Origin of the sequence: Steroidobacter sp. (assembly GCF_036406195.1) — a bacterium.
Lineage (GTDB): Bacteria > Pseudomonadota > Gammaproteobacteria > Steroidobacterales > Steroidobacteraceae > Steroidobacter.
In genome coordinates this window covers 1-111,892 of record NZ_DASWVW010000011.1, presented here as the reverse complement: position 1 = coordinate 111,892, position 111,892 = coordinate 1, and the positions used below count along the sequence as shown (strand labels likewise).

The 111,892-nt window shown below is 63.5% G+C and carries 108 protein-coding genes, 1 tRNA gene, 1 other RNA gene, 1 pseudogene and 2 riboswitches (1 of these 113 cut by a window edge); of the genes and pseudogenes, 62 read left to right on the top strand and 49 right to left on the bottom strand.

The annotated features are described in order from the left end of the window. A protein-coding gene (locus VGE08_RS04585; RefSeq protein ID WP_331066680.1) for a hypothetical protein crosses the window boundary here: on the bottom strand, window positions 1–101 show its beginning. 223 nt of this gene lie to the left of the window's left edge; the window shows 101 of its 324 coding nt (coding positions 1–101); it begins with the start codon at window positions 99–101; its stop codon lies beyond the left edge, outside the window. A 269-nt stretch (window positions 102–370) separates the two neighbouring features. Between VGE08_RS04585 and holA the strand changes: the two genes are divergently transcribed. The 4 genes from holA to rlmH are packed head-to-tail and all read left to right on the top strand — an operon-like array spanning window position 371 to window position 3,137. Beyond that, window positions 371–1,393 (top strand): DNA polymerase III subunit delta, encoded by a 1,023-nt coding sequence (gene holA / locus VGE08_RS04580; protein WP_331066679.1) that lies wholly within the window; start codon window positions 371–373, stop codon window positions 1,391–1,393. Window positions 1,394–1,423: 30 nt separating this feature from the next. Beyond that, window positions 1,424–2,080, top strand: a complete 657-nt coding sequence (gene nadD, locus VGE08_RS04575) for a nicotinate-nucleotide adenylyltransferase (protein WP_331066678.1) — start codon at window positions 1,424–1,426, stop codon at window positions 2,078–2,080. Window positions 2,081–2,082: 2 nt separating this feature from the next. Then, window positions 2,083–2,613, top strand: a complete 531-nt coding sequence (gene rsfS, locus VGE08_RS04570) for a ribosome silencing factor (RefSeq protein WP_331066677.1) — start codon at window positions 2,083–2,085, stop codon at window positions 2,611–2,613. Window positions 2,614–2,666: 53 nt separating this feature from the next. Further along, window positions 2,667–3,137, top strand: coding sequence for a 23S rRNA (pseudouridine(1915)-N(3))-methyltransferase RlmH (gene rlmH / locus VGE08_RS04565; protein ID WP_331066676.1), 471 nt, complete (start codon window positions 2,667–2,669; stop codon window positions 3,135–3,137). A gap of 21 nt (window positions 3,138–3,158) precedes the next feature. On the opposite strand, the gene VGE08_RS04560 is transcribed toward rlmH, so the two are convergent. Then, on the bottom strand, window positions 3,159–3,998 hold the full coding sequence (locus VGE08_RS04560) for a serine/threonine-protein kinase (protein WP_331066675.1): 840 nt from the start codon (window positions 3,996–3,998) through the stop codon (window positions 3,159–3,161). A gap of 263 nt (window positions 3,999–4,261) precedes the next feature. On the opposite strand from VGE08_RS04560, the gene VGE08_RS26510 reads away from it, so the two are divergent. The 7 genes from VGE08_RS26510 (at window position 4,262) to VGE08_RS04525 (ending at window position 14,347) form a co-directional block, all read left to right on the top strand. After that, a complete protein-coding gene (locus VGE08_RS26510) occupies window positions 4,262–5,206 on the top strand; it encodes an O-acetyl-ADP-ribose deacetylase (protein WP_331066674.1) in 945 nt (314 codons plus the stop codon). 159 nt (window positions 5,207–5,365) lie between these two features. Further along, window positions 5,366–6,004: a Maf family protein gene (locus tag VGE08_RS04550; RefSeq protein WP_331066673.1), complete on the top strand. Its 639-nt coding sequence runs from the start codon at window positions 5,366–5,368 to the stop codon at window positions 6,002–6,004. Beyond that, entirely contained in the window at window positions 6,001–7,485 is a 1,485-nt protein-coding gene (rng, locus tag VGE08_RS04545; protein WP_331066672.1) for a ribonuclease G, read from the top strand. Before VGE08_RS04550 ends, rng begins: the two co-directional genes overlap by 4 nt. 104 nt (window positions 7,486–7,589) lie before the next feature. Next, window positions 7,590–11,573: a YhdP family protein gene (locus VGE08_RS04540; protein WP_331066671.1), complete on the top strand. Its 3,984-nt coding sequence runs from the start codon at window positions 7,590–7,592 to the stop codon at window positions 11,571–11,573. Next, entirely contained in the window at window positions 11,566–12,480 is a 915-nt protein-coding gene (locus VGE08_RS04535) for a carbon-nitrogen hydrolase family protein (protein ID WP_331066670.1), read from the top strand. Before VGE08_RS04540 ends, VGE08_RS04535 begins: the two co-directional genes overlap by 8 nt. A gap of 67 nt (window positions 12,481–12,547) precedes the next feature. Continuing rightward, window positions 12,548–14,053 (top strand): metalloprotease TldD, encoded by a 1,506-nt coding sequence (gene tldD / locus VGE08_RS04530; protein ID WP_331066669.1) that lies wholly within the window; start codon window positions 12,548–12,550, stop codon window positions 14,051–14,053. 66 nt (window positions 14,054–14,119) lie between these two features. Beyond that, window positions 14,120–14,347, top strand: coding sequence for a hypothetical protein (locus tag VGE08_RS04525; RefSeq protein WP_331066668.1), 228 nt, complete (start codon window positions 14,120–14,122; stop codon window positions 14,345–14,347). 12 nt (window positions 14,348–14,359) lie between these two features. Here VGE08_RS04525 and VGE08_RS04520 read toward each other — a convergent pair whose 3' ends face one another. The 4 genes from VGE08_RS04520 to yjgA all read right to left on the bottom strand — a co-directional run bounded on the left by VGE08_RS04520 (window position 14,360) and on the right by yjgA (window position 18,094). After that, window positions 14,360–15,745 (bottom strand): AAA family ATPase, encoded by a 1,386-nt coding sequence (locus VGE08_RS04520; protein WP_331066667.1) that lies wholly within the window; start codon window positions 15,743–15,745, stop codon window positions 14,360–14,362. A gap of 182 nt (window positions 15,746–15,927) precedes the next feature. Then, entirely contained in the window at window positions 15,928–17,010 is a 1,083-nt protein-coding gene (locus VGE08_RS04515; RefSeq protein ID WP_331066666.1) for a 5-(carboxyamino)imidazole ribonucleotide synthase, read from the bottom strand. Continuing rightward, window positions 17,007–17,513, bottom strand: a complete 507-nt coding sequence (gene purE, locus VGE08_RS04510) for a 5-(carboxyamino)imidazole ribonucleotide mutase (protein ID WP_331066665.1) — start codon at window positions 17,511–17,513, stop codon at window positions 17,007–17,009. Before purE ends, VGE08_RS04515 begins: the two co-directional genes overlap by 4 nt. Window positions 17,514–17,533: 20 nt before the next feature. Beyond that, on the bottom strand, window positions 17,534–18,094 hold the full coding sequence (yjgA, locus tag VGE08_RS04505) for a ribosome biogenesis factor YjgA (RefSeq protein WP_331066664.1): 561 nt from the start codon (window positions 18,092–18,094) through the stop codon (window positions 17,534–17,536). A gap of 85 nt (window positions 18,095–18,179) precedes the next feature. Here yjgA and pmbA point away from each other — a divergent pair, with 85 nt between their 5' ends. Beyond that, on the top strand, window positions 18,180–19,538 hold the full coding sequence (gene pmbA / locus VGE08_RS04500) for a metalloprotease PmbA (RefSeq protein WP_331066663.1): 1,359 nt from the start codon (window positions 18,180–18,182) through the stop codon (window positions 19,536–19,538). Window positions 19,539–19,599: 61 nt separating this feature from the next. Here pmbA and VGE08_RS04495 read toward each other — a convergent pair whose 3' ends face one another. Then, the gene (locus VGE08_RS04495) at window positions 19,600–20,937 is read right to left on the bottom strand and encodes a YihY/virulence factor BrkB family protein (protein ID WP_331066662.1); all 1,338 of its coding nucleotides are present in this window, start codon (window positions 20,935–20,937) and stop codon (window positions 19,600–19,602) included. Between the two features lie 145 nt (window positions 20,938–21,082). Between VGE08_RS04495 and VGE08_RS04490 the strand changes: the two genes are divergently transcribed. Beyond that, the gene (locus VGE08_RS04490) at window positions 21,083–21,895 is read left to right on the top strand and encodes a cobalamin-binding protein (protein WP_331066661.1); all 813 of its coding nucleotides are present in this window, start codon (window positions 21,083–21,085) and stop codon (window positions 21,893–21,895) included. 4 nt (window positions 21,896–21,899) lie between these two features. Here VGE08_RS04490 and VGE08_RS04485 read toward each other — a convergent pair whose 3' ends face one another. Both VGE08_RS04485 and VGE08_RS04480 read right to left on the bottom strand, forming a co-directional pair. Beyond that, window positions 21,900–22,895 carry a sensor histidine kinase gene (locus tag VGE08_RS04485; RefSeq protein WP_331066660.1) on the bottom strand — a complete coding sequence of 332 codons (996 nt, stop codon included), beginning with the start codon at window positions 22,893–22,895 and terminating at the stop codon, window positions 21,900–21,902. 25 nt (window positions 22,896–22,920) lie between these two features. Next, window positions 22,921–23,793 (bottom strand): phosphoribosylaminoimidazolesuccinocarboxamide synthase, encoded by an 873-nt coding sequence (locus VGE08_RS04480; RefSeq protein ID WP_331066659.1) that lies wholly within the window; start codon window positions 23,791–23,793, stop codon window positions 22,921–22,923. A gap of 165 nt (window positions 23,794–23,958) precedes the next feature. Here VGE08_RS04480 and djlA point away from each other — a divergent pair, with 165 nt between their 5' ends. Further along, window positions 23,959–24,795, top strand: a complete 837-nt coding sequence (djlA, locus tag VGE08_RS04475) for a co-chaperone DjlA (protein WP_331066658.1) — start codon at window positions 23,959–23,961, stop codon at window positions 24,793–24,795. Between the two features lie 29 nt (window positions 24,796–24,824). Then, window positions 24,825–25,508 (top strand): ribulose-phosphate 3-epimerase, encoded by a 684-nt coding sequence (gene rpe, locus VGE08_RS04470; protein ID WP_331066657.1) that lies wholly within the window; start codon window positions 24,825–24,827, stop codon window positions 25,506–25,508. A 217-nt stretch (window positions 25,509–25,725) separates the two neighbouring features. Here the strand turns inward: rpe and crp are convergent. After that, a pseudogene (crp, locus tag VGE08_RS04465) lies at window positions 25,726–26,361 on the bottom strand (cAMP-activated global transcriptional regulator CRP); the annotation flags it as partial. Between the two features lie 195 nt (window positions 26,362–26,556). Beyond that, window positions 26,557–27,186 (bottom strand): 2-polyprenyl-3-methyl-6-methoxy-1,4-benzoquinone monooxygenase, encoded by a 630-nt coding sequence (gene coq7, locus VGE08_RS04460; protein WP_349258625.1) that lies wholly within the window; start codon window positions 27,184–27,186, stop codon window positions 26,557–26,559. A gap of 248 nt (window positions 27,187–27,434) precedes the next feature. On the opposite strand from coq7, the gene rplM reads away from it, so the two are divergent. The 5 genes from rplM to VGE08_RS04435 all read left to right on the top strand — a co-directional run bounded on the left by rplM (window position 27,435) and on the right by VGE08_RS04435 (window position 30,559). Next, window positions 27,435–27,863: a 50S ribosomal protein L13 gene (rplM, locus tag VGE08_RS04455; RefSeq protein ID WP_331066655.1), complete on the top strand. Its 429-nt coding sequence runs from the start codon at window positions 27,435–27,437 to the stop codon at window positions 27,861–27,863. Window positions 27,864–27,905: 42 nt separating this feature from the next. After that, window positions 27,906–28,298, top strand: a complete 393-nt coding sequence (gene rpsI / locus VGE08_RS04450) for a 30S ribosomal protein S9 (RefSeq protein ID WP_298725844.1) — start codon at window positions 27,906–27,908, stop codon at window positions 28,296–28,298. Window positions 28,299–28,309: 11 nt separating this feature from the next. Continuing rightward, window positions 28,310–28,383: transfer RNA gene (locus VGE08_RS04445), tRNA-Gln, on the top strand. A 78-nt stretch (window positions 28,384–28,461) separates the two neighbouring features. Next, window positions 28,462–29,454 carry a class I SAM-dependent methyltransferase gene (locus VGE08_RS04440; protein WP_331066654.1) on the top strand — a complete coding sequence of 331 codons (993 nt, stop codon included), beginning with the start codon at window positions 28,462–28,464 and terminating at the stop codon, window positions 29,452–29,454. 70 nt (window positions 29,455–29,524) lie between these two features. After that, window positions 29,525–30,559: a quinone-dependent dihydroorotate dehydrogenase gene (locus VGE08_RS04435; protein ID WP_331066653.1), complete on the top strand. Its 1,035-nt coding sequence runs from the start codon at window positions 29,525–29,527 to the stop codon at window positions 30,557–30,559. On the opposite strand, the gene rpiA is transcribed toward VGE08_RS04435, so the two are convergent. The 6 genes from rpiA to VGE08_RS04405 form a co-directional block, all read right to left on the bottom strand. After that, window positions 30,546–31,199 (bottom strand): ribose-5-phosphate isomerase RpiA, encoded by a 654-nt coding sequence (gene rpiA / locus VGE08_RS04430; RefSeq protein WP_331066652.1) that lies wholly within the window; start codon window positions 31,197–31,199, stop codon window positions 30,546–30,548. The two genes, VGE08_RS04435 and rpiA, sit on opposite strands and share 14 nt — an antisense overlap. 365 nt (window positions 31,200–31,564) lie before the next feature. After that, the gene (locus VGE08_RS04425) at window positions 31,565–32,026 is read right to left on the bottom strand and encodes an EVE domain-containing protein (protein ID WP_331066651.1); all 462 of its coding nucleotides are present in this window, start codon (window positions 32,024–32,026) and stop codon (window positions 31,565–31,567) included. Between the two features lie 71 nt (window positions 32,027–32,097). Further along, on the bottom strand, window positions 32,098–32,667 hold the full coding sequence (locus VGE08_RS04420) for a 5-formyltetrahydrofolate cyclo-ligase (RefSeq protein ID WP_331066691.1): 570 nt from the start codon (window positions 32,665–32,667) through the stop codon (window positions 32,098–32,100). A 46-nt stretch (window positions 32,668–32,713) separates the two neighbouring features. Beyond that, window positions 32,714–32,900: non-coding RNA, 6S RNA (gene ssrS / locus VGE08_RS04415), on the bottom strand. 203 nt (window positions 32,901–33,103) lie between these two features. Continuing rightward, the gene (locus VGE08_RS04410) at window positions 33,104–33,415 is read right to left on the bottom strand and encodes a cell division protein ZapA (protein WP_331066650.1); all 312 of its coding nucleotides are present in this window, start codon (window positions 33,413–33,415) and stop codon (window positions 33,104–33,106) included. After that, window positions 33,412–33,645, bottom strand: coding sequence for a TIGR02449 family protein (locus tag VGE08_RS04405; protein WP_331066649.1), 234 nt, complete (start codon window positions 33,643–33,645; stop codon window positions 33,412–33,414). Before VGE08_RS04405 ends, VGE08_RS04410 begins: the two co-directional genes overlap by 4 nt. 139 nt (window positions 33,646–33,784) lie before the next feature. Between VGE08_RS04405 and VGE08_RS04400 the strand changes: the two genes are divergently transcribed. Genes VGE08_RS04400 through VGE08_RS04370 form a run of 7 tightly spaced genes read left to right on the top strand, consistent with a single transcriptional unit; the run spans window position 33,785 to window position 42,499 of the window. Next, entirely contained in the window at window positions 33,785–34,429 is a 645-nt protein-coding gene (locus VGE08_RS04400; RefSeq protein ID WP_331066648.1) for a UPF0149 family protein, read from the top strand. Window positions 34,430–34,452: 23 nt separating this feature from the next. Further along, window positions 34,453–35,757 (top strand): Xaa-Pro aminopeptidase, encoded by a 1,305-nt coding sequence (gene pepP / locus VGE08_RS04395; protein ID WP_331066647.1) that lies wholly within the window; start codon window positions 34,453–34,455, stop codon window positions 35,755–35,757. A gap of 12 nt (window positions 35,758–35,769) precedes the next feature. Next, window positions 35,770–37,023 (top strand): 2-octaprenyl-6-methoxyphenyl hydroxylase, encoded by a 1,254-nt coding sequence (gene ubiH / locus VGE08_RS04390; protein ID WP_331066646.1) that lies wholly within the window; start codon window positions 35,770–35,772, stop codon window positions 37,021–37,023. 13 nt (window positions 37,024–37,036) lie between these two features. Next, a complete protein-coding gene (locus tag VGE08_RS04385; RefSeq protein WP_331066645.1) occupies window positions 37,037–38,290 on the top strand; it encodes a UbiH/UbiF/VisC/COQ6 family ubiquinone biosynthesis hydroxylase in 1,254 nt (417 codons plus the stop codon). Window positions 38,291–38,328: 38 nt separating this feature from the next. Then, window positions 38,329–39,996 carry an acyl-CoA dehydrogenase family protein gene (locus VGE08_RS04380; protein ID WP_331066644.1) on the top strand — a complete coding sequence of 556 codons (1,668 nt, stop codon included), beginning with the start codon at window positions 38,329–38,331 and terminating at the stop codon, window positions 39,994–39,996. Then, window positions 39,993–41,531 (top strand): inactive transglutaminase family protein, encoded by a 1,539-nt coding sequence (locus tag VGE08_RS04375; RefSeq protein ID WP_331066643.1) that lies wholly within the window; start codon window positions 39,993–39,995, stop codon window positions 41,529–41,531. The genes VGE08_RS04380 and VGE08_RS04375 overlap by 4 nt, the downstream gene beginning before the upstream one ends. Further along, the gene (locus VGE08_RS04370) at window positions 41,531–42,499 is read left to right on the top strand and encodes an alpha-L-glutamate ligase-like protein (protein ID WP_331066642.1); all 969 of its coding nucleotides are present in this window, start codon (window positions 41,531–41,533) and stop codon (window positions 42,497–42,499) included. The genes VGE08_RS04375 and VGE08_RS04370 overlap by 1 nt, the downstream gene beginning before the upstream one ends. 50 nt (window positions 42,500–42,549) lie before the next feature. Here VGE08_RS04370 and VGE08_RS04365 read toward each other — a convergent pair whose 3' ends face one another. The 3 genes from VGE08_RS04365 to ispG form a co-directional block, all read right to left on the bottom strand. Then, entirely contained in the window at window positions 42,550–43,008 is a 459-nt protein-coding gene (locus tag VGE08_RS04365; RefSeq protein WP_331066641.1) for a hypothetical protein, read from the bottom strand. A 73-nt stretch (window positions 43,009–43,081) separates the two neighbouring features. Beyond that, complete coding sequence (locus VGE08_RS04360; RefSeq protein WP_331066640.1) at window positions 43,082–43,423, bottom strand: 4a-hydroxytetrahydrobiopterin dehydratase; 342 nt, start codon at window positions 43,421–43,423, stop codon at window positions 43,082–43,084. 24 nt (window positions 43,424–43,447) lie between these two features. After that, window positions 43,448–44,674 (bottom strand): flavodoxin-dependent (E)-4-hydroxy-3-methylbut-2-enyl-diphosphate synthase, encoded by a 1,227-nt coding sequence (gene ispG / locus VGE08_RS04355; protein WP_331066639.1) that lies wholly within the window; start codon window positions 44,672–44,674, stop codon window positions 43,448–43,450. 97 nt (window positions 44,675–44,771) lie between these two features. After that, window positions 44,772–44,859: riboswitch (glycine riboswitch) on the top strand. A 28-nt stretch (window positions 44,860–44,887) separates the two neighbouring features. Next, window positions 44,888–45,026, top strand: a riboswitch (glycine riboswitch). 55 nt (window positions 45,027–45,081) lie between these two features. Between ispG and gcvT the strand changes: the two genes are divergently transcribed. The 7 genes from gcvT to VGE08_RS04320 all read left to right on the top strand — a co-directional run bounded on the left by gcvT (window position 45,082) and on the right by VGE08_RS04320 (window position 54,094). Then, complete coding sequence (gene gcvT / locus VGE08_RS04350) at window positions 45,082–46,164, top strand: glycine cleavage system aminomethyltransferase GcvT (protein WP_331066638.1); 1,083 nt, start codon at window positions 45,082–45,084, stop codon at window positions 46,162–46,164. A 77-nt stretch (window positions 46,165–46,241) separates the two neighbouring features. Continuing rightward, a complete protein-coding gene (gcvH, locus tag VGE08_RS04345; protein WP_331066637.1) occupies window positions 46,242–46,634 on the top strand; it encodes a glycine cleavage system protein GcvH in 393 nt (130 codons plus the stop codon). 134 nt (window positions 46,635–46,768) lie between these two features. Further along, complete coding sequence (gene gcvPA, locus VGE08_RS04340) at window positions 46,769–48,136, top strand: aminomethyl-transferring glycine dehydrogenase subunit GcvPA (protein WP_331066636.1); 1,368 nt, start codon at window positions 46,769–46,771, stop codon at window positions 48,134–48,136. A gap of 5 nt (window positions 48,137–48,141) precedes the next feature. Next, complete coding sequence (gene gcvPB / locus VGE08_RS04335; RefSeq protein ID WP_349258624.1) at window positions 48,142–49,602, top strand: aminomethyl-transferring glycine dehydrogenase subunit GcvPB; 1,461 nt, start codon at window positions 48,142–48,144, stop codon at window positions 49,600–49,602. Beyond that, entirely contained in the window at window positions 49,599–49,970 is a 372-nt protein-coding gene (locus VGE08_RS04330; protein WP_331066634.1) for a diacylglycerol kinase, read from the top strand. The genes gcvPB and VGE08_RS04330 overlap by 4 nt, the downstream gene beginning before the upstream one ends. Before the next feature lie 118 nt (window positions 49,971–50,088). Then, window positions 50,089–52,947, top strand: coding sequence for a trypsin-like peptidase domain-containing protein (locus VGE08_RS04325; protein WP_331066633.1), 2,859 nt, complete (start codon window positions 50,089–50,091; stop codon window positions 52,945–52,947). Window positions 52,948–53,047: 100 nt separating this feature from the next. Beyond that, entirely contained in the window at window positions 53,048–54,094 is a 1,047-nt protein-coding gene (locus tag VGE08_RS04320) for an L-threonylcarbamoyladenylate synthase (protein WP_331066632.1), read from the top strand. Between the two features lie 494 nt (window positions 54,095–54,588). Here the strand turns inward: VGE08_RS04320 and VGE08_RS04315 are convergent, their stop codons facing one another. Continuing rightward, complete coding sequence (locus VGE08_RS04315; RefSeq protein ID WP_331066631.1) at window positions 54,589–56,088, bottom strand: AAA family ATPase; 1,500 nt, start codon at window positions 56,086–56,088, stop codon at window positions 54,589–54,591. 293 nt (window positions 56,089–56,381) lie between these two features. On the opposite strand from VGE08_RS04315, the gene VGE08_RS04310 reads away from it, so the two are divergent. The 5 genes from VGE08_RS04310 (at window position 56,382) to VGE08_RS04290 (ending at window position 59,840) form a co-directional block, all read left to right on the top strand. Further along, a complete protein-coding gene (locus VGE08_RS04310) occupies window positions 56,382–57,620 on the top strand; it encodes a type III PLP-dependent enzyme (RefSeq protein WP_414717450.1) in 1,239 nt (412 codons plus the stop codon). A 51-nt stretch (window positions 57,621–57,671) separates the two neighbouring features. Beyond that, window positions 57,672–58,391, top strand: a complete 720-nt coding sequence (locus VGE08_RS04305; RefSeq protein WP_331066629.1) for a 2-phosphosulfolactate phosphatase — start codon at window positions 57,672–57,674, stop codon at window positions 58,389–58,391. Then, window positions 58,388–58,729, top strand: a complete 342-nt coding sequence (locus VGE08_RS04300; protein WP_331066628.1) for a DMT family protein — start codon at window positions 58,388–58,390, stop codon at window positions 58,727–58,729. The genes VGE08_RS04305 and VGE08_RS04300 overlap by 4 nt, the downstream gene beginning before the upstream one ends. Beyond that, window positions 58,726–59,175, top strand: a complete 450-nt coding sequence (locus VGE08_RS04295; RefSeq protein ID WP_331066627.1) for a hypothetical protein — start codon at window positions 58,726–58,728, stop codon at window positions 59,173–59,175. Before VGE08_RS04300 ends, VGE08_RS04295 begins: the two co-directional genes overlap by 4 nt. Before the next feature lie 260 nt (window positions 59,176–59,435). Continuing rightward, complete coding sequence (locus VGE08_RS04290; protein ID WP_331066626.1) at window positions 59,436–59,840, top strand: TfoX/Sxy family protein; 405 nt, start codon at window positions 59,436–59,438, stop codon at window positions 59,838–59,840. A gap of 84 nt (window positions 59,841–59,924) precedes the next feature. Here VGE08_RS04290 and VGE08_RS04285 read toward each other — a convergent pair whose 3' ends face one another. Beyond that, complete coding sequence (locus tag VGE08_RS04285; protein ID WP_331066625.1) at window positions 59,925–62,009, bottom strand: thioredoxin domain-containing protein; 2,085 nt, start codon at window positions 62,007–62,009, stop codon at window positions 59,925–59,927. 17 nt (window positions 62,010–62,026) lie between these two features. On the opposite strand from VGE08_RS04285, the gene VGE08_RS04280 reads away from it, so the two are divergent. The 8 genes from VGE08_RS04280 (at window position 62,027) to VGE08_RS04245 (ending at window position 68,520) form a co-directional block, all read left to right on the top strand. Next, a complete protein-coding gene (locus tag VGE08_RS04280) occupies window positions 62,027–63,256 on the top strand; it encodes a class I SAM-dependent rRNA methyltransferase (RefSeq protein WP_331066624.1) in 1,230 nt (409 codons plus the stop codon). A gap of 70 nt (window positions 63,257–63,326) precedes the next feature. Continuing rightward, window positions 63,327–64,214 carry a prolipoprotein diacylglyceryl transferase gene (gene lgt, locus VGE08_RS04275; protein WP_331066623.1) on the top strand — a complete coding sequence of 296 codons (888 nt, stop codon included), beginning with the start codon at window positions 63,327–63,329 and terminating at the stop codon, window positions 64,212–64,214. After that, window positions 64,211–65,005 carry a thymidylate synthase gene (locus VGE08_RS04270; RefSeq protein WP_331066622.1) on the top strand — a complete coding sequence of 265 codons (795 nt, stop codon included), beginning with the start codon at window positions 64,211–64,213 and terminating at the stop codon, window positions 65,003–65,005. The genes lgt and VGE08_RS04270 overlap by 4 nt, the downstream gene beginning before the upstream one ends. A 54-nt stretch (window positions 65,006–65,059) precedes the next feature. Beyond that, complete coding sequence (locus VGE08_RS04265; protein WP_331066621.1) at window positions 65,060–65,773, top strand: SET domain-containing protein; 714 nt, start codon at window positions 65,060–65,062, stop codon at window positions 65,771–65,773. A 20-nt stretch (window positions 65,774–65,793) separates the two neighbouring features. Beyond that, window positions 65,794–66,294 (top strand): dihydrofolate reductase, encoded by a 501-nt coding sequence (locus VGE08_RS04260; RefSeq protein WP_331066620.1) that lies wholly within the window; start codon window positions 65,794–65,796, stop codon window positions 66,292–66,294. Then, window positions 66,291–66,659 (top strand): YkgJ family cysteine cluster protein, encoded by a 369-nt coding sequence (locus VGE08_RS04255; protein WP_331066619.1) that lies wholly within the window; start codon window positions 66,291–66,293, stop codon window positions 66,657–66,659. Before VGE08_RS04260 ends, VGE08_RS04255 begins: the two co-directional genes overlap by 4 nt. Window positions 66,660–66,713: 54 nt before the next feature. Continuing rightward, window positions 66,714–67,415 carry a 23S rRNA pseudouridine(2604) synthase RluF gene (gene rluF, locus VGE08_RS04250; RefSeq protein WP_331066618.1) on the top strand — a complete coding sequence of 234 codons (702 nt, stop codon included), beginning with the start codon at window positions 66,714–66,716 and terminating at the stop codon, window positions 67,413–67,415. 211 nt (window positions 67,416–67,626) lie between these two features. Beyond that, window positions 67,627–68,520 carry a GGDEF domain-containing protein gene (locus VGE08_RS04245; protein ID WP_331066617.1) on the top strand — a complete coding sequence of 298 codons (894 nt, stop codon included), beginning with the start codon at window positions 67,627–67,629 and terminating at the stop codon, window positions 68,518–68,520. 15 nt (window positions 68,521–68,535) lie between these two features. Here the strand turns inward: VGE08_RS04245 and glmS are convergent, their stop codons facing one another. The 8 genes from glmS to VGE08_RS04205 all read right to left on the bottom strand — a co-directional run bounded on the left by glmS (window position 68,536) and on the right by VGE08_RS04205 (window position 76,561). Next, window positions 68,536–70,356: a glutamine--fructose-6-phosphate transaminase (isomerizing) gene (gene glmS / locus VGE08_RS04240; protein WP_331066616.1), complete on the bottom strand. Its 1,821-nt coding sequence runs from the start codon at window positions 70,354–70,356 to the stop codon at window positions 68,536–68,538. A 16-nt stretch (window positions 70,357–70,372) separates the two neighbouring features. Next, the gene (locus VGE08_RS04235; RefSeq protein WP_331066615.1) at window positions 70,373–70,750 is read right to left on the bottom strand and encodes a hypothetical protein; all 378 of its coding nucleotides are present in this window, start codon (window positions 70,748–70,750) and stop codon (window positions 70,373–70,375) included. A 41-nt stretch (window positions 70,751–70,791) separates the two neighbouring features. Continuing rightward, window positions 70,792–71,181, bottom strand: a complete 390-nt coding sequence (locus VGE08_RS04230) for a hypothetical protein (RefSeq protein ID WP_331066614.1) — start codon at window positions 71,179–71,181, stop codon at window positions 70,792–70,794. A 421-nt stretch (window positions 71,182–71,602) separates the two neighbouring features. After that, on the bottom strand, window positions 71,603–72,448 hold the full coding sequence (locus tag VGE08_RS04225) for a PhzF family phenazine biosynthesis protein (RefSeq protein WP_331066613.1): 846 nt from the start codon (window positions 72,446–72,448) through the stop codon (window positions 71,603–71,605). 115 nt (window positions 72,449–72,563) lie between these two features. Further along, complete coding sequence (locus tag VGE08_RS04220; RefSeq protein WP_331066612.1) at window positions 72,564–73,943, bottom strand: NAD(P)/FAD-dependent oxidoreductase; 1,380 nt, start codon at window positions 73,941–73,943, stop codon at window positions 72,564–72,566. Then, window positions 73,940–75,211 (bottom strand): kynureninase, encoded by a 1,272-nt coding sequence (gene kynU, locus VGE08_RS04215; RefSeq protein WP_331066611.1) that lies wholly within the window; start codon window positions 75,209–75,211, stop codon window positions 73,940–73,942. Before kynU ends, VGE08_RS04220 begins: the two co-directional genes overlap by 4 nt. Beyond that, window positions 75,208–76,035 (bottom strand): cyclase family protein, encoded by an 828-nt coding sequence (locus VGE08_RS04210; protein ID WP_331066610.1) that lies wholly within the window; start codon window positions 76,033–76,035, stop codon window positions 75,208–75,210. The genes kynU and VGE08_RS04210 overlap by 4 nt, the downstream gene beginning before the upstream one ends. 13 nt (window positions 76,036–76,048) lie before the next feature. Further along, entirely contained in the window at window positions 76,049–76,561 is a 513-nt protein-coding gene (locus tag VGE08_RS04205) for a 3-hydroxyanthranilate 3,4-dioxygenase (protein WP_331066609.1), read from the bottom strand. Between the two features lie 153 nt (window positions 76,562–76,714). Between VGE08_RS04205 and VGE08_RS04200 the strand changes: the two genes are divergently transcribed. Continuing rightward, complete coding sequence (locus VGE08_RS04200; RefSeq protein WP_331066608.1) at window positions 76,715–77,404, top strand: hypothetical protein; 690 nt, start codon at window positions 76,715–76,717, stop codon at window positions 77,402–77,404. Between the two features lie 16 nt (window positions 77,405–77,420). Here VGE08_RS04200 and VGE08_RS04195 read toward each other — a convergent pair whose 3' ends face one another. The 7 genes from VGE08_RS04195 to VGE08_RS04165 form a co-directional block, all read right to left on the bottom strand. Further along, window positions 77,421–78,266 (bottom strand): symmetrical bis(5'-nucleosyl)-tetraphosphatase, encoded by an 846-nt coding sequence (locus tag VGE08_RS04195; protein WP_331066607.1) that lies wholly within the window; start codon window positions 78,264–78,266, stop codon window positions 77,421–77,423. 21 nt (window positions 78,267–78,287) lie between these two features. After that, window positions 78,288–78,737: a Co2+/Mg2+ efflux protein ApaG gene (apaG, locus tag VGE08_RS04190; protein WP_331066606.1), complete on the bottom strand. Its 450-nt coding sequence runs from the start codon at window positions 78,735–78,737 to the stop codon at window positions 78,288–78,290. Between the two features lie 180 nt (window positions 78,738–78,917). Beyond that, window positions 78,918–79,349, bottom strand: a complete 432-nt coding sequence (locus VGE08_RS04185) for a universal stress protein (protein ID WP_331066605.1) — start codon at window positions 79,347–79,349, stop codon at window positions 78,918–78,920. A gap of 98 nt (window positions 79,350–79,447) precedes the next feature. Further along, window positions 79,448–80,230, bottom strand: a complete 783-nt coding sequence (gene rsmA / locus VGE08_RS04180) for a 16S rRNA (adenine(1518)-N(6)/adenine(1519)-N(6))-dimethyltransferase RsmA (RefSeq protein WP_331066604.1) — start codon at window positions 80,228–80,230, stop codon at window positions 79,448–79,450. Further along, window positions 80,187–81,254, bottom strand: a complete 1,068-nt coding sequence (gene pdxA, locus VGE08_RS04175; RefSeq protein ID WP_331066603.1) for a 4-hydroxythreonine-4-phosphate dehydrogenase PdxA — start codon at window positions 81,252–81,254, stop codon at window positions 80,187–80,189. The genes rsmA and pdxA overlap by 44 nt, the downstream gene beginning before the upstream one ends. Next, window positions 81,251–82,582, bottom strand: coding sequence for a peptidylprolyl isomerase (locus VGE08_RS04170; RefSeq protein ID WP_331066602.1), 1,332 nt, complete (start codon window positions 82,580–82,582; stop codon window positions 81,251–81,253). The genes pdxA and VGE08_RS04170 overlap by 4 nt, the downstream gene beginning before the upstream one ends. Before the next feature lie 87 nt (window positions 82,583–82,669). Beyond that, entirely contained in the window at window positions 82,670–85,063 is a 2,394-nt protein-coding gene (locus VGE08_RS04165) for an LPS-assembly protein LptD (RefSeq protein ID WP_331066601.1), read from the bottom strand. A 93-nt stretch (window positions 85,064–85,156) separates the two neighbouring features. On the opposite strand from VGE08_RS04165, the gene VGE08_RS04160 reads away from it, so the two are divergent. Continuing rightward, window positions 85,157–86,215 (top strand): aminoglycoside phosphotransferase family protein, encoded by a 1,059-nt coding sequence (locus VGE08_RS04160; RefSeq protein WP_331066600.1) that lies wholly within the window; start codon window positions 85,157–85,159, stop codon window positions 86,213–86,215. Between the two features lie 9 nt (window positions 86,216–86,224). Beyond that, the gene (murU, locus tag VGE08_RS04155) at window positions 86,225–86,920 is read left to right on the top strand and encodes an N-acetylmuramate alpha-1-phosphate uridylyltransferase MurU (RefSeq protein WP_331066599.1); all 696 of its coding nucleotides are present in this window, start codon (window positions 86,225–86,227) and stop codon (window positions 86,918–86,920) included. Here murU and VGE08_RS04150 read toward each other — a convergent pair. Both VGE08_RS04150 and VGE08_RS04145 read right to left on the bottom strand, forming a co-directional pair. Further along, window positions 86,884–87,582 (bottom strand): Fe2+-dependent dioxygenase, encoded by a 699-nt coding sequence (locus VGE08_RS04150; protein WP_331066598.1) that lies wholly within the window; start codon window positions 87,580–87,582, stop codon window positions 86,884–86,886. The two genes, murU and VGE08_RS04150, sit on opposite strands and share 37 nt — an antisense overlap. Window positions 87,583–87,665: 83 nt before the next feature. Then, complete coding sequence (locus tag VGE08_RS04145; RefSeq protein WP_331066597.1) at window positions 87,666–89,849, bottom strand: TonB-dependent siderophore receptor; 2,184 nt, start codon at window positions 89,847–89,849, stop codon at window positions 87,666–87,668. A 251-nt stretch (window positions 89,850–90,100) separates the two neighbouring features. Between VGE08_RS04145 and VGE08_RS04140 the strand changes: the two genes are divergently transcribed. The 9 genes from VGE08_RS04140 (at window position 90,101) to VGE08_RS04100 (ending at window position 98,206) form a co-directional block, all read left to right on the top strand. Further along, window positions 90,101–90,721 (top strand): TonB family protein, encoded by a 621-nt coding sequence (locus VGE08_RS04140; RefSeq protein ID WP_331066596.1) that lies wholly within the window; start codon window positions 90,101–90,103, stop codon window positions 90,719–90,721. Window positions 90,722–91,237: 516 nt separating this feature from the next. Further along, the gene (locus VGE08_RS04135; RefSeq protein WP_331066595.1) at window positions 91,238–91,876 is read left to right on the top strand and encodes an energy transducer TonB; all 639 of its coding nucleotides are present in this window, start codon (window positions 91,238–91,240) and stop codon (window positions 91,874–91,876) included. Window positions 91,877–91,987: 111 nt separating this feature from the next. Then, on the top strand, window positions 91,988–92,734 hold the full coding sequence (locus tag VGE08_RS04130; RefSeq protein ID WP_331066594.1) for a MotA/TolQ/ExbB proton channel family protein: 747 nt from the start codon (window positions 91,988–91,990) through the stop codon (window positions 92,732–92,734). 57 nt (window positions 92,735–92,791) lie between these two features. Continuing rightward, window positions 92,792–93,244, top strand: a complete 453-nt coding sequence (locus tag VGE08_RS04125; RefSeq protein WP_331066593.1) for a biopolymer transporter ExbD — start codon at window positions 92,792–92,794, stop codon at window positions 93,242–93,244. A 30-nt stretch (window positions 93,245–93,274) separates the two neighbouring features. Next, window positions 93,275–93,703 (top strand): biopolymer transporter ExbD, encoded by a 429-nt coding sequence (locus tag VGE08_RS04120; RefSeq protein ID WP_331066592.1) that lies wholly within the window; start codon window positions 93,275–93,277, stop codon window positions 93,701–93,703. A gap of 340 nt (window positions 93,704–94,043) precedes the next feature. Then, a complete protein-coding gene (locus tag VGE08_RS04115; protein WP_331066591.1) occupies window positions 94,044–95,297 on the top strand; it encodes a tetratricopeptide repeat protein in 1,254 nt (417 codons plus the stop codon). A 152-nt stretch (window positions 95,298–95,449) separates the two neighbouring features. Continuing rightward, window positions 95,450–96,454, top strand: coding sequence for a lipoyl synthase (gene lipA, locus VGE08_RS04110; RefSeq protein WP_331066590.1), 1,005 nt, complete (start codon window positions 95,450–95,452; stop codon window positions 96,452–96,454). Window positions 96,455–96,548: 94 nt separating this feature from the next. Further along, window positions 96,549–97,160 carry a lipoyl(octanoyl) transferase LipB gene (gene lipB, locus VGE08_RS04105; RefSeq protein WP_331066589.1) on the top strand — a complete coding sequence of 204 codons (612 nt, stop codon included), beginning with the start codon at window positions 96,549–96,551 and terminating at the stop codon, window positions 97,158–97,160. A 59-nt stretch (window positions 97,161–97,219) separates the two neighbouring features. Further along, window positions 97,220–98,206: an NADPH:quinone oxidoreductase family protein gene (locus VGE08_RS04100; RefSeq protein ID WP_331066588.1), complete on the top strand. Its 987-nt coding sequence runs from the start codon at window positions 97,220–97,222 to the stop codon at window positions 98,204–98,206. A gap of 412 nt (window positions 98,207–98,618) precedes the next feature. Here the strand turns inward: VGE08_RS04100 and VGE08_RS04095 are convergent, their stop codons facing one another. The 10 genes from VGE08_RS04095 to VGE08_RS04050 form a co-directional block, all read right to left on the bottom strand. After that, complete coding sequence (locus tag VGE08_RS04095; protein WP_331066587.1) at window positions 98,619–98,888, bottom strand: DUF493 domain-containing protein; 270 nt, start codon at window positions 98,886–98,888, stop codon at window positions 98,619–98,621. Window positions 98,889–98,919: 31 nt separating this feature from the next. Then, window positions 98,920–99,801 carry a D-amino acid aminotransferase gene (locus tag VGE08_RS04090; RefSeq protein WP_331066586.1) on the bottom strand — a complete coding sequence of 294 codons (882 nt, stop codon included), beginning with the start codon at window positions 99,799–99,801 and terminating at the stop codon, window positions 98,920–98,922. A gap of 45 nt (window positions 99,802–99,846) precedes the next feature. Next, window positions 99,847–101,079: a D-alanyl-D-alanine carboxypeptidase family protein gene (locus tag VGE08_RS04085; RefSeq protein ID WP_331066585.1), complete on the bottom strand. Its 1,233-nt coding sequence runs from the start codon at window positions 101,077–101,079 to the stop codon at window positions 99,847–99,849. Window positions 101,080–101,229: 150 nt separating this feature from the next. Further along, on the bottom strand, window positions 101,230–102,069 hold the full coding sequence (locus VGE08_RS04080) for a septal ring lytic transglycosylase RlpA family protein (RefSeq protein ID WP_331066584.1): 840 nt from the start codon (window positions 102,067–102,069) through the stop codon (window positions 101,230–101,232). A gap of 2 nt (window positions 102,070–102,071) precedes the next feature. Further along, window positions 102,072–103,064, bottom strand: a complete 993-nt coding sequence (gene mltB, locus VGE08_RS04075) for a lytic murein transglycosylase B (RefSeq protein ID WP_331066583.1) — start codon at window positions 103,062–103,064, stop codon at window positions 102,072–102,074. A 58-nt stretch (window positions 103,065–103,122) separates the two neighbouring features. Continuing rightward, window positions 103,123–104,262: a rod shape-determining protein RodA gene (gene rodA, locus VGE08_RS04070; RefSeq protein ID WP_331066582.1), complete on the bottom strand. Its 1,140-nt coding sequence runs from the start codon at window positions 104,260–104,262 to the stop codon at window positions 103,123–103,125. After that, window positions 104,259–106,217: a penicillin-binding protein 2 gene (mrdA, locus tag VGE08_RS04065; protein WP_331066581.1), complete on the bottom strand. Its 1,959-nt coding sequence runs from the start codon at window positions 106,215–106,217 to the stop codon at window positions 104,259–104,261. The genes rodA and mrdA overlap by 4 nt, the downstream gene beginning before the upstream one ends. A gap of 18 nt (window positions 106,218–106,235) precedes the next feature. Beyond that, window positions 106,236–106,715 (bottom strand): rod shape-determining protein MreD, encoded by a 480-nt coding sequence (mreD, locus tag VGE08_RS04060; RefSeq protein ID WP_331066580.1) that lies wholly within the window; start codon window positions 106,713–106,715, stop codon window positions 106,236–106,238. A 15-nt stretch (window positions 106,716–106,730) separates the two neighbouring features. After that, window positions 106,731–107,717, bottom strand: coding sequence for a rod shape-determining protein MreC (gene mreC / locus VGE08_RS04055; protein ID WP_331066579.1), 987 nt, complete (start codon window positions 107,715–107,717; stop codon window positions 106,731–106,733). 99 nt (window positions 107,718–107,816) lie between these two features. Continuing rightward, entirely contained in the window at window positions 107,817–108,860 is a 1,044-nt protein-coding gene (locus VGE08_RS04050) for a rod shape-determining protein (RefSeq protein ID WP_116812772.1), read from the bottom strand. A 240-nt stretch (window positions 108,861–109,100) separates the two neighbouring features. On the opposite strand from VGE08_RS04050, the gene gatC reads away from it, so the two are divergent. From gatC to gatB, 3 genes are all read left to right on the top strand, one after another. Beyond that, a complete protein-coding gene (gatC, locus tag VGE08_RS04045) occupies window positions 109,101–109,391 on the top strand; it encodes an Asp-tRNA(Asn)/Glu-tRNA(Gln) amidotransferase subunit GatC (RefSeq protein ID WP_331066578.1) in 291 nt (96 codons plus the stop codon). Window positions 109,392–109,539: 148 nt separating this feature from the next. Further along, window positions 109,540–111,006, top strand: a complete 1,467-nt coding sequence (gene gatA / locus VGE08_RS04040; protein ID WP_349258621.1) for an Asp-tRNA(Asn)/Glu-tRNA(Gln) amidotransferase subunit GatA — start codon at window positions 109,540–109,542, stop codon at window positions 111,004–111,006. Continuing rightward, a partial coding sequence (gene gatB / locus VGE08_RS04035) for an Asp-tRNA(Asn)/Glu-tRNA(Gln) amidotransferase subunit GatB (protein ID WP_331066576.1) occupies window positions 111,006–111,892 on the top strand: 887 nt, incomplete at its 3' end. The genes gatA and gatB, both read left to right, overlap by 1 nt.

Sequence of the window (111,892 nt, the reverse complement as noted above, 5' to 3'; positions counted from 1 at the left end):
ACCGAATCCACCGCGAACGCCAGCAGCAGGCCGACGAGCGCGATCCGGAGCCAGGCCGGGGGCCGGGCAATGGATTTGCGCGCCAGGTGGAGAATAGACATATCGCCGGATCGTATGACGAGGACCGCAGGCCTGCCGTAAGCTAACGGAGGACGGGGCCCATTGCAAAGCAGCCTAGCTGGCCCTGCTGACGGAGTCCTGGCCCGGCGGGATTTCGGCCCCGCGGCTGCCTCGGTGGCGGAATCCCTCGCTGGCGCCCGTCGACCGGCTTGGGCCATAATCCGCCCATCCTTTTCAGGCAGCGTCCTGTCACGCAAGTCAATTTGGCGCGAGTGCTCTCGACCTTTCTCCCCCCGAACGGCCCGTCGCTGTGAAACTCTCCGGCGACAACCTCGCGGCCAGCCTGTCCCGTCAACTGGCGCCGATCTATCTGATCTCGGGCGACGAGCCGCTGCTGGTCAATGAAGCGGCCGACGCAGTGCGTGCGCGTGCCCGCAGCCAGGGGTTCACCGAGCGTGAGTTGAACGTGGTGGAGCGCGGCTTCGACTGGCAGGCCCTGCTTTCCAACAGCAAGGCCATGTCGCTGTTCGCCGAGCGCAAGATCATCGAGATCCGGATGACCAATCCGACGCCGGGCGAGCAGGGCGCCGACGCCATCATCGAGCTGGCCACCGAGCCGTCGGCCGACAACCTGGTGCTGATCATCACCGGCAAGATGGACGGCCGCGTGCAGGGCTCGCGCTGGGTGAGCGCCATCGAGAAGCATGGCGTGGTGGTGCAGATCTGGCCGGTCGAGCTGGCGCGCCTGCCGGCGTGGATTCGCGATCGCCTGGCCCGACAGAATCTCAAAGCGGATGCCGAAGCGGCATCGCTGCTCGCCGAGCGCGTCGAAGGCAATTTGTTGGCGGCTCATCAGGAAGTGGAAAAGCTGGCGTTGCTGCTGCCACCCGGTCCGGTCACCGCGGACACGATCGTCGATGCAGTCGCCGACAGCGCGCGCTTCGACGTCTTGCAGCTGGGTGATGCGGCCATGAAAGGCAACGTCTCGCGGGCCTTGCGCGTTTTGGAAGGGTTGCGCGGTGAGGACGTCGAGCCACCCATCGTGCTGTGGGCATTGAACAAGGATTTGCAGTGGATCGCGCGCTGCCAGCATTTGATGCGTCGTGGCCAGAGCGCCGACAGCGCCATGAACGCGCTGTACGTGTGGCGCAATCGTCAGCCTGCGATGAAACAAGCGTTGACACGTCTGAAGCCTCGCGCGGTGCGCGAGTTGCTGCTCAGCGCCGAGCGCGCCGACCGCATGATCAAGGGCGTGATCCGCAGCGATCCCTGGCTGGAATTCGAGCGATTGGTGGCGGGACTCGCCGGCGTCAGGCTCGCCAGCGCCGCGTGACATGCCGACCTCCAGCATGACGCTTGCAGCATGACGACCATGACCACGATCGGCATTTTCGGCGGCACGTTCGATCCGATTCATTTCGGACATCTGCGCACCGCTTTCGAGCTGCTGCAGGAACTGCGCCTCAACGAGCTGCGCTTCATGCCTGCCGGCAATCCGCCGCATCGTGACACCACGGTGGCTGATGCGGAGCAGCGCCTGGCCATGGTCAGGGCCGCCACCGAGGGCCAGCCCGGCTTCACCGTCGACGATCGCGAGATCCGCCGCGAAGGCTTGTCTTATTCGGTCGATACCATGCGGACCTTGCGAGCGGACTTTCCCGACCACTCGCTGTGCCTGATCGTCGGCATGGACGCATTTTTGGGCTTGCCGAAATGGCATCAGTGGCGTGAACTGCTGGAGCTGGCGCACCTGGTGGTGGCGCATCGGCCGGGCTGGCGTGCGCCGAGCATGGGGCCGCTGGGCGAGTTGCTGGTCGATCGCGGCACGGGCCGCATCAACGACCTGCACGAGCAGCGCGCCGGGTGCATCTACATCCATGCGGTGACGCAGTTGGAAATCTCGTCCACGGAACTGCGCAAGCTGATCGCAATGGGTCGCGACCCGCGTTATCTGATGCCCGATTCGGTCCGGGCCATCATCGAGCAGACCGGCTGTTACAAATCGCAAGCCAAGAGGTGAGCATGGCCGTCAAGCGAGCAAAGACTTCACGACAATCCGGCGCCGGCAAGAGCCCGGCCAAACAGGCTGCCAAAGCCAAGGTCACCAGGCTGAGCAGCGCCCGCAAGAAGCTGGCGAGCAAGGGGCCGGCCACTGCCGCCAAGAAGAAGGCGGCGAAGAGTGCGGCCAAGGCCGTGCCCGCCAGGCAGCCGGTGGTCGGCGTCGTGGAGAACGCGCTCGATGAGATGAAGGCGGTCAACGTGAGAGTGCTGCCGGTGAACAAGCTCACCGACATCACGGACACGATGATCATTGCCAGCGGCAATTCCGATCGTCACGTGCGTTCGATCGCGGATCGCGTGGTCGAGCATGCGAAGAAGGCGGGCTTCCGGCCCATGGGCGTGGAAGGCGAGCGCGACGGCGAGTGGGTGCTGGTTGATCTGCAGGACGTGATCGTGCACATCATGTTGCCCAAGGTACGTGAGTTCTATCGGCTCGAAAGCCTGTGGGACGTGAGTGCTGCGCGCCGCGAAGCGGCTGAGCAGAGCGCCTGATCCCGGTTGCCGTGTCCGACGATGTTGCTTGCCCTTGACGATGCCGGCCGGCGATGCGACTGATCGTCGTCGCAGCGGGCACGCGATTGCCGGACTGGGTCAACGCCGGTTTTCAGGAGTACGCCGGGCGATTCACGCGCGACTACAAGCTCGAATTGAAGGAGATCGCGCTCGGTCAACGCGCCGCCTCCAGTTCCCCCGCTCAGGCGATCGCCAAGGAGGGCGAGAAGATGCTCGCCGCCATTCCTCAAGGTGCCTATGTCGTGGCCATGCAGGTCGGTGGCCGTTCCCTCTCCAGCGAACAACTCGCGCAGTTCTTACAAGCTCGAGCGAGGGATGGTCGAGACGTCGTGTTTTGTATCGGCGGGCCGGAGGGCCTGGCGCCCGAAGTCGATGCTCGCGCCGAATTCAAATGGTCGCTGTCGGCTCTGACGTTACCTCACGCGCTCGCGCGTGTCGTTCTGGCCGAAGCTTTGTATCGCGCGCTGATGATCATCAAAGGCCATCCTTACCACCGCGCCTGATTGGCTGCTGAACCGGAAAGTTCAGACTTTCAGCCGGGCCAACTCCGCCACCGCGGACGCAATCGTAGGAAACCGTTCGCCCGGCTCCTTCGCGAGCAATCCGTCGATCAGGCGCTGGAAGCGCGCGAGCGAAGCAGGCAGCACGGGAATCGGGTCGTTGCGGTGTGATTGTATGATCGCGATTACCGAGGGCCCCCGGAACGGCCGCTGGCCGGTGAGCATTTCGTAGAACATGATCCCGAGGCTGTAGATGTCGCTGCGCTGATCGACTTCCGCGCCTTCGGCCTGTTCAGGACTGATGTAGTAGGGCGAGCCGCGAACCTCACCGGCGTTGGTGTGGGCCGTGTCCAGGTGCTTGGCCAGCCCGAAGTCGATGAGCACGATGCGCCCGTCCGGCCGCATCATCACATTGGCGGGCTTGAGGTCCCGATGACACATGTTCGCGGCATGCAATGCCTGCAGCGCCGCGGCGATCTGCAGGAAGATGTCCACACTGTCTTTCGCTGTCATCAAGTTACGGATGCGCAGCTCCAGGCTGCCGCTCGGGAAATATTCCGTGACGATGTAGCGGAAGTCCTTGCCATGGCCCCAGTCGTAAACGTCGACGATGGCCGGATGTTTGATGCGCATCAATAGCTCGCGCTCGCGCTCAAAGCGCTCTTCCTCGCCCGCTTCCAGGCTGGAGAGCGGGCCGGTGCGCAGCACCTTGACTGCCACGTTGTGACCCAACTCCTCCGACAGAGCGACGTGCACCTCCGATTTCGGCGAGCGTGCGATGGCTTGCAGGAAGCGGTAGCCGGGAATGGACGGAAAGGCCGCGCGCGGCCGGCTGCCAGGGAATCGCTTGTCGTCGGGGCTCATCCGTGACCTTACTTTGCGCTCGTCGGCACGAACGGTTGACTGTGCATCGGTTGCATCGAAAGTGGCCGTACCGGCATCGACTCATTCCAGATCGGCCCATTGCAGATCGAGCGATTCGAGTGCGTGAAGAGCGACTGCGTCAATGTATGGAACATCCTAAGTTGATTCCCTGAGTGGCTGCCCGCCACCGTAGAGGTGCAAAGGCGCGCCACGAGGTTATGATAGGAACCGGCCACGGCCTTGGCCAGGACGGGATCGAAGCAATGGCGACAGTCATGGAGTCCAGCTACTCAATCGACGGCTGCGCGAACCTGATTTGGTTCAAAGTCTGGGGCGAGTTGACCGCCGAATCGTTGATCGAGTTGCTGAATCGCGCACGCTCCGATCCGCTTTACGTCCCCGGCATGCATGCCATCGCCGATTACCGTGAAGCGTTCGGCAATTGGGACTACAGCGAGATCCAGCGGTTTCGCGACTATATTTTGCATATTGCCGTGCCCTGCGAGGTGCGCTGGGCGGCCTTGTTCAAGCCCGGCAACCTGGCCGCCGCCACCCACGTATTGATCGTCATCAGCGAGGCGGTGGGTGCCGACATCAAGCTGCGGATGTTCGAAGAGCCGGCCGCGGCCTTGCGCTGGGTGCATGGCGAGGATCGTCCGGGGGCGAGCATGAGTCATGAATTCCTGAACGGCCGGGTGGAAGTGCGCACCGGCGACATCACCGGGCTGTCCGTGGACGCCGTGGTGAACGCCGCCAATTCCTCCCTGCTGGGCGGCGGCGGCGTCGATGGCGCCATTCATCGCCGGGGCGGCCAGGAAATCCTCGAAGCTTGCAAGGAACTGCGCGAATCCTGCTATCCGCGGGGCTTGCCGGCGGGCGAGGCGGTGCTGACCACGGCCGGCAAATTGCCGGCCCGCTATGTCATTCATACGGTCGGGCCGGTGTGGGGCCGCGATCAGCAGCCGGATGCGTTGCTGGCGTCCTGCTACAAGAAATCGATCGCGCTGGCGACCAATCATTCGCTCGGCTCGGTGGCGTTCCCGGCCATTTCGACCGGGGCCTATGGCTATCCGAAGGACGAAGCGGCGGCGGTGGCCTCCAGCGCCATCAGCGAGGCCCTGGCCAATAACGAAGCCATCGAGCGAGTGTCGCTGGTGTTCTTCTGCGACGCCGACCTGGACGTCTTCCTGGCCAACCAACAGTTCTGATTGACGCCCGAGGGCGGCGGACTACATCCCGGTACCCGGATGGCCCGGTCCCCTTGCAGTGGGATCCGGGCCGGTCGCTCGTCAATTTGAGATTCAGTTGGGGTTAATTCAGGACCTTAACAATGTTCCTGACACGCTCCGGCCTGTATCCTTCGGCGCATGTCAGTACTTCCAACTTCTTCCGCCAAGCCGTTGATCTACCTGGCCTCGGCGTCCCCGCGGCGCAGCGCGTTGCTGGCCCAGATCGGGGTGGCGCACCGGGTCGCGCCGGTCTGCGTCGACGAGGCGGTGGCAGAGGCCGAGGCGCCGGAAGACTACGTCACCCGGCTGGCCGCGCTGAAAGCCGACACCCTCTGGCAAAGCCTGCCCGAAGCGCAGCGGCTGCCGGTGCTCGGCTCGGATACCACTGTCGTGGTCGATCGGAGCATCCTCGGCAAACCCGCTGATGAGAGCGACTGCGTGCGCATGCTGGAACTGCTCTCCGGGCGCACTCACCAGGTTCACACTGCCGTCGCGATTCGCAGCGCCGCTGGCAGCGAAGTGCGGTTGAACGTGAGCGAGGTGAGTTTCCGGCCTTTGAGTCACGCCGAAATGCGCGCCTACTGGCGAACCGGTGAACCGGCGGACAAGGCCGGCGGCTACGCCATCCAGGGCCGCGGCGCCATCTTCATCAAGCACATCGCCGGCAGTTACTCAGGCATCATGGGGCTGCCGTTGTTCGAGACCGCGGAGCTGCTGGCCGCGCACCACATCAGCAATGAAATCAGCGCTGGCATCAGCACTGGGGTTCAAGGATGACGGCCGAGATCCTCATCAACATCAGCCCGCGCGAAGCGCGCGCCGCCCTGGTCGAAAACGGCGTACTGCAGGAGATCTTCCTCGAGCGGGCCAATAAACGAGGTCTCATCAGCAACATTTACAAGGGGCGAGTGTCGCGCGTGCTGCCGGGCATGCAGGCCGCCTTCGTAGACATCGGGCTCGAGCGCACCGCCTTCCTGCACGCCTCCGACATCGTGCATCCGGCGGTGGGCGAGAACGGCAAGCCCGACCAGCCGGTGGACGAGGGGCGCACGCCGGATATTCAGACTCTGGTCAGCGAAGGTAGCGAAATATTGGTGCAGGTGTTGAAAGACCCGCTCGGCACCAAGGGCGCGCGGCTGACGACGTTCATCACGATTCCATCGCGGTATCTGGTCTACATGCCGAAAGGCCGTGGCATCGGAATCTCCGCGCGCATCGAAGATGAAGCAGAACGGCAGCGCCTGCGCGAAGCCGCCAGCCTGTTCGTCCGGCCCGATGAACCCGGCGGTTATATCGTGCGTACTGCTGCTGAGGGCGCGACGCCGGACGCGTTGCGCGCCGACATGATGTTCCTGCAGAAATTATGGACGGTGATCGGTGAGAAAGCGGCCGGCACCCGTCCGGGGAATCTGGTGCACGAAGACCTGCCGCTGCCGGTGCGCGTGATGCGCGATGTGGTGTCGAGCGGCATCGAGCACGTCAGCGTCGATCAGCCGGAGACGCATCAGCGCATGATCGAGTTCGCCCGCACCTTCATGCCGGAGATGACCGAGCGCATCGAGCTGTATCGCGGCGACCGGCCGATCTTCGATCTGTACGGCGTCGAGGATGAAATCCAGAAATCGCTGGAGCGCAAGGTGCCGTTGAAATCCGGCGGTCACCTGATCTTCGATCAGACCGAATCGATGACCACCATCGACGTGAACACCGGCGCCTATGTCGGCCAGCGCTCGCTGGAGGAGACGATTTTTCGCACCAATCTGGAAGCGGCGGTGGCGATCGCGCGCCAGCTGCGCCTGCGCAACCTGGGCGGCATCATCATCATCGACTTCATCGACATGGAAGAAGAGGAGCACCGCAAGCAGGTGCTGCAGGCATTGGAGAAGGCATTGTCCGCCGATCACGCCAAGAATCACATCTCCTCGGTGTCGCCGCTCGGGCTGGTGGAGATGACGCGCAAGCGCACGCGCGAAAGTCTTGAACACATGTTGTGCTCGCCGTGTCCAACGTGCGAGGGACGCGGCTTCGTCAAGACCACCGAAACAGTTTGTTACGAGATCTTTCGCGAGATTCTGCGACAGTCGCGCCAGTTCCAGTTCCAGGAGCTGATGGTGCTGGCGCATCAGGACGTGATCGAGCGGCTGCTGGACGAGGAATCGGCAGCGCTGGCGGAGCTGGAAGTGCACACCGGCAAGCCCATCCGCCTTCAGACCGAGGCGCTGTATCAGCAGGACCAGTACGATGTGGTGCTGATGTGATGAAGAAGCGGTTGGCGGTTGGCGGCTGGTGGTTAGTCGGAGTGGCTGGATCATCCACCGCGCCTCTTGTCCAACCACTAACCGCCAACCACTAACCGCTAGTAATGCCTGTCGCCCCACGAAAACTCTTTAAATGGCTGTTCGGCGCCCTGGTGGCGCTCGCCATTGTCGTGGGCCTGCTGTTCGCCACCTTCGGCTTCATCGTCGGACGCGTGCCGGAGTATCGAGTACAGCTGCAGGATTGGATCGGCGAACGCAGCGGCCTCATCGTCGAATTCCGGACACTGAGCGCGCGGCTGCGCTTGTACGGACCGGAGCTGGTGTTCGATGACGCGGTGGTGCGAACGCCGGATCGCACTCGCACGCTGTTCGTGGCCAGGCGCGGCAGCGTCGGTTTCGATCTCTGGAACTCCATCGCCAACGGCCGCCTGACAGCGGGACGCTTCGCGCTCGATGCGCCGGAGATCGCGCTGATCCGCACACGCGAGGGAAAGATTCAACTGCTCGGGCAGAGCGCGCTGCCCGAGCGCGACATCAAGCCGATTGCATTGGAGCAGCTGCCCACCGGCCGCTTCGTCGTGCACGACGCGCTGGTGAGCTTTCGCGATGAAATCACCGGCCGCGGTCCCTGGTCGCTCTCCGGGGTGAGTTTCGATCTCACGCGCAGCAGCGATTCTTTGCAACTGCAAGGGGCGGCCTCGCTGCCGCCATCGCTGGGACACGAGCTGAAATTTGCGGCGACCGCCGAGGGCCGGATCGAAGAATCGGGCTCGCTGTTGTCCACGTTCAAGGTCGAGGGAGAAAAACTCGACCTGGCCGGCTGGGCCGATCTGCTGCCGGACGCGTGGCCCGCGCCTGAAAGCGGTCACGGCGCGGTGCAAGTCAGCGGCGCGTTCAAGGGCGCAGAGTTGCTGCAAGTCTCGGCCAAGATCGACGTGGGACAGCTCACCACAGAATTGCCGGCGTGGACCATTCCGTTGCCCACCGCAGCGCCGCTGGTGCCGCCCGCCTCGCCCGAGGATCCGCCGAAGCGCCGGCCCAAGTACCCCATCGAGCCCTATCCCGAGCCGGAGCCGGTCGCGGAGCAAGAGCCCGCTGCAATCGCGCCGCAAGCGCTCAGCTACTCGCGTCTCGCATTCACACTGAACGCGCAGAAGACCAATGACCAGTGGCAGCTGACGCTGTCGGATCTGGATGCGACTCGGTCGGATTCCTCGTGGCAAGCGCAACAAGTTTCGGCCAGCTGGTCGCGCAACCCGCAGGGTGCCCTCGAGGTCGACGCGAAAATGGATCGCCTGGCATTGGCAAATATCTGGCCGTTACTTGCGTACTTGCCCGAAAGCGAAGCGCTCGCCCGCGTGCGCGCCATGGAGGCGAAAGGCGAGCTGACCGAAGTGAAATTCTCGCTGTCCCGGCCGGCGGCGGCTGTCCCGGTCGCTTATTCCGTCGAGGCGAATCTCGATGCAGTGTCGTTCGCACCGGTGGAGCGCACACCCGGGCTCAGCGGCATCAGCGGCACGCTGGACGCCAACCAAGAGGCAGGGCAGCTGCAACTGTCATCGCAGCAGATCGAATTCAATCTGCCGCGCATGTTTCGTGACGTGCTGATCGCGTCCTCCGCCGATGGTGTCGTGTCGTGGCAGCGGACCGACGCGGGCCTGATCGTGAGCACAGATCAGCTTCGGGTGCACGGCGATGACGGCCGCGCCGTCGCTCGCATGCACTTGACGTTGCCCAACGACGGCAGCTCGCCGGTGCTGGACCTGTTCGCACAAGGCGAGGATCTGAAGGTCAGCTCGACCTACAAGTATCTGCCGGCCGACAAGATCGGTCCGAAAACGCTGGAATGGTTCGATCGCGCGCTGCTCGACGGCCGTATCGCCACCGCGGAGTTCCAATACAAGGGGCCGATGCGCTCGTTCCCGTTCCGTAACAACGAGGGAATCTTCCTGGCGCGTGCTCAAGTGGAGAACGCGCTGTTCGACTATCAGCCCGGTTGGCAGCCGGCACGCGAGCTGGCCGCGGAGGTCGAATTTCGGAATGAAGGCATGACAGTGCGCGCCACGGGCGGCACGATCGGCAATGTTCGCGTCGATCGCGCCACTGCGCGGATTCCGGACTTGAAGAAAAGCGAGCTGGCGATCGAGGCCGCGGCGGCCGGCGATCTCGGTGCCGGACTCGCATTTCTGCGTGAAAGTCCGATTGGCCCGAAGCTGGGAGAAACATTCGCGCGCCTCGGTGGCCGCGGCCCGATGATCGCGGATGTGAAGCTCGCGCTGCCGTTGAAGCACATCGACGATCGCGAGATCGACGTTACCGCGCGTTTCGCCAATGCGAGCGTGACGATGCGAGATGTCGCTGTCCCGGTGCAGTCGCTGACCGGCGAGCTGACGGTGAAGAACACGCTCATCGCCGGAGCCAACCTGCAAGGCGCCTGGCTCGGCGGCCCGTTGACAGTGAAGATCGACCAACAGAGCGCGACTGCCGCGCAGCTCGATGCGCACGGCCGCGCCGGCTCGGCCGAATTGCACAGACTGTTCTCTTTGCCGGCGGCGTTGCAGCTGGAGGGAGCGACCGACTATCACGTCAGCATGCCCATCGCGAGCGCCGATACCGAGGCGGCCCGCCGCCGCAATATCAAGATCGAGTCCGATCTGCGCGGCCTGGGCATCGCATTGCCGGAGCCATTGGGCAAGGGCACTGCCGAGCGGCGAGCGTTACAAGTAGCACTGGAAATCGATGATGAGCAGATGCTGAGTCGTACCTCGTATGGCGACGTGCGCGCATTGATTCGCATGCGGCAGGCACGGGGCGGATGGACGCTCGATCGCGGCGGCGTGCGTGCGGATGCCGTGGCACCGGCGTTGCCGGGCCACCGTGGCTTGCGGATCGAGGGCAGCCTGCAACGTTTCGTATTGGATGATTGGCTGGCGTTGCACGCCAATGCGAATGCGGGCCCGGCCCAAGCCGACGGCGGCAAGAAACTCTCGGACTATCTGGAGGCGGCCAACGTGCGTGTCGCCGACTTCCAGTTGTTCGGTTACCGATTCCCCGACGTGCGCGGCGTGTTGCAGGCGACGCAGAGCGGCTGGCGCGTCGACGTGAGCGGCGAGAGCGCGACGGGACAGGTGCTGATTCCAGAAACATTCACCGGCTCGCAGCCCTTGCGCGCGACCATGGAACAGTTGGTCATCAACAAGGCGCCGCGAGCGACAGGTGCTCCGAGACGAGAAGACGAAGACCTGGATCCTCGCAAACTGCCGAACATGCAGGTGTACGTGAGCAACATGCGGGTGGGCTCGCGGGTTATCGGCGCCGTGGAGCTGAAGGCAACGCGAGTGCCACAGGGTATTCGCTTCGACCAAGCGACCGTTCTCGCCGAGTCGGCCCGTATGGATGCGCAGGGAGAATGGCTCGACACGGCGGAGGGTCCGCACTCCACGTTGAATGCGACCATCGAGAGCAAAGATGTCGCAGCCACTTTGCGATCCTTGAACTACACGCCGTTCATCGAAGCGAAGCGGGGCGCCATCAAAGCGAACCTGGCCTGGCCTGGCGGCTACGACGACAACATTCTCGTGCATGCGTCGGGCGCCATTCGCGTCGAAGCGGAGACCGGCCAGATCGTGAATTTGCAGCCAGGCGCCGGACGCGTGCTTGGGTTGTTCAGCGTCGGCGCATTGCCACGCCGCCTGGCGCTCGATTTCAGCGATCTCACCGAGAAGGGTCTCGCATTCGATACGGTGCACGGCGACTTCGAGCTGCGCGATGGCAATGCTTACACCAGCAATCTGCTGTTGCGAGGACCGGCGGCGGAGATCGGTATTGCGGGCCGCACCGGGCTGGGCACGCGTGACTACGATCAGACCGCGGTTGTTACAGGCAATCTCGGCGCGTCGCTGCCAGTGGCGGGCGCGCTGGCGGGCGGTCCGGTCGTGGGAGCGGCGGTGTTGCTCTTCTCGCAAGTGTTCAAGGAGCCCCTCAAAGGCATCACCCGCGGCTACTATCGAATCACGGGACCCTGGGATGACCCAGTGGTGGAGCGGGTGGACGCGGCGGACGCCAAGGCAGAAGCATCGGGTGGCTGAAAATACGATCAAGAGCGGCGCTGTCGCGGCCGACGGGCGCGAGCTGCGCCCGACTCGAGCGGCTGTACTGCAAATGACCTCGGTGCCAGAGGTCGAAGCAAATCTAGCGTCGGCGCGAGTATTGTTGGAACGCGCTCGCGCGGAGGGCGCCAGTCTGGCGGCGCTGCCTGAAAACTTTGCCATCATGGGACGCAAGGAGGCCGACAAGATCGCCGTGGCCGAGATGCCAGGCGAGGGGCCGATCCAGGCGTTCCTGGGGCGCTGCGCGCGCGAGCTGGGCATGTGGATCATCGGCGGCACCATTGCCTTGCGCGTCGAGGGCGAGCCGAATCGTGTGGCGGCGGCATCGTTGGTATTCGACGAGCGCGGCCGCTGCGTGGCTCGCTACGACAAGATCCACCTGTTCGATGTCGACATTCCCCATCGAGGCGGGTCCCACAAGAACGAGAGCTATCGGGAATCTGCCACTGTCGCTCCTGGCAGTCGGCCGTGCGTAGTGCCCACGCCGCTTGGGCATATCGGCATGGCGGTCTGCTACGACGTGCGCTTTCCCGAGTTGTTCCGCACGCTGCAGGAGCAGGGGGCGGAAATCCTCAGTCTGCCTTCGGCGTTTACCGCCCCAACGGGCAAGGCGCATTGGGAGTTGTTGACGCGCGCCAGGGCGGTCGAGAATCTGTGCTACGTCCTGGCCCCGGCTCAGAGCGGTATTCACCCGAATGGACGGGAGACCTGGGGAGACTCGCTGATCGTGGATCCGTGGGGCCAGGTCGTTGCCCGCGTCACCGAGGCTGGGCCCGGGGTTGCAGTGGCGGAAATCGACCGCACTGTACAACACGAGCTGCGCGAGCGATTTCCGGCCCTGTCGCATCGGCGTTTTTCGATCGCGCCACCCGTACCAAGACCGTGACAGCAGCGGCGTCTACAATCGCGTTGCGCGCCGCGCCTGCCAGGATTCCAGGACTGCAAGACCCATCATGAGCATCACTTCGACCTCCGTTCGCGACCGTCTGCATATCGAGTTGCCCCAGGCGTTCAGCGCCTCGCAACCGCTGGATGTGGCGCGTCAGGCCATCCTCGCGCCCTCGGGGCTCGACGAGGATCGCATCGCCAGCGTGCTCGGCACCGTCATGGGCTACAGCGTCGATTACGCCGATTTGTATTTTCAGCTGAGCCGCGAGGAGTCGTGGTCGATCGAGGATGGCATCGTCAAAGACGGCTCGCACAGCATCGAGCAGGGCGTAGGCGTGCGTGCGCTGGCGGGAGAGAAGACCGGCTTCGCTTATTCGGATGAAATCCTGCTGCCCGCGCTGACCGAGGCATCACTGGCAGCTCGCGCGATTGCACGCAGTGGCGCCAACCAATCGGTGCAGGCATGGCATTCGGCCGCCGGCCATCAGTTGTATCTGCCCATGGACCCGCTCGAGGGCTTGAGTGACACGGATAAAGTGCAATTACTGGAGCGCATCGACAGGGAAGCACGTCGTATCGATCCACGAGTGAAACAGGTGATGGCGAGCTTGTCGGGCTCGCACGAGGTCGTGCTCGTGATGGCCAGCGATGGCACCTTCGCTGCCGACGTTCGGCCGCTGGTGCGAATGAACGTTTCCGTGATCGTCGAAAAAGATGGCCGGCGCGAGCAGGGCTATGCCGGCACGGGCGGGCGCTATGGCTTCGGCAAATTCCTGGAGAACGATCGCTGGAAGGAGCTGGTGCACGAGGCGGTGCGCAGTGGACTGGTCAATCTCGATGCCGTGCCGGCGCCTGCGGGCACGATGACTGTCGTGCTCGGCCCGGGTTGGCCCGGTGTGTTGTTGCACGAGGCCGTGGGTCACGGCCTGGAAGGTGATTTCAATCGCAAGGGAACGTCCGCGTTCTCCGGCCGCATCGGCGAGAAAGTAGCTTCCGAGTTGTGCACCATCGTCGATGACGGCACGCTGGGCTCGCGTCGCGGCTCGTTGAACATCGACGACGAGGGTGTGCCGACTCAGTGCACGACGCTCATCGAGAACGGCATCCTGCGCGGCTACATGCAAGACAAGCTCAATGCGCGGCTCATGGGAGTTGCGCCGACGGGCAATGGCCGCCGCGAATCGTTCGCGCACATGACCATGCCGCGCATGACGAATACATACATGCTCGCGGGCAAACACGATCCGCAGGAAATCATCGGCTCGGTGCAGAAGGGGCTGTACTGCCGCAATTTCGGCGGCGGCCAGGTGGATATCACTTCCGGCAAGTTCGTGTTCTCGGCCAGCGAGGCTTATCTGATCGAGAACGGCAAGCTCGGCGCGCCGGTGCGCGGCGCCACGCTCATCGGCAATGGCCCGGAGGTCATGCGCCGCGTGTCCATGGTCGGCAACGACCTGAAGCTGGACGAGGGTGTGGGCACTTGCGGCAAGGAAGGGCAGGACGTGCCGGTGGGTGTCGGCCAACCGACGCTGCGTGTCGACGGCCTGACCGTCGGCGGCACGGCGGCCTAGTCCGACGGCGGTTCTTTCGGCCATAACGTAGTAGGATTGGGGCGTCCCGGGCCGTGATTGTTCGCTATGTGGATTTCCCGTCCGATCTACGAATTGCTGCCATACCTGTACATGCTGGCCGGGGCGGCATTGCTGGCCGCGGCCTGGCTGGTCCAGGCCGAGCGCTGGCCGAGCGTGTTTTTCACCGTCGGAGCGCTGAGCCTGATGGGCGGCCTGGTGCTGTGGCTGCGGCGCAAGGACTACCGAACCAAACAAGCCGAATACGACAGCCGCTCGCTCGACGATAAGGTCTGATCGTCGGGGGCTTCAGCGGCTGGAGCCGAATTCGTTGGCCCGCTGCTCTTCTTCTTCGTCTTGCTCGTCCCGCTCGTCGAGCGGTTCGCTGTCGTCCTGGGCGAGGGTGGCGGCGTGGCCGCGATCCGGACCTTCATGCAGCAACTGCGCATCGTCGTCCAGTTCATGGAAGGCGGTACGGCTGCGATTGGTGCGCTCGTCGAAATACATGATCTCGTGCTGGCCGATCTGCACCACGTCGCCGTCGTTGAGCATGCGGCGGCGGACGCGCTTGGAGCGCACGTAGATGCCGTTGGTGCTGTTGAGATCCTCCAGCACCGAGGTATGGATCGAGGTGATTATCTGCGCGTGATGACGGCTGATGTATTTGCTGTCGATCTGCAGATCGTTGTCCGGCGTGCGGCCGATGATGAAGCGGCCCGGCGTGAGCTCGCGTTCGGCGATGGTCTGGCCGTTGAAGCCGACCAGGATGCGACCGAGCACGATGCGGCGCTCGTTGGGCTCGCTGCCGTTCGCGCTGCCCGGAGAGCCGACATGCGAGCCGATGTTCATGCCGTGCAGCGCCTGCAGCTTCACCGACCGTTCGGCATATTCGACCCACTGCAGCTCTTCGATCGCGGCTTTTACATCCTCGACCGTGACGTTGGCGCGATCCTGCGCGAACGCCGACATCATCGACGTGTCGGCCAGCGTATTCACCAGGCGCGGAATGCCGCCCGTATAGCGATAGATCAGCGGGAATGTTTCCGGATCGAAAATCTCGCGGCCCTGCGAGCCGGCCACTTCCAGGCGATGCTGGATGTAGGCCGCCATATCGGTCTTGGACAGCGGCGTGAGATGGAAGCGCAGGCGGATGCGCTGTGCCAGCTGCACCAGGCCCGGAGAGTTGAGCTTGTCGTTCAGCTCCGGCTGGCCCGCCAGGATGATACGCAGCACCTTCTCCTTGGTGGTCTCCACGCCCGAGAGCATGCGGATCTCTTCCAGCACCTTGTTTGACAGATTCTGGGCTTCATCGACGATCAGCAGCACGCGCCGGCCGTTGGCGTATTGCTCGACCAGGAATTCGTTCAGGGTCGACAGCAGCTCGGCCTTTTTCATCCGGAACGGCGAAAAACCGAACTGCACCAGCACGCTCTGCAGGAATTCGACGGCGGTGACCTGGGTCTGGTTGATCTGCGCCACCACCACGTCCTTCTCCAGTTCCTTCAGGAAGGTCTCGATCAGGGTGGTCTTGCCCGAGCCGATCTCGCCGGTGATCACCACGAAGCCGTCGGTGAACCAGATGGTGGACTCCATGTACGCCTTGGCGCGCGCATGGTGCTTGGACAGATACAGGAACTGCGGGTCCGGGGTCAGCCGGAACGGCAATTCGTGCAGCTTGAACAGTTCGAGATACATGCGGGGTGTGATCTGTTCCGACTGATCTGTGTGAAGCAGGTCTCTGGCGGTGTGTTCGGGGTACGGCCGGTCTCGGCCGCTCGTCTGGGGCCGTCAGTTTACGCAAGAACCGTAGCCGGACACAAAAACCCCTCGATTCACCAGAATCTGTCGCCACAGTCCGGTGCTGGGGGCGGCTCGAGTTACATCTTCATCCGGAGCAACTGCTGCAATGCCCGGTCCCGGGCCGCCGCCGACGGTGCATTGATGGTGCAATGTCCAAGCTTGCGGTTGGGCCGAGGTTCTTTACCGTAGCTGTGAAAGTGTACGCCGGACACCCGCAGAATGTTCCCGAGCTCGGGGATGCTGCCGATGAAGTTCATCATCGCCGAGTGGCCATTGGGGCGCGTGCTCCCCAGCGGCAGGCCGAGAATGGCGCGCACGTGATTTTCGAACTGGCTGGTCTGCGCGCCTTCGATGGTCCAGTGACCCGAGTTGTGCACGCGGGGCGCCATTTCGTTGGCGATCAACTTGCCACCGCGCACGAAGAACTCGATGGTGAGCACGCCGGCGTAGTCCAGATGTTTCAACAGGCGGCGCATGTATGTTTCCGCCTGCTTCTGTAACGAGGCGTGGCGATATGGCGCGATTGAGTAGCGCAAAATACCTTGCGAATGTGTGTTCGCCGACAGCGGATAAAACGCCGTTTCGCCGCGTGTGCTGCGCACGCCGATGATGGATACCTCGCGCGAGAAATCGACGAATCCCTCGTAGATCAGCGGCACGGTGCCGAGCGTCTGCCAGGCAGTCTCGATGTCCGAGGGCTTGCGCAGATAGAACTGGCCGCGGCCGTCATAACCGAGCCGGCGCGTCTTGAGCACGCCAGGCAAGCCGATCTTCTCCACGGCGGCCTGCAGATCCTCGAGCGAGTCGACCGCCGCGAACGGCGGCGTCGGAATCTTCAGCTGTCGGAACAAAGTTTTTTCGTGCAACCGGTCCTGCGAGGCGCCGAGCGCCTTGACCGGCGGCAGGAACGGTTTCTGCCTGGCGACCGGCTCGACCGCCGTCACCGGCACGTTTTCGACGTCGAAGGTCACGACATCGACTTCATTCGCCAGCTCGAGCAGCTTGGCCGTGTCGTCGAACGCGCCGGTAATGATGCGACCCACCTGCGCGCCGGGGGCATCGCTGCTCTGATCCAGGAACACGAAACGCAAACCGAGCGGATAACCCGCCAGGGCCAGCATGCGTCCCAGCTGGCCCGCACCGATGATGCCTATCTTCATGGACGGGGAACGGCGCTGACGGAGGGGTCGGGATTGGCGAGCACGGTGGCGGTCTGCTCGGCCCGGAATTTATCCAGGGCAGCACGCACCGGCTCGTATTTGTTGGCCAGGATCGAGGCGGCGAACAGCGCCGCGTTGGTGGCACCGGCCTGGCCGATGGCCAGCGTGCCCACCGGAATGCCGGCCGGCATCTGCACGATGGACAGCAAGGAGTCGATGCCGCTCAGCATCTTCGACTGCACCGGCACGCCCAGCACCGGCAGGCTGGTTTTCGCGGCCGTCATGCCGGGCAGATGGGCGGCACCCCCGGCGCCCGCGATGATCACCTCCAGGCCGCGCTCTCGCGCCTTTTCGGCGTACTCGAACAGCAGGTCCGGCGTGCGATGCGCCGAGACCACCCGCGTCTCGAACGCGATACCGAGGCGCTGCAGAGTGTCCGCAGCGGGCTGCAAAGTCTCCCAATCGGACTTCGAGCCCATGATGATGCCAACTAACGGTTTCATAAGGGGGAGGAGTGTAGCAATTATGTCGGGGGCGCTTCGCCTGACTGTTCTTGCTGTGCCCGGTCTTCCTGGGTCAGCGCCGCACGCAACATGCGGAACAGCTCACGGCCGGCGGCTGTAATTTTTTGCCCGGACTGCCGCTGTTCCTTGCGGGCGCGCTCGGTCAGCTTGCCCAGCGCGGCGCCATCGATTCCTGGCACTTCAGCCAGCAGCTGGGCGAGCGCTGCGGCGCCTTCGCTCAGCAAGCGGTCGCGCCACTGCTCGACGCGGTGAAAACGCAGGGCTTCGACCCGTTCACGATCGCGTTTGGCATCCAGCGCGGCGCGGATCGGCTCGGCGTCGATCTTGCGCATCAGCTTGCCGATGTACTGCTTCTGCCGGTACAGGCCGCCATGCGCGGTGATCCGGCGCGCCAGATCGACGGCGTCGCGCAGCTGCTCGGGCAACGGCAGGGCGTCCAGCTCGCTGTCCGACAGCTCGATCAGCGCCTCGCCCAGGGCCTGCAGGTCGTCGCTGCGGCGCTTGCGCTCGCTCTTGCTGGGGCGCTCGTCTTGATAGCCGTCGTCGGCGTCGTCGGTCATGTCAGGACAGGAACGATACGGGGGCGCAAGGATGCGGGCCCCGGCCTTCGCATGCAAGTCGCGCCAATGCAATACAATCGGCGCCATGGCACAAGTCTCTACCAACGCTTCCAACCAGCTCGGCCACTCGCAACAGGACCTGCAGGACCTGGTTACCCTTGCCATCGAGGAGGCGCGCCGGCTGGGCGCCACCGAATCGGAGGTGGGCGTCAGCGTCGATACCGGCCTGTCGGTGACGGCGCGGTTGGGGGAGGTCGAAACGCTCGAATATCAGCGCGATCGCGGCATGGGCATTACGGTCTATCGCGGCAAGCGCAAGGGCACGGCCAGCACCGCCGACCTGCGGCCGCAGGCGATCCGCGAGACTGTGGCCAAGGCTTTCAGCATCGCTGGATTCACTGCCGAGGACGAGTGCGCAGGTCTGCCCGATCCGGAAGATCTGGCGCGCGAGATTCCGGACCTGCAGTTGTCACATCCATGGAACATCCAGCCGGATGAGGCCCGCGAGCTGGCGGTGGCATGCGAAGCGGCCGCGCTCCGGGCCGACAAGCGCATCGGCAACTCCGAAGGCGCCACGCTGTCGAGTCATCAGGGCTTGCGCGTGTTCGGCAATTCACTCGGCTTTCTCGGCGGGTATCCGAGCAGCATGCACAGCCTGAGCTGCGTGGTCGTCGCTCAGGAAAACGGCGAGATGCAGCGGGACTATTGGTACAGCTCGGTGCGCGACTGGCGCGAAATGGAGGATGGCGAGTCCATCGGCAGGACCGCGGCAGCACGCGCACTGCGGCGTCTGAATGCAAGGAAACTCGCGACCGTGACTGCGCCGGTGCTGTTCGTTCCAGAGCTGGCGCGCGGGCTGATCGGACATTTCCTCGGTGCGATTCGCGGCGGCAGCCAGTATCGACGCGCGTCGTTCCTGCTCGATGCCGCCGGCCAGCAGATCTTTCCCTCGTGGTTGCAGATTTCCGAACGGCCGCATATTCCCAAGGCGCTGGCCAGCGCGCCGTTCGACGCCGAAGGCGTGGCCACGCGCGATCGCGAGTTGGTCAAGGATGGCGTGCTGACCGGCTACGTGTTGAGCACTTATTCGGCGCGCAAGCTCGGCCTGCGCACCACGGGCAACGCCGGTGGTGTTCACAATCTCATCGTTTCCCCGGGACCGGACGATTTCGCCGGGATGCTGAAGAGAATGCATCGTGGCCTGCTGGTCACCGAGCTCATGGGCCAGGGCATCAACGGAGTTACCGGCGATTACTCGCGCGGTGCCGCCGGCTTCTGGGTGGAGAACGGCGAGATTCAGTATCCGGTGAACGAGATCACCATCGCCGGCAACTTGAAGGACATGTATCGCGAGATCGTCGCCGTCGGCAACGACGTCGATGCGCGCGGCGCCATTCGAACCGGATCGGTGCTGCTGGAGAAGATGACCATCGCCGGCGAGTAGTGATTAGCGGTTAGTGGTTAGTGGTTGGTCGGAGAAGAGAAATGAGCCTCTTCAGTAACCACTAGCCACCAACCGCCAACCGCTGTTCGCGGCGATGTTCTTCGACCAGCGCGGCTATCGTCTTGCCTCGCAGACTGTTCAAGAGTGCTTGCTCCGCAACCCGAGCCGCTTCGACTGCAGGCGCGATATCCCTGACTTTGCCGAGCCGCGGGCCGGCGGTGTCGTGGCGCACGGCATCCAGCACATCATTCAGCTCGATCGCATGAGGATCGCGCGCCGGTACCCAGCTGTCGTCTTCGGCGAGCAGCAGTAATTTGCGATGCTCCAGCGCATCCAAGATGGGCGTGAGCGCGGCGCCTGGCAGATCCAGATGCTCGGCCAGGCGATTCGCGGTCCAGCGATGCTGTGCGGTGCTGTAGTCGTTCACGATGAGATACATGATGGAGAGCGCGACGCGCTCGCGCAGGCTGGAGTTCAAAGCGATCACGCCACGCCCGGGACGCAGGTATTGGGGGTTCTGCACATAGAACGCGAGCTGCGCGCCGAGCAACAGGATGAGCCAGGAGATATACAGCCAGATCAATGTCACCACGACGATGGCAAAGCCGGCATAGATGACCGTAGTCGTGGTGGCGCCCGAAACAAAGCGCGCCATCACCATGCCGCTGAAGGCCCAGGCCGCGCCGGCCGCGACACCACCGATCAGCGCCGCGCTCAGCCGCACCTTCGTGTTCGGCACGAAGCCGTACATGAACGTGAACACGCTCGAGACCAGCACGTATGGCGTGATCTTGCCCAGCACCAGCAGCACGGTATCGAACGGCCGATAATGCGACAGCGTTTGCATGAAAGTCGTGCTCGCCAGCGCACCGATCAAGCCCAACGCCGCGACGATGACGGCGGGCCCGACCACCATCACGCTCAAGTATTCGCTGAAGCGGCGGCCGATGCTGCGCGGCTGCTCGACGCGCCAGACGAAATTGAAGCTCTCTTCGACCTTCTGCACGGTCGAGATCAACGTGTAGAGCAGGAAGATCAAACCGAGCGAACCGAGCACGCCGCCGCGTACGTTGTCGACGAAGCCCATGATCTGTGCGGTGATTTCATAAGCACGGTCGCCGAGCGGCTCCAGGAAGCTGAACAGGACCGGCTCGAGCTCGCGGTGATAGCCCAGGCCTTTGAGCACCGAGAAGGACAGGGCGATGATGGGCACGACGGACAGCAAGGTCGTGTACACCAGGCTCATGGCGCGCAAGGTGAGCTCGCCGCGAGTGATGTCCCGAATCAGCGCATACGGATAGCGCAGGATGCGCGTCAGCTTCCACAACGGCCGGCCGATGATGGATTCCGGCGGCTCGAACAGCCAGTGTTCCAGGCGCGCTAGCAGAGGTGCGATCATGCGGCATTCTAATGCGCGTGGTCGGGCTCCTGTCACGAAGCGCGCGGTGGCGGGCGAAAATTGCGCCGGGACCGAGCTCGGTCCGTCGCAGGGCCGCATGCGGCAAGGCACATCCGTGCCTGGCGCCGTACCGATTGGGTGAGTCATGAGCTATACGTCCGGCATTTTCCCCTCCCGCATCGTCTGCCTCACCGAGGAGACGACTGAAACGCTCTACTTGTTGGAAGAGGACTGGCGCATCGTCGGCATCTCGGGGTTCACGGTGCGGCCGCCGCGGGCGCGGCGGGAGAAACCGAGGGTATCCGCGTTCACCAGCGCCAAGGTCGACCGCATCCGCGAGCTCGAGCCCGACCTGGTGCTCGGCTTCTCGGACCTGCAGGCCGATATCGCCGCCGATCTGGTGAAGCACGGGCTGAACGTTCACATCTTCAACCACCGCGACATCGCCGGGATCTTCGGCATGATCAGCATGCTCGGCGGCATGATCGGCTGTGAGGCCAAGGCAGCGCAGCTTTGTGCCAGGCTGGCGGAGAATCTCGAAGGCATTCGCGCGGCCGCGGCGCAGTTCAGCAAGCGGCCGCGCGTTTATTTCGAGGAATGGGACGAGCCGATGATCTCGGGCATCCGCTGGGTGTCGGAACTGGTCGGTGTTGCGGGCGGGGACGATTGTTTCGACGACAACTCGCGTCAGTCGCTGGCGAAGCATCGGATCATCGCCGATCCGCAGGAGGTCGTGCGCCGCGCGCCCGATATCGTGCTGGGCTCCTGGTGCGGCAAGAAGTTCCGGCCGGCGAGTGTCGCGGCTCGACCGGGTTGGAGCGCCGTGCCTGCGGTCGCGAATGGGCAGCTGCACGAAATCAAATCATCCATCATCCTGCAGCCGGGTCCGGCGGCGCTCACCGAGGGTGTGAGCGAAATTCACAGAATCTTCAACGCCTGGCAGGCGCAGCAGCGATGAGTTGTCAGCGAGGCTCGACGGTGGCGCCGAGCGGCCGGCCGATCGTGAAATAGAACGTCGCGCCTTGGTCGACCTGCCCCTCGGCCCAGATGCGGCCGCTGTGACGCGCGATCACGCGCTGCGCCGTGACCAGGCCAATGCCGCTGCCCTGGAACTCCGCGTCCGCATGCAGGCGCTGAAACGGCACGAACAGTTTGTTCGCATAGGCCATGTCGAAGCCCACGCCGTTGTCGCGCACGAAATAGATGTGGCCGCCGGTGACACCGGTTTGCACACCGACGGTCACAGTGGGCTGTGCGGCGCGGATGGTGAACTTCCAGGCGTTGCCGAGCAAACAATCCATCGCCATGCGCAGCAGCCGCGCATCGCCTTCGACATGCATGTTGGGAGCAATGTCGACTTGCACCGTGTGCCCGGGATATTTCTCACGCAGAGCGGCCACCGCGTCCATGCAGATCTGCGTGAGATTCACGGGCCGAATGGTGAGCTCGGCCGTGCTGATGCGCGACAGGCTCAGCAGCGCCTCGATGAGTCCCGACATGCGCTGACTGGCGTCGTGAATCCGACGCAAATAATGCAGCGACTTTTCATCCAGCTGATCGCTGGCCGTTTCCTGCAGGATCTGGCTGAACCCGGACAAGCTGCGCAGCGGCGCGCGCAGGTCGTGAGAAACCGCATAAGCGAAGGCTTCCAGCTCGCGGTTCGCCGCCTGCAACTGGCGCGTTCGTTCCGTGACGCGTTTTTCCAGCTCGGCGTTCATCAGCTGGACCTCACGCTGCGATTCCAGCAGCGCCGACACGGCTGCGTCGTCACGCCGCTTGTGCCGCTTCAAGAGGATGTACAGCAGGATGGCCGAGCCGAGAATCGCCAGCCAGCCCTTGCTGGTTTGCAGCAGCTGCAGGGTGCGTGGATCGAGATCCAGCCATTCCAGCCAGCGATCGGTGATGAAGATCCAGAGCGCCCCGGCCGCCAGATAGATCAATGCGATCGTTTGTGGCATGCGTTTGACCGGGAGGGTGGCCGGCTCAGCTGGTGAGACGGCGTTCGGCCTCGGCGTACTTTTCCGCCGTTTTCTGGATCACTTCGGCGGGCAGCTTCGGTCCGGGCGCGCGCTTGTCCCACGTCAATGTTTCCAGGTAGTCGCGCACGAACTGCTTGTCGAAGCTCGGTGGACTGGTGCCGGGTTGATAGGTGTCTGTCGGCCAGAAGCGTGAGGAGTCGGGCGTCAATGCTTCGTCGATCAACGTCAGATGACCGGCGTCGTCGAGGCCGAACTCGAACTTGGTGTCGGCGATGATGATGCCGCGCGTGAGTGCGTAGTCGGCCGCAAAGCGATACAACGCGAGCGCAGTAGCGCGCACCTGTTCGGCCAGGCCGCGGCCGATCAGTGCAACCGTGCGGTCGTAGTCGATGTTCTCATCGTGCTCGCCCAGTTCCGCTTTCGTAGCAGGCGTGAACAGCGGCTCGCTCAGGCGATCCGCCTGGCGCAACCCTTTCGGCAAGTCGATGCCGCATACCTTGCCGGTCTGCTGGTAATCCTTCCATCCCGAGCCGATCAGGTAACCGCGCACCACCGCTTCGATGGGCAACGCCTTCAGGCGCTTCACGATCATGCTGCGATCGGCGATCGCCGCGCGCTCTGTCGGATCGCTGACCACGCTCTCCAGCGGCGTATCGAGGATGTGATTGGGCACGATGTGCTTGGTACGGTCGAACCAGAAACGCGAAATCCGGGTCAGCACCGCGCCTTTGCCGGGAATCGGGTCGGGCAGCACCACGTCGAACGCGCTGAGCCGGTCGGTGGTGACGATCAGCATCTGCCGCTCGTCGATGGCGTAGACGTCGCGAACTTTGCCCTGGTGAATGCGCTGCAGGCCGCTCAGGCGCGACTCGAGCATGGGAGGTGAGGGCTGAGCCACGGCGTATCTCGGTGATGACTGTGAGGAATTGCAGTTAACGCGACCCGACAAATGGTGCCAGCGCCGGAGCCTGCTACCATTGGGCCGTGTATCAATTTGATAAACCGCGATTGTCGCAGCGGGTGACGAGGGCTTCAAGGGTCGATGGTCTGGCAGGGTAAAGCACTGGGGGCGCTGATCGGCGGGGTGACAGCGGGTCCCGTGGGCGCGCTGTTCGGCACCTTCATCGGCCATCTGTTCGACGTGCAGGCCGAGAGCGGGCTGGCTGGCCGCCTGGGCCAGCAATGGGGCGATGACACCGACACCGAGGACGATGCCGCCGCGTCGATGGGTGTCCAGGAGGCGTTCTTTCGCGCCACCTTCGAGGTGATGGGGCACGTTGCCAAGTCGGACGGGCGCGTTTCGGAAAATGAGATTCGTGCCGCCCGCGCCATCATGACGGAATTCCGTCTCGGCGAGCGCGAGGTCCAGCTCGCCATCCAGTTGTTCACGCAGGGCAAGGAACTGGACTATCCGCTCGAAGCGACGCTGCGCCGGCTGCGCAGGAAGCTGGCGGGGCGCCCGGATGTGCTCCGCATGTTCATTCAGATCCAATTGCAGGCTGCTCTATTGAGCGGCAGCTTCACGCACGCGGCTCGCCAGGTGATGGCGCGCGTGGCGGCATCGTTGGGCGTGTCTGCCTACGAAGTCGTGCAGATGGAGGCGCTATTGCGCATGCAGCAGTCGACCCGGCAACCACCGCCCGGGCAGCAGGCGCCCAGGGTCGACAAGGTCGCTCAGGCGTATGAAGTGCTCGGCGTCACCAGCACGGCGTCCGATGCGGAAGTCACCAAGGCATATCGGCGCCTGATGAATCAGAATCACCCCGACAAGCTGGTCGCGCGCGGCTTGCCCGAGTCCATGATGAAAGTCGCCGAGGAAAAAACCCGGCAGGTCCGCGCGGCATATGAAGTGCTGCGCGAAGCGCGCGCGATGCGATAGCCACCCGAGGTTTGCCCCAGAGGTTTGCCATGTCAGCTCGAAATGAATCCTGGATCGCGCCATCCATTCTCTCCGCCGACTTCGCCCGGCTCGGCGAGGAAGTGAAGGCGGTGCTCGACGCAGGCGCCGACACCATTCACTTCGACGTGATGGACAATCACTACGTGCCCAATCTCACCATCGGACCGCTGGTGTGCGAGGCATTGCGCAAGCACGGCATCACCGCACCCATCGATGTGCATCTGATGGTGAAACCGGTGGATCGCATCGTGCCGGATTTCGCGGCCGCGGGCGCGACGTGGATCAGCTTTCATCCCGAAGCGAGCGAGCATGTCGATCGCACCATCGGTTTGATTCGCGAGCATGGCTGTCATCCGGGCATCGTGCTCAACCCGGCGACGCCGCTGAACGTGCTCGACTATGTGCTCGACAAGGTCGACATGATCCTGTTGATGTCGGTCAACCCCGGTTTCGGTGGCCAGAAGTTCATTCCGTCCGCGTTGGCCAAGCTGAACAAGACGCGCGAGATGATCGCCGCGAGCGGCCGTAACATTCGCTTGCAGATCGACGGTGGAGTGAAGGTCGACAACATCGGCGAGATTGCCGCTGCGGGTGCCGATACGTTTGTGGCGGGCTCGGCAATCTTCGGTTCGAAGGACTATCGAAAGACCATCGCGGATATGCGGGCGGAAATCGCCAAGGCGACCAAGTAACGGTCGCTGGAAACAGCGAAGGCCGCTTGCGCGGCCTTCTTGTCGAGAGTCTGTCTGACTCGGAGGACGATGTTTATTCTTCGTCCTCGTCGTCGAAATCATCATCATCGTCGTCGTCGTCATCGTCGGCGCGACGATTTGCCGGAGACGCGGCGGTAGTAGCGGCACCAGCACGGCCGGTGGCGGCAGCCAGCGGCGGCTTGGTCTTCATCTTCGGGCGCGCGCCGAACACGACAATGGTCTTGCCGGTGGCGCGCAACAGGCCCTGATCTTCCAGCACCTTCAGCACGCGGCCCGCCATTTCACGCGAGCAACCGACCAGGCGCGACAGCTCCTGACGGCTCACTTTGATCTGCATGCCTTCCGGATGCGTCATCGCATCGGGCTCGCTGCACAGGTCCATGATGGCGTGCGCGACGCGACCGGTGACGTCGACGAACGCGAGATCGCCGAGCTTGCGATTGGTGCGATCCAGGCGTGTGGCCAGCTGCGTGGCCAGCTCGAACACCAGGCCAGGGCTTTCAGCCGCGAGCTGCCGGAAGCGGGGATAGGTCATTTCAGCGAGCTCGCACTGCTGGCGAGTGCGCACCCACGCGCTGCGGGTGGGTTGTTCGTAGAACAGGCCCATCTCGCCGAAGAACTGACCTTTGTTGAGGTAGGCGAGCACCATCTCGTTGCCTTCCTCGTCCTCGATCATCACCTCGACCGAGCCGCTCACGATGTAATAGAGCACGTCGGGCAGGTCGCCGGCATGAATGACGACGGTCTTGGAAGGCACCGTGCGAATGCGGCAGTAACTCAGAAACCGGTTGATCGCCGGAATGTCGCTCAATGGCCTTGCGCCCTCTTCCATACCCGCCCCTATGCGCCTTGTGCTTGTAACTAAATGACTTTAGTGGGATGAACTTGACGACAATATGTCTTGCCGCGCCTTTTAATACACTATGACCCAAGAGGGCAAGCTTTTCCTTGCCCGGCAAAACTTTACGTCGACTATTTGACGGCCCGTCCCAGCGTCATTCATGCTCGCCGCGGCGGCGCGCATCACTCAAATCCAATAGGCGGTCCGCGTCATCACCTTGGCAGTGAGCTGCATCAACGCTCGCACCGGCCCCGGCAAATCGGCACCACCCGCCAGTTTGGCGTTGTGACCATGACGTTCTTCGTCGGCGCGCATCTGCTGGATGATCGCGCGGGTGCGCGCGTCTTCTTCCGGCACGCGCTGTAGATGGCCGTCGAGGTGCTCCACCACCTGCCGCTCGGTTTCGGCTACGAAGCCGAGGCTGATGCGGTCGCCCGCGAGCCCCGCCAGCGCGCCGATGGTGAAAGAGCCGGCGTACCACAGCGGGTCGAGCATGCTGGTGCGGCCGCCCAGCTCCTTGATGCGCTCGGCACACCAGGCGAGATGGTCGGTTTCTTCGCGGGCCGCCTCCATCAGCGAAGCCCTGGTTGCATCGGCTCGCGACACGAACGCCTGTCCCTGATACAGCGCCTGAGCAGCCACTTCGCCGGCATGGTTGACCCGCATCAGCGCGGCGATATGCCGGCGGGCGTCGGGTTTGTCGGCGATCTGGGGCGATTCCGGCCGGTTTTCGGCCGGATTCGGGCGGCCGGCGACATGCGCGGCGAACAGTGTCCGCAGGGTCTGGTCGGCTGGCGTCAGCAGCCGGTCGAGCAGGGTATAGCGGCGGCCGGACGCGGCTTGGGTCGGGGCAGCCGGGGCGAGAGTGGGGGTGGTCATGGCGGATTCATTATATATGTCGCGGCCGGCTGCCGGCCGGGCAACGGGCCGCACGGCCGGCCGGCGGCCAAGTCCTCCAGAATCCGATGCTTACTGCGTTTGCAATGACCTGCCTGCTCCATTAGACTTGCCGGCCTTTTCGCCCCCTGGCTGGCAGGGGCGCGCTAGTTTTCCCGGAGAATTCAATGAGTACCGTCTTCGCCAATGCGCAAACGGTCCGTCGTGACTGGTACGTGATCGATGCCACGGGCAAGACCCTGGGCCGTCTGGCTTCGACCGTGGCGTCGCGTCTGCGCGGCAAGCACAAGGCGGCTTATACGCCCAACTGCGACACCGGCGACCACATCGTCATCGTCAACGCGGGCAAGATTCGCGTCACCGGCCGCAAGCTGACCGACAAGTTCTATCACCACCACACCGGCTACATGGGTAACTTGAAGAGCACCAGCCTGGAAAAGCTGCTCGACAAGCACCCCGAGCGCGCCATCGAGTTCGCGGTCAAGGGCATGCTGCCGAAGAACACGCTCGGTCGGAAGATGTTCAAGAAGCTGCACGTGTTCGCGGGCGACAAGCACCCGCACACCGCGCAGCAGCCCCGAGTTCTGGATATCTAAGCCGACGCTCGAGATTCAATTTTTAAGGTACGCATTCCGAACATGGCCACCTCGACCAACTACGGCACCGGCCGCCGCAAGACCTCCACCGCCCGTGTGTTCCTGCGCAAGGGCAGCGGCATCATCAACGTGAACTCGCGCTCGCTCGATGAGTTCTTCGGCCGCAAGACCGCGCGCATGATCGTGCGCCAGCCGCTGGAAGCCGTGAACCTGGACAAGAACTTCGATGTCGAAGTCACGGTCAAGGGCGGTGGCATCACTGGCCAGGCCGGCGCCATCCGCCACGGCCTGACCCGGGCGTTGATCGAGTACGACGAGACCCTGCGCAAGCCGCTGCGCGATGCCGGTTACGTGACCCGCGATGCCCGCGAGGTCGAGCGTAAGAAGGTCGGCTTCCGCAAGGCGCGTCGCGGCACCCAGTTCTCGAAGCGCTAATCCCTGGTTCTTGGGGGATCGTCTAGCGGTAGGACTACGGACTCTGACTCCGTCAACCTAGGTTCGAATCCTAGTCCCCCAACCAATCTCGGACAGCCACTTGGCAAACGCGCCAAGTGGCTGTTTGCTTTTTTGGACTCATCGAATTCACGGAGAGAATTGGATGTCGAAGACGCGAATTCCCGCGCACCTGTCAAAGCGATTCACCCGGCTTTCGCCAGCGGCTGCCGAATCCATCGTTCGAGCGCTTCATCAGCACTACTTTCCGCGGCAGATCTGGGGTGAAGTGGCGTATTCGACAGAGCAATGGCTTGCGACTGCCGAAGGGCGCGAGGACCTGCAGGATCATCTCGATCGACGGCTGAATTCCTTTCGCAGCAAAGTCATTCCCTGGCTCGATTCGGCCAGGCCGCTGCTGGGTGCCCGGGTTCTCGAGATTGGCTGCGGCACCGGCGCCTCGACGGTGGCGCTTGCCGAGCAGGGCGCGAAGGTCACCGCGATCGACATCGACGAACCGAGCATGCGCGTGGCCGAGCAGCGCTGCGCGGCTCACAATGTCGAGTGCGAGTTGGTGCTGGCCAATGGCGCCGGCGCCAGACAGTTCCTGGATCGCGAGCCTTACGACTTCGTGATCTTCTTCGCCTGCCTCGAGCATATGACGCATGCCGAGCGCATCGAGGCCATGCGCGACACCTGGCAGGCGTTGCCGGAAGGCGCGTTGTGGTGTGTGATCGAAACGCCCAACCGGCTGTGGTACTTCGACGATCACACCTCGCGTCTGCCGTTCTTCAACTGGCTGCCCGACGAGCTGGCGTTTGCTTATTCACGCTTCAGCCCACGCGAGCCATTTCGCAGCTCTTACCGTGGGCTCTCGGCGGACCAGATGGAGAGCTTTCTGCGCCATGGTCGAGGAGTGAGTTTTCACGAGTTCGATCTGGCGATGGCGCAGACGTCGACGCTCGATGTGGTCAGCAGCTTGCCCCTTTGGTCGAGGCGGCGCGGGGTGTTGGGTCTGCGGGAATTGGCGCGACGGTATAAACGCAGGTCGCGCCTCGAACGCACCCTGGCTTGCCATCGGCCGGACATTCATCCCGGCTTTTTCCAACCCTACCTGGATTTGATCATTCGCAAGCGGACGATGCCGGCGCCCGCTTGAAGCTGGATTCGCGGGCGGCGTCGAGAAGCATGATAATTACGCCCCACATCTACGCCGCCGCGACGCCTCCATGATCGACTCCCTTTACCCGCTGCTTCGCCCGCTGCTGTTCTCGATGGAGGCCGAGCGGGCGCATGAGGTCACGTTCCAGATGCTGGACATGGCCTATGCACTGGGTCTGCTCGGCAAGCGTGAGTCGCGGCCGGAAGATGCGGTGACTCTCATGGGGCTGCACTTTCCCAACCGGGTCGGGCTCGCGGCGGGGCTCGACAAGAATGCGCGGCACATCGACGCGCTCGGTGCATTGGGTTTTGGTTTTATCGAGGCGGGTACCGTGACTGCGCAGCCGCAGCCAGGCAATCCCAAGCCGCGGCTGTTTCGCTTGCCCGAGGCGCGCGCATTGATCAATCGCATGGGGTTCCCCAACGAAGGCGCCGAAGTGATCGCTCGGCGTCTCGCAGAGCGTAAGTTCCGGGGTGTGTGCGGCATCAACATCGGCAAGAACGCGACGACTCCATTGGAAGATGCCGCGCGAAATTACGTCGAATGTTTTCGCGTGGTCGCGCCCCATGCGGACTATGTGGCGGTGAACGTGTCGTCCCCGAACACCGCCAACCTGCGTCAGCTGCAGCAGGTCGATCAGCTGCGCCCCATCCTCGATGCGCTGCTCGAAGCTCGTGCGCAGCTCGTCTCGGGCTCGCGCAAGCATCTGCCGATACTGGTGAAGGTGTCCCCCGATCTGGCGAGTGAAGATCTGGCCGCCATCGCGCGGCTGGTTCGCGAGTTGCGCATCGACGGAGTGATCGCCACCAACACCACCATCACCCGCGAAGTGGTGAAGGGCGTGCGCAACAGCGAACAGCAGGGTGGGTTGAGCGGCGCGCCCATGCGGCCGCTGGCGCTCCAGAGCATCCCCATCCTGCGCGAGCATCTGGGGCGCGATATACCGCTCATCGCGGTGGGGGGTATCGATTCAGGTGCAGCGGCGGTTGCTGCCTTGCAGGCAGGTGCAGACCTGATTCAGATCTACACCGGCCTGATCTATCGCGGTCCCAAGCTGGTTACCGAGATTCGCGCGGCGGTAGCGGCATTCACAAAGTCTTGACGCCCGATGGCGAGCCCAGGATCAGCAGATCGGCGGGCCGCCGCGCGAACAAGCCAACGGTGACCACGCCGGCGAGTTGATTGATCTCGCTCTCCAGCTGCACCGGATCGACGATGCTCAGCCCATGCACGTCGAGGATCTGATTGCCGTTGTCGGTAACGAAGCCTTCGCGATAGACCGGTTGTCCCCCCAAAGCAACCAGTTGTCGGGCGACATACGAGCGCGCCATGGGAATCACCTCCACCGGCAGCGGGAATTTGCCGAGCACGTCGACCAGCTTGGATTCATCGGCGATGCAGATGAAGCGCCGCGATGCGGCGGCGACGATCTTTTCGCGCGTCAACGCGCCGCCACCACCCTTGATCAGGCGTCGGTGACGATCCGACTCGTCGGCGCCGTCGATGTACAGGTCCAGGTTGCCGGTGGTGTTGAGGTCGAGTACGTCGATTCCGTAGCGGCGCAAACGCTCGGTGGAGCGCTCCGAACTGGAGATTGCGCCTCGTATGCGCACCTTTTGCGCAGCCAGTGCGTCGATGAAGTGATCGACCGTGGACCCGGTTCCGATGCCGAGGATGGTGTCCTCCTCGACGTGGGCGAGGGCGGCGAGGGCGGCTTGCTGCTTGAGCTGATCGGCGTTCATGGTGCTCGGTACTCGAGGGGAGAAGGAGAAAATGCCTATTTTCCTAGGGCCGGAAACGACTGTGCCCGCTTTCGCGGGCACAGTCTTCATCATCATCTACTCAGAAGAACTTACTTCTTCTTGGCAGCCTTCTTCTTGCCGCCTTTCTTCTTCGCAGACTTCTTTGCTTTAGTTGCCATGATACTAGATCTCCATGTCGAGTTAGTCCGGGCGCAGTATATACATAAATTAAAAATGGCAAGCAAGAGGTGCGTGCGATTTTGTTGTGCCCGTTCTCATCGCAACCCCACATCGCAACCCTCATTCGCGTCTCGCAGGTGTCCTCGATCCCACCCATCGACCCCATCGAGATGGATGAGCAGCGCTCATTCGAGCGACTCGATGAAGCTCCACTCGCTCTTGGTCACCGGTGTGATCGACAGTCGATTGCCGCGCTTGAGCAAGATCATGTCCTTGAGCTTGCCCGCGGCGTGCTTACGCAACTCGTCCAGCGAGATGACCCGGTCGAGCTTTCTGACGAGCTTCACATCCACCATGTACCAGCGCGGGTTCTCCGGATCGCTTTTCTCATCGTAGTGATCGCTCTTGCTGTCGAACTGCGTGGGGTCGGGGTAGGCCTCGCGTTGTACGGCGGCAACGCCGGCGATGCCAGGGACATCGCAACTGGAGTGATAGAAGAACACCAGGTCGCCCTTCTTCATGGCGCGCAGGTAGTTGCGCGCCTGGAAATTGCGCACGCCATCCCAGCCCGTGGTGCTGTTCTTGGCCTTCGCCAGCTGTTCGATGCCGAACACGGACGGCTCGGACTTCATCAACCAGTAGTTCATGACGGCTCCGCAAATGACAGTGAATGGTCGTTGTTCTTGATGACGGTGGGTGACAGAGCGTGACGCCGTCGCTAGCGAGCAAAGCGCTGCAGGCCGCGTTCAGTCACGACGCCGTCCAACGGCACGTCCCAGCGATTCGGCTGCAGACGCGCGACGCGCTGGCACTCATAAGCGACGCCGATGAGCTTGGGCCGCCGCCAGCGGCGGCCTTCGCGCAAGTGCTGCAGGCTGCGATCGTAGAAACCGGCGCCGCTGCCCAGTCGCCAACCCTGCGTATCGAATGCGACCAGCGGCAACAACACCAGGTCGAGCCGGCGCACGGCAGCGACTTCGGCATGATGCGGATCGGGTTCGGCGATGCCGTACCGGTTTACGCGCATCGCGCTATCGGGGTGGTAGCGCACGAAGCGCATGCGGCCATGACGAAAGCTGGTGATCACGGGTAAGTAGAGCAGGCAACCACGGCGGCGTGCGACTTCGATCACATGTCGCAGGTCGGCCTCGTGACCGTAAGCGAAGTACACCGCCACGCGGCGGCCTGGTACCAGCAAGCGTGCGAGCGCACGTGCGAACTGCCGATGAGCTTCGGCACGCGCATGGGGGGAGAGCAGGCGGCGTTGACGCCGCATGTGCCGGCGCAGCTGCTGGACATCCAGCAGTGTCGCCGACGCGGGAGAAGGAGAGGAGGCGCTACCCGCCTGTGCCGTCATGAGCCATTGCTCTCGACACGGAGCAATAGGTGGGACGCAGCCGTGGCAGCTAAGGCTTCCCGTTCGAGACGGACATGCACACCGCTACCACGTAACCGAATCCCTGGGGTATTAACGTTAGGGTCGAGAGGTAACCCGACACACGTCGAACACCGCAGGCAGCGCCATAACAAAATCGATTCTGAGTCTGCGTCCGTAACGCGCATCCGCAGTCCCAAGTTCATTCGCATCACCGGCCCCAATGGATGACCTCAGGGATGACCGTGTGCGACTCACTGCTGGCCGATATCTGGCCGGTTCGTCCCGCTTCAATGGCTCGCCTCGATATCCTCACTGGATATCGGGGTCGATATCGAGGCGAGGTGGCTCAAAGCGGCAGCTGCTGGCCTCGGCTCAATGCCGACTCCACGCGCTCGCGCATCTGGCGCACGCGTTCGCTGACTTCGCTCTCGATGGCGTCGCTGCGATTGCGCTTCAGCAGCTCGTGCGCAAGGTTCAGCGCCGCCATTACCGCGATCCGGTCCAGGCCGACGATATTGCCGGCATCGCGGATGTCTCGCATCTTGCCGTTGAGATATTCCGCCGAGTCGAGCAGCTCGGAGCGCTCCTCGGGCAGACAGGCGACCTGGTACTCTTTTTCCAGGATGCGCACACTGACGCGGACCATGCGGTCGCTCATGCGTTGTGCTCCATCGCCTTCAGGCGGCCAATCATCGCTTCGACCCGCGCGCGCACCTGCTCGTTCTTCTGCAGCAGCGTGGCACGCTCCGTCATCATCGAATCCTGTCGCTGGCGTAATGCACGGTTCTCTTCCTGCAATTGCGCCACCAGCGCGACCAGCTCTTCCAGCCGCCGTTCGAGCTGTCGCAGCTCCTGATCGACTTCGGTTCGAGAGGGCGTGGGATTCATGCGGCGATTATGCGTCCGGCCCCCCACACGGTCAAACCAGCGCCGGCCCAACCCTGGGTCTTTCCGAGGGATCTTCGCCGGACGGGCCGCGAATCGATTGCAAATCAATAGCCGGGGTCACAGTGCTAAGATACGCGGGATGCTGCAAGTCACATTCGCGGAAATGGTGCGCGTCCTGGAGGGGCTGGGCTCGTCGGTGCCGGCCGCGGAAGCGCACGGTTGTCTGGTCGGAGCGCTGTGCACTTCGCCGGACTATCCGATGGAGCGCTGGCTGGAAGAAATCATTCCCGACCAGGATCGCCGCGGCGATGACGATGGCCAGCAGACACTGCATCTGCTGTATTCGGACACGCTGAATGCGCTGCGCGGCGAGGACATGGAATTCGAGGCCCTGTTGCCCGATGACGATGTGTCGCTCGCGGCGCGTGCCGGCGGCCTGTCGCAGTGGTGCCAGGGATTCCTGTATGGGTTCGGCACCGGCTCGGGCGCCAACGCCATCAAGCCCGAAGAGCTGCCCGGCAACGTCAATGAAATCCTCAATGATCTCACCCACATCGGGCGCGCCAGCGTCGAGCTCGAAGGTGACGGCGACGAGAGCGAAGAAGAAGCCTACGCGGAAGTGGTCGAATACGTGCGCGTCGGCGTGCAGCTCATCCACGATGAACTGATTCCAGCCACGGCGCAACGGATCGACATGGGTTCCGGCCAGGACGGCGATGTGGACGATGAGACAGGCGCCGACGGTCTCGACGACGCTCCGGATCACGATCCCACCCTTCACTGACGCCCGACGATCAGCATTACCCAATGCGCAAAGACGAATTTGCCCGCCGCCGCAGGCAGCTCATGAAAATGATGGGCCGCGGCGGCATCGCCATCCTGCCTGCCGTTCCGGAAAAGACCCGCAATAGCGACGTCAGCTATTACTACCGGCCCGATAGCGATTTTTTCTATTTGACTGGTTTTGCCGAGCCGGAGGCGGTGGCGGTGCTGATTCCCGGACGCGCGGCCGCCGAATACGTGCTATTCACTCGCGAACGCGATCCGACCCGCGAGACGTGGGATGGCAAGCGTGCCGGACCGGAAGGCGCGGTGCGCGATTACGGCGCCGACGATGCGTTTCCCATCAACGACATCGACGACATCCTTCCGGGATTGATGGAACACTGCTCGCGGGTCTACTACACGATGGGCCTGCATCAGGAGTTCGATCAACGCGTGATCGGCTGGGTGAATTCGCTCAAGTCTCAGGCGCGCACCGGCGTGCATCCGCCGCAGGAGTTCGTGGCCCTCGATCACCTGTTGCACGACATGCGGCTGTTCAAGACGCGTCCCGAGCTCGAAGCCATGCGTGAATCGGCGCGTATCGCCGTTTCGGCTCATCAGCGAGCGATGCAGTTTGCCCAGCCGGGCCGCAAGGAATACCAGGTGATGGCGGAGCTGCTGCACGAGTTCCGCATGAACGATGCGGACATCTCATACCATCCCATCGTCGGCGGTGGTGCCAACTCATGCATCCTGCACTACCACGAGAATTCCGATGAGCTGCGCGATGGCGATCTGCTGCTGATCGACGCCGGCTGCGAATACGAGCTGTATGCCTCGGACATTACGCGCACCTTCCCCGTGAATGGCCGGTTCACGCCCGAACAACGGGCGGTATATGAAGTCGTGTTGGAGGCCCAGCACGCGGCCATCGAGAAGATCAAGCCGGGCAATCACTGGAACGACCCGCACGAGGCGGCGGTGAAGGTCATCACTCAGGGCCTGGTGAAGCTCGGACTGCTCAAGGGCAAGGTCGCCAATCTGATCAAGGACGGCGAATATCGCCGTTTCTACATGCACCGCACCGGCCACTGGCTGGGGCTGGATGTCCACGACGTGGGCGATTACAAGATCGGCGACCAATGGCGCGTGCTCGAACCCGGCATGGCGATGACGGTGGAACCGGGCATCTACATTCCCGCCGGCAGCAAAAGTGTCCCCAAGCGCTGGTGGAACATCGGCGTGCGCATCGAGGACGACGTGGTCGTCACCAAGGATGGCCACGAAGTGCTCACCGCGGCGCTGGTCAAGGATGCCGACGGCATCGAACGGTTGATGAATGCATGAGAGCGACAAGTCATGAGCGGCGGCGATAACAGACTGGTTGTCGATGTCGCGATCGCCGGCGGCGGGCTGGTGGGCGCGAGCCTGGCGCTCGCGCTGGCGCAATTGAGCTTGCGCGTAGCGTTGCTGGAGGCGGTGCCATTCGGCGCCGCCGACCAGCCGAGTTTCGATGATCGCAGCACCGCCTTATCCAACGGCAGCCGGCGTATTTTCGAAGCGCTGGGAGTGTGGCCGCTGATCGAGCGCGAGGCTACCGCCATTCGACGCATTCACGTCTCGGATCAAGGCCGCTTCGGCTTCACGCGCATCGATGCCAAGGAGCAGGGCCTGAATGCGCTGGGCTACGTGGTGATCAATCGCGTCATGGGTGCGGCGCTGTGGCACAGGCTCAATGCCGAGCCGGCCATCACCATCCTGGCACCCGCCAAGGTGCAGTCGATGCAACTGCAACAGCAGGTGCAGAACATCGAATGCGAGCTGAGCGATGGCACCAAGCGCGTGGTCGAGGCGAAGCTTGCGATCGCGGCGGACGGCGCTCGTTCCACCTTGCGGCAAGCTGCGGGTATCGGCTCGAGCAGCTGGGACTATGAGCAGGTCGCGCTGGTCAGCAACGTCCTGTCCCAGCACTTTCACAATCACGTCGCCTATGAGCGCTTCACGCCGGCTGGACCGCTGGCGTTGTTGCCGATCACGGAAGGCCGCCTGGGCGTGGTCTGGACCTTCCGGCCCGAGACCGCCAAAGAAGTGACGGCGCTGAGCGATGCCGAGTTCCTGGCCCGGTTGCAGGAAACTTTCGGGTTTCGTCTGGGCCGGTTCACCCGCGTCGGCGCCCGCCAGCTGTATCCGCTGTCGTTGACTCGTTCCGACGAATACGTCGCCGAGCGGCTCGCGATCGTCGGCAACGCGGCGCAGACTCTGCATCCGATCGCGGGGCAGGGGTTCAATCTCGGCTTGCGTGACGCCGTGAGCCTGGCCGAGGTACTCGCCGATGGCCGCGCTCAGGCCGGTGCCGGCTTCGATGCGGGCGACGGCATGTGGCTGCAGCGCTATCGCGAATGGCGTGCCGCTGACCGGAGCAACATCGTGCGATTCACCGATGGCCTGGTGCGGTTGTTCTCGCAGCCGTTGGGTCCGATCAAGCTGCTGCGTGACGCCGGCATGCTGGCGTTGGATCTCCTGCCGGCGGCCAAGGATGGATTGTCGCAGTTGTCGCTGGGAGCGGCTGGCCGAGTGCCCCGGCTCGCACGCGGCGCTCCCTTGCAACAGTGAAGAGAGCTGGGCGATGAAGACGGGCTTTCACATTCTGGTCATTGGCGGCGGCATGGTGGGCGCATGTGTGGCCGCGCTGGCGGCCAGCAACCGTCACTTTGCCGATCTGCGTATCGCCGTACTGGAAGCCAATCCGCCGACGCTGCCGCCACCTGCGGCCGCCAGCGACGTCGATCTGCGTGTCTCGGCTTTCTCGCGTGCATCGGAGCGCGTGCTTAGGGAGATTGGCGCTTGGCAATTGCTATCGCCCCAGCATGTTTGCGCCTACGACGACATGATCGTTTGGGACGCGGAAGGCAAGCCGCGGGGTTCCGGATCCATACATTTCTCCGGCAGCGAATCGGGGGAGCCCAACCTCGGCTACATCGTCGAGAACCGGCGTGTGTTGTGGTCGATCTATGACAGCCCCTCGTTTCGTAATCGCGTAACGCTGTTGCGCGGCGAGCTGACGGGACTGGAGTTCGAGGACGATCACGCAGCGGCCATCTTGAGCGACGGCCGCCGTATCGAAGCGGCTTTGATCGTGGGCTCGGATGGCTCCGGTTCCGCCAGCCGCAAGCTGGCTGGCATCGAGACCCGCGGTTGGGAGTACGAGCAGCGCGCCTTCGTGACGCATGTTCGCACCGAACACCCTCATGGCCGGACCGCGTGGCAGCGCTTCCTGCCGGACGGACCGATCGCCTATCTCCCGCTCGCCGATGGCCGCAGCTCGATCGTATGGACCACGACGCCGTCGCACGCCGACCGGCTGGTGGTGGAGACTCCCGAGCAAGTCGCGAAAGAGTTGATGCTGGCGATCGACGGCGCGCTGGGCCGAGTCGAAGTGGACGGTCCGCGTGGACAGTTTCCTTTGCGGCTCACCCATGCGAAGGACTATTGCCGCGAACGTTTCGTGCTGGTCGGCGACGCGGCTCATGCCATCCATCCACTGGCGGGGCAGGGTGTGAATCTCGGTTTCCTGGACAGCGCGGCGTTGATCGAAGTGCTGGCCGAGGAACTGGAGCGCGGTATAGCGCCCGCAGCGCTCGGTGAGCGGCGAATCCTGCGGCGTTATGAGCGCTGGCGGAAGAGCGAGAACGCGGTGGCGCTGGGGCTGGTCGATGGCTTGAACAAGCTGTTCGGCAATCGCACCAGCACGCTCGGCTGGGCGCGGCGCACGGGCCTGAGCATGCTCGATGGCAGTATGCTGGCCAAACGTTTCCTGATGGGGCGCGCGCTAGGCACCGGCGGCGCGGCGCCGGCATTGGTTCGCGCACATCGTCCGTAAGCTGACGGACGACTATCACACAGGGGGCAGGGGTCGGGATGCACAGCACGCTCTTCATCCAGTCCCCGCCAGTGCTGGGCAACCAGTATGGCGATGACACGTTCTTGCGCAGCTATCTGCAGCGGCGGTTGCCGGCGGATGTGCTTGCCGACATCGAGCCGTCGCTGACCGAGCTGGGCGCGCTGGCCGGCGGCGAGCTGTATCGACTGCAGTTGCAGGACCGGCTCAACGAGCCAACGCTCACCCAATGGGATGCCTGGGGCAATCGCATCGACCGTATCGAAGTCTCGCCCTTGTGGCGTCGTGCGGCGGATCTCGCGGCCATTCACGGGCTCGTTGCCATTCCGTACGAGCGACGGCACGGCCGCTACAGCCGAATCCATCAGTTCGCGGCGGTGTACCTGTTTCATCCCTCGACCGATGTCTATACCTGTCCGCTCGCGATGAGCGATGGGGCCGCACGCACGCTGACTGTCTCCGGCAATCAGGCTCTCATCAATCGGGCCGTCGCGCGCTTGACGAGCCGCGATCCGGCGCAGGCATGGACCAGCGGCCAATGGATGACCGAGTCGACCGGTGGATCGGACGTTGGCGCTTCGCTCACGCGCGCGGCACGCGACGAATCGGGCGGTTGGCGCCTGTTTGGCAAGAAGTGGTTTACCTCGGCCATTACGTCACAAATGGCGTTGACTCTCGCGCGCCCCGACGGCAATGGGCCGGGCGGCAGCGGACTCGCGATGTTCTACGTCGAGACGCACGACGCCGATGGCAGCTTGAACGGCATCCGCGTCGAACGCCTCAAAGACAAGCTGGGCACGCGCAAGGTCCCGACCGCCGAGCTGACATTGGAAGGCACGCGTGCCGAACTGGTGGGCGACACCCGGCACGGCACCCGAAGCATCGAGCCGATGCTGACCGTCACGCGCGCCTGGAACAGCGTGACTTCCGTGAGCTTCATGCGCCGGGCATTGATGTTGGCGCGGTCGTATGCGCGCGAGCGTCGTGCGTTCGGCGCGAAGCTCGAAGACTTGCCGCTGCACGTCGATACGCTCGCGGCCCTGGAGGTGGAGACGCGGGGGGCCTTCCTGTTGGCATTCGAGCTGGTCGAGCTGATGGGTCGCCAGGAAGCGGGCGAGATCACCGCCGAGCAGCAGGCGCTGTTGCGACTGGTCACGCCCATCGCCAAACTTTTGACTGCCCGGCAGGCGGTCGCGGTTGTGAGCGAATGCATGGAAGCCTTCGGCGGGGCAGGTTATGTCGAAGACACCGGTCTGCCGCTGCTGTTACGTGATACGCAGGTATTGCCGATCTGGGAAGGAACCACCAATGTGCTGGCACTGGATGCAGTCTTGCGCGGTGAGCTGAGCGTCGGATTGCCTGCATTGCGGACGCGGATCGAACGAGCGATCGCGGGCGACGCTGTGGGCGGCGATGCACGTTTGAGCGCGGCGGGTCGCCAGGCTGTGCAAGCCATCGAACACGTGACACGCTGGCTGAGTCAAAATAACGATCCGCGGCGGCTGCAAGCCAATGCCCGCAGAGTGGCGATGACCCTGGGACGCGCGTTGCAGCTGGCACTGCTGATCGAGCACGCCGGAGCGACTGCGACAACGGGCGACATGGCCGCCGCTTGCCGGTTCGCCGCCGCGCCCTTGGATTTGCTGGTCGATATCAATAGCGAAGAGTCCGCCCGCCTGATCGAATGAACAATCGTCACATCTATGTGCTATCAGCGGTGCTGGCGCTGATCGGCCTGGCGCTGTTCGCGTACAAGGCGCAGGTGCTGGGCTTTCCCTTGCAGCCGCAGGAACAGACGCGGGTCTGGACCATCGAGGCGGCGGTGCGATTCGATCCGGGGCCGGCGGCGGTGAAGGCGACCTTGCGCGTTCCCAGTCTCACGCCCGGCTATTCCATCCTCGACGAGAACTTCATCTCGCGCGGCTTCGGTCATGCGATTCGCAACGTGCCGGCGGGCCGCGAGTCGCAATGGACCCTGCGGCAGGCGTCGGGGCCGCAGACGCTCTACTACCGCGCGCAGGTCTATCGAGATCCGACCCGCATCGCCGAGGACACCACGCCGCCGTTCCCTGAGCAGCCAGTGCTCGATGAGCCGTCGCGCATCGCCATGGAAGGGTTGATTGCGGAAGTGCGGCGTCAGTCGGCCGACGTGGCGAGCTTCACCACCGAGCTGCTTCGTCACATCAATTACGCCGAGCGCGATCCTTACGTCAGTTTGTTCATGAGCCGCGGCAACGCGCCTTCGGATCAGGCCAAGGCCAAGCTCGCGACCATCTTCCTTGCCGGCGCGCAGATTCCGGCGCGCATCGCGCATGGCATCCCGCTCCGGAATGCTCCTGGACCGGTGCAGGCCCAGCAGCTGCTGGAAGTGCACGACGGCGTGCAATGGCTGTACTTCGATCCCATGACCCTGGAGCAGGGCCTGCCGCCGGATTTCCTGATCTGGTGGCGCGGCGACGATCCGATCGCGAGCATCGAAGGCGGCGGCAATCTGGAAGTGACCCTGGCGGTTCAGCAGAACCTGCTGGATTCGTTGGTGGTCGCCGAGCGCCGCGCCGAGCTGACCGGCTCGCACGCGATGGACTTCTCGCTGTTCGCCCTGCCGATCGCGACTCAGGCCGTGTATGCGGTGCTGATGATGATTCCGGTGGGCGCGCTGGTGATCATGCTGCTGCGTAACTTCATCGGCGTGAAAACTTTCGGTACCTTCATGCCGGTGCTGGTCGCGCTGGCATTTCGCGAGACGCGGCTGCTGTGGGGCATCGTGCTGTTCGCCGTGATCGTCTCGCTGGGCCTGTTGATCCGGTTTTATCTGGAGAAGCTGCGCTTGCTGCTGGTGCCGCGTCTGACCACTGTGTTGACGGTAGTGGTGATCCTGATGGCTGGCATCAGCGTGCTGAGCCAGAAGCTGGAGCTGCAGCCGGGGTTGTCCATCGCCTTGTTCCCCATGGTCATCCTGGCGATGACCATCGAGCGCATGTCCATCGTGTGGGAGGAGCGTGGCGCGTCCGAGGCGTTGCAGGAGGGCATCGGCAGTCTCATCGTCGCGGCGCTGGCCTACGTGGTCATGGGCCAGGCCTGGCTGGAGCATCTCATCTTCGTGTTCCCCGAGTTGTTGTTGCTGGTGATCGCGATGTCGCTGCTGGCGGGTCGCTACACCGGCTATCGCTTGCTGGAGTTGCGACGCTTCAAGGCGCTGCTGCCATCGCGGAGCGCGTCGTAATGTTGGGGCGCTATCGCATGTTGCGCGATGAAGGTGTGCTCGGGCTGAACAAGCGCAATGGCGATTACATCCTGCGATTCAATCCTCGCCGGCTGTATCCGCTGGTCGACGACAAGCTCAGGACCAAGCGGCTGGCGCTGGCAGCGGGCATCGCCGTGCCGGAGCTGTATGGCGTGATCGAGACGCAGCACGACATCCGGCGCCTGCCGGAGATCGTGCGCGATCATCCCGAGTTCGTCTTGAAGCCGGCGCACGGCAGTGCCGGCGACGGCATCGTGGTCATCTCCGGCCGCAGCTCCTCGCGTTACCGCACCATCAGCGGCACGCTGCTGGATGACGATTTCCTGTCACACCATCTTTCCAACGCCATCAACGGGCAGTTCAGCCTGGGCGGCGTGCAGGATGTGGTGATCGTCGAGTACATGGTGCGCTTCTCGCCGCTGTTCGAACGCATCAGTTACCAGGGCGTGCCGGACATCCGGGTCATCGTGTATCGGGGCTATCCCATCATGGCCATGGTGCGGCTGCCGACGCGCGCGTCGCATGGCAAGGCGAATCTGCATCAGGGCGCGGTGGGCGCGGGGATCGATCTGGCCAGCGGTGTGACATTGGATGGTGTCGTGGGGACGCAGGTCGTCACGCATCATCCCGATACGACGCATGCGATCTCCGGGCTGAAGATCCCGGATTGGGATGTCATCCTGGATATTTCGGCGCGTTGTTACGAGCTGACGGGCATGGGTTACATCGGGGTCGATATCGTGCTCGACCGGGACCGCGGGCCGCTGGTGCTCGAGTTGAATGCGAGGCCGGGACTGGCGATTCAGATCGCGAACCGGCAAGGTCTGCTGCGCCGGTTGAAGATCTGCGACCAGAAGGCGGACTTTGCAGCGGCCGCGCCAGAGCGCATCGCGTTTGCCAAGCAGGAGTTTCGGCATCCGGTCGGGCCGGTGACATGCGGCCCATAGCACGGCCATGCGCCGCATGATCCAGGCAGGCTGCCAGAGCGCCTGAGGGATCAGGGCGCGTTGCGGGCTTCGGCGCTGGGCGAGTCCGGCGTGCCATCGCCGGGTGGTGCGGGGACGTCGACCGACATGAAGAAGCCGGCGGATGTTCGGATGGTCACTTTCGCGGGGCGGCAGGGGAAATCGCGCAGGTCGATCTTCAACGACGTGGTGAAGTTCTGTCGGGCGAGGTCGTCGGGCTGGCTGTCGAGCAGCAGGCCCAGGATCTGCGAGCGCTCGTCGTCGAGGCGTTTGCACTCGTCCCATTGCACCGAGAATTTGTGGTCCGGGTTCGTGCCTCGATAGGCGATGGTCATGACCAGTTGATCCTTCGCCGCGTCATAGCGCAGCGCGGTGACGCTGATGGCCGAGGCGGCCGTGCTGTAGCAGAGCGCCAGCAGTGAGCAGCAAACCCAGAGACTGACCCGGGTTCGCGACCGTTGCAGCAATCGACCCGATGTAGCGCGGCGCATGGAGAATCTCCGGCGAGGTACGATTCTTTAACGCAATGTTCGACCTGCTGGGTTCCGTCTGCTGCGCTCGATTTCAAGGGCGGGGCAAGGCGTCCACCTTGGCGGCGCAGATGAAATCGTTCTGCGACAGCCCGCCGATGGCGTGAGTGCGGTACGTCATGCGGCAATAGCCCCAGCCGACTTCCAGGTCGGGATGGTGATCTTCGGTGTTGGCGATGTGGGCCACCGCGTTGGCGAAGCTCATGGCTTGATAGAAGTTGCGGAACTGCCATTCGCCGCGAATGCTCAGGCCGTCCGCGGCCAACTGCCAGGTATCGCTCAGTTGTTTCATGAGCGCCCGGGCTTCGTCCAGCGACAAAGGCGCGACGCCGCCTTCGCAGGGCTTGCAGCGTTGTTCGGTGAGAGATGCGCTCATGCTGGGTGCCTCGTGCGGGCTACTTCATGCCGATTGGCGCCGTGCATAGGTCCTGGAAATATATTCCTCCACCAGGGCCTGAAACTCTTCGGCAATGCGCTCGCCCTTGAGTGTGGGACCTTTCTCGCCGTCGACATACACCGGGGCGACCGGCCGCTCGCCCGTGCCCGGCAGGCTGATGCCGATGTTGGCATGTTTGCTTTCGCCGGGGCCGTTGACCACGCAGCCCATGACCGCCACGGTCATGTCCTCGACACCGACGTATTGCTGGCGCCACTCCGGCATCTGGTGACGGATGTGAGATTGAATCTTTTGCGCCAGCTCCTGGAAATACGTGGAGGTGGTGCGGCCGCAGCCGGGGCAGGCGACCACCATGGGCATGAACGAACGCAACCCCATGGTCTGCAGCATCTCCTGCGCCACGATGACCTCCTGCGTGCGATCGCCGCCGGGCTCGGGTGTCAGAGACACACGAATGGTGTCGCCGATGCCTTCCTGCAGCAGCACGGCCATGCCGGCCGTGGAGGCGACGATGCCTTTGGATCCCATGCCGGCCTCGGTGAGACCGAGGTGCAGCGCGTAATCGCAGCGCCTGGCAAGATTGCGATACACGGCGATCAGGTCCTGCACGCCGCTGACCTTGCACGAGATCACGATCTTGTTGGACGCCAGCCCGAGCTCCTCGGCACGCCTGGCGGATTCCAATGCGGAGACGACCAGCGCCTCGCGGGTCACATCGCGGGCATCCATTGGTTCGGCGGACTTGGAATTCTCATCCATGAGCCGCGTCAGCAGGTCCTGATCCAGGCTGCCCCAGTTCACGCCGATGCGCACTGGCTTGTCGTTGCGAAGCGCCACTTCGATCATTTCCGCGAACTGCGGATCACGTTTGCTGCCGCGGCCGACATTGCCAGGATTGATACGGTATTTGGCCAGCGCCTCGGCGCACGCCGGGTGTGCCTTGAGCAGCTTGTGTCCATTGAAATGGAAGTCGCCGACGATGGGCACATGAACGTCCATCTGCGCGAGCCGGTCCCGGATGTGCGGGACGGCAGCGGCGGCTTCGTCGGTGTTGACGGTCACGCGCACCAATTCCGAGCCGGCCCGTGCCAGCGCTTTGACCTGGGCCACGGTGGACTCGATGTCGGCGGTGTCGGTGTTGGTCATCGATTGCACGACGACCGGCGCGGGGCCGCCGACAGTGACCGAGCCGATGCGGACTGGAATTGAATGTCGTCGGATGGGGCGCATAGAGGCGCCATTGTAACCTCTCCGCCTCTGTCCAACCGCTAACCGCTAACCGCTAACCGCTGGCCACTGGCTTCGGCTAACATACGCGGACCCATCGCAAGGCACGGCCGGAGAGAGCGGGACCCACCCCGCCGCCGAAGGCGCAACCGCCCGGAAACGCTCAGGCAAATGAACGGCGTGCACTGTGGATCGGGCGGTTCATCCGCCCACCACACGGCGGGCTCTGGAGAGTAGTTGCCGTCGTGTGCCTGATCGGTTCACGTCGGCGGTTCACCGAAGGGGAGAGGCTGCGACCCGATGCCAGACGGGGGTCGCCACCGGATCTCTCAGGTCGCAGGACAGAGGGGCGTTGAACGTAACCGCGTTCGGCGCATTGCTTTTGACCCGACCAATCTACGGAGCATTCGATGGGCCTCAAGACTCCTCTATACGACACCCACGTCGCCGCGGGCGCGCGCATGGTCGATTTCGGCGGCTGGGACATGCCGGTCAACTATGGCTCGCAGATCGAAGAACATCATGCGGTACGTCGCGACGCCGGCATGTTCGACGTTTCCCACATGCTGGCCGTCGATGTCACGGGCGCCCGCGTTCGTGATTACCTGCGTTACCTGCTCGCCAACGATGTCGCCAAGCTGAAGGAGCCGGGCAAGGCTCTGTACAGCTGCCTGCTGAACGAGCAGGGCGGCGTGGTCGACGATCTCATCACCTATTTCATCAATGACAGCTGGTTCCGCGTGGTCGTCAATGCCGGCACGCGCGACAAGGACATTGCATGGATGAAGCGCTTTGCCGATCAGTTCCAGGTCGAGATCGAGCCGCGCACTGATCTTGCAATGATCGCCGTGCAAGGCCCGAACGCGCGCGCCAAGGCTGCGACACTCATCGGCCAATACGCGGACGAAGCTCTGCAGCTGAAGCCTTTCGTCGGTCGCGAATTCGGCAAATATTTTATTTCTCGTACTGGCTACACCGGCGAGGACGGCTGGGAGATCGCGCTGCCGGTCGCGGACGCACCGAAATTCTGGAGCGATTTGCAAGCAGCGGGCGTTGCGCAATGTGGCCTCGGTGCGCGCGACACGCTACGGCTGGAAGCGGGCATGAATCTCTACGGCAACGACATGGATGAGAATCTCTCGCCACTCGAATCCGGCCTGACCTGGACCGTGGCGTTCGATCCGCCGGAACGCGATTTCGTCGGCCGTAAAGCGCTCGAAGCGCAACGTGCCGCGGGCGTGAAGCGCAAGCTCGTCGGTCTCATTCTGGATGAGCGCGGCGTGCTGCGTGGGCATCAGCGTGTTGTCACTTCGGCCGGCGACGGCGAGCTGACCAGCGGCACCTTCTCTCCCACGATGGAAAAGTCCATCGGCTTCGCACGCGTGCCGGCAGCCGCCGGCGACCGGGTCGAGGTGGATATTCGCGGCAAGTTGCTGCCGGCGCACGTCGTCAAATATCCGTTCGTGCGCAACGGCAAGCCGCTGGTCTCCTGAGCGCCTGTCGCAGCTTTCGCGAGTTCGCGTTTTCCTGATCTATTTCTGTTTTTGCAATCAATAACGAGGGCTTCGTCATGTCCAACATTCCCGCCGACCTGAAATATCTCGAATCCCACGAATGGGCCCGCGTCGAAAGCGACGGCACGGTCACCGTCGGCATTTCCGATCACGCGCAGGGCGCGCTTGGCGACCTGGTGTTCGTGGAAGTGCCGGAGGTGGGCAAGTCGCTGAGCAAAGGCGGCGCGGCCGCGGTGGTCGAGTCGGTCAAGGCCGCCTCCGATGTCTACAGCCCGGTGTCGGGTGAAGTCGTGGCCGCCAACGAGGCGTTGAGCGGCTCGCCGGAGCTGGTGAATTCCGATCCATACGGCGAGGGCTGGCTGTTCAAGATCAAGCCCAGCAACAGCGCCGAGCTGCAGCAGCTGCTCGATGCCAAGGCCTATGAAAAGGTCGTCGCGGACGCCCACTGAGCTGTCGGACCTACATGACACACCTGTACCGATACGAGGCAGCCGGCAAGAGTCACGCCTTTTGCCGGCGGCAACAAAGCTGCTGTCTGAAAAAGCGCCGCAGGCGACTTCTTCCAATTTACTAGAGTGCCACCATGCCGTTCATTCCTCATACCGAAACCGACATCGGCGACATGCTGGCCGCCATCGGCGCGCCGAGCATCGATGCGTTGTTCGACGAAATCCCGGCGGCGTTGCGTACCAAAGCGCTCGACGCGATTCCCGATGCACTGAGCGAGATGGAAGTCGGGCGCCTCATGCAGGAGCGCGCCCAACAGGACGGACGTCCGTTGAACTTCCTGGGCGCCGGCGCCTACGAACATCACATTCCCGCCGCGGTCTGGGCGATCGTGACGCGTGGCGAGTTTTATAGCGCGTACACGCCGTATCAGGCCGAAGCGAGCCAGGGCACGCTGCAGCTGCTGTACGAGTACCAGACGATGATGAGCAGCCTGACGGGCATGCAAGTCTCGAACGCCTCGCTCTACGACGGAGCTTCGGCACTCGCGGAAGCATGTTTGATGGCGGTTCGTGCGCATCGCAAATCGAAGTCGGCGCGCATCGTGGTGCCAGCCACGCTCAATCCAACGTATCTGTCCGTGTCGCGCGCGATCACGGAAGGTCAGAACCTCAGCTTCGACGTGCTGCCCTACGAGTCCGGCAAGGGCACGCTGCAGTTCTCGAAGCTCGAAGCGCTGCAGGGCGAGGACATCACCGCCGTAGTCATCCAGCAGCCGAATTTCTTCGGCCTGATGGAAGACGTCGATGCGATCACCGACTGGGCGCACGCCAACAATGCGCTGGTGATCGCGGTAGTGAATCCGCTGTCGCTGGCGCTGTTCAAGCCACCGGGCGAGTGGGGCACCAAAGGCGTCGATATCGTCGTCGGCGACGGTCAGCCGCTGGGCGTGCCGCTGTCTTCGGGCGGTCCGTACTTCGGCTTCATGACCGCGCGCATGGAGCATGTGCGCCAGATGCCGGGCCGCATCATCGGCCGCACCATCGATCTCGATGGCAAGCAGGGCTTCACGCTCACGCTACAGGCGCGCGAACAGCACATCCGCCGCAGCAAGGCGACCTCGAACATCTGCACCAACCAGGGGTTGCTGGTGACGGCCGCGACCATCCATATGTCGCTGCTCGGCGCCGCGGGCCTGGAAGCGGTGGCCGCGACTTCTCAACGGCAAACCACCAAGCTGGTCGAGAAGCTCGCCGCCATCGCCGGCGTGAAAGTCGTGTTCGACGGGTACCGTTTTCATGAAGCTGTGTTACAGCTGCCGGTCAAGGTGAGCGACGTGCTCGACGCCCTGACCAAACGCAACATCGTCGGTGGATTGGACCTGTCGAAATTCTATCCCGAGCTGGGCAACGCGCTGCTGGTGTGCGCGACGGAGATGCGCACCGATGCGGATCTGGATGCCTATGCCCGGGCTTTGGCCGAGGTTCTGGAGCGCAAGCCGTGAGCAATATCACTGAACCGTTGATCTTCAAACATTCGCGCACGGGGCGCAGTGCCGTCGGCCAGTATCCGCAAGGCGCATCGGCGGCAGTGCCGGAGAAATTCCGTCGCCGTCAGCGCGCGGCGTTGCCCGAAGTGTCGGAGCTGCAAGCGGTCCGTCATTTCACGCGGCTGTCGCAGTTGAACTTCTCGATCGACACCCATTTCTATCCGCTGGGTTCGTGCACGATGAAGTACAACCCGCGCGCGTGCAATACGTTCGCGATGCTGCCCGAGTTTCTCGGCCGTCATCCGCTGGCGCCGGCGTCGGTGAGCCAGGGCTTCCTTGCCTGTCTCTACGAGCTGCAGGAAATGTTCAAGGCCGTGACCGGCATGAAAGGCGTGTCCTTGACGCCGATGGCTGGTGCGCAGGGCGAATTCGCGGGTGTGGCGATGATTCGTGCTTATCACCGCGCTCGTAATGATTTGCAGCGGACTGAAATCATCGTGCCGGATGCCGCGCATGGTACCAATCCGGCGACGGCCACCATGTGTGGTTGCACGGTGGTGGAGATTCCTTCGCTCGCCAACGGTGACATCGATATCGAGGCACTGAAAGCGGCGCTCGGTCCCAAGACGGCCGGCATCATGCTCACCAATCCGTCCACCCTGGGCGTGTTCGAGCGACGCATTCAAGAAGTCGCGAAGCTGGTGCACGACGCCGGCGGGCTGCTCTATTACGACGGCGCCAACCTCAATGCCATTCTCGGCAAGGTGCGCCCGGGCGACATGGGCTTCGATGTGATCCACATGAACCTGCACAAGACCTTCTCGACGCCGCACGGCGGCGGCGGGCCCGGTTCAGGTGCGGTCGGCGTGGGCCAGCGGCTGCTGCCGTTCATGCCCATTCCGACGGTCGGCAAGGAAGGCGATGCCTATCGCTGGCTGGAGGAGAAAGATCTGCCGCAGACCATCGGCCGCCTGTCCGCGTTCATGGGCAACGCCGGCGTGCTGCTGCGTGCGTATGTTTATATGCGCATGCTCGGCCGCGAAGGCATGCATCGGGTTGCGGAGTTCTCGGCGCTCAACGCCAATTATCTGCTGGCTCGGTTGAAGAAGGCGGGTTTCGAGCCGGCGTATCCGGAGCGGCGCGCCAGCCACGAGTTCATCATCACCATCAAGCGCCAGGCGCGCGAGCTGGGCGTGAATGCCATGGACTTCGCCAAGCGGCTGCTCGACTACGGCTTCCATGCACCGACCACCTATTTCCCGCTGCTGGTGCCGGAGTGCCTGTTGATCGAGCCCACCGAGACCGAAGCCAAGGAGGAGCTGGATGCGTTCGTGGACGCCATGATCACCATTCAGGCCGAGGCCGAGCAGGATGCAGCCAAGGTCAAGGGCGCTCCTTATACTTTGCCGGTCCGGCGTCTGGATGACGTGCGCGCCGCCAAGCAACTCGATCTGACCTATGGAATGAGAAGTACGGAATGACCACAACAGAGCGCCCCAAGCTCGCCGGCCTGCGCCGGCTGGTACTGGCTTTTGTCAACTCATGGAAGGGGTTCAGGGGCGCGTTCCGCAGCGAAGCGGCGTTCAGGCAGGAAGTGGCCCTGGCGGTGGTGTTACTGCCGCTGGGCGCCTGGTTGGGGCGGACCCCCGTCGAAAAAGCCTTACTGGTCAGCTCGGTATTGCTGGTGCTGATCGTGGAGCTGCTGAATACGGGCATCGAGACCGTGGTCGACCGCATCGGCCTGGAGCGGCATGAGCTGTCGGGGCTGGCCAAGGACGTCGGCTCGACCGCGGTGCTGTTATCCTTCGGCGTCCTGGTCGTGATCTGGGGGTTCCTGTTGCTGGGCTGAACGGCCCGACGTTGGAACCTCGATGCTCCGCGCGCCACTAACACGAGATGGCTGCGGGGCGTTGGCATGAGTTGGCCCAGACCTGCGGCTCCTTACAGCTTGGTCATACGGTTCCCTCATGCATAGAACTTTCGCCGTTGCCGGACTACTGCTGCTCGCCTGCCTGCCTTCGCATTCTCAGGAGCCTTCCGGTTCCGCTCCCGCCGCCACTGCCATGCCGCCGACCACCGTGCCGGTGGCAGACGTGGAAGACTCACGCTGGACTCGCACCCTGGAGCGCGTCGCCAGCGGCGTCGTCACCATTCAGGTGGACCTGGCGCGTGCCTTCGATACGGAGTGGAACATGTCGAGTCAGGCCACGGGTTTCGTGGTCGACGCGCAGCGCGGCCTGATTCTCACCAATCGTCACGTGGTCACACCCGGGCCGGTGACTGCCACCGCGGTGTTTCTGAATCGCGAGGAAGTCACGTTGTATCCGGTGTATCGCGATCCGGTGCACGACTTCGGTTTCTATCGCTACGATCCTTCCAAGCTGCGTTTCATCAAGCCCACCGAGCTGAAGCTGCATCCGCAAGGGGCGCAGGTCGGACGCGAGATTCGCGTCATCGGCAACGACGCCGGCGAGCAGCTCTCCATCCTTGCCGGCACGCTGGCGCGCCTGGATCGCGAGGCACCCAATTACGGGCTGGGCAAGTACAACGACTTCAATACGTTCTATTACCAAGCGGCTTCGAGCACGTCGGGCGGCTCGTCCGGCTCGCCGGTGATCGACATCGATGGCCGCGTGCTGGCGCTCAACGCTGGCGGCAGCTCCGCGGCGGCGTCCAGCTTCTATCTGCCGCTGGATCGCGTCACGCGCGCTCTGGATGCCATCCAGAAGGGCAAGCCAGTTGATCGCGGCACCTTGCAGACAGTATTCGTCTACACGCCGTTCGATGAGCTGCGCCGCCTGGGTTTGCGCAACGAATCCGAGATCGAAGTGCGCAAGAAATTCCCGAACACCACGGGCATGCTGGTCGTGTCGGAAGTGCAGCGCGGCTCGGCGGCGGAGGGTGTGCTGGAGCCCGGTGACGTCCTGGTCAGGATCAACGGCCAGCTCACCGTCGACTTTTCGTTGCTGGCGAGCACGCTCGACGATGGCGTCGGCAAGACCGTGAAGCTGTCGATCGAGCGCGGCGGGGAAGCGCTGGAACGCGAGCTTCCCATCCAGGACATGTATCAAGTCATGCCCGACGAGTTCCTGGAGTTCGGCGACGCGATCGTGCACAACCTGTCGTGGCAGCAGGCGCGTCACATCAATGTTCCTATCCGCGGTGTGTACGTGGCCAACCCCGGTTATGTGCTCGGCGCGGCCGGCATCCCGCGCGGCGCTGTGATCAGCGAAGCGGGCGGCCAGGACATCAAGGGATTGGGCGATCTGGAGGAAGCGTTGTCGAAACTCGGCGACGGCGAGCGCATCACGCTGCGTTATTTCACGATCGACGATCCAAAGACCGCGCAGTGGCGTAGCGTGCGTATGGATCGCCGCTGGTTCCCGGCGCGCGTCTGCAAACGCGACGATAAGGCCGGCACGTGGCCGTGCACGCCGTGGGGCGAGGATGGCGTGGCGAAGCCGCCGGAGCCGGCTACGACCACATTCGCGAAAACCTCCGATCCGCTGATCAACAAGCTGGCGCCGTCGTTGGTACTGGTGAACTTCGACATGCCGTATTCGGTGTCGGGTATCACAGAGCGCAGCTATTACGGCACGGGCTTGATCGTCGATGCCGCGCGCGGCCTGGTGATCGTCGATCGCAATACCGTGCCGGTGCCGCTGGGCGATGTGCGGCTGACATTCGCGGGCTCGATCGAGGTGCCGGGGCGGGTCGAATACATCCATCCGCTGCACAACCTCGCGGCCGTTTCCTACGACCCGAAGCTGATCGGCGCGACGCCCGCCAGGGCGGCGACCTTGAAGACCGTCGATGTGCGGCCGGGGCAGGAGCTGTGGGCAGTCGGCATGCGCCCGGATGGCAAGGTGCAGTCGCGCTCGGCGAGGGTTGCGTCGGTGGACCCTGTGGGATTCCCGTTGTCGCGCACGCTGCAATTCCGCGACTCCAATCTCGAAACCATTTCTCTCGTGAACGGCCCCGCCGATTACGACGGTGTTCTGGTCGACAAGAGCGGCGCTGTGGTCGCGACGTGGGCGAGCTTCGCTTATGAATCTGGCCGCCAGGTCGTGCAGGAGAATCGTGGCGTCTCCGCGGAGCTGATCCAGGAAATGCTGCCGTTGGTGCGCGAGGGGCGGCCGCTGCATTCGCTCGAAGCGGAGTTGCAGCCCTTGCCCCTGGCGGTTGCGCGCAAGCAGAGCTTGCCGGACGAATGGATCCGCCGTCTGGAACAACACAGCCCGGAGCGCCGTGAGGTGCTCAGCGTGGTGCGCACGGTTGGCGGCTCGCCGGCGGACGGGCTGCTGCGTTCCGGCGATCTGATCCTCGATATCGATGGCGCCATCGTGAATCGCTTCCGCGAGGTCGAGCGAAGCGTGCAGAAGCCGTCGGTGCGAGTCACCGTCTGGCGTGACAAACACGAGCTGGTCATCGAGGTGCCCACTGTGGAGCTCGATGGCCGCGATCTGGAGCGCATCGTCGTGTGGGCGGGCGCGGTGTTGCAGAAGCCACACCGTGCGCTGGCGGCTCAGCGCGGCATCGAGCCGAGTGGTGTGTTCGTCGCGTATTTCTCTTACGGCTCGCCGGCCACACGCTATCAGTTGTGGGCGGGGCGCCGGATCGTCGAGGTGGACGGCAAGCCGGTGGCTGACCTGGATGCCTTCATCCAGGCGGTCAGCGGCCGCGAGGATCGCAGCTCGCTCAGATTGCGGACTGTGACCTGGAACGGCTCGGTCGAAGTCATAACACTGAAGCTGGACAAGCGATATTGGCCCACCTATGAGCTGCGCCGCGCAGCAAACGGCTGGGTGCGGACGGCCCTCGAATGAGGGCCCGGAAATGACGGGCTGGAAACGACGGTCTGAATGATTTGGCAATAACGGCCTGCGCTCGCGGGCGGGCCGCGGCGGTCTTGTTATCATTGCTCCCATGGCTATAGGACGAGTTCTACAACAGGAAATCCAGGAGGCCGTCGAAGCGCTGCGCGCCGGCGAGCTGGTGGCGTTTCCTACCGAGACGGTGTACGGCCTGGGCGCCAACGCCAACAATCCGGACGCGGTGCGTAAGATTTTCCGCGCCAAGGGCCGGCCGTCCACTCATCCGGTGATCGTCCACATCGACCATCCGCGTTATCTGCAGCGCTGGGTCCGCGAGATGACGCCGGAAGCGAAGAAGCTCGCCGATGCGTTCTGGCCTGGCCCGTTGACGCTGGTGGCGAAGCGAGCGCCTGCCGTCAACGATGTGATTACCGGCGGGCAGGACACGGTGGCCATTCGTGTGCCGAACCATCCGGTCGCGCAGCAGTTGCTCAACGCTTTCGGTGGCGGCATCGCTGCTCCTTCAGCCAACAGGTTCGGTCATGTGAGCCCGACGCGGGCGGAGCACGTGCGCGAGGAATTCGGCGACGAGGTGAAGTTCGTGCTCGATGGCGGGGACTGCAAGGTCGGTCTCGAGTCCACCATCATCAGCTGTCTCGCCGATGGTCCGCGCGTGTTGCGGCCGGGGAGCATCAGCTTTTCGCAGCTCAAGGCCGTGGTGCCGACGATTCAGATGGGGCCGAATCCCTCTGCGCCGCGCGTGCCGGGCTCGACGTCGCGTCACTACTCGCCGACCACGCCGGTCAACGTGGTGCCGAGCCGGCGCCTCGAAACCGTCATGAATGAGTTCACCGCCAACCACGAGAAAGTGGCGGTGCTCGCGCAACGTCCGCCGGGCACGGCGAATCCTTTCATGACATGGATCAACGCAGGCATTCGGCCTGACATCTACGCGCGCAATCTGTACGCGAATCTGCGTACGCTCGATAAGGCAGGCGCGAAGATCATCCTCGTCGAAGAGGTTCCCGAAGGCGAGAAGTGGGATGCCGTGCGCGACCGCCTGCGCCGCGCGGCCACCGCCGAGAACATCGTTACCTACGATCAGGACATCGCCGCCTGGGTTGCCGACTTCGGCGAAGAGGGCGGCCCGCCGGGCTGATTTTCCGACCGGAAGAACCCACCCCCTTGCCCCCTCCCGTGCCCGGGAGGGGGAACCAAAATTTGTTTTTCTCTTGCCGGAGTGTCGGCGGGCCAGGAAATGTCAGCGCCTGCCGAAACGGCGGCGCGTTTCCGTGGATACGTGCAGTGATGACTCGCCCGGTTTGATTTTCCGACCGGAAGAACCCACCCCCTTGCCCCCTCCCGTGCCGGGAGGGGGAAGCAAAATTTTTCTCTTGCCGGAGCATCGGCGGGCCACGGAATGTCATCGCCTAGCGGAAGGCGGCGAGCTGCCGTGAATGCCAGGCGTCAAGGTGTGAGCGGGAGTCTGAGTCGCCTTGGTTGCGGCGCTATGTTCTGTGGCGAAAGCAGATGGAGCACAGCGATGGCGCGCTCCATTCCGGAAAGAAAAAAAATAAAAACCCAATTCCCCCTCCCGGGCACGGGAGGGGGCAAGGGGGTGGGTTCCCCGGCTAATAGATCAACCGAGGGCGCTCAGTCAGCCGACACGGTACGTTCCGCCGCCCACAACCGGAGTTCCGAGATCTTCTCCTCCATCGTGACCGACAGCGGCCGGGTCGAGCGGATCTCCTGGAGGATGTGCTGCGCGCCTGCGGGCGTGCCTGATGCGTGGGCGGCGTAGACGGCGGAGACGACAGCTTGCTCGATCTCGGCGCCGGAGAAACCCTCGCAGGCGACGGCAAGTTGTCGGATGTGGTTGTCGGCAAGCGGAACGTTGCGCTTCTTGGCGTGGATGCGCAGAACGTCTTCGCGAACCGCTGAGTTGGGCAGGTCGACGAAGAAAATCTCGTCCAGCCGCCCCTTGCGCACCAGTTCCGGAGGCAGCGTGGCAATATCGTTCGAGGTGGCGACCACGAACACGCGCGATTTCTTTTCGGCCAGCCAGGTGAGGAAGGTGCCGAGCAGGCGCCGGGAAGTGCCGTTGTCGCCGTCGCCGACCGACACGCCTTTTTCGATCTCGTCGATCCACAGCACGCACGGCGACATCGTTTCCGCCGTCGCCAGCGACTCTCGCAGGTTGCGCTCCGACTCACCGATGTACTTGTTGTGGATGGTCGCGAAGTCGAGCCGGAGCAGCGGCACTCCGTAGATTCCGGCAGCGGCTTTCGCGGCAACGCTTTTGCCACAGCCCTGCACGCCCAGCAGCAGTACGCCCTTGGGAGCATCGAGGTGAGGGGCGCTGCCGTCGAATGCGGGCTTCCGCAATCGCAGCCAATCCTTCAGCCGGGTCATGCCGCCGAGATCGGCAAATTGCGCGGTGTCGTACTCGAACGCGAGCACGCCGCCGCGGTTCAGCAGTTCATATTTCGCCTGCATCACCGCCGGCAAGTCCGTCGGCAGCAGCGCGCCGTCGTCGAAGATCACCTTCCGCGCCAGTCGCTCGGTGTCGCTGGTGGACAGTCCGCCGAGATTTTCTACGAGCAACTCCAGAGACTTGCGATCTGTTTTTACACGTTTGCCGTAAGCACGCGCCCAGTCGGCGGCGACGCGCTCGACGATGGCGTGCCGCTCGGCGCGATCCGGGAACGCCAGGTTCAGTCGCGCACAGAAGTGTTCGAGCTCACGCGGCAGCTGAATCTCATGACTGATGAGCACGACGTGGCGCGCGACGCGGTCGTAGTCCTGACATATATCCTTGAGCAACCGCACGTTCACCGGATCGGCGAGGAACGGATGGAAGTCGAGCAGCACGTAGACGCCGGCAGTCGGCGTCGCACGCATCGACTTCAGCACCGCCGCCGGGTCCGCATTGTGTTGCTGAGCGCCGCCCAAGTTGATGTCGATCCGACGCAATCCTTCCGTGACAGTCCACTGAAATATCGGCGTATGCGCGTTCGACGCGGCCAGCCTGGGCGCCAGCGAGGCGAGCAGGGCGAGCGCGCGCGGCTCGTCTCGCGTCTCGATGACGATCAGCGGCACGCGGCTCTTCAGCAGCGCTTCCAGCTCTCGGCGCGTGTCGATCGTGGCGGTCATGTGGTGAATCTGATTCTGTCCTTGGTACGTAAGAGGCCAGCATCGCGCGCTCATGCTCGAGCCGTGGTTCGCGCGTCCCGGATTTTTTTCCTCCGAGGGAGCAAATTCTGTGACGCGCTTCTTGCATCGCCGGACATTTTTGCTACATTTCGCGCCGGCCTGTGTAAGAGAGCACCACGCGTAAGCTGCAGTGCCGCTCGACCAGAACTTGTGAGAGCTTCAGACGTTTACGATATCTGTCGCTCTTGTTGGTTGGTTAAGTGTTCGCAGCTTTGAGAGGTGCCCAACAGGTGTTGCCCCGCGCAGCCAAGCAATCCCTCGCCGTTTCTCCGGCCCACGCCTTCGATTCCACCACGCTGACGGAAACCGAGATCCGTGCGCTCGTCGCCCGGTTCGGCTCGCCCTTGCTGGTGGTCGATTGCGAGCAGGTGCGCCGCCAGTACCGCTCGCTCAAGGCCGCGCTGCCGGGCGTCGACCTGCATTATGCGCTCAAGCCGCTGCCGCACGCCGCGGTCGTATCGTGCTTGCGCGACGAAGGTGCTTATTTCGACCTCGCCACCACCGGCGAAGTGGAGCTGGTGAAGCAGCAGGGCATCGCTCCGAGCCGCTGCATTCACACGCATCCGATCAAGCGCGATAGCGACATCCGCGACGCGCTCCGTTATGGCGTCACCACGTTCGTGGCGGACAACCCGGACGAGCTGAAGAAATTCGTGCGCTATCGCAAGCGTGCCGAAGTGCTGCTGCGTGTGTCGTTCCGCAGCCCGACCGCGGTCTGCGACCTGTCGAAGAAGTTCGGCTGCGCTCCCGGGGACGTGCTCGGTCTGATCGAGCAGGCGCGCCGCCTCGGCGTGCGCGTGCAGGGTCTGTCTTTCCACGTCGGCTCGCAAGCCACCGATCCGGCCAAGTACGTCGAAGCGATTCAGGCGTGCACCAACGTCATGGCGGAAGCCGTGCTGGCGGGCCTGCCGTCGCTCGATGTGCTCGATATCGGCGGCGGTTACCCGGTGGCTTACAACGACAGCGTCATGCCGATCGAGGAGTTCTGCCACCCGATCCGTGTCGCGCTCGCCAAGTTGCCGCCGCACGTGCGCGTGATCGCCGAGCCGGGCCGCTTCATCGCGGCGCCGGCGGCCATCGCCGTCTCGTCGGTGATGGGCAAGGCCAAGCGTGACGACCGCTGGTGGTACTACCTGGACGACGGCGTGTACGGTTCGTACAGCGGTCAGATGTTCGACCACGCCAAGTATCCGGTGTCGGTGCTGCGCGAAGGCGGCGAGCTGCACGAGAGCGTGCTGGCCGGCCCGACCTGCGACTCCATCGACGTGATCGACGAAAACATCATGCTGCCGGAGCTGGAAGTGGGCGACCTGGTGGTGGGCCGTATGATGGGCGCCTACACCTGGGCCAGTGCCACCGACTTCAACTTCTTCAAGCGCGCCAAGGTGGTCGTGATGAACGAGACGGCCGACGCGCGGCGTGTGGTTCGCCTGCAGCGCAAGGCTGCCGGTGGGAGAGGCCGGGCCGCCTGATCGAGGCGGCCTGCATGAAGTCGTCTGTGATGTCGACAAGTGCAGGCCAACATGAAGGCCAACATCAAGGTTAGCGTCGTCGATCACGTCGCTGGCGCTCGGGCCGCGCAAGGCGTCGCGGTCGTCATCGATGTGTTCCGTGCTTTTTCGGTCGCCGCCTACGCCTTCTCGCGCGGGGCGGCGACCGTCATTCCCGTCGCTGCCGTCGACGATGCCCGCGAGCTGAAGCGCCTGCACCCGGACTGGCTGTTGATCGGCGAGCGCCACGCTCGGCCGCTGCCGGGATTCGATTGCGGCAATTCGCCCACCGACCTGGAAAAGCTCGACGTGGCCGGCCGCACGATCATTCACACCACGCACGCGGGCACTCAGGGACTCACCGCCGTGCCGGCTTCAGTTGAAACGCTCACCGGTGCACTCGTGAACGCCGGCGCCATCGTGCGCTATCTGCAAGCGCTGCAGCCGGAGATCGTGACGCTGGTACGCATGGGGCATGAGGCTCGCGAGAACTGCGACGAGGACGATCTGTGCGCCGAGCTGTTGCGCTCGCGCCTGGTGGGCGAGCCAATGCCCGTCGCGGGCATTCGCGAACGATTGCGCCAGGCGTCCAGCGCGCAGAAGTTCTTCGATCCGGCCTGCGACTGGGCACCGGAGGGCGATTTCGAACGGTGCACTCGCGTGGACGAATTCGATTTTGTCCTGCAGGTGCAGCCGCCCACCGGGCACTTGCCGAAGCGGCTGAAGAGAATCGACGTCCCCCTCTCGTCATGAACCCGCTGGTCCGTACGATCTCCTTGCTGACCTTGTCGAACGTGTTCATGACGTTTGCCTGGTACGCGCACCTGAAACATCTCAATCAGAGGCCCTGGATCGTGGCGGCGCTGATCAGCTGGGGCATCGCGCTGTTCGAGTATCTGCTGCAGGTGCCAGCCAACCGCGTCGGCTACACGGTGCTGACCTTGCCGCAGTTGAAGATCCTGCAGGAAGTCATCACGCTCACCGTGTTTGTGCCGTTCCTGCTGGTGTACATGCGCCAGCCGCTCAAGCTCGACTACCTATGGGCCGCGTTGTGCATGCTCGGCGCGGTGTATTTTGTGTTTCGCAAATGAGCACAGCCATTCATCGACTGGTGGAACACTGCCGCCAGGGGAACGATCCCACCGTCATTGCGCGGCTGCGCTCGGGCTGGGCGGTGATGGGGCAGCGGCAGGTGCTGGCGGGCTATTGCCTGTTATTGCCCGATCCTGTCGTGCCGCACTTGAACGCACTGGCGCGCGCCGATCGTGACGTTTTCATGTCGGAGCTGGGCCTGCTGGGGGATGCCGTGCTGGCGGCGACCGGTGCGCTGCGAATCAACTACGCGATCTTCGGTAACGTCGAGCCGGCGCTGCATGCTCACGTGCATCCGCGTTACGCCGACGAGCCCGAAGCCATGCGCACCAACAATCCCTGGGGCTATGACTGGCAGCAGGCGCCGCTGTTCGATGCCCGCTTGCATGCGCCACTGCGTGACTTAATCCGCCGGCAGCTGGCGCAGTCCGGCGCCGCCCCATAATTTTTTCCGTCGCACGCCGCGAGCGGTTTCCCCTGGAAATTTACGTGCCGGGAGCCTGTCGACTGGCGCACAGTGTCGCCACCCGGTGACGGCCGCGGGTTTACAGGGTGGGGTTGCGAGGTAAACTCCAGTCCCGGGGAGGAATCGCAACGACGCGCCGCTCTCGTGCGCGTGCGTCCTCGCGCCAGTTTCAGTGACACTCGCCCTCCCATGAACGGGTGCGCTGCTTGGAAACATTCAGGAAGAGTGAGTAGCTCGATATGCGGGTCAAGTCGAGCCTGGCCAGTTACGTCGCGGAACAACTAGCGCCGCTTGGGCGCATTTCCAGTCGCGCGATTTTCGGCGGCGTCGGTGTCTTCATCGACGAGCGCCTGCTCGCCATCGTGATGGGCGAGAAGCTGTATCTGCATACGGACAAGAGCAATCTCGACGATTATGTCGGGCGCGGCATGCAGCAGTTCAAGCCGTATCCGAACGCGTTCGATCTCACCACCGATCACCACGAGGTGCCGCCGGAGATCGTCAACGATGCCGAGCAGCTGAGGATCTGGGGGCAGCGCGCCCTGACCGCGGCCATCGAGTCGGCGCGCGCCAAACAGATGGCCGGCATCGAGCGCTCGCGCCACATGAAGCAGGCGAAGAAGCGCGAGCGGGAAAAGAAATAGTGGTTGGCGGTTAGCGGTTGGCGGTTGGCGCCGGAGCTTCAGTTCTCTGACTAACCACTAACCACTAACCGCCAACCGCTAACACTAGCTGCGCGTCAACGCCACCAGCGACGATAAAGAACGCACCGGCTCCGAACACGTCATGCCGCGACACACGTAAGCTGCGGTCTCCTGCAGGGGTTTCTTGTCCGAGATCGCGGCGGGCAGATCCGTAGCGTCGGCGGGAATCGCGAACACCAGCCGGCGCGGCGCGTACACCTTTGCGAGCTCATCGCGCCACTCGGCGGTCTCGTTCGCGTCGCCTCGCACGATGACGATTTCGGGCGGCTCCAGATGTTCTTCCAACGCAACCAGCAGCGCGCAGTGAGCGTGCGGGTAGTGCTGCAGGGCCGGCCAGGCGGCTCGTAACGTTTTCGCCGCGGCATCCAGATACCGAGTCTCGCCCAGCAACAGCCCCAGTCTAGTGAGAGCCTGCGCGGCGATGCCGTTGCCGGCCGGCACCGCCTCGTCGCTGAACGAGCGCGGCCGATGCATGAGCTGCTCGTGATCGTCGGCGGTGAAATAGAAGCCACCGGACTGACGATCCTCGAAGTGCGCCAGCAGTGCTTCCGCCAGGCCGATCGCGAATTGCAGGTCGGCGCTGCGCCAGCGGGTTTGCAGCAGCTCCAGCAGGCCGTCGAGCAGGAAGGCGTAGTCGTCGAGGTAAGCGGGGAACCGCGCTCGTCCGTCTTTATATGCAGCCAGCAGCCGGCCATCGCGCCAACACTGTTGGCGGAGGAAGTCGACGGCGCGGCAGGCAGCATCCGCCAGGTCGGACCGCCGCAAGGCTCGGGCAGCTACCGCCAGTCCGCTGATCGCAAGTCCGTTCCACGAAGTGAGCACTTTGTCATCGCGGCCCGGCCACACGCGGCGATTGCGCTGCTCCAGTAGCACGCGTCGTGCGCGAGCGAGCCGTTCTTCGAGCTCCGCCGGCTCGAGATGCAATTCGCCGGCGATGTCTTCCTCGTCACGAAACACATGCAGATGCCAGGCTTCGTTTTCGAAGTTGGGCGAGCGGTCGAGCCCGAAACGGCGCGAGAACACCGCGTAATCGTCGTCCGTGAGCAGGCGTGACACTTCCTCGGGCTGCCATACATAGAACTTGCCTTCGTGGCCTTCGGAGTCGGCGTCGAGTGCCGACCAATAGCCGCCCTCGGCCGCTTGCATGTCTCGAATCAGCCAGTCGGCGGTTTCGCCGGCGATGCGGCTGAACAGGGACTCGCCGGTGGCCAGCGCGGCGTTCGCATAGCTGCGCAGCAGCTGGCCGTTGTCATAGAGCATCTTTTCGAAGTGCGGAATCATCCAATACTGATCGACGCTGTAGCGGGCGAAGCCGCCGCCCAGTTGATCGTAGATGCCGCCATCCGCCATGCGCTTCAGGGTCAGCGTGGCCATGTATAGCGAATGCAGATCCGGCTCCTCGGCGCCCGCCGTCGCTCGCCACTGTCGCAGCAGAAACTCGATGTTGGCCGGGTGCGGAAATTTCGGCGCGCCCCCGAAACCGCCGAACTCCGCATCGAAAGCAGCCGCCAATTGCTCGCGCGCCGCGCGTGCGGGCGCGAGCGTCAGTGGCGTGTCGTCCGATGCCGGTGGCGAATTCAGTTGCTCGAATGCCTGTTGCAAGGCTTGGCTCTGCTGCGCGATGTCCTCGCCACGCTCGTGATAGAACGCCGCCACTCGCCGCAATAGATCGGTGAACGCGGGCAGGCCGTGGCGCGACTCCTTGGGAAAGTAGGTGCCGCCGAAGAACGGACGCTGGTCCTTGGGCGATAGAAACATCGTCAGTGGCCAGCCGCCGCCGCGCTGGGTGAGCATCTGCTGGGCGATCTGGTAGATGCGGTCCAGGTCGGGCCGCTCCTCGCGATCCACCTTGATGTTGACGAACAGCTCGTTCATCACCGCCGCGGTGGCGGGGTCCTCGAAGGATTCGTGCGCCATGACGTGGCACCAGTGACAAGCCGAATAGCCGATCGACAGCAGGATGGGCTTGTTTTCGCGCCGCGCGCGCTCCAGGGCTGCTTCGCCCCACGGGTACCAGTCGACCGGATTGGCCGCGTGCTGCAGCAGGTAGGGGCTGGTCTCGGCCGCCAGGCGATTGCCCGGGCGGTTGCTCTGTGATGATTCGTGCATAGAATGCGCCACTTTAAATGAACACCACCTCCAACACACCGGCTGCCCTCGCCACGCCCACCGACCTGCCGGAGTTGCGCCTGAAGCGCGGCGAGGATCGTCGTCTGGCCGCTGGCCATCTGTGGGTGTTTTCCAACGAAGTGGACACGGCGCGCACGCCGCTCACGGCCTTTCAGCCGGGCGCGCTATGCCGAGTCGTCTCCGATCGGGACCGCTTCCTTGGTTACGCCTATGTAAATCCGCATTCGCTGATCAGCGCGCGCATTTTGGGCCGCAACGCGGCCCATCCGCCAGATAAATCGCTGTTCGTGCACCGGCTGCAAGTCGCGCAGTCGCTGCGGCGTTCACTATACGAGAAGCCGTTCTACCGGCTGGTGTACGGCGAGTCCGATGGCCTGCCCGGGCTGGTGCTGGATCGCTTCGGCGACGTGCTGGTCGGACAGATCGCCACCGCCGGCATGGAAGCGCTGCGTCCGCAGATCGAAGCGGCCGTGAAAAAAGTCGTCAATCCAGCGGCGCTGGTCTGGAAGAACGATGCCGGCGTGCGCGACCTGGAGGGGCTGCCGCATTACGTCGAAACCGTGTTCGGCGAAGCTCCCGAGTCGGTGGTGGTCGAAGAGGGCGGCGTGAGCTTCCAGGTGCCGCTCGGCAGCGGGCAGAAAACCGGCTGGTTCTTCGATCAGGCGGCGAATCGTCTCGCTTTGCGCAAATACGTCGGCGGCGCGCGCGTGCTCGACGTTTTCAGCTATCTCGGCGCCTGGGGTTTGGGCGCGCTCAAAGCGGGCGCGACTGAAGTGACATGCGTCGATTCCTCGGCCGCGGCCCTGGAGCAACTGCAGGCGAGCGCAGCCGCGAACGGACTGAAGCCGGCGGTGCTCAAAGGCGATGCCTTCGATGTCATGGAGTCGTTGCATGGCGAGGGGCGCCGCTTCGACGTGGTGGTCATCGACCCGCCGGCGTTCATCAAGCGCAAGAAGGATGTGCCCAAGGGCGAGGCGGCCTACAAACGCCTCAACCAGCTGGCCATGCAGTTGCTGGACAGAGACGGGATCCTGGTGTCGTGCTCCTGCTCGTATCATCTGGAGCCGGATCACCTGCTCGCGGCGATTCAGCGGGGCGCGCGTCATCTCGGCAAATTCGCCCAGGTCGTGGAGGTCGGCGGGCAGTCGCCGGATCACCCGATTCATCCGGCGATTCCGGAAACGCGCTATCTCAAGGCGTTTTTCTGCCGCATCGTGACCGAATAGGTCGCCTGAGTGGGTTGCCTGGGCATGGCCGGGCGGGTGAGGTAATGGCATTGGTATACTTCCGCCGGCAATGATTCCCTATCCCGCGATCGATCCGATCATCTTCTCGGTGGGCCCGCTGGCCGTGCGCTGGTATGGGCTCACTTACGTGGCCGGCTTCGCTGCTGCCTGGTGGCTGGCGCGTCGGCGCGCGGCGCGGCCGGATTCGACCTGGCAGCCCAACGATGTCGACGATCTGATTTTTTTCGCCGCCCTCGGCGTGATCGCCGGCGGCCGGCTGGGCTGGTGCCTGTTCTATGGCATCGAGCAGGTCCTGCAGGATCCGCTGACCATCATCCGCATCTGGGACGGTGGCATGTCGTTCCACGGCGGCTTGATCGGCGTGATCATCGCCGTGCTGATCTTCGCCCGGCAGCGCCAGCGCCGCTTCCCGGACGTACTGGACTTTCTCGCGCCGTTGCCGGGGCTGGGCATCTTCTTCGGCCGCATCGGCAACTTCATCAATGGCGAGCTGTGGGGCAAGCCTACCAATGTGCCGTGGGGTTTCATCGTCGACCCCGCGCCGCTTTATCCGGTGCAACAAGCCGAGGCCACTCGCCTGTGCCAGCGCTTCGGCGTCGATCCTTGCGTGCTGCACGTGCATGCCTCGCAGCTCTATGAAGGCTTGCTGGAAGGGCTGGTGCTGTTTGTCGTGCTCTGGCTGTTCACTCGCAAGCCGCGGCCGCGCCTGGCGCCGGCAGGACTGTTTCTGATGCTGTATGGCGTGTTCCGCTTCCTAGTGGAGTTCGTGCGCGTGCCGGACGAGAATCGCGGCTATCTGCTGTTCGATTGGGTGACCATGGGCCAGATCCTGTCGCTGCCGATGATCGTTCTGGGTGCGATCCTGATGGCGTGGGCTTACCGCTCGCAGCAGGCCAGCGGCAACTACGCCGTCAAGCAGCTCGCGACCGCGTCATGATCCAGTATCTGCAGCTGCTGCGTCACATTCGTGAGCACGGTGTGCGCAAGACCGATCGCACCGGCACCGGCACCTTGTCGGTGTTCGGTTATCAGGCGCGCTTCGACCTGTCGCAGGGCTTCCCGCTGGTGACCACCAAGAAGCTGCACCTGAAGTCCATCATCTACGAGCTGCTGTGGTTCCTGAAGGGCGATACCAACGTCAAATATCTGCAGGACCATGGTGTGTCCATCTGGGACGAGTGGGCCGACGAGAATGGCGAGCTCGGTCCCATCTATGGCAAGCAATGGCGCTCCTGGTCGGGGCCGGACGGCAAGAGCATCGACCAGATCAGCCGCACCGTCGATCTGATCCGCCGCAACCCGGATTCGCGCCGCATCATCGTCAATGCCTGGAACGTGGGCGAGCTGGAACAGATGTCGCTCACACCCTGTCACGCGTTGTTTCAGTTCTGGGTAGGCGACGGCAAGCTGTCGTGCCAGCTGTACCAGCGCAGCGCCGATGTGTTCCTGGGCGTGCCTTTCAACATCGCCTCCTACGCGCTGCTCACGCATATGTTCGCGCAGCAGTGCGATCTGGAGCCCGGCGAGTTCATCTGGACCGGTGGCGATTGTCACTTGTATTCGAATCACCTGGAGCAGGCGGACGAGCAGTTGCGGCGCGAGCCGTTCCCGCTGCCCAAGCTCACGATCAAGCGCAAGCCGCCGTCGATCTTCGAATACGACTACGACGATTTCCAGATTGTGGATTATCAGGCTCATCCGTCCATCAAGGCGCCCATCGCAGTCTGAGCGACAGCGCGAGCGGGCCGTTTCAGCACGGTTTCATCACTCTTCAAACCTCACATGCCCAAGCAGAATCGTCGCACTCAGCCGTCTACCCGGTCACGCAACCAGGCGCGCACGTCCGGCCAGTCTCGCTCGCAGAAGAAATCGGTACGCAAGGCGCGCCGGCCTCTGCCCAAGAAACGGGCGGTGTCGCTGGCGAGCTCGCCGCTCGTCGAAGCCCGTGACTCGGCGATTCACGGTCGCGGCGTGTACGCCGTTGCGCCAATCAAGAAGGGTACGCGGATCATCGAATATCTCGGCGAGCGCATCTCGCACGGTGAAGCCGATGCTCGCTATGAGCAGAAAGGCGACGACGATGGCCACACGTTTCTGTTCATCGCCAGCAATCGCACGGTGATCGACGCGGGCGTGAACGGCAATGACGCGCGCTTCATCAATCACAGCTGCAATCCCAATTGCGAGACCGTGATCGAGAACAGCCGCGTGTTCATCGATGCGATTCGCAACATCAAGCCGGGCGAGGAGCTGGGTTACGACTACCAGCTCACCTGGGAGAGCACCGACGAGCCGGAGGAGCTCGCGTTGTATGCCTGCCGCTGTGGCGCCAAGCAATGCCGCGGCACCATGCTGGACAAGGAGCCCATCGACAAGAAGGCCGAGAAGGAGAAAGCCGCTGCCCGCCGCAAGGCCCAGCGGAAGGCCCAGCGGAAGGCCCAGCAGAAGGCCCAGCAGAAGGCCAAGAGCAAAACCCGCAAGCCGGTCCGCAAGTAGCCGCGGCCGGTTCATTGGTCATGCTCAGCATCATCGTCGCGGTGGCCGACAACGGCGTCATCGGCAGCGGCAATCAGCTGCCCTGGCGGCTGCCCGATGACTTGAAGCGTTTCAAGGCGCTCAGCCTGGGCAAACCCATCGTGATGGGCCGCAAGACGTTCGATTCCATCGGCCGGCCGTTGCCGGGCCGGCTGAACATCGTCATCTCGCGCCAGCCCGGCCTGGATATTCCCGGTTGCCGTGTCGTGACCTCCATCGACGAGGCGCTGGCTGCCGCCCGTGCCGCCGACCCGTCAGTGCCGGAGATCGTGATCGTGGGGGGAGCGGATATCTATCGACAGGTTCTGTTTCGGGTCCAGACGATTCATCTGACACGGGTGCACGCCCAAGTCGCCGGCGACGTGGTGTTTCCCGAGCTGCAAGAGCACGAGTGGCGCGAAATCGCGCAGGAGTATCATCCCGCCGACGAGCGGCACGCCCATGCGTTTACGTTCAGCACTCTAGAGCGAGTTGCCCCATGAAGGTGCGTTACAACTGTGCGACCTGTCCCGGGTATTGTTGCAGTCACTCGCGCATTGCCGTGAGCGAGTTCGATATCGCACGCCTGGCCAAGCACTTCGGCCTGTCGCATGACGAGGCGAAACGGAAGTTCACCTACAACTACAAGACCAAGGAAGTGGACGAGCGCATCCTGCGCCACCAGAAGGACCACATCTACAAGACCATCTGCCGGTTCTTCGACACCGACGAGCGCCGCTGCACCGTGTACGAGGCGCGGCCCAATGTCTGTCGCAAGTATCCATATGGCAATCGCTGCGGTTATCACGAGTTCCTCAAGTTCGAACGCGAGCACCAGGGCGACGACGAGTTCATCCCTTCGGCATGAGGTTGCCGTGTCGAGCGAGCGGCCCTGCGGATGCGCTGCGTGTGAACGTGTGAAATGCGGCTGAACAAGTACATCAGCGAGACTGGCTTGTGCTCGCGGCGCGAGGCCGATGCGCGAATCGAAGCGGGGCGCGTGACCATCAATGGCGTGGTCGCGACGCTGGGCATGCAGGTCAACGACGGCGATGTCGTTTGCGTCGATGGCAAGCCGGTCGGCGCCGCCCAGAAGCACGTCTATATCGCGCTCAACAAGCCGGTCGGCGTGGTCTGCACCACCGACCGCGAGATTCCCGGCAATATCACCGATTTCGTCGGCTACCCCGAGCGCATCTTTCCCGTCGGCCGCCTCGACAAGGATTCCGAGGGGCTGATCCTGCTTACCAACAACGGTGACATCGTCAACGAGATCCTGCGCGTCGAGAACGCCCACGAAAAGGAATATATCGTCACGGTGGATCGGCCCGTGACCGAGATCTTTCTCAACGGCATGGCCAGCGGAGTGCGAATTCTCGGCACGGTCACGCGGCCCTGCCGGGTGAAACGCGTCGGCCCGGCCACGTTCCGTATCATCCTCACGCAGGGCTTGAATCGCCAGATCCGGCGCATGTGCTCGTTTTTCGGTTACAAGGTGTTGCGCCTGCAACGCGTGCGGATCATCAATTTGACATTGGACGGCCTCAAGACGGGGCAGTGGCGCACATTGTCAGACAGCGAGGTGCGCGGCCTGCTGCCCAACAAGCCCGGATTCAACTTCTAGCGACCGCCGGTCGGACCGTTCGTCCGAGGCTGCGGGCGCTCGGGCACCTGGATACTCCTCTATATTTGCCGGCACTGCGTCCCGGGTGCCGGTAGCGGCAAAAGGCCACATTCGAGCTCCGTTCGCATCGGGGGCGCGGCAGGTTGCGCGGCGCGCAGTTTTATGGAGTGCCGCTGGACGTTATTGCTGCGCACACAGTATCTTGCGCGCCGTGGACTCAGACTACGACGTACAAACCCGCGTCACCGGGCTGGATGAGCTCCGAGTCAGGCGCCCCGGCGAGGCGTGCCTGGTCGTCATCTATGCGCCCGTGCAAAGCGACCTGGGGCGGCGTTATGTCCTGGACAAGAGCACGACCACGGTGGGGCGGGGTCGCGACAACGACATCGTTCTGCCAAGCGACTGCGTGTCCCGCCGTCATGCCCGGCTGGAGCAACGAGCCGGCCTGTTGTTCGTGGTCGACCTGGCGTCCACCAACGGCACCTTCATCAACGACGACGAGCATTCGGTGCGCGAGCGCCAGATGCAGCGGGGCGACCGGCTGAAGATCGGCGACACCATCTTCAAATATCTGTCCGGCTCCGACATCGAGCTGCAGTATCACGAGATCATTCACCGCATGACGGTGACCGACGGCCTCACCGACCTGGCCAACCGCAAGCTGCTCGACTCGGTGTTGGAAGAAGAGATTCCGCGCGCACGACGCCATGGTCGCGAACTGTCGCTACTGATGCTCGACATCGATCACTTCAAGAGCATCAATGACACGCACGGTCATCTCACCGGCGATTCGGTGCTGCGTGGCCTGGCGAGCATCCTGCAGCGGCGCCTGCGTCCCGGCGACCGGCTGGGCCGCTATGGCGGTGAAGAGTTCTGCGTCATCCTCCCCGAAACCTCGCTGCACAATGCCGCCAAGATTGGCGAAGACCTGCGCTCGCTGGTCGAGGCGCATGCCTTCGTAGCGGAAGACAAACACATTCGCGTCACCATTTCGGTGGGCGCCGGAACATTACAGGAAGGCATGAGCGTCGCCGATCTGTACCGGGCCGCGGACGAGATGCTGTACAAAGCCAAGCGCAGCGGACGAAACAAAGTCTGCCATTGAGGCAGCGGCCCGCTGTCACTCCACCGTCACCGACTTCGCCAGATTGCGTGGCTGATCGATATTGCGATCCTTCGCCAGGGCCACGTGATAGGCCAGCAACTGCAGCGGAATATTCATCAGCAACGGGTCCAGCTCGGGCTCGGACTTGGGCACTTCGATGACGCCATTGACCGCGACCGGCAGCGGCTCGCCGCTGTGGGTGATGGCGTAGAGTGGGCCGCTGCGCGCACGGATTTCCTCGAGCGTGGAAACATTTTTCGCGAACAGGTCGTCGCGCGGGATGATGACGACTGTGGGCGTCTCCGGGCTGATGAGCGCCAGCGGACCGTGCTTCAGCTCGGACGCGGGATATGCCTCGGCATGGATATAGCTGACTTCCTTCAGCTTCAGCGCGCCTTCCATTGCCACCGGATAGCCACTGGCGCGGCCGACGAAGTACGCGTTCTCGCGCTTTGCTAGCTCCTGCGCGAGCTTGGCGATGTGAGGTTCCATCGCGAGAATGTCCTCCACCTGCGCCGGCAGTGCTTCCAGCGCCTTCAGCAGGCGAGCGCCGTGCGAGGTGGACATATCCCGAATGCGGCCGAGATGAATGGCGAGCAATGCAAACGCCACCGCCGTCGACGTGAACGTCTTGGTCGAGACGACCGCGATTTCTGGCCCAGCATGGAGATAAATGCCGCGACCGCATTCGCGAGCGATCGTGCTACCCACGACGTTGACGATGCCGAGCACGCGTCCGCCTTTGCGCTTGATCTCCTGGACCGCGGCGAGGGTGTCGAATGTTTCACCCGATTGGCTCACAGCGATATACAGCGTGTCCTGCTCGATAACGGGATTGCGGTAGCGAAACTCCGATGCGGGCTCGGCATGCGCAGGCACGCGCGCCAGCTGTTCGATCAAGTGCGCGCCGATGCAGCCCGAGATGTGGGCCGAGCCGCAGCCCAGGATCTTCACTCGACGGATTTCCAGCAACTCGCGCGCTGCCATTTCCAGGCCGCCGATATGGGTGGTGTGGAATCGATTGTCGAGGCGGCCGCTCAGCGTGCGGCGGATGGAGTCCGGCTGCTCGGCGATCTCCTTGCGCATGTAGTGCGAGTAACCTTCCATGTCGAAGGACTCGACGGTCCACGCAATGGTCGAAGGTTTCTTGGCGGTCGCGCCGCCGTCGAGCGTCGACGTTTCGAAGCCATCGGCGCGCACCACTGCGATCTCGCCATCGTCGAGGTGCACCACGCTTTGGGTATGTCGTACCAACGCGGCAGGATCGGAAGCAATGAACATTTCTCGTTCGCCGATGCCGAGCACGACGGGGCTGCCATTGCGGGCGACAATGATGGCTTCGGGCCGCTCTGCGTCGAGCACCGCAAGTCCATACGTTCCAGTGACCAGTCGCAGCGCGCCGCGAACTCTGTCTTCCAGGCTACCGGCAGGCATGGCTGCAATCAGGTGGACCAGCACTTCCGAATCGGTGTCGGAGTGGAAGGTCACGCCACTGGCTTGCAGCTTCGCGCGCAACTGTGCGGCGTTTTCGACGATGCCGTTGTGAACGATGGCGAAACGCTCGCTGCCGTCCGTGTGCGGATGAGCATTGCGATCGTTGGGCTCGCCGTGAGTGGCCCAGCGCGTGTGCGCGATGCCGGTGGTTCCTTTCAAACGTTCGGGCAGCGAACGTTCCAGGTCCCGCACTTTGCCCCGGGTCTTGAAGATGCTGAGCTTCTCGTTGCGGGCGCAGGCGATGCCGGCGGAGTCATAGCCGCGATATTCCAGGCGGCGCAGGCCGTCTACGAGAATGGGGACCGCTTCGCGCTTGCCGATATAGCCGACGATGCCGCACATGCTGAATTGCTTCCGCTCAACCGTAGATGATTCTGCGGATCTGGCGCTCGCTGTACTCCGGCGCACGAAAACGGCGCCGCGCCAGCTCTTCGCTGATCTGCAGGTAGATCGCACGATTCGAAAGACCCTGCGCCTGCAGGGCTAGGTGGCGGCGGCGGATGAAGTCCTCTGGGATTTCGCTCATGAACGCGAGCACTTCCTGGACCAGCCGGGCGGCTTCCTGGGGTGTCAGGCGGCTGGAGCGGGCCAGGTAGTCGACCAGCTCTCCCATCTCGTCCTGCGCTCCCTCTGAAATCGATGCGGAGCCGAAGTCTGCCGATTCGCGGCTCATTTCCCAACATTCCTGCCCGAATTCGGGCAAGAATAACCCTGCTTGCCGTTCCGGGAACAGCATGGGGCCGCTAGGGGACCAGAGGACCGCTCAGGGGGCGCCGATCAGGCGTCGTTGCGGCTCAGGTAGAAATAGATGTAGCTGGTGACGAACAGCACGCACAGGCTGCAGGCGAAAATGATTCCCCAGCCGGCAGCGATGAGGCCGAACACGTCCAGGCTGCCCGGGGCGGCGGCCTGCGCCGGCGACAGCGAGCCAAAACCCGCAGTGATGGCGAACGTGGCCACGCAATTGAACATCCATTTCATCAGGTAGCCGGGCAAATAGATTCGCATGCTGCGGTTGTGGCGATAGGCGGCCGCGCGGGCCAGGCGATCGCCGCGGCTCGCGTCCTTGAACAACCAGAACGGCCACAAATAGCGAAACAGCACCAGCGACAAGGGCATGTCGTCGTAGTGCGAGGCGAGGGCTGCACCAGAAGAGCGCGACGTCATCTCGAGATTTCCAGGGACAATCTTTCACAAGTAGATGTCCTGGAGCGGCAGATGGTTCCGCTCGGCGGCGAACAGCAGCCAACCTCAGTGCGGCCGGGCGCCCGCTGGAGTCCAGCGCACGTTCAGCAAGCCGGTGCGATTGAAGCGATAGCGCTGCTATAGCCTGCCAAGGCCGAATAGGGCCCCCCGGCGCTCCGAGTTTGGAGCGATCTTAAGGGCAATGGCACTTAGTTAGCGCCCTGCAGTGGTTGGCGGTTAGCGGTTAGGGCAGAACGGAGGCCAGGCTTTAGCTCATTTCTGGCTAACCGCTATCCGCGAACCGCGAACCGCTGCGACAAAGGCGGTTGACTAAGCACCATTGATCTCAAGGGGCGCACCTGCGCGGGGTTTCCGTGAGATTCGTAGAGGCGAACGCGGCGCTTTACAACTGCAGCGTGCCTCGGGCGATCTCGATCACTTCGCCGCTCACGAAGATCTGACGTTCGGCAGTCACTTGCAGGAACAGCGTCGAGGGGCGTGCGACGTACTCGCCTTGTGAGATTTCCAACTGGCACGGCAAGGGGCGTCCGGTCGCAAGCCACCAGCCGCCGAAGTTGGCGGTGGCCGAACCGGTCGCGGGATCTTCCAGAATGCCGGCGGTGTCCGGAAAGAAAAAACGGGCCAGCGTGCGGCCGTTGGCCGGCGGCGCGAAAATATAGGCCATGCTGTGGCCATCTTCGCTGCGGACATCCGGGAAGATTTCCGGCCGGGGTCGGGCGCGATGGACTGCCGCCTCACTGGTCAAGGGAATGACCAGTTGTTCCTTGCCGGCTTTGATCCACAACGGTCGTTCGCCAATGTCACTGGCCTCGAGTCCCAACATGCTCGCCAATGTTTCGCGCGGTGCCTCGCATTCGCGCCAGGTCGGTTGATTCGCCTGCAGGGTCCAGCGGTTGCCTTGCGCGCGCACCGGAATGATGCCGGCCTTCATTTCCAGGCGCAGGTCGTCACCACCCAGGCCCAGCGCGCGACAGACGAAAGCAGTGCCGAGAGTCGGGTGCCCCGCGAACGGCATTTCATAGCTGGGCGTGAAGATGCGAACGTGAGCGTTGGCCGAGCTGGAAGGTTGAATGAAGGTCGTTTCAGATAAATTGAACTGACGCGCCAGTGCCTGCAAGGTGGCCGTGTCCAGGCCGGAGCCGTCTTCGAACACACACAGCGGATTGCCGGTGAGCGTGCCGCCGTTGCACGTGAACACGTTGACGATGCGAAAGTTCAGTGAGCGCATGAAACTTCTCGTGAGTGATGCGCCGTTGTAAGCGCAGCCGGCGAGGAGGTAAATGCACAGTCCGGCACGAGGATGCCGGGCACAGATCGCGGCGCTTGCTGCGCGCCGGCCGCGATCAACGAGTGGGCAGTGGCAACGGCGCCAGCCGGGCTTCGATCATGCGCGCCGCGGCGTCGAAATCGACGGCCGCCAGCGTGTCGGCGTTCTGGGTCAGCGCATCCAGGATCTCGTTCTGAATGCGGCCGCGCTCATGAGCCAGCGCATACGGAATATCGTCGCGAAACATCACCATCGAATAACGCGGCACGAAGCGTTGCGGATGACGCCGCTCCAGCTCCAGTGACAATGCCTTGTGCAGATGGAACTTGGGATGGCGCACCGTGTCGCGCATCTCCAGATAGTTCTCGATCGCCATGTCTGCAATAGCGCCGGTGTTCGGGCGGCGCCAGCTCTCGAATTCACGGAAGCTGCGTGCCCAGTCCTGGCTGTCCCGGAGCAATGCATCGAGCTCCCGGCAGTCTTCGAAACAGCAGTTCATGCCCTGGCCGTGAAACGGCGTGATGGCATGGGCGGCGTCGCCGAGAAGCAATAGCTTGTCGTCGACGGACCACTGCTGACAGCGAACCGTGCCCATGATGCCGGTGGGATGCTGCAGGAACTCGGCCGCCAGGTCGGGCATCAAATGCCGCACATCGGGAAAGTGCTGTGCGAAGAATGCGTCGACACTGTCGGGCGAGTTGAGAGTTTCGAAGCTCTCCGGACCGGTCAGGGCCAGGAACAATGTGACGTTGAAACTGCCGTCGACGTTGGGCAAGGCGATGAGCATGAAGCCGCCGCGCGGCCAGATGTGCAAGGCATGCTTGTCGATACGCGGCGTGCCATCTGGAAATGGCGGCAGCGTGAGCTCCTTGTAGCCGTGTACGAGCAGGTCCTCGGTGCACGCGACTCCGAGTTTTTCCACCATCGCTCGGCGCAGCACCGAGCCAGCGCCATCCGTTGCGAACACGCGATGCATGGGAATTTCGTGCGTCTGTCGTGCGCCATCGTCGGATTGCATCACGACGCGTTGGCGCGTGAAGTCCGCACCGATCGCTTGCTGTCGGAACAACAACTCGACGCCCGCGTCCTCGGCAGCATCGAGCAGAATGCAATTGAGCCCGGCACGGGATACTGAATAAATGACTTCCTCAGGGCGCTGGCCGTAAGGAACGAAAGTCAGTGCGCCGTCCAGGTCGTGCAGCATGCGCCCGGGCAGGGGCACCAGTTCCGGCTGCACGCGGTCCATCACGCCGGCCAGCTCGAGCGCACGAATACCTCGTGCAGCCAGCGCAAGATTGATCGAGCGGCCCGCGTCGACCTGGACGCGCCGCATGTCATCCTGGCGTTCATAAAGGCGCACGCGGTGACCGCGCCGGGCCAGCGTGATTGATAACAGCGCGCCCGCCAGGCCCGCGCCGATTATTGAAATGGGCTCATTGCCCATGCCATCGCTCATTGCAGCGCCTGCTCCAGCGCGGCGACGAATCGCCAAACGTCGATGAAGGAATTATACAGTGGTACGGGTGCGACCCGGATGATGTCGGGCTCGCGCCAGTCGCAAAACACTCCCTGCGACGCAAGCGAATCGAATACGGCCCGCGCGTCGCTGGGAGAGCGATGCAAACGAATCGAGAGCTGGCAGCCGCGCGCTGCGGGGTCGCTGGGCGTGATGATGCTCAACGCCCGAGCCAAACGGGCCTGCAGCAACGACTGCAAATACCCGGTCAACCGCTGCGATTTTTCGCGGAGCTGGTCCATGCCGGCAGCCTCGAATAGCGGCAGCGAAGCCAGCAACGGTGCGGCCGACAGGATGGGCGGATTGGACAGCTGCCAACCTTCCGCCCCTGGAATGGGCTGAAACTTCGCCGGCATCTGGAAGCGGCTGTCCTTGTCGTGGCCCCACCAGCCGGCGAAGCGCGGCAGCTCGAATGCACGTGCGTGACGCTCGTGAACGAAGCATCCGCCGATCGCGCCTGGTCCGCCATTCAGATATTTGTAACTGCACCACACTGCAAAATCGACGCCCCAATCATGGAGCCGCAGCGGTACATTACCGATCGCATGCGCCAGGTCGAATCCCACCGTGCATCCCTGCTGCTGCGCGCAGCGGGTGATTGTCTCGATGTCGAATCGCTGTCCAGTGAGATACTGAACGCCGCTCAACATCACGGTCGCGATGCGCGGGCCCTCGCGCTCGATCAGCGAGCAGATGTCTTCGGTGCGAATGACATCTTCACCCGCGCGTGGACCGATCTCGATCAAGGCGGAACCCGGATCGAAGCCTCGCTGATGAATCTGCGACGCCACTGCATATTGGTCCGACGAAAAAGCGCGCTGTTCGATCAGGATGGCGTCCCGCCCGGGACGCGGCCGATAGAAACTGGTGAGCATCAAATGCAGATTCACGGTCAGCGAGTTCATCGCGACCACTTCGATAGGCTGCGCACCAGCGAGTCTCGCGAGCGAGCTCGTCAGTTGTTCGTGATACGGCAGCCACGGGCGTGAGGATGCGAAATGTCCTTCGACCGCAAACTCGGCCCAGTGCTGCAACTCCTCGTTGAGCACGCCAGCCACCCCACGGGGCTGCAGTCCCAGCGAGTGACCGCACAGATAAACGCTTTCGCCGCCTGCATGTTGCGGAATGAGAAATTCGCAGCGCAGATGCGCCAGGGAATCGGCTGCATCCTGCTGTTCGGCGAACGAGCGCTCGACGGCAACGTTCATGCGGGTGACAGGGGCAGCAGGATCGGGCGGCTCGGCGCGGCGTCGATCATGAAGGGCGCGACCTGCAGGTTCAGCAAATACGCGCCATTGGCAACGTCACTATCGATGAACGCCATCTCCGTGATAGTGGCGTGCCTGCGAGTGACAGTCTCCGCCGCAGTGCTGCCCGCCGGCATGCCCCAGAAGATTCTGTGCGCGGCCAATTTGCCGCCGTCTTGTGCCCGATCGATGGAAGGCAGGTCTACCACCAGAGTATCGACGCCTTGCTCAACGATATGTCGCATGGCATCGAGTGAGAAGTATGGTGGTAACGCGCCCTTGTCGCCCTCGGCGTCATAGTTACGTGTGAGCTTGGACGAATCATTCGGCAACGTCCTGACGACCAGCGCCGGATAATCGCTCAGCGCCGCGCCGCCAAGCGCTGCCTGCAGCGCCGCCAGTGAAATGATGCGATCGCCGGGCAGATCGCTGGCGGGCTCGGGTGTGATCGAAATCAGCAATGCTGCGCTGAAATGCCGAATGGCAAGGTCGCGCACGCTCAAACGCTCGCGAGTGATGTGGCCCGCGCACTCGGTGTGGGTGCCATTGCAATGAGGCGTCAGCGTGTGAACCGAACAGTTGCAGCTACCGCCGTGACGGACGTCGCCGACGAATGAGCCCGCGGTGATCGCCTCGGCACTGGCCGCTGGCGCGCCGAAGAAAGTCGGCTGCGCCTCGTTGAAGTGCAACGGAATGGAAATATCGTGGCCGCGAGCGGCAACGCGCCAACGTCGGCCGGCAATCTCGATAGCTAACATGCTGGCGGCGGCGGAGGAGTCACGCATCCAACGATGCAAATCAGCGCTTGTGCGCCACTGCGCCGCACGCCTGGCAGGTACGCATTTCCAGGGAACCGTAGAAGCGCTCGAACACCGGCGGCAATTGCTTCTCGATGTCGCTGACATGCAGATATTCGGCATGCAGCGGATAGGAGCAGTGCTCGCAGAACCAGAGAAAGCCGTCCTGCTCCTCCGGCCGGCGCTTGCGCTCGATCACCAGCCCGACCGTGTTGGCGTAGCGCTGCGGCGAATGCGGCACACGTGCCGGCAGCAGCAGAATCTCGCCCTCGCGAATCGGAATGTCGACGCGGGCACCCTCCTGCATGGTGCGCAGGGTCATGTCGCCTTCCAGCTGATAGAAGAATTCTTCGCCGGGATCTTCGTGATAGTCGGTGCGTGAATTGGGGCCACCGACCACCATGATGATGAACTCGGACTCGCGGAACACCAGCCGGTTGTTCACCGGGGGTTTGAGGGATTCGCGGTTCCGGTCGATCCAGTCGCGAAAATTGAAGGCTTTGAGCGGGCTCATACAGTTTCTCCGCGGGGCCCCAGTATACCTATTGCGAATGCTGCTGTGGCCGGCGCGAACGCGCAGTGGCGCGCAATGCCGAACAGATGGGCCCTGGCTTGCGTCCGCCCGGGGTACAGACCATGCTGTCGTCAATTGCAGAGGACACCGCTCATGTCGCGGAAATGCGTAACTTCAGCGGCGCTGGTATGGCTGGCGCTGACCATTGGCCTGCCCGCGGTCGCTGCGACCGAACCCGCGCCCGCCGAGGCCACGGCGACGGCGGCCGATCCCGTGCAGGCCATCTGGAAGCATCAGGAAATCTCCTTCTACTTCCAAAGCTTCACGACCTTCTACTCGTGCACCGGGCTGGAGAGCAAACTGGAGCGCATCATGCGCGAGCTGGGTGTGCATGCTCGCGTCAAGGTGCGCTCGGCCGATTGCCCCGCGTCGGTGGCCCGCATGCCGCGCGTAGTGATGAACGTCGTGGCGCCGGTGGAGGCGACACCTGAAGCGCTGGCGGAGCGTGACAAGAACAAGAGCGTGCGAGAGCTGGTCGAGCGCGTGCGGGGAAAGAGCAATCATCGGCTGGACAGCCTGGAACAATTTCCGGCGCAATGGCGCCGCGTCTCCTTGACGAGGGGCCGGCTGGACCTGCAGCCGGGCGACTGCGAGCTCATCGAAGAGGTCAAGAAGAAAGTGTTGCCCAAGCTGGCCGTGCGCATCGTCAATGACGACGTGCAGTGCTCGCCCAATCAATTGACGTTGGGTCAGCCGCGCCTGGAAGTGGAGGCATTGGTAGAGCTGCCGCAACCCGATGACAAGGCAGAGGACGCTGCGGCCAGCAAGCAGCAGGGGACTTGAGTCATTCCCTGCGAAATCATTCGCTGCCGATGCTGAGTCCGGAAGAAGAGCAGGGCACGAATACTGGCGCTGCGGCGGGTTGGTCGAGCCGCACAGCGCACAGTTTTCCTCCCCATACGCAACCCGTGTCGATGGCGAGCACGCCATCATTGTCGTAGTACCCGAGAGCCGACCAATGGCCGCAGACGATGCGCATGTCGCGTGAGCGGCGCTCCGGCACTTTGAACCAAGGCATGAGATCCCCGGGCGCGTCCTGCACCTGGCCTTTGAATTTGAGATCGAGCCTGCCGTCGGCCCGGCAGAAGCGCAGGCGCGTGAGGCAATTGGTGATGAAACGCAGACGATCGGTGCCGCGCAGATCATCCGACCAGCGATCCGGCTTGTCGCCATACATGTGAGCAAGCAAGTTGCGGCAACGCTGGTCGTCGCGCAATGTTTCTTCTAGCTCGCTTGCGCACGCTTGCGCCATCGCCAGGTCCCATTGCGGCGGCAATCCGGCATGGATCATGGTGTAGCCGAGCGCGGCATCGTGATGGAGCATGGGCCGGTGCCGCAGCCAGTGAATCAGCTCGTCGCGATCCGCAGCGCTGAGGATGGCCTGGAGGGTGTCCTTGGATTTGATGGGTTCGCTCGGTGACAACACCAGCGCCAGCAGATGCAGATCGTGATTGCCGAGCACGCAGATGGCGGCATCGCCCAGCGCTTTCACACGACGTAACACTTCGAGCGAGCGCGGGCCGCGATTGACCAGGTCGCCGACCAGCCACAGCGTGTCGCGAGAAGGGGAGAAGCCGAGCTGGCTCAGCAGCTGCGCAAATTCCTCATCGCAGCCCTGAATGTCACCTATCGCATAGACGGCCATGGGGCAACGGCCGTGTCCAACTCAGTGCAGCAGCCCTGGCATCGCCAAGGTGAAGGGGGCGATCGGCGCGTCGAAGTGCGAGCCGTCATCGGCCAGCATTTGATAGCTGCCCTGCATGGCGCCCACGGGTGTTTCGAGGACCGCGCCGCTGGAGTAGCGGAAGCCCTGGCCCGGTAGCAGATACGGCTGCTCGCCGACCACGCCTTCACCACGCACTTCTTTCACCTTGCCGTTCGCGTCGGTGATTACCCAATGGCGGGTCAGCAGGCGCGCTGGCACCTGGCCTTCGTTGCGAATGGTGATGGTGTAGGAAAAGGCATAGTGCCCCTCGTCCGGCTTCGACTGCTCGCCGACATAGTTGGCGCTCACGTCGACGCGGATCTTGTGGAGCGGATCGGACGCAGGCTCGGCATCGCGGACCGGAGGGACCGGGGTGGAGGTGCGACCTTTGGGAGACGTGGTATCTGTCATATCCGATACTGGCTGGTGCGCAACGATTCTAGCAGACCGCTCCGCGAGTCTGGCGACTGGATCATGCCGGTAAAACGCTGCACGGCGCAGCGGCGCGCGCTTTCGAGTCTTATGTCGACTCCCATGCCGACATGCATGCCGACTTGCATGCAGACGGGGGAATGTCGCTTCGGCCGGCGGCTAATGCAGCCGGACGGCGAGCACGTCGCAAGGCGCCGCGTGCAGGATGGTGTCCTCGGTGAAGTTGAGCAGGATGGCGAGGCCATGCCGCTCGCGGCTGCCGAGGACGATGAGATCGCTCTTCAAGCGCTGTGCGGCACGGATGATCTCGGCCTTGATCCCACCGGTTTCAACCAGCTGCCGGCTGTTCGACAGCGACAAGGTATCTGCCAGCTCCTTCAGCCGCTGCTTGGCGCGCTCGACCAGCTCGCCTTCGATCTGCACCGATGGCAACAGCGCCTCGCCCATGGGCTCCACCGGCACGTACTCCACGACGTGCAACAGCGTGATCTCGGATTGATAGCAGGCGGCGATGGCCTTGGCGCGCTCGCCGATGATCCGGCTGTCCTCGGAAAGATCGACCACCAACAGAATGTTCTTGTAGTCGCGCATCGCCGTCCCCCAGGCCAGCATCAAAGGATGCGGATCGATTATAGGCCGGCCGCCGCGGTTGTGGACCCGGCGCGTAGCCCGAGCTCACTTTTGGGGGGTCACTTGGAGGCCAGTCGCCGGCCCAGCGCGACGAATTGCGGTGGCGACAGAACCTCGGCACGCAGGCCCGGATCGATGCCGGCGGCGGCAATGTCCTCGGCGTCGAGCAAGGGTTTCAGCGCATTTCGCAGTGTCTTGCGCCGTTGGGAAAAGGCTGCCGCCACCACCGCGGTGAACTGTCGAGCATCGCCAACGTCCAGGGGCGTTGCGTGTGGCGTCAGCCGGGCCACGGTCGAGATCACCTTCGGCGGCGGCCGGAAGGCGCCCGGTCCGATATCGAACAGCGGCTCGACCCGCACCCACGGCGCCAGCATCACGGTCAGCCGGCCGTAGTGCTCCGAGCCCGGCGCCGCCGCCATGCGGTCGATCACCTCTTTTTGCAGCATGAAATGCATGTCGAGGATGTACTGGCGCTGCTCGATCAGGTGAAACAGCAGCGGCGTGGAAATGTTGTAGGGCAGGTTGCCGACCAGCCGCAGCGGCCGGCCGCCGCCCTGCTCATATATATGTGCGAAAGAGAACGTCAGGACGTCGGCCGAGTGGATGTGCAGGCGCGGGTCGTTCAGGGTGACCTCGCGCAGGTGCGCGATGGCGTCGCGGTCGATCTCGACGGCGTGCAATTCATCGAGCCGTTCCAGCAATGGCAGCGTGAGCGCGCCCAGGCCCGGCCCGATCTCGACCATTCGATCCTGCGACTGTGGTGCGATCGCGGCGACGATCCGCCCGATCACCCCCGGGTCATGCAGGAAATGCTGGCCGAATCGCTTGCGGGGTCGGTGCATGAGTCGTTCGCAGCGCCATCTGTATGGCCACTTGCATGGATTTGACCAGGCTGCTCGCGTCGGCCTTGCCGGTACCGGCCAGTGACAGCGCGGTGCCGTGATCGACGGAAGTGCGCACGATGGGCAGGCCCAGCGTGATGTTCACCACCTCGCCGAAGCCCGCGAACTTGATGACGGGCAGGCCCTGGTCATGAAACATCGCGAGCACGGCATCGGCCTGCTGCAGCATGTGGGGAGTGAAGGCCGTGTCGGCAGGCGCGGGTCCCACCAATTGCAAACCTTCCTGGCGCAAACGCTCCAGCACCGGCGCAATCACCTCGATTTCTTCGCGGCCGAGGTGACCCGATTCGCCCGCATGCGGATTCAAACCGCACACCAGGATGCGTGGCGTCGGGATGCCGAACCGAGTGTGCAGATCCTTATTGATGATGCGGATCACGCGGGTCAGCAGCTCATCGGTGATTGCGGTGCTGACTTCCCGCAAAGGAAGATGCGTGGTGGCCAGCGCGACGCGCAGCGTATCGGTGGCGAGCATCATCACCGGGTGGGCGCCGCCGGTATGTTCGGCGAGATATTCGGTGTGTCCGGAAAACGGTACGCCGGCGTCGTTGATGACGCTCTTTTGTACGGGCGCCGTGACCATCGCATCGAACTCGCCACTCAGACATCCCTGGGCGGCGGCGTCGAGCAGGTTCAACACGTAGCGCGCATTGGCAACGTCCAGTGTTCCGGGCCGCACACGTACAGCGGTAGGAACGTGCAGCACGCGCAATGTGCCTGGCTGATGGATTGGCACGACGGTGCTGCTGACGTAGGGGAGCAAACGAATGCTCAGATGCAGCTGCTGGGCACGTTCTCGCAGCAACTCGATGTCGCCTGCAACGACGACGTCACAAGGCCATTCGCGCGCGGCGATGGCGAGACACAGATCCGGGCCGATGCCGGCAGGCTCGCCCGAGGTAACGACGAGCCGCGGTGTCTTCGGATTGCTCAAACCGGTCTGCCGCAGGGCTCCGGCGGTCACATCCTGTATTCCACGAAGGCTTCGTCGCGCAGGCGCCGCAGCCACAGTTCCGTTTCTTCTTCCGCCTTGGCTTCACGCAATTCGGCGAAGGCGCGCTGACGGCGCAGGTCCTCGGTCGAATCGTGCTGACGGCGGCCGAGCAGCTGCACGATGTGCCAGCCGAACTGGGTCTTGAACGGCTTGGAGATTTCGTTCTCGCTCAACGCGTCGATCTGTTTCTCGAACTCCGGCACGAAGCTGCCGGGACCGGCCCAGCCGAGGTCGCCGCCGTCGGCGGCCGAGCCCGGGTCCTGCGAGGTGACCGCGGCGATCGCGGCGAAATCTTCGCCACCTTCCAGCACGCGCCGGCGAATGTCGTTCAGCTTCTGCTCGACGGTCTGGTCATCTTCCAGCTCGTTGGTTCGCAGCAGGATGTGACGCGCATGGACCTGCGACACCACCGACTGCTGCACGCCGCCGCGCACTTCGTTCAAACGGAACAAATGAAAGCCGCTGGGCGTGCGGATGGGCTCGGACGTCTGGCCCGGCTTCATCTTGGCGATGTTTTCGGCGAGGATGGACGGCAGCTGCGAGCCGCGGCGCCAGCCGAGCGAGCCGCCTTCGATGTTGGTGCTGCTGTCCGAATAGGTTACCGCGAGCTGCGCGAAATCTTCGCCGCTGCTGGCCTTCTCGAACACGTCGCGAGCGCGTTTCTCGCGGGCTTCGATCTGCTCCGGCGAGGCGCTCACCGGCACCGAGATCAGGATGTGCGACACGTTGTACTCGGCATTGCGGTCGGGCGTGTTCTGCTGCCGGGCCAGGAATTGCTCGAGCTCGCGCGGCGACACGTTGATGCGGGCGATCACGTCGCGCTGGCGCAGCAGCTGCAACGTCATCTGCCGGCGAATTTCGTCGCGGAATGTGCGGTAGTCGATGCCTTGCTGCGCCAGGGCCTGCGGCAGATCCGCAAAGCTGATGTTGTTGCGCCTGGCCACGTCGTCGAGCGCGCCGTTCAGCATTTCGTCGGAAACCTGAATGCCGAGCTTGTTGGCCCGCTGCATCTGGATCTCCTCGATCACCAGGCGTTCGAGGATCTGTTGGCGCAAGACATTGCGCGGCGGCAGCTCGGTATTTTGCTGACGCAGCCGGTGGGTGATCTCTTCGGTCTGCTCTTCGAGCTGGGAGTTCAGTACCACGCCGTCATTGACGATGGCGGCGATGCGATCGAGCAATACGCCGTTGCTGGACAGCTCGCGTGTCTGAGCCAGCGCGCCGCCGGCCACCGCCAGCAGGACCACGCCAACGAGGCTGCCACGGATCGCATCGAAAATAGGGCGGAGCAGTTTCATGGGTTACCAGTTGTGTCGCGGGCCGGTCTCGTTGCCGGAGCTGTTGTCGCCCGGGGCCGGGCCACCGCCGCATGGGCGAGCCGGGCCTCATTCATCCTCGGGAGGGCGGAGCGAGTATCCCCGAATCGACTGCTCCAGAAAAGTATTGGCGCCGGTTCCGACATTGGACAGGCCGTTTAGTTCAAGCTGCAGCATCAGGCTGGTGTCCAGGTCGCCGGTGCGGTCGCTGACGTAACGGCGGGCCACGACACGGAAACGCCAGCAGCAGGAGCGATATTCCAGACCGGCGAACTGGTCGATCACGCCCTTCTCGTCCCGCCGCGGCACGGTCCCCTCGGAGGGTTGCGTGGGATCGATGGGGGCGGTGTCGTCGATGGCATCGTCCTCGAGCGAGTACACCATGCGTGCATAGACGCTCCAGTCCCGGCTGATCGGCCAGGCCACCGAGGCATCCACCTGCTCCAGCCGATCGCGCCGGAATCGATAGCCCAGGTTCATGACCTGGTCGTAGCGCGGCTGGTATTGCAGCTGGATCTGGCCGCGCTCCGAACGCGTCTCGCTGGGGTCCCATTGAATGCCGCCGCTGATGTTCCAATTGCCGTACGCCCGCAGATCGAGCTCGGCGATGATGTCGGAAGTCTCGGGGTCTTCAGGCGTCTCGCCAGGCAGCGTCACGCGCGGCCGATCGAAGTAGTAGGCCTGGCCCACGGTGGCCGCGATGTATTGTTCGCCCGTGTCCGCATCGAGCCAGCGCGAGGTCAAGCCGATGGCCACCTGGTTGGCGTCGCCCAGCCGGTCGGCGCCGACATAACGATTGGTGCGGAACAGTTGCACCAGGTTCAGATCGGCCGGGTTGGTGTCGAACACCGGCAGATCGTCCTGGTTGCGATAGGGAACATACAAATACATGAAGCGCGGCTCGATGGTGTTCAGGCGCTGCTGGCGCGCGCCGAACAGGCGCTCGAACACCATGCCGCCGTCGACGCTCAGGATGGGCGCCGAGCGCGAGAAGGTGTCTTCATCGTCGTTACCATCGTTCCGCCCGACATCGCTCAGCTTGTAGCGCGTGTAGCGCCAACTCGCCGCTGGCTCGATGTACACGCCCGCGCCACGCAGCGGCATGCGGATCTGCGGTGCAAAGTCGCTGCGCCAGCCCGTGGCCAGACCTGTGACGTTGTGGTCGAAGCTGGCGACTTCCAGGTCCAGGGCATAGGTGAGCCCGAAGGGCTGGTCGGGAAAGTTGGCGCGCACCGCCAGCTGCGGCAGCATGGTGTACGGTCGGTCCGCCGGTGCGATCGGCAAGCGGTTGTCGGTCGGGAAGTCGATGGTCTGGAAATTCTGGGCGCGCAGGATGGCCAGCCAGCGATCGTCTAGATACGTGAGGCTGGCGGAACGGTTCAGATAAGTGACGCTGGTGCCTTCGGGCCCCATGCCGAAGTCCTCGAACCATTCGTCGTCGCTGGCGTTGGCGGCGTCAATGTTCAGGCGCAGGCGCTGCGTGAAATCGGATTGATCGAGGAAATGGACCAGGCTGCGTTCGGCGCCGAATTCGCGGTCGTCGGGCAGATATTGAACGTTGAGCTCGCCTGCGCCGGCGGAGTTGAGATAGCGAAACTCGGTGTCGAGCTTGGTGCCACGCTTGCTGTAGTAGGTGGGCGTGAACGTCGCGTCGTAGTTGGGCGCGATGTTCCAATACCAGGGCACCGAGAGCGAATAGCCGCTGCGCGAGGACGTGCCGATGGTCGGAAACAGGAATCCCGACTTGCGCTGGTTGCCCACCGGAAAGGAAATGAACGGCGTGTACAGCAGCGGCACACCCTTGAAGTCCAGGCGCACGCCGCGGCCAATGCCGAGCCCGGCGCCCTGGTTGATGTCGATATCCGATGCGGTGAGCATCCAGTCTTCGTTGCCGAGCGGGCAGGTGGTGTAACGCACCCTGTCTAACGACAATGTGCCCTCGGTAGTCGCCCGGATACGATCGGCCGAACCACGCCCATTACGATCGGTCAGCTCGAACTCGGCGCCCTCGAACACAGCGCCGCCTGCGCGATCGATGTGCGCGCCCGCGCCGCGCACCGTGACGGCGCCATCGCTGTACTCGACGCCCTGATTGACCCTGAAGCTTTCGTCTTGCGGGTTGTAGGTGGCATCGCGGGTCTGGATGCGCCGCTCGCCCTGGCGGATCTCGACATGGCCGGTGAGCTTCAGCTCGCCATCGCGTGTGCCTTCGACGCCGTCGGCTTCGAATTCGATCTCTTGCGGCAACTCGATGGCTTGCCTGGGGGCGCGGTGCGCGCTGGCGGTGGCTTCGGTGTTGGGTGCCGGGCACTTCGGTAACTGCCCGGTCTCGGTCTCGCTCTGCTTCTCGGCCGCATGGCTCGGCATCGCGAGCGAGGCGGCCAGCGCGACGCCGACGGCGACTCCGAGGGTGGCTCGAATGGTAATTCGGAGGGGTGTTGGAGGTGTCGCAGTTCGGTGCATCGGGGGGCGATTATAATGAGCGTCGTTTGCCGCTGGCCGTCTATTTACGTCCACAATTGGCCCACCCGTTCTGATTCTGGGAGCGCGATTCGCGTGTCATCACCTTCACACGACGGTCATCCGGTCCGTGACCTGCGCCTCGAGCAGCTCGAGCAATGGCTCGCCGGTCTGTTCGGCGCGCGCGATTTCACCATCGCTCCAGCCTCCGCCGATGCCAGCTTCCGCCGCTATTTCCGTGTTTCGCGCCAGGGACAGACCTGGATTGCAATGGATGCGCCGCCCGGCAAGGAGGACATGGGCCCATACATCCACGTCGCAGCGATGCTGGCCGAGGTGGGCGTCAATGCACCGAAGGTGTTGCATCGGGATGAAGTGCAGGGCTTCTTGCTGAACACGGACCTGGGCTCGCGCACCTATCTCGCCGAGCTGGAAGAGGGCGGTGACGCCGAGCGCCTGTATCGCGACGCCATCGAGGCATTGGTCGCCATTCAAGCGCGGGCTGGCAAGCTCGCCAGGGAGTTGCCGCCCTATGACGAGGCGCTGCTGCGCCGGGAGATGGGACTGTTCCCCGAATGGTTCTGCAAAAAGCATCTGGGCCTGGAATTGAGCGAAGATGAAGTAGTGGGCGTGGCGAATACGTTCGACACGCTGGTGGCCGAAGCTCTGTCGCAGCCGCGCGTGTTCGTTCATCGTGACTACCACTCCCGCAATCTCATGGTCACCGACAGCACCAGCAAGACGCCGGGCGGGCAAGGGCCCAATCCCGGCATTCTGGATTTTCAGGATGCGGTGCTCGGCCCCGTGACCTATGACCTGGTGTCGCTGTTGCGGGATTCGTATGTGGCGTGGCCGCTGGAACGCGTGCGCGCCTGGATCAAACAATTTCGTGGCAGCGCCCAGCGCAGCGGCGTGGACGTTGGGGCCAATGCCGCGCAATTCCAGCGCTGGTTCGATCTCATGGGTGTGCAGCGGCAGCTGAAGGTGCTCGGCATCTTCGCGCGCCTCTATCATCGGGACGGCAAGCCCGGGTATTTGAAGGATCTGCCGCGGACCTTGAGCTACGTGCGCCAGGTCACCAAGAACTATCGCGACCTGGAGTTCCTCACGGCCTTCATCGAGCAGCGCATCGTCCCGGCGATGGCCAAGGTATAGGAACAAACGATGCGCGCGATGATCCTCGCGGCGGGGCGCGGCGAACGCATGCGCCCCTTGACCGACCACACGCCCAAGCCGCTGTTGCCAATCGCCGGCAAGCCGCTGATCCAGTATCACATCGAGGCGCTGGCGAAGGCCGGCGTGAGCGACATCGTCATCAATCTTGCCTGGCTGGGAGCACGGATCGTTGCGGCATTGGGCAATGGCTCGCAGCTCGGCGTGCGCCTTCACTACAGCGACGAAGGCGATGCTGCGTTGGAAACCGGCGGCGGCGTGTTCAAGGCGCTGCCGTTACTCACCGGCGGTAGTGGCGCCGAGCCGTTCATCGTGGTCAGTGGCGATATCTGGACCGAGTATCCGCTCGCGGACAGTGTGAACAAATTGGCGCCGCACGACGTGGCGCATTTCGTGCTCGTGCCCAATCCCGACTTTCACACCAAGGGCGATTTCGGGCTTGCCGGCGCCCGCCTGGTCGACAGTGGCGAGCGTTACACGTATGCCAACATCGGCGTGTTCCGGCCGGAGTTCTTCGCCGGCTGCCAGCCTGGCAGGTTTCCGCTGGCGCCGCTGATGTTCGACTGGATTCGCAAGGACAGGGTCAGCGGCGAGTTGTATCGCGGCGTGTGGCACAACGTCGGCACGCCCGAACAGCTGCGGCGGCTCGATCAGGAAGCGTCGGCCCAGCGCCGCAGCAGGTTGTGATAAACGCCGGTGAGCTGCACCAGCGCCGGATGACCGGCCGCATCGGCACCGAGGTGCTGGATGGCCAGATCGAGATCGAACAGTAACGTGCGCTGCCCGTCGTCACGCACCATGCTCTGAATCCAGAAGAACGAGGCCACGCGCGCGCCACGCGTCACCGGCTGCACTCGATGCAGGCTGGTGGAAGGGTAGAGCACCAGATCGCCCGCCGGCAGCTTCACGCTGTGCGAGCCATACGTATCGTCGATCATCAGCTCGCCGCCGTCATATTCGTCCGGCCCGGTGAGGAACAACGTGGCCGACAGATCGGTGCGCACCCATTGTTGGGTTGGCTCGCCTTGCGAGCCGCGCACCTGCCGGATCGCGTTGTCGACGTGATTGCCGAAGGATTGTCCGCCAGCGTAGCGATTGAACAGCGGCGGGAAGATCTTCAGCGGTAGCGCGCCGGCGGCGAACAGCGGATTGCGTTCCAGCACGGCAACGATCATCTGCCCCAGTTGCCGCGCGACAGGAGAGTCCTCGGGCAACTGGGCATTGTCCTTGGCCTTGGCGGATTGATGTCCGGCAGTGACGCGGCCGTCGATCCAATCGGCGGCATCGAGCTGGCGGCGGCATTCGGCGACCTGCTCGGCGGTCAGCACATTGGGAATGTGGAGCAACATGGCTGCAAGAGGGTTACAAAGAAGGTTGCTGGGAGCGGGCCCATGCGAGCTGCCGGCACAAGCGCCGGCAGCTCGCGATCGACTTAGAAGCTGAGGAACGCCGTGAGCTGCGCGGTGCGGCCTGCGCCGGGCACATAGTGACCGCCGCCGAACCGGTCCACGTACTCTTCATCGCCCACGTTGAGAACGTTGAGACGCAGCGACACCGCGTCGTTCACGGTGTAGCTCGCCATCAGGTCGACCAGCACAGCGCCATCGACCACCAATTCACCCAACGTCGCGTTGCGCGAGCGGACCATGTCGTCGATGTATTGCACGCCCAGGCCGACGGTCAGTCCGAACGGCAGGATATAGGTCGTCCAGGCATTGGCCGACACTTCGGGGACCAGCGGCAGTTCCTGGGCTTGATCGAGCACGTTGGCCGAGAACTTGTATTCGGTGTCCAGGAAGCTCACGCCTGCGAACACCGACCACGCGTCGCTGATCGCGCCCGTGGCTGAGAATTCCACGCCTTGAATGCGCTGCTCGCCGTCGAGAATGAACGGGTCGCTGTTGAGATTGCGCGTGCGCAGGTTGGTCTTCTCGGTGCGGAATACCGCGCCGTTCAACGCGAGGCGGCGATCGAGCAGTTCCCACTTCACGCCGGCTTCGAGGTTGTTGCTCTCCTCAGGCGGCAGATTGACGTTGTTAGCTTGCGCCGGATTGTTGCTCAAGCCGGCGCCGGCGCTGCCGGCATCGACCGTGGGATCGAAGCCGGTGCCGTAGGCGACATACAGCGTGCCCTCTTCGACCGGCTTGAAGGTCACCGCGGCCTGGTAGGTGATCTCTTCGTCCGAGCGCGACAAGTTCGTCACGACGCCCGTGTCCAGATCGCGCAGCCGGTAGTCCACATCGACGGCATCCCGGCGCACGCCGGCGGTGATCGCCCACTGATCGGTGAGCTTGATGGTGTCGACGACATAGAGCGCGACGTTCTTGATCTCGGTCTGCGACGGATCGCCGCTGTTGGCGGGCATCGGGCCGCGTGGCCGCTCGTTCGGATCGGGCCTGAAGAAATCCGTGAGCGGCGGCTGGTTGGTGGACTGCGAGCTGTTGCGGCTGTTGGTGGTCTCGCGCGTCAGTTCCAAGCCGGTCACGACGCTATGTCGAATCGCGCCGGTGGCGAGCTCGAGGGTCACATCGGTGAGGTTGGTGATGTTCTCCATTTCCATGTCACGCCGCTGCAGCTGCCGATTCGGCGGACGCGGCGCCGTGATGGCCGACGAGCGTTCGCTATCCAGATAGCGCAACACGTTGCGCGCGGTGATGGCGCTGCTGAAATCGTGTTCGAGCTGCAGCGTGCCGCTCTTGGTCTCGATGTCTTCGTAGTCGTAGTTCTTCAGACCATAGAAGATGCTTTGATCGACCGGCGGCGTCGCTTCATACGCGCCGGTGGGGTAGGACACGCCGTTGGCAGTGTAGGGGCCCCACGGCAGACCGTAGTCCGGAATATTGTCTTCATCGACGTAGAGCGCGCTGGCGGTGAAGCGCGTGGCCGTGCCGAGACCGAGCGCGAACGAGGGCGCAATCCCCCAGCGCTGGTTTTCCACCACGTCGCGATTGGCGACTTCGGCGTCGTGATACATGGCGTTCAGCCGGAACGCCATGCTGTCGCCGAGCCCCAGGTTGATGTCGCTGGTGAGGCGCTTGTAATCGTCGCTGCCGACACCGAGCGAATAGTCCTGCGAGTTTCCCTGATGCGGCGCCTTGGTCACCTGGTTGATGGCGCCGGTGGTGGTGCTGCGGCCACCCAGGGTGCCGGTCGGCCCCTTGATGACTTCGACCTGCTCCAAGTTGAACGAATCACGTGTGTACGGACCGGTGTCGCGCACGCCGTCGACGAACAGGCTGTTGCGCGCACTGGTGCCGCGCATGGAAAAGTTCTGATCGCCGGGCAGGCCGCCGCCGCCTTCGCCCGCTTGAAACGTGATGCCTGGAGAGTTGCGCAACACGTCGCGTAAGGTGGTCGCCGCGCGGTCGCGGATCACCGCCTGAGGAATTACCTGGACGGTCTGCGGCGTGTCGAGCAGGGGTTGGGTGAATTTCGGCGAGGAGGCAACGTCGGCCTTGAGCGATTCTTCCTCGGCACCCACCGAGATCTTCGGAAGCGCTTGTGGCTCGTCATCGGCAGCCTGCAATGCCGGCGCTGCCGTCTGCAGGACAGTGAAAATGGTCGCGGCGAGCGTGGAGCAGCGGCCCCGTCTGGATGCGAGTATCGAATCGCGCATGGCGAGAAGTCTCCCTCGTTAGGAACGGCGATGACGTCTGGCTGGCGACACGACCCATCCGTGATGGCGTGTTGGCTGGCTGCATTGGTCCTTCTTGTGGAATGCGACTTTAGGTGAGAAAGCTTCTCATTTGCAACCGGGTGTTCTTCGAGGCATCATGTCGTCAGTGCTGTTGCCTTGGGTTGTCGAGGCTGGCTCGGGTTGGCCGGGGTCGGTGGACGACCGCATGAGATCGGGCGAGAGAGGTTGCCGTGTTCGCAGAAGATCATTCGCGACGACTGGTGATCGCCGCCGCCATCGCCGCCGTGCACGTGGCGGGAGTGTACGCGGCGCTCAACGTCGTACCGGAGCTGAAGCAGGCTGTTGCGCAAGTGCCGCTGCTGGTGACGTTTGTTTCGCCGCCTGAACCTGCGCCTCAACGCCCGTTGCCACAGGTCGCCGTGGTAACGCCGCAACGATTGGTGCAGATTCCCGACCTGCCTCAGATCGACATTCCCAATGAGGCGCCACGGTCTCCGCGCGCCATTACGGTTCCCTTGCAGCCCCCGCCGCCGGCTGCGCAATCTGCGGACCGAAGTACACCGAAGCTGGTTTCGACGGTTGAATATGTCCGCGAGCCTGCGCCTCGATATCCGCCGCAGTCACGCCGGCTGCGAGAGCAGGGCCTGGTGGTCCTGCGAGTCGTCATCGATGAACGCGGCTCGGCCAGCAGCATCGAAATAGAAACGTCCAGCGGGCATGCACGCCTGGACGACGCCGCGCGCGATGCAGTCTTGCGTGCCGCCTTCCGGCCCTATGTCGAAGACGGCGAGCCGCGCCGCGCCCTGGTACTGATACCCATCGAATTCGCATTAAATCGGGGTTCGGCGTAACTATTTCTCCTCGCCGCTGTCACAGACTTACTGCCCCCGCCAGCGACGGGTGCCTCGTTCATCATCGAGTGGAACAATCGACTACGGCGACCGTTGCCTGATGTGCCGAGGAGAGCAGGACGAGCCGTCTCGCACGATGGTGCAGCAATGCCTTGAACGGCAGCACCTCCATGGTGCGCAAGGGGATTTGATGGCGCGTTTCTTATCAGCAAAGTTACTTTACAGGTAGGTAGATTCTGTTTCGGAGTGCTTGCCTTCCTCGCAGAAACTTTATACCTTGCGCGGCGTTTCTGCGGTCTGTAGGACAGCGCGTCAATACGGAATTTACGGACTCACTCGGCCAATCTCAGGCTGTCTCAGGCTCAATCTGAGGATCGGGCGACGCGCGTGGAGGCCGGCAGGAACGGGGGTTGTATGCCCGCGAGCATACGCATCGAACGACCACTAACGGTTGCGCACTAACTATGCGGGGCTGAGCACTAGGTCCCGTGTCTTATTTTTGTTGAGCTGCAAAGCATGCCCTACGCACCAGCCACGGACAGTTCGTTTTTCACCCGCCGCGGCCTCGTCTTCGCCGCCATCATCCTGTTGCATGTCGGGATGTTCTATCTGCTGAACTCCGGGCTGTCCCATCAGATCATCGATGTGGTGCTGGGACCGATCGAGACCCGCATGATCGAGGAGGCGCCGAAGCAGGAAGAGCCGCCGCCGCCGCCGCCGCCGAAGATCGAAACCCCGCCGCCGTTCGTGCCGCCGCCGGAAATCTCGATCGACATCCCGGCCGACGCGCCGCCGACCAAGGCGATTCAGCAGACCACCACGGTCAAGCCGACCGCCCCGCCGCCGGTGGCCGCTCCGCCTCCGGTGCAGCGTACGGCTCCGCGCTCGGATGCGCGTCGCCCGTTGACGCAGCCCGAGTACCCACCTTCATCGCGTCGTGCTGGTGAAGCGGGCACGGTCATCCTCGAGGTCTATGTGCTCGAGAACGGCCGGGTCGGCGAAGCCAGGGTGAAGCAGTCGAGCGGCTACCCTCGCCTGGACGAGGCGGCCATGCGAGAAGTGAAGCGTTCCTGGCGCCTGGTCCCGGGCACCGAGAACGGCAAACCGGTTCCGATGTGGGGGCAGTTCGCCGTCACATTCAAACTCACGGACTGAGGCGCGTGCATCGCGTGACGAAGGGCCTGCCAGGCGCGGGCCCGGCAGACGGCAAGTAGAACTCCACCCACTGACCAAGGTCATTGATTTAATCGTAGAGGACATCGTTCCATGGCTCCGAACACCGAAAACGTCGAAAACCCCTTCGGCCTAAAAGCTCTCTGGGAGCAGGGTGGGGTGGTCGCGCACGGCACATTGATCATCATGGTGATCCTGTCGCTGGCCTCCTGGTACATCATTCTCACCAAGGCGTGGGACCAGCGGCGCCTGTTCAAGCAGTACAAGGAAGTCGAGAAGAATTTCTGGACCGCCGGCAACCTGCGTGACGGCGCTGCCAAGCTCAGTGGCAAGGACAACGCCTTCCGCATGATGGTGGAAGACGGCATGCGCGCCGCCCAGCATCACGAAGGCCGCCTGACCGACCAGATCCCGCTGCACGAGTGGATCACCGCGTCGCTGTATCGCACGGTGGATTCCATCAGCAAGCGTCTGAACACCGGCCTGTCGGTGCTCGCCACCACCGGTTCCACCGCGCCGTTCGTCGGTCTGTTCGGTACGGTGTGGGGCATCTACAACGCGCTGATCCAGATCTCCCTCGCCGGCCAGGCCTCGCTCGACAAGACCGCCGGTCCGATCGGTGAGGCGCTGATCATGACCGCCATCGGTCTGTTCGTCGCCGTGCCTGCGGTGTGGGGCTACAACTGGCTCCTGGGCCGTAACAAGGACCTGATCGAGAAGCTGCGTTACTTCGCTTCCGACCTGCACGCCTACCTGGTGAGCGGCGCCCGCGTCGAGAGCACCACTCCGGTCAGCCGTCCGGCGGCGGCCGCGCCTGCTGCCGCGGTGACTCGCAAGTAATCGTGAGGGGGCTCCGGTGTCCAGCCGGAGCCCTTCTCCTCACCGGAGCATCGTTCAATGAGTTCACAAACTGGCATGTACTCCGAGCCGACCGGCGAGGATGAAGAGAAAGCCATGTCGGAGATCAACACGACGCCCCTGGTGGACGTCATGTTGGTGCTGCTGATCGTGTTCATGATCACCATCCCGGTGATCACGCACACCGTTCCGGTCGAGTTGCCCAAGGTGCGTAACGAGGCGACCAAGACCGCGCCCGAGAACATCAATATCTCGGTGAACAAGGACGGCCAGATCTACTGGAACCAGACCCTGGTGCCGGACACAAACGCGCTGCTGGAGCGCCTGAAGGGCTCGGCGGTGCTCAAGCCGCAGCCGGAAGTGCATGTCCGTGCCGACCAGGCCACTCGCTACGAGTACGTTGGCCGCGTGATTCTTACCGCGCAGCGCGCCGGTATCCAGAAAGTCGGATTCATCACCGAACCCGGCCCCACTGGCGCCGTCTCTCGCTGACGCCCGCGCCAACCAGAAGAGGTATTTGCCATGGCAATGAGTGTAGGCGGGGGCGGCGCAGACGAACCCATGATGGACATCAACACGACGCCGTTGATCGACGTCATGTTGGTGCTGCTGATCATGTTCATCATCACGCTGCCGGTGATGACCCACGCGGTCAAGCTGGACATGCCCCAGACCAATCGTCCGCCGCCGGAGAATCAGGTGCAGATCGAGCCGATCCGCATCGACATCGACTGGGACGGCAGCGTGGTGTGGAACGGCACGCTGGTGCAGCTGGACCAGCTGGAAAGCTACTTCCGCGTCGAAGCGGCCAAGAATCCGCAGCCCGAGCTGCACGTGCGTCCGGAGCGCCGGGCGAATTACGATACGGTGGCCAAGGTGCTGGCGCTGGCCCAGCGCAACGGCATGCAGCGCATCGGCTTCGTCGGCAACGAACAATTCCTGGGCGAATAAGTAATGTCGTATCGTGTTCAGCCCGCGTTCAGGCGGGCCGGACACGATGGCCCGGATAGATCACGGTTGAAAACCAGCTGGCGGCGGGAGTCGAACAATTCCCGCCGCCGACCGTTTGTAGTCAGCGACCCACACGAGCTCTAGCGGTTCAGGGTGCCATACGGATATGGTGGCCGGCGAATTTATGGCCGCACCGGCGGTCATAAATCAAGAACGTACATGATCGCCTCGACTCCTGGGTCGACGATCGTGGACGCAAGACCGTGCATGGCCGGCTCGGCGGCCATGACGGAAGTGAATGTGGTTGATTCGCACCCTTTGTAATAGATCGGGAAACCATATGACTCGAGTACGTAGTTTTGCCGTCGCGCTTTCTCTCGCCCTGGGAGCCGCTGTCCCCGCGGTGAGCCTGCTGGCCCCGGCGGCACAGGCCGCCGAGCAGGAAAGAAAGATCACCACCAAGGCGGTCGCCACGCCGCTGAAGGCCGCCCAGGAGGCCATGCAGAAGAAGCAGTGGGACACGGCACTCAGCGAAATCAGGAAGGCCGCCGCGGTCGAGAAGAAGACCCCGTTCGAGGCCTACCAGATCGACGAGTTCATGGGCTACGTGCTCATTCAGCAGAAGAAGTTCGGCGAAGCGGCCCCGGTGTTCGAGCGCATGCTCAACTCCGGCATGGTGCCGGCCGAACAGGTCGACGAGCGCACCAAGACGGTGGCGCAGCTGTACTTCCAGGTGAAGGACTATGGCAAGGCCGCGCAATGGGCCCGGAAGTGGCTGGAGAAACATCCGAACACCGAGGACATGGGCATCCTGCTGGGCCAGTCGCAGTACCTGTTGAACGACTTCAAGGGCGCGGCGGCCACCATGACCAACGTCATCAACAATGCCGAGAAAGCCGGCCGCAAGCCCGACGAGAACTGGATCCAGATCGTCATGAGCTCGCATTTCAAGCTGGATAACAGGGACGGCATCGGCGAAGCGCTCAAGAAGATGGTTCGCTACTACCCCAAGGACGAGTATTGGGAGAACCTGCTGGACATCTATCGCCGCAAGGCCCAGGGCGACCGCATGACCCTCGGCTACTACCGCCTGATGAACGAGGTGGGCGTGCTCAAGGACAAGGGTGACATGGTCGAAATGGCGCAGCTCGCCATGGACGCGGGCGTGCCCGGCGAAGCCCAGGAAGTGGTGCAGAAGGGCATGAACGCCGGCACGCTCAAGAGCGGCGACAAGACCGAGCAGGGCCGTTATGACCGCCTGCTGGCCGGTGCCAAGAAGCAGTCGGATCTCGACAAGGCGGAGCTCGGGCAGCTGGCTGCCGCGGCGGAGAAGTCCACCTCGGGCCAGGCGCTGGTAGCGCTGGGCCAGGCCTACCTGAGCTATGGCGAGATCGACAAGGCCATCGCCGCCCTGCAGAAGGGCGTGGGCATGCCCGGTGTCACCGACATCGACGAGGCCCAGATCAGCCTTGGCATCGCCTACCTGAAGAAGGGCCAGAAGGACCAGGCTCGCAAGGCCTTCGACGCCGTCAAGAACGACTCCAAGTGGAACGACCTGGCCGACCTGTGGGTCATTCGTACCCAGTCGGCCTGATAGTCGACCTGACCTGATCTGAACCGACATAACGTCGTTTCCCAAAGCCCGGCCTTGGCCGGGCTTTGTCGTTTGGGCCGCCCGCACGGCGATTCAGGCTAGAATTCCAGCCTGCGAGCCCCCAGCACTGACCGTCGGAGCGAGTCCCCAGCGTGAGCGAATTCAAAGGCATTCCCATCGTCCGCAGCGGCGACAAGTACCGCACACCGCAGGGCTTCAGCGCCATCAAGGACGGCATCAAGGCGGCTGCGGGGTCCAGCTCCATCGAGTTCGGCCGCAAGCCGCAGTGGCTGCGCGCCCCGATGCCGGCCGGCCGCGGCTTCGATGCCGTCAAGAGCACGGTGAAAGAACACCGGCTCGCCACGGTCTGCGAAGAAGCCAAGTGTCCGAACATCGGCGAATGCTGGAACGCCGGCACCGCCACGATCATGCTCATGGGCGCGGTCTGCACGCGCGCCTGCCGCTTCTGTGCCGTCGATACCGGCAACCCTCATGGCTGGCTGGATGCGGACGAGCCGGCCAACAGTGCCCGCACCGTGCAGCTGATGAAGCTGAAATACGTCGTGCTCACTTCGGTGAATCGCGACGACCTGCCCGATGGGGGCGCTGCCCACTTCGCGGCGTGTGTGCGCGAGATCAAGGGCCTCAATCCGAATACCGCCGTCGAGGCGCTGACCCCGGACTTCCAGGGTGTCATGCAGGATGTCGAGACGGTCGTGTCGAGCGGTCTCGACGTGTTCGCCCAGAATGTCGAGACGGTGCGCCGCCTCACTCATCCGGTGCGCGACCCGCGCGCCAGCTACGAACAAACATTGGCCGTGCTCGGCCACGCCAAACGATTCCGTCCCGATGTATTGACCAAGACGAGCCTGATGCTCGGCCTCGGCGAAACGGATGAAGAGATCGCCACCGCGATGGACGACATGCGTGCGCAGGGCGTGGATATTCTCACGCTCGGCCAATACCTGCGGCCGACGCCGAATCACCTGGCTATCGAGCGCTGGGTCACGCCGGCGGAGTTCGAGCGTTATCGCGAGTGGGCGCTGGAGAAGGGATTCCTGGAGTGCGTGTCGGGCCCGCTGGTGCGTTCCAGCTATCGCGCCGAGCGGGCGCTGGAAAGAAACAATGCGGGGTTGAAGCCGGCGGTTAGCGGTTAGGGGTTGGTGAAGACAATCACTGACGACCATCGTGCCATCCTCCGATCTCATTTCTGTTCCGGACCAACCGCCAACCGCTAACCGCCAACCGCTGGTGCGCTGGTTGGGCCGCGTCGACTACGAGCCCACGTGGCGAGCGATGCAAACGTTCACCAACGAACGTGGCCCGGACACGCCCGACGAGATCTGGTTTCTCGAACATCCTCCCGTTTTCACGCTGGGCATGAATGCCGCGCCGGAGCACGTGCTCGCGCCCGGCGACATTCCCGTGGTGCAGATCGATCGCGGCGGCCAGGTCACCTATCACGGGCCGGGACAGCTCGTGGTCTATCCATTGCTCGATGTGAAGCGAGCCGGCCTCGGTGTGCGTCAGATGGTGACGGCACTGGAGAACGCCATCATCGATCTGCTCGCATCGTGGAACATCACCGCGGTTGCCAGGCGCGAGGCGCCGGGTGTGTATGTGGACGGGCGCAAAGTTGCGAGCATCGGGCTGCGGATCCGGCGGGGCAGCAGCTATCATGGGCTCGCGTTCAATGTTGCGATGGATCTCCAGCCGTTCCAGCGCATCAATCCCTGCGGCTATCGTGGCCTGGAAGTGATCGATCTGCGCTCGCTGGGCGTGAACGCAGGTGTGCAGGAAGTTGCGGATGCGTTGGCACCGCGGCTACTTGCATCATTGCGGCTGACGCCGAGCGTCGGCTGATCTTCTTCCATCTTCGTCAGTGCGCGTCGCTTCAGGACGCGACGTTTCAGGATAGTCACATGCGTGCAGTCGTTCTCAGCAGCTATGGGTCGCCTCCTGTCATGTCGGTGCAGGACATCTCTGCGCCGACATTGAAGCCCGGTCACGTTCGTTTGCGCGTGCACGCGGTCGGCTTCGGATTTCCCGATGCGTTGATGGTGGCAGGCAAGTATCAAGTGAAGCCGGAGGTGCCGTTTACGCCGGGCACCGAAGTGGCGGGCGTGATCTCTGACGTCGCCGCTGATGTCACGGAGTTCAAGCCGGGGCAGCGGGTGTTGGCGCTGCTGGCGCAGGGCGGCGGCCTGGCCGAGCAATGTATCGCTCCGGCGCAGGTGCTCATTCCACTCCCGGAGTCGATGAGCATGACGGCTGCGGCGGGGTTTCTCGTCAACTACGGCACCACGTATCACGCGTTGAAGCAGCGAGCAAACATTCAGCCGGGTGAAACATTGCTAGTGCTGGGCGCGGCTGGCGGCGTGGGTTTGGCTGCGATCGAGATTGGCAAGGCGCTAGGTGCGAGAGTGCTGGCGGCGGCGAGTACGCCGGAGAAGTTGGAGCTGGCGAAGCAACATGGCGCGGACGAGGTGTTCAATTACACGCAGGAGACGATCAAGGCGAAGGTGAAGGAGTTCACCGGGGATCGAGGCATCGATGTTGCGTATGATCCGGTCGGTGCGGACTTCGCGGAACAGGCTGTGAGGTCGATGGCGTGGAATGGACGCTACCTGGTGATCGGTTTTGCTGGAGGGAAGATTCCGGCGATCCCGTTGAATCTGCCGCTGCTCAAGGGCTGTTCAATTGTGGGCGTGTTCTGGGGAGCGCATACGCGCAAAGAGCCGGCGGTACACGCGGAGAACCTCAAGACCCTGTTTGAAATGTTCGAGAACGGGAAGATCAAGCCTCATGTCACGGAGTTGGCAGGGCTCGATCGGTTTACTGAAGCACTCGACGTTCTGAACACTCGGCGGTCGACGGGGAAGGTTGTTATTCGGGTCGCCGCGGATTGAAAGCGCTTGGCGTTTGATGCTTCGCGAAGAGGCGCGGTGGCTCGCAGCGGGAGGCTCAGGTAGGTCCTCCCGGCACCGCGCACCCGCCGTCGCCCGCTATCGCGGTCGGCGCTGCTTGCACATTGCGCTGCGCAGTCCCTGCTCCTCGCAAGCCCAGGGTGTACATCCATGTACACCCGCTCGGCGGAGCGAAGCAGTGCTTCGCTGAAAGACACCGCCGAGCCCGTATGGCTGCTGCCCCGACCAACATCCATGTTGGATCGAGGCTGCCGGGAGGACCTACCTGAGCCTCCCGCTGCCGATACGTGTGCGGTACGACCGAGCAAACAAGAATAAGAAGTAGTCTGCCCTGCGTGGCCTCTTTTTTTTCCTTGCCAAACCTCTTGGCGGCGCGGCGATTGTCAGCAGTGCGTCAGAGCACCACCATCACTCGCTCGTGCGCCGTCAGCTCTCGGTACAAATCATCCAACTGCTGCTTACTGTGCGCAGTGAACGTGCACGTGAGGCTCAGATAGCTGCCGCTAGTGCTGGGGCGTTCTTCGATCTTGTGGGGTTCGATGGGGCCGGTGTGCTTCTGGATGATGCCGAGCACGATGCTGCGGAAGTCGTCGGTGCGGCGGCCCATGACTTTCAGGGGGAAGTCGCAGGGGAACTTGAACAGGGTGTCGGAAGCGTCGGTCATGGGCACGATATGCGGCCGTGGCGCCAGCAAGTCAAGCTGGCGTATACGCCGGGGTGCCGGCCAATCGCTGACGCAGGTTCTCGAAGGACTCGCTCAGGCGCAGGTAGGCGGGGCCAGGGAGGCCCGTGCCGATGGGGGAGCCGTCGACGCAGGTGATGGGCAGCACGTCGCGGGTTGCGGCTGAGATCCATACCTCGTCGGCCGCGCGCAGCTCGGCGAGGGGAACGTCGCGAATTTCCACGGGCATCACACCGGTGGCGAGCGACAGGGTCGCATCGCGAGTCGTGCCGGGGAGGATGCGATGACTGTTGGGCGGTGTGATCAGCACGCCATCGCGGACGATGAAAATACTGGTGGACGCGCCTTCGAGCACCTGACCGTTGCGGATGATGATGGCCTCGTTCGCACCGGCATCCATGGCTTGCTGTTTCATCAGAACATTCGCCAGCAAGGCCGTGGTCTTGATGTCACAACGACCCCAGCGAAAATCCTCTACGGTGATGGCACTCAGCCCGGCTGCACGTTGAGCCTCTGTGAATACAGGCAGCGGCGATGCCATGGCGAACACAGTGGGTTTGACCACGGCGGGGAACGCGTGATTCCGGCCGAACTCCATGCCGCGCGTGACTTGCACATAGACGTACATGTCGCCACCGCCATTGCGCGCGATCAATCGTTCGAGGATGTCCTGCCACGCTGCGTGAGAGTGCGGGTTCTCCAGGCGTATCTCCTGCAGGCTGCGAGCCAGGCGGTCGAAGTGTTCGCAAAATAGAAACATTCGGCCGCCGAACACCGGCAGCACTTCATACACGCTGTCGCCGAACAGGAAGCCCCGGTCCAGTGGCGAGATGCGGGCATTGCGCAGTGCTACGTACTCGCCATTGAGGTAGCACTGCGGAAGTGGCTCGGCCATTTCAAGAAAGAACTGACTGGTGACTGATGACTGGTCAGAGAAGAACTATTGGAACCAGAGCTTCACGTCATCCGCGAGGCGGCCGAAGAAGCCGGCTTCCGGCACTTCCTGGGCGGGATGCAGCGGGTACGTGCCGATCACCTTGTCACCCAGCGTCAGACGCAACTGGCCAGCGGGTTTGGATGGCGACAACGGCGCGAACAGCGGGTTTGGCACGTCGGCGGCCGCGCCCAGCAGATTCTCCTGGCCGCGAGGAATGGTCACGTAGATGTCCTGGGTCACGTCCAGCGGCACTTCGTCCGCTGCTCCCTTCCAGACCTTGACGGTCATCACCGGTGCCTTGTTCGCGTACAGCTGGCGCGTTTGATAGAAGTTGAAACCGTAGTTGAGCAGGGCGGAGCTGGCGTCTTCACGCGCACGCACCGACGGCGAGCCCATCACCACGGAGATCAGGCGCATGCCATCGCGCTGCGCCGACGAGACCAGGCAGTAACCGGCGGACTCGGTGTGGCCGGTCTTCAGCCCGTCGACGCTCGGGTCGCGATCGAGCAGGCCGTTGCGATTCGGTTGCGTGATCTTGTTCCAGGTGAACGACCGCTGCGAGTACCACTTGTAATATTCCGGATATTCCTTGATCAGAGCCCGGGACAGCACCGCGATGTCGCGCGCTGTGGTGTAGTGCTCGGGGTGGGGCATGCCCGGGCTGTTCTGGAAGCGCGTGCCGACCATGCCGAGCTGCTGCGCGTATCTGTTCATCAAATCCACGAACACCGGCTCGCTGCCGGCGACGTGCTCGGCCAGCGCGACGGTGGCATCGTTGCCGGACTGCACGATCAGGCCCTGAATCAGATTCTCCACGCTGACCTGCGTGCCCACGTCGACGAACATGCGTGAGCCTTCCTGCGCGCGCGCGTGCGGGCTGATCGTCACCATGTCGGTGAGCTTGATGCGGCCGTCCTTGAGCGCATGAAACACGGCGTATGCCGTCATCAGCTTGGTGAGGCTCGCGGGCTCGAGACGTTCGTTCTCGTTGCTCGCGGTCAGTGGCTGGTCGCTGGCGTAGTCGAGCAGGATGTAGCCGCGGGCCTGCACTTGCGGGGGCGCCGGAATCGGCGGCGGTTTGACGCCGGAAGCATTGCTCAGTGCAGTGACATCGGGCAGCGGTGCGGCGATGGCGCGGTCAGCTACTGGCGATTCGGATTCTGAACAGGCGACCAGCGACAACGCAACGAGCAGCGTGGCGGCAAGCTTCAGCGGGACGGGCGTGGTTTCAGGCATGGTTTCGGCCCATGAACGATGTGAACGATTGAGTGGACAAGGTCGTAAGCGCAGGTGCGAGGCAAATTCTACCGAGCGAGGCCGCGCGAAAGTAGGCGAATTGTGGCAATCGTGTGCCCGCCGCCGGGCACACGGAAATGGATTGCGGGATCAATTGGCGGCGAGGCGAGCGTCGGACACGCCGAGCGCGCGCAGGCGCTGCACTACACGATCGAATTCGTTGACGCTCGGAATGGGCCCGACACGCACGCGGTACAGGGTCTTGCCGCCGACCTGGTCTTCTCGCACGAACGCGTTGTCGACGCCCTTGGAGCGCAACTGTCCCAGCAGCCGCGCGGCATTCGCTTCGGCTGCGAACGCGCCAGCCTGCACATACAAATCCGACGTGGCGGTCGGTGCCGGCGGCGGCGAGGCTTTTTGCATCGGCGTCAGAGCGCGTACTTCCACGAACGTCGTGCCCGCCTTGAGCATGTCGAGCTTGGCCGCCGCGGTATAGGACAGATCGATGATGCGCCCATCCTTGAACGGGCCGCGATCGTTGACGCGCACGATCACGTGCTTGCCGTTGCTCAGGTTGGTGACTTGTACATACGAGGGCAACGGCAACGTCTTATGCGCCGCCGTCATCGCGTACATGTCGTAACGCTCGCCGTTGGAAGTGCTGGCTGCGTGAAAGCCAGGCCCGTACCACGAGGCGACACCTCGCTCCAGATAGCCTTCAGCGCTATCGAGCACGAAGTAGCGCTTGCCCAGCACGGTGTAGAAGGGCGGATTGCCGCGAGCCGACTTGGGCTCGCTGCGCGGCACGGGCTCGGGAATGTTGTCGATCTCCGCCGGAATGGGCGACGGCGGCGGCAGGGACGGGTGCTTGGGAGGCTGAATGGGCCGCGAGATGCCGCAACCGGCGAGGATCAGAGCCAGCGCCAGGGGCAGCCAATTCAGCGCGGTCGGGAGTGTCGAGGGCAGTGTCGAGGATGGTCCGGCCTGCACTCTCATCTCTCGGCGTCCATCATGAAATTCTGAATGGCCTCGCCCAGGTCATGCACCGCCATCGCGTACATGGGACTGCGGTTGTAACGAGTGATGACATAGAAGTTGTTGAAGCCTACCCGGTACACCGGTCCCTCCTTGCCCTGTGCCACGATCAGCATCGCCGGCGCGTCCGGCGGCAGCTCAGTCTCAAACCTCACGCCCTTGTCGCGTAATGATTGCACGGTCTCGTTCAAAGCCAACTTGACGTCGAACCGCGACATGTCCGGGTCGTTCAGCGTGGCGTTCACCACCACCTGCTGGCCGTTCACCCAGCCGTGGTCGGTCAGGTAATTGGCGATCGAGGCCACCACGTCGTCCCAGCTGTTCCACAGGTCGCGATGGCCGTCGCCATCGCCGTCCACCGCCCATTTGCGGTAGCTCGAAGAAATGAACTGCGCCGCGCCCATGGCGCCTGCGTAGGAGCCGAGCGCGCTGGCCGGATCGACTTTTTCCTCGCGCGACAACAGCAGGAATTCCTGCAGCTCGCTCAGGAAGAAGGCGCCGCGCGGCGGATAATCAAAGCCCAATGTCACCAGCGCGTCGAGCACTTTGTAGCGCCCGGTGATGCGGCCGAACGAGGTTTCCACGCCGAGGATGCCGACGACGACGTCCGCGAGCTGCGGGTCGGGAATCTGCTTGAGCTTCTCGCCGTGCGCGAGCCAGAAGTCCGCGCCTTGATTGATGCGCTTCTCGGTGAGGAAACGATCGCGATACTCGTGCCACGGCACCACGCGCTCGGCGGGCCGGCTGATGGCATCGAGAATGGGTTGCCTGGTCTCGGCGCTCTTCAACAGCGCTTCGAGCTTGGCCTTCTCGAAACCGTGATCGCGCGTCATGGTCTCGATGAAGGAGCGCACCTCGGGACGCTTGATGTCGAAGGCTTGCGCCGGCGCGCTCGCGGCCAACAAAACAATGGGGGACAGCAGCGCCAGGGACTGTAGATTCTTCAGCACGATCAGCTTGTAACCCGCGAGGCGGCCAACGAGTCGGTTATCGACGACAGGGACATTCTCAACGGCTCACGAGTTTCCGCTTCGCGCACAAGGACATGAGAATACCGAAACCTGCCATGAGGGTCACCATTGCAGTGCCGCCATAGCTGATGAAGGGCAGCGGCACGCCCACCACCGGCAACAGGCCCGTGACCATGCCGGTGTTGACGAACACATACACGCAGAACGTCAGCGCCAGACTGCCGGAAGCCAGCCGCGAGAATGTGTCGTGTGCGGTGGCTGCCAGATACAGCGAGCGGCCGATGACGAACAGGAACAACAGGATCACGGTGATCAGCCCGATCAGTCCCCATTCCTCGCCGATCACCGCGAAGATGAAGTCGGTGGAGCGTTCGGGGAGGAACTCCAGCTGCGCCTGGCTGCCGTTGAGATAGCCCTTGCCGAAGATGCCGCCCGAGCCGATCGCGATCTGCGACTGGATGATGTGATAGCCCGAGCCGAGCGGATCGCTTTGTGGATCGAGGAAAGTGAGCACACGTTGCTTTTGATAGTCGTGCAGCAGGAAGTGCCACGCGACCACGGCGACCGGCACCAGCAAGCTCACCACCCCGAGGATGTAGCGAAGCTGCAGCCCCGCGAGCAGCACGACCATGCCGCCTGCGGAGGCGACCAGCAGCGACGTGCCCAAGTCCGGCTGCTCGGCGATGAGCAACGTGGGAATGCCGATGGCCAGCGCCAGCACCAGCAGCGATGTCAGGCTCGGCGGCAACGGGCGCTCGTGCAGAAACCAGGCGCACGCCAGCGGTACCGCGAGCTTCATGAGCTCGGAAGGCTGGAAGCGCACGATACCCAGATCGAGCCAGCGCTGCGCGCCCATGGCAATGTCGCCGGTCACCATCACCAGCAGCAGCATGATCAATCCCGCCACATACGCCACCGGAGCGGAGTTGCGAATGATCCGAGGCGGCACCTGGGCCAGCATGATCATTGCCACCAGGCCGAGTGCGAAGCGCGCCAGTTGCGCTTCGAGCATGTCCAGGCTGCTGCCCGATGCGCTGAACAGCACGATGCTGCCGACGGCGCCAACCATGCACAGCGCGATGAACAGCGGACCGTCGAGATGCAGCGCGAACAGCAGGCGTGCAGTGCCCGTCAGCGTGCGCTGAGTGCGCGATGTCTCCAGTGCGTCCAGGCTCATTCGGTCTCTCCTGGTTGCGGTCTGGCCACGGGCGGCGCTGGCTTGCGCTTGGCGTCCTGTTCCGCCAGCTGTTCGGGAGTCAGCAAATAAGCATCGAGGATGCGGCGCGCAATCGGAGCGGCATACGCCGAACCGCCGCCCGGCGCGTTCTCGACGATGACCGCGACCGCAATGCGCGGTGCCTCGACCGGCGCGAACGCGACAAACAGGGCGTGATCGCGCAGATGCTCGGCGAGCTCGCCCGCCTTTTTCATTTTTTCGTTGGCGGCCACCGTGTACACCTGCGCAGTGCCGCTCTTGCCCGCAATCTTGTACTGCGCGTTCGCAGTCGCGCCTCGCGCGGTACCGTAAGGAGCATTGGCCACGTCGTACATGCCGCCGATCGCAACGTCCCAGGCGGCTGGGTCGTTCACGTGCGCGGGAGGCAGCGGCGACGGCTTCAATTCGGTCACTTGGCCCGTCGTCACGTTACGGACGGCGCGTACCAGTCTCGGCTTGAAGCGTTGTCCGCGGTTGGCGATGGTGGCCGTGGCGTGCGCCAGCTGCAGCGGCGTGGCCGTCATGTAGCCCTGGCCGATGCCGATGCTGATGGTGTCGCCGGGAAACCAGATCTGTGCTTCTTTGCGGCGAAACGCGGTTCTTTTCCATTCCGTCGATGGCAACAGGCCGTTCTTTTCGCCGGGAATGTCGATGCCCGTGAGCTGGCCCATGCCGAACTGCGACAGATAGTCGTGGATGCGATCCACGCCCATCTGGTTGGCGACGTCATAGAAATAAACGTCGCAGGAAGTGGCGAGTGCCTTGCGCATGTCGACGTGGCCGTGGCCACCGGGCTTCCAGTCGCGCCAGGGCCGGCTGACGCCGGGCATGCGATAGGCGCCGCGGCAGAACACGGAGTGCGCCGGTGTCACGATGCCGTACTCGAGCGCGGCCAGCGCCATCATCGGTTTCACGGTCGAGCCTGGCGGATACACGCCGCGAATGACGCGGTCGTACATGGGCCGGTTGGGATCTTCGGTCAGCGCCAGGTATTCCGGACGCGTCAAACCGCGAGCGAACAGGTTTGGATCGAAGGCCGGCGTGCTGACGAAGGCGATGATGTCGCCGTTGGCCGGATCGATCGCCACGGCCGAGGCACGCTGACCGCGCAATGCTTCTTCCGCCGCCTGCTGCACTCTCTGGTCGATAGTGAGGAACAAATCGTTGCCGGCGACCGGCTCGCGCCGCTCCAGCTTGGCAGCTTCGTTGCCGATGCGCTCGACACTGCGGCCTTGAGCGTTCACCAGCAACTGCTGGAAGCCGGCTTTGCCGTGCAGCTGGTTCTCATACGCGTACTCGACGCCGTTCTTGCCGGTGAGCGTGGTGCCGGCGTAGTCGTCCATGTTGAGACGTTTCTTGTCTTCCTCGCTGATCGCGCCGACGTAGCCGATCGCGTGCACGCTGCTTTCGGCCAGCGGGTAGTAGCGAGTGAGGCGCGGCCGGATCTCGACACCTGGAAACTGGTGCCGACGTGCGGCGAACCGCGCCAGCTCCAGCTCGGTGAGCTGCAACTTGATGGGAACCGCGTCGAAGCTGCGCCGCCCGCGCAGATCGCGCTTGATGTTGGGGATGTTGTCCTCGTCGATCAGCCCGATCGCGGCGATGCCGCGCAAGGTCGCGTCGATATCGGAGACCTGTTCCTTGGTCAACTCCAATTGATAGGACGGCGCGTTGGTCGCCAGCGGCAGGCCGTTGCGATCGAGGATCAGGCCGCGGTTGGGGGGAATGGGCTCGATGCGGATGCGGTTGCCTTGCGAGAGCGCGGCGAAGTAGTCGTACTTGGCGACCTGCAGCCACACCAGCCGCGAGATCACCAGACCCATCGCGATCACCATGAGCACGGCCGCGATCACCGCACGCTGTTCGAACAGCTGCGTTTCGGAGACGTGATCCTTGATGCGGACGGAGCGAGCCATTGCTAGCCGGTGGCGAAGTTACCGGGTCCTCCGGTTCCAGGTGTCCAGAACGGCGACCAGAATCGGCCACAACATCGCGCCGCTGATCACCGGCAGCCAGCGCATCCAGGTCGTGACCGGCTGGCCGATGATGCCATCCAGCCAGAAGACGATGAACTGATACACGGCCAATAACATGAACACAGTCGCAGTCTGTTGCGACATCGGAAAGACCCGGAAGCGCAGCTGGTTTTTGTGCGTAATGTAAGCAACCACAAGGAACGCGAGCGCGTGCTGGCCGAGGATGATGCCCTTGAGCACGTCGATGGCCAGGCCGCAAAACCAGGCGAACATCAGGCCGGCGATGCGGGGTGCGCTCAAGGCCCAGTAAATCACCAGCAACAGCAGCAGGTCCGGCCGTGCCGCGTTGATCGGCTCGGGCAGCGGCAGCACCGCAAAGATGGCCGCCACGACGACCGTGAGCGTGACTCTCAAACGGCTGATTCGACCGTCACTCACGATGGCTCATCCGGCTCATTCTTGGGGTGGCTGAGTGGCTGGCGCCGGCGGACTCGAAGTCGTCGCCGGACTTGCGGCCGGGCGCGCCGCTGCTGGAGCGGCCGCCGAGGATTTCGCCGGTGGCGGCTTGCTGGTCGAGGCGGGCGCTTCGGCCGGCGGCGGCTGATCGGTCCAGAGCAACAGCACTTCGCGATCGCGGTCGAGCTGAGCCAGCGGCTTGGCTTCCACCAGCGCGAAAGTATCGGCCGCGTTGCGTTCCACTCGGGTCACGCGGGCCACCGGATAACCGGCTGGGAAGATGCCGTCGAGGCCCGAGGAGACCAGCAGGTCGCCAGTCCTCACGTCCGATTCCACGGTCAGGTACGGCAGGCTGAGCTTGTTCAGGTCGCCGGTGCCGACCGCGATCGAACGGATGCCGTTGCGGTTCACCTGCACCGGAATGGCGTGCTCGGCGTCGCTGATCAGGATGAGGGTGGAGGTGAACTTGTCGACCTGAACCACCTGGCCGAAGATGCCGAACGCGTCCAGCACCGGCTGATTCCTGAACACGCCGTCGTCGGCGCCCTTGTTGATGCGGATGCGGTGACGGAACGGATCGACGTCGACCCGCATGATCTCGGCGATCAGGGTCCGCCCGCCGACACCGGCGGACGCCTCGCGGACTGCCCGCAGCCTGAGGTTTTCTTCACGCAGCGAATCGAATTGCAGCAGCTTCACGCGTGCCGCGCGCAATTCTTCGGTCAGCTCGGCGTTTTCCGCCCGTAGCCGGGCCCGGTCGGCGAAGCTGCCGGTCAGCCAGCCCCAGAGCTGGCCGGGGGCCTGCACGACCGTATAGATCGGCGAAGCGGCCGCGCCCATCCACAGCCGCACCGTTTCCAGGTAATGGCCGCGGTGGTCGAGCATCATGACGGCGACCGACACCACGCCCAGGAAAAACAAGCCGGCGCCGAGCGGCGGGCCTCGGCCAATGATGTTCCGGCTATCGGAGCTGAGGGTCACCATGGGCAAAAGTGACTGGTGACTGGTGATGGATGATTAGGCAGAAATTCGCGAGTCCCGTACCGTTGGTTTCTCGGCCCGTGCGCAGAAGTCTCGAGCGGGCTATTCCAGATTGAACAGTGCCGGACCGTGCTCGTCGATGAGCTCCAGCATCCGGCCGCCGCCGCGGGCCACGCAGGTCAGCGGATCTTCGGAGACGACTACCGGCAGGCCGGTCTCTTCCATCAGCAGCTTGTCGATATCACGCAGCAGCGCGCCGCCGCCGGTGAGCACGATGCCGCGTTCGGCCACGTCCGCACCCAGCTCCGGCGGGGTCTGTTCCAGCGCCACCTTGACCGCACCGACGATGCCGGCCAGCGGCTCCTGCAGCGCTTCGAGGATTTCGTTGGAATTGAGCGTGAAGCTGCGCGGCACGCCTTCGGAGAGGTTGCGGCCCTTGACCGAAATCTCGTTCACCTGCTGGCCGGGGTAGGCCGAGCCGATCTCGATCTTGATCTTCTCGGCGGTGGCTTCGCCGATCAGGATGCCGTAGTTGCGGCGGACGTAATTGATGATGGCGTCATCGAAGCGATCGCCGCCGATGCGCACCGATGACGCATAGACGATGCCGTTCAACGAAATCACCGCGACTTCCGACGTGCCACCGCCGATGTCGAGCACCATCGAGCCGCGGGCTTCGTGCACCGGCAGGCCCGCGCCGACCGCCGCAGCCATCGGCTCTTCGATCAGGCGTACCCAGCGGGCACCGGCGCCTTCGGCCGATTCCTGAATCGCGCGGCGTTCCACCTGGGTGGAGCCGTAAGGCACGCAGATCAGCACGCGCGGGCTGGGGCGCATCAGACGATTGCCGTGCACCTTTTCGATGAAGTACTGCAACATCTTTTCGGTGACGGTGAAGTCGGCGATCACGCCGTCCTTCATCGGACGGATGGCGGTGATGTGGCCGGGCGTGCGGCCCAGCATGTTCTTCGCTTCCTGACCGACCGCTTCGATCTTCTTGCCGGCGCGGCCCGGCTCCTCGCGAATCGCGACCACCGAGGGCTCGTTCAGCACGATGCCCTTGCCGCGCACATAGATGAGGGTATTGGCGGTGCCCAGATCGATAGACAGATCGTTCGAGAAATACCCGCGGAGGTTTTTAAACATGGTTGTTGTGCGTCGAGCGTACGGGTCGACAGGCGCGAGAAAGGGGGGCAAAAAAGTTGCGGTACTCTAGCAACGGGTTTCACATAGCACAAGCTTTCAGGTGTATGATTGGCCCGCATTTTTCCAGGGATTTTCGCGGTCTTTGCGCGCTTCGTTAGTGCTTCGCCTCATGGCGGGTGCCAACTCGAGCGGCACGGCCTGCGATTTCATTCACGGTCTTTCATCGGAAACATTCGCCTCATGAGTCTTACTCGTCACGATGTGGAGAACATCGCGCACCTGGCGCGCCTCGCGCTCAGCGAGGAACAGCTGCCGGTGTACGTCGACAGCCTGTCGAAGATATTCGACTTCGTTGCGCAGCTCGATGCGGCGGACACCGCTTCGGTCGAGCCGATGGCGCACCCGCTCGCCGATCAGGTGCAGCGCCTGCGCCCGGATGAAGTGCTGGATACCGACCAGCACGTCAAATACCAGCGCAACGCGCCGCGCGTCGAAGCGGACCTGTACCTGGTGCCCAAGGTCATCGAATGACCCTCCGGCAGCGGTTAGCGGTTAGCGGTTCGCGGTTGGTGCGGACAGCGGACCGGGAGCCGACTTCCGTGTCTGACTAACCACCAACCGCTAACCGCCAACCGCTTTTTCCTAGTCACCATTCACTTCCGGTTCCAGCATGACCGAACTGCACCACCTGACCCTGGCCGAGCTCAACGAGGGACTGCGGGCACGCCGCTTTTCCAGCGTCGAGCTGACCAGGCACTACCTGGCGCGCATCGAGCGCCTGAACCCGACGCTGAACGCGTTGATTACCGTGACCGGCCAGCAGGCGCTCGCGCAGGCGCAACGCGCTGACGAGCTGCTGGCCGCGGGCGAGGCCACCAGTGCGCTGGCCGGTCTGCCGCTGATTCACAAGGACATCTTCTGCACGGACGGTGTATTGACCACGTGCGGCTCGCGCATGTTGTCCAACTTCGTCGCGCCCTATGACGCCACCATCGTGGAGCGGCTGTCGCAAGCCGGTGTCGTGATGCTCGGCAAGGCGAACATGGACGAGTTCGCGATGGGTTCGTCGAATGAGACCAGCTACTACGGGCCCGTCAAGAATCCGTGGGACCTGAAGAAGGTGCCGGGTGGCTCGTCCGGCGGGTCGGCCGCGGCCGTGGCTGCTCGCCTGGCGCCGGTTGCCACCGCCACCGATACCGGCGGCTCTATTCGGCAACCCGCCGCGCTCACCGGCCTCACGGGGTTGAAGCCGACCTATGGGCGCGTATCCCGATACGGGATGATCGCGTTCGCTTCCAGTCTCGATCAGGCGGGGACGCTGACCTTTACCGCGAAAGATGCCGCGATGGTTCTGCGTGACATGGCTGGCTTCGATCCGCGCGACTCGACGAGCGTGGATACGCCGGTCCCGGACTATCTCGCGACGCTGGATCAGCCGCTCGGCGGCTTGAAGATCGGCCTGCTCAAGGAGTTCTTCGAAGGCCTGGAAGCCTCCACCGCGAAGCTGATTCGCGACGCGCTGCAGGTGTACGAGCGCATGGGCGCCAAGCTGATCGAAGTGAGCTTGCCGAACCTGCCGTTGTCCGTGCCTACGTACTACGTGGTTGCGCCGGCCGAGTGCTCGTCGAACCTGTCGCGGTTCGATGGCGTGCGTTTCGGTCATCGCTGCGAGAATCCGAAAGACCTGCTCGACATGTACAAGCGCTCGCGCGGCGAAGGTTTCGGCGCCGAAGTGAAGCGTCGCATCATGACCGGCACGTATGTGCTGTCCGCCGGTTACTACGATGCTTATTACTTGCGTGCACAGAAGGTGCGGCGCCTGATCACCGACGACTTCGCGCGCGCCTTCGCCCAGGTCGATGTGTTGATGGGGCCGACGTCACCGACGCCCGCGTTCGACATCGGTGCCAAGGTCGACGACCCGATCACCATGTACTTGAACGACATCTACACCATCGGTGCCAACCTTGCGGGCCTGCCGGCCCTGTCGATTCCATGTGGCATGGTGGCCAATGGCGAGACGAATCTGCCGGTGGGCTTGCAGATCATCGGTCCGCACTTCGCCGAGGCGAAACTGCTGAACGTAGCGCACGGCTACCAGAAAGAGACGGCCTGGCACCGGGCCATTCCGAAGGATTACGAATGATGAGCTGGGAAACCGTCATCGGTTTGGAAATTCACGCGCAGCTGGCAACGCGCAGCAAGATCTTTTCCAGCGCCGCCACTGCGTATGGTGCCGCGCCGAATTCGCAAGCGAACCTGGTCGACCTGGGCTATCCAGGCGTGCTGCCGGTGCTGAATGGCGAAGCGGTGCGCATGGCTGTGAAGTTCGGTCTTGCCGTGGACGCGCAGATCGCGCCGCGTTCCATCTTCGCGCGCAAGAACTACTTCTATCCCGACCTCCCGAAGGGCTACCAGATCAGCCAATACGAGTTGCCGATCGTGCAGGGTGGGTTCCTCGAAATTCCCAAAAAAATAAGGATTACGCGGGCGCACCTCGAGGAGGACGCCGGAAAGTCGCTGCACGAAGCATTCCGCGGCATGAGCGGCATCGATCTCAACCGCGCCGGCACGCCGCTCCTCGAGATAGTCTCCGAGCCCGATCTGCGCGGCGCGCAGGAGGCGGTGGCGTATGCCAAGGCCCTGCATCGGCTGGTCACGTGGATCGGCATCTGCGACGGCAACATGCAGGAAGGCTCGTTTCGCTGCGACGCTAATGTCTCGGTGCGCAGGGCCGGAGAGAAGCTCGGCACGCGCTGCGAGATCAAGAACCTCAACTCCTTCCGCTTCATGGAGCACGCCATCGAGTACGAGGCGCGGCGCCAGATCGAGATCCTCGAAGGCGGCGGCAGGGTGGAGCAGGAGACGCGCCTCTACGACCCGGAGCGCGATGAAACCAGGTCGATGCGCACAAAGGAGGAGGCGCACGACTACCGCTACTTTCCCGATCCCGACCTGCTGCCCCTCGTGGTCGAGGAGAAGCTGGTCGAAGAGCTGCGCCGCGGCCTGCCGGAGCTGCCGGAGGCGAGGCG

What these genes read in the sequence shown, in the direction of transcription:
- nadD (WP_331066678.1), top strand. Translation starts at nt 1,424, where the DNA reads ATGACGACCATGACCACGATCGGCATTTTCGGCGGCACGTTCGATCCG.
- rsfS (WP_331066677.1), top strand. Translation starts at nt 2,083, where the DNA reads ATGGCCGTCAAGCGAGCAAAGACTTCACGACAATCCGGCGCCGGCAAG.
- rlmH (WP_331066676.1), top strand. Translation starts at nt 2,667, where the DNA reads ATGCGACTGATCGTCGTCGCAGCGGGCACGCGATTGCCGGACTGGGTC.
- VGE08_RS04560 (WP_331066675.1), bottom strand. Translation starts at nt 3,998, where the DNA reads ATGAGCCCCGACGACAAGCGATTCCCTGGCAGCCGGCCGCGCGCGGCC.
- VGE08_RS26510 (WP_331066674.1), top strand. Translation starts at nt 4,262, where the DNA reads ATGGCGACAGTCATGGAGTCCAGCTACTCAATCGACGGCTGCGCGAAC.
- VGE08_RS04550 (WP_331066673.1), top strand. Translation starts at nt 5,366, where the DNA reads ATGTCAGTACTTCCAACTTCTTCCGCCAAGCCGTTGATCTACCTGGCC.
- rng (WP_331066672.1), top strand. Translation starts at nt 6,001, where the DNA reads ATGACGGCCGAGATCCTCATCAACATCAGCCCGCGCGAAGCGCGCGCC.
- VGE08_RS04540 (WP_331066671.1), top strand. Translation starts at nt 7,590, where the DNA reads ATGCCTGTCGCCCCACGAAAACTCTTTAAATGGCTGTTCGGCGCCCTG.
- tldD (WP_331066669.1), top strand. Translation starts at nt 12,548, where the DNA reads ATGAGCATCACTTCGACCTCCGTTCGCGACCGTCTGCATATCGAGTTG.
- VGE08_RS04525 (WP_331066668.1), top strand. Translation starts at nt 14,120, where the DNA reads ATGTGGATTTCCCGTCCGATCTACGAATTGCTGCCATACCTGTACATG.
- VGE08_RS04520 (WP_331066667.1), bottom strand. Translation starts at nt 15,745, where the DNA reads ATGTATCTCGAACTGTTCAAGCTGCACGAATTGCCGTTCCGGCTGACC.
- VGE08_RS04515 (WP_331066666.1), bottom strand. Translation starts at nt 17,010, where the DNA reads ATGAAGATAGGCATCATCGGTGCGGGCCAGCTGGGACGCATGCTGGCC.
- purE (WP_331066665.1), bottom strand. Translation starts at nt 17,513, where the DNA reads ATGAAACCGTTAGTTGGCATCATCATGGGCTCGAAGTCCGATTGGGAG.
- yjgA (WP_331066664.1), bottom strand. Translation starts at nt 18,094, where the DNA reads ATGACCGACGACGCCGACGACGGCTATCAAGACGAGCGCCCCAGCAAG.
- pmbA (WP_331066663.1), top strand. Translation starts at nt 18,180, where the DNA reads ATGGCACAAGTCTCTACCAACGCTTCCAACCAGCTCGGCCACTCGCAA.
- VGE08_RS04495 (WP_331066662.1), bottom strand. Translation starts at nt 20,937, where the DNA reads ATGATCGCACCTCTGCTAGCGCGCCTGGAACACTGGCTGTTCGAGCCG.
- VGE08_RS04490 (WP_331066661.1), top strand. Translation starts at nt 21,083, where the DNA reads ATGAGCTATACGTCCGGCATTTTCCCCTCCCGCATCGTCTGCCTCACC.
- VGE08_RS04485 (WP_331066660.1), bottom strand. Translation starts at nt 22,895, where the DNA reads ATGCCACAAACGATCGCATTGATCTATCTGGCGGCCGGGGCGCTCTGG.
- VGE08_RS04480 (WP_331066659.1), bottom strand. Translation starts at nt 23,793, where the DNA reads ATGCTCGAGTCGCGCCTGAGCGGCCTGCAGCGCATTCACCAGGGCAAA.
- djlA (WP_331066658.1), top strand. Translation starts at nt 23,959, where the DNA reads ATGGTCTGGCAGGGTAAAGCACTGGGGGCGCTGATCGGCGGGGTGACA.
- rpe (WP_331066657.1), top strand. Translation starts at nt 24,825, where the DNA reads ATGTCAGCTCGAAATGAATCCTGGATCGCGCCATCCATTCTCTCCGCC.
- rplM (WP_331066655.1), top strand. Translation starts at nt 27,435, where the DNA reads ATGAGTACCGTCTTCGCCAATGCGCAAACGGTCCGTCGTGACTGGTAC.
- rpsI (WP_298725844.1), top strand. Translation starts at nt 27,906, where the DNA reads ATGGCCACCTCGACCAACTACGGCACCGGCCGCCGCAAGACCTCCACC.
- VGE08_RS04440 (WP_331066654.1), top strand. Translation starts at nt 28,462, where the DNA reads ATGTCGAAGACGCGAATTCCCGCGCACCTGTCAAAGCGATTCACCCGG.
- VGE08_RS04435 (WP_331066653.1), top strand. Translation starts at nt 29,525, where the DNA reads ATGATCGACTCCCTTTACCCGCTGCTTCGCCCGCTGCTGTTCTCGATG.
- rpiA (WP_331066652.1), bottom strand. Translation starts at nt 31,199, where the DNA reads ATGAACGCCGATCAGCTCAAGCAGCAAGCCGCCCTCGCCGCCCTCGCC.
- VGE08_RS04425 (WP_331066651.1), bottom strand. Translation starts at nt 32,026, where the DNA reads ATGAACTACTGGTTGATGAAGTCCGAGCCGTCCGTGTTCGGCATCGAA.
- VGE08_RS04410 (WP_331066650.1), bottom strand. Translation starts at nt 33,415, where the DNA reads ATGAGCGACCGCATGGTCCGCGTCAGTGTGCGCATCCTGGAAAAAGAG.
- VGE08_RS04405 (WP_331066649.1), bottom strand. Translation starts at nt 33,645, where the DNA reads ATGAATCCCACGCCCTCTCGAACCGAAGTCGATCAGGAGCTGCGACAG.
- VGE08_RS04400 (WP_331066648.1), top strand. Translation starts at nt 33,785, where the DNA reads ATGCTGCAAGTCACATTCGCGGAAATGGTGCGCGTCCTGGAGGGGCTG.
- pepP (WP_331066647.1), top strand. Translation starts at nt 34,453, where the DNA reads ATGCGCAAAGACGAATTTGCCCGCCGCCGCAGGCAGCTCATGAAAATG.
- ubiH (WP_331066646.1), top strand. Translation starts at nt 35,770, where the DNA reads ATGAGCGGCGGCGATAACAGACTGGTTGTCGATGTCGCGATCGCCGGC.
- VGE08_RS04385 (WP_331066645.1), top strand. Translation starts at nt 37,037, where the DNA reads ATGAAGACGGGCTTTCACATTCTGGTCATTGGCGGCGGCATGGTGGGC.
- VGE08_RS04380 (WP_331066644.1), top strand. Translation starts at nt 38,329, where the DNA reads ATGCACAGCACGCTCTTCATCCAGTCCCCGCCAGTGCTGGGCAACCAG.
- VGE08_RS04375 (WP_331066643.1), top strand. Translation starts at nt 39,993, where the DNA reads ATGAACAATCGTCACATCTATGTGCTATCAGCGGTGCTGGCGCTGATC.
- VGE08_RS04370 (WP_331066642.1), top strand. Translation starts at nt 41,531, where the DNA reads ATGTTGGGGCGCTATCGCATGTTGCGCGATGAAGGTGTGCTCGGGCTG.
- VGE08_RS04365 (WP_331066641.1), bottom strand. Translation starts at nt 43,008, where the DNA reads ATGCGCCGCGCTACATCGGGTCGATTGCTGCAACGGTCGCGAACCCGG.
- VGE08_RS04360 (WP_331066640.1), bottom strand. Translation starts at nt 43,423, where the DNA reads ATGAGCGCATCTCTCACCGAACAACGCTGCAAGCCCTGCGAAGGCGGC.
- ispG (WP_331066639.1), bottom strand. Translation starts at nt 44,674, where the DNA reads ATGCGCCCCATCCGACGACATTCAATTCCAGTCCGCATCGGCTCGGTC.
- gcvT (WP_331066638.1), top strand. Translation starts at nt 45,082, where the DNA reads ATGGGCCTCAAGACTCCTCTATACGACACCCACGTCGCCGCGGGCGCG.
- gcvH (WP_331066637.1), top strand. Translation starts at nt 46,242, where the DNA reads ATGTCCAACATTCCCGCCGACCTGAAATATCTCGAATCCCACGAATGG.
- gcvPA (WP_331066636.1), top strand. Translation starts at nt 46,769, where the DNA reads ATGCCGTTCATTCCTCATACCGAAACCGACATCGGCGACATGCTGGCC.
- VGE08_RS04330 (WP_331066634.1), top strand. Translation starts at nt 49,599, where the DNA reads ATGACCACAACAGAGCGCCCCAAGCTCGCCGGCCTGCGCCGGCTGGTA.
- VGE08_RS04325 (WP_331066633.1), top strand. Translation starts at nt 50,089, where the DNA reads ATGCATAGAACTTTCGCCGTTGCCGGACTACTGCTGCTCGCCTGCCTG.
- VGE08_RS04320 (WP_331066632.1), top strand. Translation starts at nt 53,048, where the DNA reads ATGGCTATAGGACGAGTTCTACAACAGGAAATCCAGGAGGCCGTCGAA.
- VGE08_RS04315 (WP_331066631.1), bottom strand. Translation starts at nt 56,088, where the DNA reads ATGACCGCCACGATCGACACGCGCCGAGAGCTGGAAGCGCTGCTGAAG.
- VGE08_RS04305 (WP_331066629.1), top strand. Translation starts at nt 57,672, where the DNA reads ATGAAGGCCAACATCAAGGTTAGCGTCGTCGATCACGTCGCTGGCGCT.
- VGE08_RS04300 (WP_331066628.1), top strand. Translation starts at nt 58,388, where the DNA reads ATGAACCCGCTGGTCCGTACGATCTCCTTGCTGACCTTGTCGAACGTG.
- VGE08_RS04295 (WP_331066627.1), top strand. Translation starts at nt 58,726, where the DNA reads ATGAGCACAGCCATTCATCGACTGGTGGAACACTGCCGCCAGGGGAAC.
- VGE08_RS04290 (WP_331066626.1), top strand. Translation starts at nt 59,436, where the DNA reads ATGCGGGTCAAGTCGAGCCTGGCCAGTTACGTCGCGGAACAACTAGCG.
- VGE08_RS04285 (WP_331066625.1), bottom strand. Translation starts at nt 62,009, where the DNA reads ATGCACGAATCATCACAGAGCAACCGCCCGGGCAATCGCCTGGCGGCC.
- VGE08_RS04280 (WP_331066624.1), top strand. Translation starts at nt 62,027, where the DNA reads ATGAACACCACCTCCAACACACCGGCTGCCCTCGCCACGCCCACCGAC.
- lgt (WP_331066623.1), top strand. Translation starts at nt 63,327, where the DNA reads ATGATTCCCTATCCCGCGATCGATCCGATCATCTTCTCGGTGGGCCCG.
- VGE08_RS04270 (WP_331066622.1), top strand. Translation starts at nt 64,211, where the DNA reads ATGATCCAGTATCTGCAGCTGCTGCGTCACATTCGTGAGCACGGTGTG.
- VGE08_RS04265 (WP_331066621.1), top strand. Translation starts at nt 65,060, where the DNA reads ATGCCCAAGCAGAATCGTCGCACTCAGCCGTCTACCCGGTCACGCAAC.
- VGE08_RS04260 (WP_331066620.1), top strand. Translation starts at nt 65,794, where the DNA reads ATGCTCAGCATCATCGTCGCGGTGGCCGACAACGGCGTCATCGGCAGC.
- VGE08_RS04255 (WP_331066619.1), top strand. Translation starts at nt 66,291, where the DNA reads ATGAAGGTGCGTTACAACTGTGCGACCTGTCCCGGGTATTGTTGCAGT.
- rluF (WP_331066618.1), top strand. Translation starts at nt 66,714, where the DNA reads ATGCGGCTGAACAAGTACATCAGCGAGACTGGCTTGTGCTCGCGGCGC.
- glmS (WP_331066616.1), bottom strand. Translation starts at nt 70,356, where the DNA reads ATGTGCGGCATCGTCGGCTATATCGGCAAGCGCGAAGCGGTCCCCATT.
- VGE08_RS04235 (WP_331066615.1), bottom strand. Translation starts at nt 70,750, where the DNA reads ATGCTGTTCCCGGAACGGCAAGCAGGGTTATTCTTGCCCGAATTCGGG.
- VGE08_RS04230 (WP_331066614.1), bottom strand. Translation starts at nt 71,181, where the DNA reads ATGACGTCGCGCTCTTCTGGTGCAGCCCTCGCCTCGCACTACGACGAC.
- VGE08_RS04225 (WP_331066613.1), bottom strand. Translation starts at nt 72,448, where the DNA reads ATGCGCTCACTGAACTTTCGCATCGTCAACGTGTTCACGTGCAACGGC.
- VGE08_RS04220 (WP_331066612.1), bottom strand. Translation starts at nt 73,943, where the DNA reads ATGAGCGATGGCATGGGCAATGAGCCCATTTCAATAATCGGCGCGGGC.
- kynU (WP_331066611.1), bottom strand. Translation starts at nt 75,211, where the DNA reads ATGAACGTTGCCGTCGAGCGCTCGTTCGCCGAACAGCAGGATGCAGCC.
- VGE08_RS04210 (WP_331066610.1), bottom strand. Translation starts at nt 76,035, where the DNA reads ATGCGTGACTCCTCCGCCGCCGCCAGCATGTTAGCTATCGAGATTGCC.
- VGE08_RS04205 (WP_331066609.1), bottom strand. Translation starts at nt 76,561, where the DNA reads ATGAGCCCGCTCAAAGCCTTCAATTTTCGCGACTGGATCGACCGGAAC.
- VGE08_RS04200 (WP_331066608.1), top strand. Translation starts at nt 76,715, where the DNA reads ATGTCGCGGAAATGCGTAACTTCAGCGGCGCTGGTATGGCTGGCGCTG.
- VGE08_RS04195 (WP_331066607.1), bottom strand. Translation starts at nt 78,266, where the DNA reads ATGGCCGTCTATGCGATAGGTGACATTCAGGGCTGCGATGAGGAATTT.
- apaG (WP_331066606.1), bottom strand. Translation starts at nt 78,737, where the DNA reads ATGACAGATACCACGTCTCCCAAAGGTCGCACCTCCACCCCGGTCCCT.
- VGE08_RS04185 (WP_331066605.1), bottom strand. Translation starts at nt 79,349, where the DNA reads ATGCGCGACTACAAGAACATTCTGTTGGTGGTCGATCTTTCCGAGGAC.
- rsmA (WP_331066604.1), bottom strand. Translation starts at nt 80,230, where the DNA reads ATGCACCGACCCCGCAAGCGATTCGGCCAGCATTTCCTGCATGACCCG.
- VGE08_RS04170 (WP_331066602.1), bottom strand. Translation starts at nt 82,582, where the DNA reads ATGAAACTGCTCCGCCCTATTTTCGATGCGATCCGTGGCAGCCTCGTT.
- VGE08_RS04165 (WP_331066601.1), bottom strand. Translation starts at nt 85,063, where the DNA reads ATGCACCGAACTGCGACACCTCCAACACCCCTCCGAATTACCATTCGA.
- murU (WP_331066599.1), top strand. Translation starts at nt 86,225, where the DNA reads ATGCGCGCGATGATCCTCGCGGCGGGGCGCGGCGAACGCATGCGCCCC.
- VGE08_RS04150 (WP_331066598.1), bottom strand. Translation starts at nt 87,582, where the DNA reads ATGTTGCTCCACATTCCCAATGTGCTGACCGCCGAGCAGGTCGCCGAA.
- VGE08_RS04145 (WP_331066597.1), bottom strand. Translation starts at nt 89,849, where the DNA reads ATGCGCGATTCGATACTCGCATCCAGACGGGGCCGCTGCTCCACGCTC.
- VGE08_RS04135 (WP_331066595.1), top strand. Translation starts at nt 91,238, where the DNA reads ATGCCCTACGCACCAGCCACGGACAGTTCGTTTTTCACCCGCCGCGGC.
- VGE08_RS04130 (WP_331066594.1), top strand. Translation starts at nt 91,988, where the DNA reads ATGGCTCCGAACACCGAAAACGTCGAAAACCCCTTCGGCCTAAAAGCT.
- VGE08_RS04125 (WP_331066593.1), top strand. Translation starts at nt 92,792, where the DNA reads ATGAGTTCACAAACTGGCATGTACTCCGAGCCGACCGGCGAGGATGAA.
- VGE08_RS04120 (WP_331066592.1), top strand. Translation starts at nt 93,275, where the DNA reads ATGGCAATGAGTGTAGGCGGGGGCGGCGCAGACGAACCCATGATGGAC.
- VGE08_RS04115 (WP_331066591.1), top strand. Translation starts at nt 94,044, where the DNA reads ATGACTCGAGTACGTAGTTTTGCCGTCGCGCTTTCTCTCGCCCTGGGA.
- VGE08_RS04100 (WP_331066588.1), top strand. Translation starts at nt 97,220, where the DNA reads ATGCGTGCAGTCGTTCTCAGCAGCTATGGGTCGCCTCCTGTCATGTCG.
- VGE08_RS04095 (WP_331066587.1), bottom strand. Translation starts at nt 98,888, where the DNA reads ATGACCGACGCTTCCGACACCCTGTTCAAGTTCCCCTGCGACTTCCCC.
- VGE08_RS04090 (WP_331066586.1), bottom strand. Translation starts at nt 99,801, where the DNA reads ATGGCCGAGCCACTTCCGCAGTGCTACCTCAATGGCGAGTACGTAGCA.
- VGE08_RS04085 (WP_331066585.1), bottom strand. Translation starts at nt 101,079, where the DNA reads ATGCCTGAAACCACGCCCGTCCCGCTGAAGCTTGCCGCCACGCTGCTC.
- rodA (WP_331066582.1), bottom strand. Translation starts at nt 104,262, where the DNA reads ATGAGCCTGGACGCACTGGAGACATCGCGCACTCAGCGCACGCTGACG.
- mrdA (WP_331066581.1), bottom strand. Translation starts at nt 106,217, where the DNA reads ATGGCTCGCTCCGTCCGCATCAAGGATCACGTCTCCGAAACGCAGCTG.
- mreC (WP_331066579.1), bottom strand. Translation starts at nt 107,717, where the DNA reads ATGGTGACCCTCAGCTCCGATAGCCGGAACATCATTGGCCGAGGCCCG.
- VGE08_RS04050 (WP_116812772.1), bottom strand. Translation starts at nt 108,860, where the DNA reads ATGTTTAAAAACCTCCGCGGGTATTTCTCGAACGATCTGTCTATCGAT.
- gatC (WP_331066578.1), top strand. Translation starts at nt 109,101, where the DNA reads ATGAGTCTTACTCGTCACGATGTGGAGAACATCGCGCACCTGGCGCGC.